The sequence below is a fragment of the Arthrobacter sp. KBS0703 genome (assembly GCF_002008315.2).
Taxonomy (GTDB): domain Bacteria; phylum Actinomycetota; class Actinomycetes; order Actinomycetales; family Micrococcaceae; genus Arthrobacter.
In genome coordinates this window covers 4,327,777-4,420,187 of sequence record NZ_MVDG02000001.1, presented here as the reverse complement: position 1 = coordinate 4,420,187, position 92,411 = coordinate 4,327,777, and the positions used below count along the sequence as shown (strand labels likewise).

The 92,411-nt window shown below is 67.4% G+C and carries 89 protein-coding genes, 8 pseudogenes and 1 riboswitch (1 of these 98 running past the window's edge); of the genes and pseudogenes, 50 read left to right on the top strand and 47 right to left on the bottom strand.

The window, feature by feature from the left end:
* Positions 1-6: 6 nt before the first annotated feature.
* Positions 7-153, bottom strand: coding sequence for a hypothetical protein (locus B1A87_RS24360; protein ID WP_260681006.1), 147 nt, complete (start codon positions 151-153; stop codon positions 7-9).
* On the opposite strand from B1A87_RS24360, the gene B1A87_RS20500 reads away from it, so the two are divergent.
* Positions 142-1,311, top strand: a complete 1,170-nt coding sequence (locus B1A87_RS20500; RefSeq protein WP_395940262.1) for an FAD-dependent oxidoreductase — start codon at positions 142-144, stop codon at positions 1,309-1,311. The two genes, B1A87_RS24360 and B1A87_RS20500, sit on opposite strands and share 12 nt — an antisense overlap.
* A gap of 39 nt (positions 1,312-1,350) precedes the next feature.
* Positions 1,351-2,841 carry an aldehyde dehydrogenase family protein gene (locus B1A87_RS20495; protein WP_078027067.1) on the top strand — a complete coding sequence of 497 codons (1,491 nt, stop codon included), beginning with the start codon at positions 1,351-1,353 and terminating at the stop codon, positions 2,839-2,841.
* A gap of 293 nt (positions 2,842-3,134) precedes the next feature.
* Here B1A87_RS20495 and B1A87_RS20490 read toward each other — a convergent pair whose 3' ends face one another.
* From B1A87_RS20490 to B1A87_RS20480, 3 genes and pseudogenes are all read right to left on the bottom strand, one after another.
* Entirely contained in the window at positions 3,135-3,755 is a 621-nt protein-coding gene (locus B1A87_RS20490; protein ID WP_078027066.1) for an MBL fold metallo-hydrolase, read from the bottom strand.
* A complete protein-coding gene (locus B1A87_RS20485) occupies positions 3,752-4,840 on the bottom strand; it encodes an S-(hydroxymethyl)mycothiol dehydrogenase (RefSeq protein ID WP_078027065.1) in 1,089 nt (362 codons plus the stop codon). The genes B1A87_RS20490 and B1A87_RS20485 overlap by 4 nt, the downstream gene beginning before the upstream one ends.
* 58 nt (positions 4,841-4,898) lie before the next feature.
* Positions 4,899-5,216: pseudogene (locus tag B1A87_RS20480) on the bottom strand (amino acid permease); the annotation flags it as partial.
* A gap of 471 nt (positions 5,217-5,687) precedes the next feature.
* Between B1A87_RS20480 and B1A87_RS20475 the strand changes: the two are divergent.
* The 3 genes from B1A87_RS20475 (at position 5,688) to B1A87_RS20465 (ending at position 9,275) form a co-directional block, all read left to right on the top strand.
* Positions 5,688-7,034, top strand: a complete 1,347-nt coding sequence (locus tag B1A87_RS20475) for an MFS transporter (protein WP_078027064.1) — start codon at positions 5,688-5,690, stop codon at positions 7,032-7,034.
* A 94-nt stretch (positions 7,035-7,128) separates the two neighbouring features.
* Positions 7,129-8,385, top strand: coding sequence for an aminopeptidase P family protein (locus B1A87_RS20470; protein WP_078027063.1), 1,257 nt, complete (start codon positions 7,129-7,131; stop codon positions 8,383-8,385).
* Positions 8,386-8,474: 89 nt separating this feature from the next.
* Positions 8,475-9,275 (top strand): IclR family transcriptional regulator, encoded by an 801-nt coding sequence (locus B1A87_RS20465; RefSeq protein WP_260681004.1) that lies wholly within the window; start codon positions 8,475-8,477, stop codon positions 9,273-9,275.
* A gap of 15 nt (positions 9,276-9,290) precedes the next feature.
* Here the strand turns inward: B1A87_RS20465 and B1A87_RS20460 are convergent, their stop codons facing one another.
* Positions 9,291-10,742, bottom strand: coding sequence for an ATP-binding protein (locus B1A87_RS20460; RefSeq protein WP_260681003.1), 1,452 nt, complete (start codon positions 10,740-10,742; stop codon positions 9,291-9,293).
* Positions 10,739-11,422: a response regulator transcription factor gene (locus B1A87_RS20455; RefSeq protein ID WP_078027061.1), complete on the bottom strand. Its 684-nt coding sequence runs from the start codon at positions 11,420-11,422 to the stop codon at positions 10,739-10,741. The genes B1A87_RS20460 and B1A87_RS20455 overlap by 4 nt, the downstream gene beginning before the upstream one ends.
* Positions 11,423-11,554: 132 nt before the next feature.
* Here B1A87_RS20455 and B1A87_RS20450 point away from each other — a divergent pair, with 132 nt between their 5' ends.
* From B1A87_RS20450 to purM, 7 genes and pseudogenes are all read left to right on the top strand, one after another.
* Positions 11,555-11,989 (top strand): hypothetical protein, encoded by a 435-nt coding sequence (locus B1A87_RS20450; protein ID WP_139362702.1) that lies wholly within the window; start codon positions 11,555-11,557, stop codon positions 11,987-11,989.
* 355 nt (positions 11,990-12,344) lie between these two features.
* Positions 12,345-12,842 carry a 2-oxo-4-hydroxy-4-carboxy-5-ureidoimidazoline decarboxylase gene (uraD, locus tag B1A87_RS20445; RefSeq protein ID WP_078027106.1) on the top strand — a complete coding sequence of 166 codons (498 nt, stop codon included), beginning with the start codon at positions 12,345-12,347 and terminating at the stop codon, positions 12,840-12,842.
* A complete protein-coding gene (uraH, locus tag B1A87_RS20440) occupies positions 12,839-13,177 on the top strand; it encodes a hydroxyisourate hydrolase (protein ID WP_078027059.1) in 339 nt (112 codons plus the stop codon). Before uraD ends, uraH begins: the two co-directional genes overlap by 4 nt.
* Positions 13,178-13,188: 11 nt before the next feature.
* Positions 13,189-14,037, top strand: a complete 849-nt coding sequence (locus B1A87_RS20435) for a fumarylacetoacetate hydrolase family protein (RefSeq protein WP_078027058.1) — start codon at positions 13,189-13,191, stop codon at positions 14,035-14,037.
* Between the two features lie 16 nt (positions 14,038-14,053).
* Positions 14,054-14,428 (top strand): hypothetical protein, encoded by a 375-nt coding sequence (locus B1A87_RS20430; protein ID WP_078027057.1) that lies wholly within the window; start codon positions 14,054-14,056, stop codon positions 14,426-14,428.
* Positions 14,429-14,475: 47 nt separating this feature from the next.
* Positions 14,476-16,220 (top strand): annotated as a pseudogene (gene purF / locus B1A87_RS20425) (amidophosphoribosyltransferase).
* A complete protein-coding gene (gene purM, locus B1A87_RS20420) occupies positions 16,217-17,380 on the top strand; it encodes a phosphoribosylformylglycinamidine cyclo-ligase (protein ID WP_078027055.1) in 1,164 nt (387 codons plus the stop codon). The pseudogene purF and the gene purM overlap by 4 nt, the downstream one beginning before the upstream one ends.
* A 23-nt stretch (positions 17,381-17,403) precedes the next feature.
* Here the strand turns inward: purM and B1A87_RS20415 are convergent, their stop codons facing one another.
* A complete protein-coding gene (locus tag B1A87_RS20415) occupies positions 17,404-18,231 on the bottom strand; it encodes a VOC family protein (RefSeq protein WP_078027054.1) in 828 nt (275 codons plus the stop codon).
* A 299-nt stretch (positions 18,232-18,530) separates the two neighbouring features.
* Complete coding sequence (locus B1A87_RS20410) at positions 18,531-18,764, bottom strand: DUF3073 domain-containing protein (protein ID WP_056624544.1); 234 nt, start codon at positions 18,762-18,764, stop codon at positions 18,531-18,533.
* 388 nt (positions 18,765-19,152) lie between these two features.
* Between B1A87_RS20410 and B1A87_RS20405 the strand changes: the two genes are divergently transcribed.
* The gene (locus tag B1A87_RS20405) at positions 19,153-19,653 is read left to right on the top strand and encodes a septum formation family protein (RefSeq protein WP_260681002.1); all 501 of its coding nucleotides are present in this window, start codon (positions 19,153-19,155) and stop codon (positions 19,651-19,653) included.
* Here the strand turns inward: B1A87_RS20405 and clpB are convergent, their stop codons facing one another.
* The gene (clpB, locus tag B1A87_RS20400; RefSeq protein WP_078027052.1) at positions 19,654-22,323 is read right to left on the bottom strand and encodes an ATP-dependent chaperone ClpB; all 2,670 of its coding nucleotides are present in this window, start codon (positions 22,321-22,323) and stop codon (positions 19,654-19,656) included. It abuts the gene before it with no gap.
* A 232-nt stretch (positions 22,324-22,555) separates the two neighbouring features.
* Here clpB and B1A87_RS20395 point away from each other — a divergent pair, with 232 nt between their 5' ends.
* Entirely contained in the window at positions 22,556-22,891 is a 336-nt protein-coding gene (locus tag B1A87_RS20395) for a YciI family protein (RefSeq protein WP_185982380.1), read from the top strand.
* Positions 22,892-22,976: 85 nt separating this feature from the next.
* On the opposite strand, the gene B1A87_RS20390 is transcribed toward B1A87_RS20395, so the two are convergent.
* On the bottom strand, positions 22,977-23,729 hold the full coding sequence (locus B1A87_RS20390; protein WP_078027050.1) for a trypsin-like serine protease: 753 nt from the start codon (positions 23,727-23,729) through the stop codon (positions 22,977-22,979).
* 332 nt (positions 23,730-24,061) lie between these two features.
* Entirely contained in the window at positions 24,062-24,187 is a 126-nt protein-coding gene (locus B1A87_RS24355) for a hypothetical protein (RefSeq protein ID WP_260681001.1), read from the bottom strand.
* 13 nt (positions 24,188-24,200) lie between these two features.
* On the opposite strand from B1A87_RS24355, the gene B1A87_RS20385 reads away from it, so the two are divergent.
* On the top strand, positions 24,201-25,088 hold the full coding sequence (locus B1A87_RS20385) for a metallophosphoesterase (protein WP_078027049.1): 888 nt from the start codon (positions 24,201-24,203) through the stop codon (positions 25,086-25,088).
* A 39-nt stretch (positions 25,089-25,127) separates the two neighbouring features.
* Here the strand turns inward: B1A87_RS20385 and B1A87_RS20380 are convergent, their stop codons facing one another.
* Positions 25,128-25,886: a glycoside hydrolase family 16 protein gene (locus B1A87_RS20380; protein ID WP_260681000.1), complete on the bottom strand. Its 759-nt coding sequence runs from the start codon at positions 25,884-25,886 to the stop codon at positions 25,128-25,130.
* 6 nt (positions 25,887-25,892) lie between these two features.
* Here B1A87_RS20380 and B1A87_RS23160 point away from each other — a divergent pair, with 6 nt between their 5' ends.
* The 10 genes from B1A87_RS23160 (at position 25,893) to B1A87_RS20340 (ending at position 35,915) form a co-directional block, all read left to right on the top strand.
* A complete protein-coding gene (locus B1A87_RS23160; protein ID WP_185982379.1) occupies positions 25,893-26,030 on the top strand; it encodes a hypothetical protein in 138 nt (45 codons plus the stop codon).
* 489 nt (positions 26,031-26,519) lie between these two features.
* Positions 26,520-27,314, top strand: a complete 795-nt coding sequence (locus tag B1A87_RS20375) for a glycosyltransferase family 2 protein (protein ID WP_260680999.1) — start codon at positions 26,520-26,522, stop codon at positions 27,312-27,314.
* 1 nt (position 27,315) lies between these two features.
* Entirely contained in the window at positions 27,316-28,314 is a 999-nt protein-coding gene (locus tag B1A87_RS20370) for a glycosyltransferase family 2 protein (RefSeq protein WP_078027047.1), read from the top strand.
* Between the two features lie 61 nt (positions 28,315-28,375).
* Positions 28,376-29,476, top strand: a complete 1,101-nt coding sequence (locus tag B1A87_RS20365; protein WP_078027046.1) for a hypothetical protein — start codon at positions 28,376-28,378, stop codon at positions 29,474-29,476.
* A 13-nt stretch (positions 29,477-29,489) separates the two neighbouring features.
* Positions 29,490-31,598 (top strand): glycosyltransferase, encoded by a 2,109-nt coding sequence (locus B1A87_RS20360; RefSeq protein ID WP_260680998.1) that lies wholly within the window; start codon positions 29,490-29,492, stop codon positions 31,596-31,598.
* Positions 31,595-33,568 (top strand): hypothetical protein, encoded by a 1,974-nt coding sequence (locus B1A87_RS20355; RefSeq protein ID WP_260680997.1) that lies wholly within the window; start codon positions 31,595-31,597, stop codon positions 33,566-33,568. The genes B1A87_RS20360 and B1A87_RS20355 overlap by 4 nt, the downstream gene beginning before the upstream one ends.
* Positions 33,558-33,935, top strand: coding sequence for a hypothetical protein (locus tag B1A87_RS20350; protein ID WP_078027044.1), 378 nt, complete (start codon positions 33,558-33,560; stop codon positions 33,933-33,935). Before B1A87_RS20355 ends, B1A87_RS20350 begins: the two co-directional genes overlap by 11 nt.
* Complete coding sequence (locus B1A87_RS23155; protein ID WP_185982378.1) at positions 33,932-34,102, top strand: hypothetical protein; 171 nt, start codon at positions 33,932-33,934, stop codon at positions 34,100-34,102. Before B1A87_RS20350 ends, B1A87_RS23155 begins: the two co-directional genes overlap by 4 nt.
* Positions 34,103-34,201: 99 nt before the next feature.
* The gene (locus B1A87_RS20345; protein ID WP_078027043.1) at positions 34,202-34,939 is read left to right on the top strand and encodes a LamG-like jellyroll fold domain-containing protein; all 738 of its coding nucleotides are present in this window, start codon (positions 34,202-34,204) and stop codon (positions 34,937-34,939) included.
* 85 nt (positions 34,940-35,024) lie between these two features.
* The gene (locus tag B1A87_RS20340; protein WP_144275903.1) at positions 35,025-35,915 is read left to right on the top strand and encodes a DUF4031 domain-containing protein; all 891 of its coding nucleotides are present in this window, start codon (positions 35,025-35,027) and stop codon (positions 35,913-35,915) included.
* Between the two features lie 41 nt (positions 35,916-35,956).
* On the opposite strand, the gene B1A87_RS20335 is transcribed toward B1A87_RS20340, so the two are convergent.
* The 5 genes from B1A87_RS20335 to B1A87_RS20315 all read right to left on the bottom strand — a co-directional run bounded on the left by B1A87_RS20335 (position 35,957) and on the right by B1A87_RS20315 (position 38,448).
* Entirely contained in the window at positions 35,957-36,436 is a 480-nt protein-coding gene (locus B1A87_RS20335; protein ID WP_144275902.1) for an SRPBCC domain-containing protein, read from the bottom strand.
* Positions 36,429-36,779: a helix-turn-helix transcriptional regulator gene (locus B1A87_RS20330; RefSeq protein ID WP_078027041.1), complete on the bottom strand. Its 351-nt coding sequence runs from the start codon at positions 36,777-36,779 to the stop codon at positions 36,429-36,431. The genes B1A87_RS20335 and B1A87_RS20330 overlap by 8 nt, the downstream gene beginning before the upstream one ends.
* A 14-nt stretch (positions 36,780-36,793) precedes the next feature.
* Positions 36,794-37,195, bottom strand: coding sequence for a YccF domain-containing protein (locus B1A87_RS20325; protein WP_078027040.1), 402 nt, complete (start codon positions 37,193-37,195; stop codon positions 36,794-36,796).
* Complete coding sequence (locus B1A87_RS20320; protein WP_185982377.1) at positions 37,192-37,698, bottom strand: SRPBCC domain-containing protein; 507 nt, start codon at positions 37,696-37,698, stop codon at positions 37,192-37,194. Before B1A87_RS20320 ends, B1A87_RS20325 begins: the two co-directional genes overlap by 4 nt.
* 153 nt (positions 37,699-37,851) lie before the next feature.
* Complete coding sequence (locus B1A87_RS20315) at positions 37,852-38,448, bottom strand: phosphoribosylanthranilate isomerase (RefSeq protein WP_078027038.1); 597 nt, start codon at positions 38,446-38,448, stop codon at positions 37,852-37,854.
* A gap of 166 nt (positions 38,449-38,614) precedes the next feature.
* Between B1A87_RS20315 and B1A87_RS20310 the strand changes: the two genes are divergently transcribed.
* The 6 genes from B1A87_RS20310 to B1A87_RS20285 all read left to right on the top strand — a co-directional run bounded on the left by B1A87_RS20310 (position 38,615) and on the right by B1A87_RS20285 (position 42,674).
* On the top strand, positions 38,615-39,229 hold the full coding sequence (locus tag B1A87_RS20310; protein WP_078027037.1) for a HutD family protein: 615 nt from the start codon (positions 38,615-38,617) through the stop codon (positions 39,227-39,229).
* Positions 39,230-39,295: 66 nt separating this feature from the next.
* Positions 39,296-39,826, top strand: coding sequence for a ferritin (locus tag B1A87_RS20305; RefSeq protein WP_078027036.1), 531 nt, complete (start codon positions 39,296-39,298; stop codon positions 39,824-39,826).
* Between the two features lie 97 nt (positions 39,827-39,923).
* Positions 39,924-39,990: riboswitch (guanidine-III (ykkC-III) riboswitch) on the top strand.
* 9 nt (positions 39,991-39,999) lie between these two features.
* Positions 40,000-40,323, top strand: coding sequence for a multidrug efflux SMR transporter (locus tag B1A87_RS20300; protein ID WP_078027035.1), 324 nt, complete (start codon positions 40,000-40,002; stop codon positions 40,321-40,323).
* The gene (locus B1A87_RS20295) at positions 40,323-40,694 is read left to right on the top strand and encodes a multidrug efflux SMR transporter (protein WP_078027103.1); all 372 of its coding nucleotides are present in this window, start codon (positions 40,323-40,325) and stop codon (positions 40,692-40,694) included. The genes B1A87_RS20300 and B1A87_RS20295 overlap by 1 nt, the downstream gene beginning before the upstream one ends.
* A gap of 159 nt (positions 40,695-40,853) precedes the next feature.
* Positions 40,854-41,858 (top strand): aldo/keto reductase, encoded by a 1,005-nt coding sequence (locus B1A87_RS20290; protein ID WP_078027102.1) that lies wholly within the window; start codon positions 40,854-40,856, stop codon positions 41,856-41,858.
* Positions 41,859-42,023: 165 nt separating this feature from the next.
* Complete coding sequence (locus tag B1A87_RS20285) at positions 42,024-42,674, top strand: MBL fold metallo-hydrolase (RefSeq protein ID WP_078027034.1); 651 nt, start codon at positions 42,024-42,026, stop codon at positions 42,672-42,674.
* A 127-nt stretch (positions 42,675-42,801) separates the two neighbouring features.
* On the opposite strand, the pseudogene B1A87_RS20280 reads toward B1A87_RS20285, so the two are convergent.
* Positions 42,802-44,705 (bottom strand): annotated as a pseudogene (locus B1A87_RS20280) (DEAD/DEAH box helicase).
* A gap of 703 nt (positions 44,706-45,408) precedes the next feature.
* Here B1A87_RS20280 and cycA point away from each other — a divergent pair.
* The 7 genes from cycA to B1A87_RS20245 all read left to right on the top strand — a co-directional run bounded on the left by cycA (position 45,409) and on the right by B1A87_RS20245 (position 52,195).
* On the top strand, positions 45,409-46,893 hold the full coding sequence (gene cycA, locus B1A87_RS20275; protein WP_078027032.1) for a D-serine/D-alanine/glycine transporter: 1,485 nt from the start codon (positions 45,409-45,411) through the stop codon (positions 46,891-46,893).
* Positions 46,894-47,107: 214 nt separating this feature from the next.
* Positions 47,108-47,455, top strand: coding sequence for a molybdopterin oxidoreductase (locus B1A87_RS20270; protein WP_078027101.1), 348 nt, complete (start codon positions 47,108-47,110; stop codon positions 47,453-47,455).
* Positions 47,455-49,968, top strand: coding sequence for a nitrite reductase large subunit NirB (gene nirB / locus B1A87_RS20265; protein WP_078027031.1), 2,514 nt, complete (start codon positions 47,455-47,457; stop codon positions 49,966-49,968). Before B1A87_RS20270 ends, nirB begins: the two co-directional genes overlap by 1 nt.
* Positions 49,965-50,339, top strand: a complete 375-nt coding sequence (locus B1A87_RS20260; RefSeq protein ID WP_078027030.1) for a Rieske 2Fe-2S domain-containing protein — start codon at positions 49,965-49,967, stop codon at positions 50,337-50,339. Before nirB ends, B1A87_RS20260 begins: the two co-directional genes overlap by 4 nt.
* Positions 50,340-50,438: 99 nt before the next feature.
* Positions 50,439-50,834, top strand: coding sequence for a DUF1801 domain-containing protein (locus B1A87_RS20255; RefSeq protein ID WP_078027029.1), 396 nt, complete (start codon positions 50,439-50,441; stop codon positions 50,832-50,834).
* 2 nt (positions 50,835-50,836) lie between these two features.
* A complete protein-coding gene (locus B1A87_RS20250; RefSeq protein ID WP_078027028.1) occupies positions 50,837-51,556 on the top strand; it encodes a cyclopropane-fatty-acyl-phospholipid synthase family protein in 720 nt (239 codons plus the stop codon).
* Positions 51,557-51,598: 42 nt separating this feature from the next.
* Positions 51,599-52,195 carry a dihydrofolate reductase family protein gene (locus tag B1A87_RS20245; RefSeq protein WP_078027027.1) on the top strand — a complete coding sequence of 199 codons (597 nt, stop codon included), beginning with the start codon at positions 51,599-51,601 and terminating at the stop codon, positions 52,193-52,195.
* Between the two features lie 49 nt (positions 52,196-52,244).
* Here the strand turns inward: B1A87_RS20245 and B1A87_RS20240 are convergent.
* Positions 52,245-53,624 (bottom strand): annotated as a pseudogene (locus B1A87_RS20240) (MFS transporter).
* A gap of 143 nt (positions 53,625-53,767) precedes the next feature.
* On the opposite strand from B1A87_RS20240, the gene soxR reads away from it, so the two are divergent.
* Entirely contained in the window at positions 53,768-54,250 is a 483-nt protein-coding gene (soxR, locus tag B1A87_RS20235) for a redox-sensitive transcriptional activator SoxR (protein WP_144275901.1), read from the top strand.
* Between the two features lie 97 nt (positions 54,251-54,347).
* Here soxR and B1A87_RS20230 read toward each other — a convergent pair whose 3' ends face one another.
* Positions 54,348-55,385, bottom strand: a complete 1,038-nt coding sequence (locus B1A87_RS20230) for an Lrp/AsnC family transcriptional regulator (protein WP_078027024.1) — start codon at positions 55,383-55,385, stop codon at positions 54,348-54,350.
* 133 nt (positions 55,386-55,518) lie between these two features.
* On the opposite strand from B1A87_RS20230, the pseudogene B1A87_RS20225 reads away from it, so the two are divergent.
* Together B1A87_RS20225 and B1A87_RS20220 are read left to right on the top strand one after the other, a co-directional pair.
* Positions 55,519-56,803 (top strand): annotated as a pseudogene (locus tag B1A87_RS20225) (M20 family metallopeptidase).
* 24 nt (positions 56,804-56,827) lie between these two features.
* Complete coding sequence (locus B1A87_RS20220) at positions 56,828-58,117, top strand: MFS transporter (RefSeq protein ID WP_078027022.1); 1,290 nt, start codon at positions 56,828-56,830, stop codon at positions 58,115-58,117.
* A gap of 120 nt (positions 58,118-58,237) precedes the next feature.
* Here the strand turns inward: B1A87_RS20220 and B1A87_RS20215 are convergent, their stop codons facing one another.
* The gene (locus B1A87_RS20215; protein ID WP_395940261.1) at positions 58,238-59,557 is read right to left on the bottom strand and encodes an MFS transporter; all 1,320 of its coding nucleotides are present in this window, start codon (positions 59,555-59,557) and stop codon (positions 58,238-58,240) included.
* Positions 59,558-59,617: 60 nt separating this feature from the next.
* A complete protein-coding gene (locus tag B1A87_RS20210; protein ID WP_185982376.1) occupies positions 59,618-60,865 on the bottom strand; it encodes an NAD(P)/FAD-dependent oxidoreductase in 1,248 nt (415 codons plus the stop codon).
* Positions 60,866-61,052: 187 nt separating this feature from the next.
* Here B1A87_RS20210 and trmB point away from each other — a divergent pair, with 187 nt between their 5' ends.
* Positions 61,053-62,000: a tRNA (guanosine(46)-N7)-methyltransferase TrmB gene (gene trmB, locus B1A87_RS20205; RefSeq protein WP_078027019.1), complete on the top strand. Its 948-nt coding sequence runs from the start codon at positions 61,053-61,055 to the stop codon at positions 61,998-62,000.
* Between the two features lie 106 nt (positions 62,001-62,106).
* A complete protein-coding gene (locus B1A87_RS20200) occupies positions 62,107-62,958 on the top strand; it encodes a DUF1206 domain-containing protein (protein WP_078027018.1) in 852 nt (283 codons plus the stop codon).
* A 10-nt stretch (positions 62,959-62,968) separates the two neighbouring features.
* Here B1A87_RS20200 and B1A87_RS20195 read toward each other — a convergent pair whose 3' ends face one another.
* Both B1A87_RS20195 and B1A87_RS20190 read right to left on the bottom strand, forming a co-directional pair.
* Positions 62,969-63,655 (bottom strand): zf-HC2 domain-containing protein, encoded by a 687-nt coding sequence (locus B1A87_RS20195; protein ID WP_078027017.1) that lies wholly within the window; start codon positions 63,653-63,655, stop codon positions 62,969-62,971.
* A complete protein-coding gene (locus B1A87_RS20190; protein ID WP_078027100.1) occupies positions 63,652-64,152 on the bottom strand; it encodes a sigma-70 family RNA polymerase sigma factor in 501 nt (166 codons plus the stop codon). The genes B1A87_RS20195 and B1A87_RS20190 overlap by 4 nt, the downstream gene beginning before the upstream one ends.
* A gap of 189 nt (positions 64,153-64,341) precedes the next feature.
* Here B1A87_RS20190 and B1A87_RS20185 point away from each other — a divergent pair, with 189 nt between their 5' ends.
* A complete protein-coding gene (locus B1A87_RS20185) occupies positions 64,342-64,857 on the top strand; it encodes a hypothetical protein (RefSeq protein ID WP_078027016.1) in 516 nt (171 codons plus the stop codon).
* Positions 64,858-65,161: 304 nt separating this feature from the next.
* Here B1A87_RS20185 and B1A87_RS20175 read toward each other — a convergent pair whose 3' ends face one another.
* The 7 genes from B1A87_RS20175 to B1A87_RS20150 form a co-directional block, all read right to left on the bottom strand.
* Positions 65,162-66,709, bottom strand: a complete 1,548-nt coding sequence (locus B1A87_RS20175; protein ID WP_078027014.1) for a glycoside hydrolase family 32 protein — start codon at positions 66,707-66,709, stop codon at positions 65,162-65,164.
* 26 nt (positions 66,710-66,735) lie between these two features.
* The gene (locus B1A87_RS20170; RefSeq protein ID WP_078027013.1) at positions 66,736-67,614 is read right to left on the bottom strand and encodes a carbohydrate ABC transporter permease; all 879 of its coding nucleotides are present in this window, start codon (positions 67,612-67,614) and stop codon (positions 66,736-66,738) included.
* A 1-nt stretch (position 67,615) separates the two neighbouring features.
* Positions 67,616-68,455: a carbohydrate ABC transporter permease gene (locus B1A87_RS20165; RefSeq protein WP_260680996.1), complete on the bottom strand. Its 840-nt coding sequence runs from the start codon at positions 68,453-68,455 to the stop codon at positions 67,616-67,618.
* Positions 68,452-68,580: a hypothetical protein gene (locus B1A87_RS24350; RefSeq protein ID WP_260680995.1), complete on the bottom strand. Its 129-nt coding sequence runs from the start codon at positions 68,578-68,580 to the stop codon at positions 68,452-68,454. Before B1A87_RS24350 ends, B1A87_RS20165 begins: the two co-directional genes overlap by 4 nt.
* 91 nt (positions 68,581-68,671) lie before the next feature.
* On the bottom strand, positions 68,672-69,946 hold the full coding sequence (locus B1A87_RS20160) for an extracellular solute-binding protein (protein ID WP_144275899.1): 1,275 nt from the start codon (positions 69,944-69,946) through the stop codon (positions 68,672-68,674).
* Positions 69,947-70,078: 132 nt separating this feature from the next.
* Positions 70,079-71,107, bottom strand: coding sequence for a LacI family DNA-binding transcriptional regulator (locus tag B1A87_RS20155; protein ID WP_078027010.1), 1,029 nt, complete (start codon positions 71,105-71,107; stop codon positions 70,079-70,081).
* A 206-nt stretch (positions 71,108-71,313) separates the two neighbouring features.
* Positions 71,314-73,062, bottom strand: a complete 1,749-nt coding sequence (locus tag B1A87_RS20150; RefSeq protein ID WP_078027009.1) for an Ig-like domain-containing protein — start codon at positions 73,060-73,062, stop codon at positions 71,314-71,316.
* Positions 73,063-73,136: 74 nt separating this feature from the next.
* Here B1A87_RS20150 and B1A87_RS24345 point away from each other — a divergent pair, with 74 nt between their 5' ends.
* Positions 73,137-73,262: a hypothetical protein gene (locus B1A87_RS24345; protein WP_260680994.1), complete on the top strand. Its 126-nt coding sequence runs from the start codon at positions 73,137-73,139 to the stop codon at positions 73,260-73,262.
* Positions 73,263-73,300: 38 nt separating this feature from the next.
* Here the strand turns inward: B1A87_RS24345 and B1A87_RS20145 are convergent, their stop codons facing one another.
* Positions 73,301-74,152 carry a hypothetical protein gene (locus tag B1A87_RS20145; RefSeq protein WP_078027008.1) on the bottom strand — a complete coding sequence of 284 codons (852 nt, stop codon included), beginning with the start codon at positions 74,150-74,152 and terminating at the stop codon, positions 73,301-73,303.
* A gap of 178 nt (positions 74,153-74,330) precedes the next feature.
* Between B1A87_RS20145 and B1A87_RS20140 the strand changes: the two genes are divergently transcribed.
* Positions 74,331-77,765 (top strand): DEAD/DEAH box helicase, encoded by a 3,435-nt coding sequence (locus tag B1A87_RS20140; RefSeq protein ID WP_078027007.1) that lies wholly within the window; start codon positions 74,331-74,333, stop codon positions 77,763-77,765.
* Here the strand turns inward: B1A87_RS20140 and B1A87_RS20135 are convergent.
* On the bottom strand, positions 77,724-78,173 hold the full coding sequence (locus tag B1A87_RS20135) for a hypothetical protein (protein ID WP_078027006.1): 450 nt from the start codon (positions 78,171-78,173) through the stop codon (positions 77,724-77,726). The two genes, B1A87_RS20140 and B1A87_RS20135, sit on opposite strands and share 42 nt — an antisense overlap.
* A 120-nt stretch (positions 78,174-78,293) precedes the next feature.
* Here B1A87_RS20135 and B1A87_RS24340 point away from each other — a divergent pair, with 120 nt between their 5' ends.
* Positions 78,294-78,497, top strand: a complete 204-nt coding sequence (locus B1A87_RS24340; protein WP_260680993.1) for a hypothetical protein — start codon at positions 78,294-78,296, stop codon at positions 78,495-78,497.
* Here the strand turns inward: B1A87_RS24340 and B1A87_RS24335 are convergent.
* The 10 genes and pseudogenes from B1A87_RS24335 to B1A87_RS20100 all read right to left on the bottom strand — a co-directional run bounded on the left by B1A87_RS24335 (position 78,405) and on the right by B1A87_RS20100 (position 87,485).
* Positions 78,405-78,845: a hypothetical protein gene (locus B1A87_RS24335; protein WP_260681089.1), complete on the bottom strand. Its 441-nt coding sequence runs from the start codon at positions 78,843-78,845 to the stop codon at positions 78,405-78,407. The genes B1A87_RS24340 and B1A87_RS24335 overlap by 93 nt on opposite strands.
* Positions 78,845-79,015: pseudogene (locus B1A87_RS24330) on the bottom strand (carbonic anhydrase); the annotation flags it as partial. The gene B1A87_RS24335 and the pseudogene B1A87_RS24330, both read right to left, overlap by 1 nt.
* A 52-nt stretch (positions 79,016-79,067) precedes the next feature.
* The gene (locus tag B1A87_RS24325; RefSeq protein WP_260681080.1) at positions 79,068-80,441 is read right to left on the bottom strand and encodes a SulP family inorganic anion transporter; all 1,374 of its coding nucleotides are present in this window, start codon (positions 80,439-80,441) and stop codon (positions 79,068-79,070) included.
* Entirely contained in the window at positions 80,323-80,841 is a 519-nt protein-coding gene (locus tag B1A87_RS24320) for a SulP family inorganic anion transporter (protein ID WP_260680992.1), read from the bottom strand. The genes B1A87_RS24325 and B1A87_RS24320 overlap by 119 nt, the downstream gene beginning before the upstream one ends.
* 416 nt (positions 80,842-81,257) lie before the next feature.
* Positions 81,258-82,118, bottom strand: a complete 861-nt coding sequence (locus tag B1A87_RS20125) for a phosphogluconate dehydrogenase C-terminal domain-containing protein (protein ID WP_078027005.1) — start codon at positions 82,116-82,118, stop codon at positions 81,258-81,260.
* Between the two features lies 1 nt (position 82,119).
* Positions 82,120-82,920 (bottom strand): sugar phosphate isomerase/epimerase, encoded by an 801-nt coding sequence (locus B1A87_RS20120; protein ID WP_078027004.1) that lies wholly within the window; start codon positions 82,918-82,920, stop codon positions 82,120-82,122.
* Positions 82,917-83,765, bottom strand: coding sequence for a triose-phosphate isomerase family protein (locus B1A87_RS20115; RefSeq protein WP_078027003.1), 849 nt, complete (start codon positions 83,763-83,765; stop codon positions 82,917-82,919). The genes B1A87_RS20120 and B1A87_RS20115 overlap by 4 nt, the downstream gene beginning before the upstream one ends.
* A pseudogene (locus tag B1A87_RS20110) lies at positions 83,749-84,220 on the bottom strand (ribose-5-phosphate isomerase). Before B1A87_RS20110 ends, B1A87_RS20115 begins: the two are co-directional and overlap by 17 nt.
* Positions 84,217-86,032: pseudogene (locus B1A87_RS20105) on the bottom strand (dihydroxyacetone kinase family protein). Before B1A87_RS20105 ends, B1A87_RS20110 begins: the two co-directional pseudogenes overlap by 4 nt.
* A gap of 88 nt (positions 86,033-86,120) precedes the next feature.
* Positions 86,121-87,485, bottom strand: coding sequence for an MFS transporter (locus B1A87_RS20100; protein WP_221937597.1), 1,365 nt, complete (start codon positions 87,483-87,485; stop codon positions 86,121-86,123).
* Between the two features lie 213 nt (positions 87,486-87,698).
* Here B1A87_RS20100 and B1A87_RS20095 point away from each other — a divergent pair, with 213 nt between their 5' ends.
* Positions 87,699-88,442, top strand: a complete 744-nt coding sequence (locus B1A87_RS20095; protein WP_078026999.1) for a FadR/GntR family transcriptional regulator — start codon at positions 87,699-87,701, stop codon at positions 88,440-88,442.
* Positions 88,443-88,467: 25 nt separating this feature from the next.
* On the opposite strand, the gene B1A87_RS23150 is transcribed toward B1A87_RS20095, so the two are convergent.
* Positions 88,468-88,608 (bottom strand): hypothetical protein, encoded by a 141-nt coding sequence (locus tag B1A87_RS23150; RefSeq protein WP_185982375.1) that lies wholly within the window; start codon positions 88,606-88,608, stop codon positions 88,468-88,470.
* A 276-nt stretch (positions 88,609-88,884) separates the two neighbouring features.
* Entirely contained in the window at positions 88,885-90,381 is a 1,497-nt protein-coding gene (locus B1A87_RS20090) for an MFS transporter (RefSeq protein WP_078026998.1), read from the bottom strand.
* Between the two features lie 84 nt (positions 90,382-90,465).
* Here B1A87_RS20090 and B1A87_RS20085 point away from each other — a divergent pair, with 84 nt between their 5' ends.
* Together B1A87_RS20085 and B1A87_RS20080 are read left to right on the top strand one after the other, a co-directional pair.
* Positions 90,466-90,843: a MarR family winged helix-turn-helix transcriptional regulator gene (locus B1A87_RS20085; protein WP_078026997.1), complete on the top strand. Its 378-nt coding sequence runs from the start codon at positions 90,466-90,468 to the stop codon at positions 90,841-90,843.
* A gap of 64 nt (positions 90,844-90,907) precedes the next feature.
* A complete protein-coding gene (locus tag B1A87_RS20080; RefSeq protein ID WP_078026996.1) occupies positions 90,908-91,495 on the top strand; it encodes an adenylate kinase in 588 nt (195 codons plus the stop codon).
* A 19-nt stretch (positions 91,496-91,514) separates the two neighbouring features.
* Here B1A87_RS20080 and B1A87_RS20075 read toward each other — a convergent pair whose 3' ends face one another.
* Both B1A87_RS20075 and B1A87_RS20070 read right to left on the bottom strand, forming a co-directional pair.
* Positions 91,515-92,183: a response regulator gene (locus tag B1A87_RS20075; protein ID WP_078026995.1), complete on the bottom strand. Its 669-nt coding sequence runs from the start codon at positions 92,181-92,183 to the stop codon at positions 91,515-91,517.
* Positions 92,180-92,411, bottom strand: the final stretch of a protein-coding gene (locus B1A87_RS20070; protein WP_078026994.1) for a sensor histidine kinase. 1,406 nt of this gene lie beyond the right edge of the window; the window shows 232 of its 1,638 coding nt (coding positions 1,407-1,638); the start codon falls outside the window, past its right edge; it ends in the stop codon at positions 92,180-92,182. Before B1A87_RS20070 ends, B1A87_RS20075 begins: the two co-directional genes overlap by 4 nt.

Here is a 92,411-nt window from a genome sequence, read left to right as displayed (position 1 = left end):
TGTCTCTTATACACATCTAGATGTGTATAAGAGACAGGCCGTGGGCACCACGGATGGAAGAGCTACCTCGACCTCCGTGCGAGGTTCGACGCCGCGCGCGGCCGCGGGCGGATCACCTACCTTCCCGGGCTCCAGGTCTGGATGTCGCAGCAAATCCATCCAGCTCAAGGGGACGACGCCGGCTTCACCTTGCGCACGACGCCTACCGTCGCGGCGGCTGCTTTAGAGGCAAGCGTGGGTAAAATCGTCGTCGCGCGCCGTCTTGTCCTGTGTCCCGGCGGCTACGACCGCCAGCTTCCGGTTCCCGGCTGGGACCTTCCCGGTGGGATGGCTGCCGGCGGCATCCAGGCCTTCATCAAGGCCAACGGAATGCTTCCCGGGAAACGCTTCGTGATTGCTGGGACCGGTCCTTTCCTGCTCCCGGTTGCCGCGAATATCGCCGAGGCCGGCGGCAAGGTCCTCGCGGTGCTTGAGTCCTCCTCCCCGACCGCCTGGCTGCCGCATCTGCGTGCCGCGGCGGGAGTGCCGGAGAAAGTCCTTGAGGGCGCGGAGTATGCGGCTGTCTTCGCCCGGCACCGGATTCCGTACCGCACGCGCAGCATCGTCACCGAGGTCCTCGGAACGGATCACGTTTCCGGCGTAAGGACGGCCAGAGTCGACGCCGACGGGCGGGTGCTGCCCGGCACCGAGCGTGTGTACGAGGACGTGGACGTGGTCGGCTTCGGTTGGGGCTTCACGCCGCAGATGGAACTGCCTCTGTCCTTTGGCATCCAGACTCGGCTCGATGCGGACGGGTCGCTGGTCGGCGTCGTCGATGAGCGCCAGCAGTCCAGTGTCCCGGGCCTGTTTCTTGCGGGTGAGATCACCGGCGTCGGCGGGGCAACATTGGCCGTGCTTGAGGGCCTCGCGGCGGGCACTGCTGCGGCGGGCGGGACCGTTTTGCCGGAGAAAACCGCCACGCGGCACCGGCGTTTCGCCGAGGCCATGCACCGGGCGCACCCCGTGCCTGCAGCCTGGCAGGACTGGCTCGTCCCCGAGACGATCGTGTGCCGCTGCGAGGAAGTCACAGCCTGCCAGATCACCGACGCCCGGGAGAGCCTGGGAGCCCGCGACGTCCGGACACTCAAGTCGTTCACCCGCGCTGGAATGGGCTGGTGCCAAGGCCGGGTGTGCGGCTTCGCCGCCGCCTGCATTGGGGCCGGCCCGGGCGCTACGCCCACCGCTGAAAGCCTGTCCGGCTCTGCAAAGCGACCTTTGGCCGCGCCAGTGGGCATCGGCGAACTTGCCGCGCTTGAAACTACGGACAACTGAACTTACCCATCTGAACTGCCTCCCGAAAGGAGACCGCGCATGACCGCGATCGCCCAGACCACCGCCGTAGTACTGCCGCCGACTACCGACGCCGAATTGGAACGACTGCTGGCAGCGGCCCAGACGGCTACGGCAGCACTGGCCGCCTTCCGTCCCGCCGAGCGCGCCGAGCTGCTCGACGCCGTCGCCGACGCTTTGGATGCCGCCGCCGACCAGCTCGTTCCCGTGGCCGGACGGGAGACCCACCTGCCCGAGGCGCGGCTCCGCGGCGAGCTCAAGCGCACCACCTTCCAGCTGCGCCTCTTCGGCCAAGCACTGCGCGACGGCGGCTACCTTGACGCCCGCATCGACCATGCCGACGCCGACTGGCCGATGGGCGCCCCGCGGCCAGAACTGCGGCGCGTGCTCGTGCCCGTGGGGCCTGTGGTGGTGTTCGCCGCCAGCAACTTCCCCTTCGCGTTCTCCGTGGCCGGCGGAGACACCGCGTCGGCGCTTGCCGCGGGCAGCCCCGTACTACTCAAAGCCCACTCCGGCCATCCCGGGCTGTCCCGGCTGACGGCGGAGGTCGTCGTCTCGGCACTCGGCGAGGCAGGCGCTCCCGACGGCACGTTCGCGCTCATTGCGGGGACCGCCGCCGGAGCTGCGGCCCTGCGCGACCCAAGGGTCAAAGCCGGCGCATTCACGGGTTCCATCCCCGGCGGACGCGCCCTCTTCGACATCGCCAGTTCCCGGCCCGAACCGATCCCCTTCTTCGGTGAACTGGGCAGCAACAACCCGGCCTTCGTCACCGAGGCCGCGGCCGCTGAACGCTGCGCGGAGATAGCCGAGGGCTTCGTCAACTCCTTCACGCTCGGGGCCGGACAATTCTGCACGAAGCCCGGTACATTGTTCGTCCCAGCCCGGTCCGGGCTGGTGGAGGCCCTGCGCGACGCCGCTCTGCCGCCAGCCGCGCCTCTGCTCAACGAGCGGATCCGGTCCGGATATACCGAGGTGCTGCAGGGCCTGCAGTCCAATCACCGCCTTGAGGTACTGGCACAGGGAGCAGGCCCCTTGGCCGATCCGCCAGGTCCCACACTCCTGCTCACCACCGCGGCCGACATGCTCGCCGAGCCGCATGCCCTCCAAACCGAATGCTTCGGGCCCACCGCCGTCGTGGTGACGTACGACGACGAGTCCCAGCTTCCCGAGCTTGCCGAGACTTTCGAGGGGCAGCTAACCGCCACGATCCACGGAACGGACTCCTGCCAGGTAGAGGCGCTGGTGGAGGTGCTTGCCCGCAAGGCCGGGCGGGTGGTCTGGAACCAGTGGCCAACGGGTGTCGCCGTGACGTACGCACAACAGCACGGCGGACCCTACCCGGCGACCACCGCTGTGGGAAGCACCTCGGTGGGCACGGCGGCTATTGCACGCTTCCTGCGCCCGGTCGCCTACCAGGGCTTCCCGCAGCACCTGCTGCCGGAGGCACTCCGCGACGACAATCCCCTGGCAGTTCCGCGCCTCATGAACGGCCGGCCCGAGGGTGGCCGCTGATGTGGGTGCAGGGAATCTCCTGGCTTGGCGGTGGCGTGCGATCCGCTCCGGAGGGCCGCACTCAGGTGAGCCGCCGGTTTCCCGTCCAAGAGTCCGATCAACAGATACTCACCCGACGTCTAGGAACGGACGACCCCTACTGGTGGATTCTCGCTGGCCGGAGGATTTGCCCAATTCGGCCGTCCTGACCCTTTTTGCCAAAAAACGACGGCGACACTCCGGACTTGCCGGAGTGTCGCCGTCGTTCTGTGGTCAAACAGGGTCAGCAGGGCGGTGCGGTCACCGGCTGGCGCTCATTGCTCAACGCGGGCCAGTGTCTCCCGTTCCGCGCCGATGGTGGTGTTGTCGCCGTGCCCGGTGCGGACCACCGTCTCGGCGGGAAGCGTCAGCAGCCGTTCCCGGATCGAGGCCACGATGGTGGGGTAATCGCTGTAGGACCGTCCGGTGGCGCCCGGGCCGCCGTTGAAGAGCGTGTCTCCGGTGAACACCGTTCCTTCCTCCGCCAGGAGGAAGCAGATGGAGCCCGGCGAGTGGCCGGGGGTGTGGATGGCCTTGAGGGTCGCCCCGCCCACCTGGAACACGTCCCCGTCAGCAAGGTACATATCGGGTTTGATGTCCGGGTAGACCTGTTCCCACAGCACCAGGTCCTCCGGGTGGAGGTGGATGGGGGCGTTCACGGCCTCCGCCACGGCGCGGGCCGCGCCGATGTGATCGTTGTGCGCGTGCGTGAGCAGGATGGCCAGGACCTTCCGGCCGCGGACCTGGCTGATGATCGCTGCGGCGTCGTGCGGAGAATCGATGATCACGCATTCGTCGTCGTTGCCCACGATCCAGACGTTGTTGTCCACATCCCAGGTGCCGCCGTCGAGGGAAAAGGTGCCGGAGGTGACGAGGTTCTCGATGGTGATGCTCATGCGATTTCAACCACCGAACGGAGGACCTTGCCCTCGTGCATCTTGGCGAAGGCTTCTTCCACCTGGTCGATGGTGATGCGTTCGGACACGAAGGCGTCGAGGTTGAGGTTGCCCTGCTTGTAATGCTGGACCAGCATCGGGAAGTCCCGGGAGGGCAGGCAGTCCCCGTACCAGGAGGACTTCAGCGAGCCGCCGCGGCCAAAGACATCCAGCAGGGGCAGTTCGAGCTGCATCTCGGGGGTGGGCACGCCCACCAGCACCACGCGGCCGGCGAGGTCCCTCGCGTAGAACGCCTGCTTGTACGTCTCGGGACGTCCCACCGCGTCGATGACGAGGTCGGCGCCGAAGCCGTTGGTGAGTTCGCGGATGGCATCGACCGGATCCGTGGCGCGGGAGTTCACGCCGTGGGTGGCGCCGAGTGACTTGGCCATCTCGATCTTGTTGTCATCGATGTCCACGGCGATGATCGTGGTGGCTCCGGCCAGCTTGGCGCCCGCAATGGCGGCAATGCCCACGCCGCCGCAGCCGATGACGGCCACGGATTCGCCGCGCTGGACCTCGCCCGTGTTGATGGCGGCCCCGATTCCGGCCATCACGCCGCAGCCCAGGAGCCCGACGGCGGCCGCGTCGGCGTCCTCGTCCACCTTGGTGCACTGCCCGGCGGCAACGAGCGTCTTCTCGGCGAAGGCGCCGATCCCCAGTGCGGGCGACAGTTCCGTGCCGTCCTCCAGGGTCATCTTCTGGGTGGCGTTGTGGGTGTTGAAGCAGTACTGCGGCTTGCCCTTGGCGCAGGCCCGGCACTGGCCGCAGACCGCGCGCCAGTTCAGGATGACGCGGTCGCCGGGAGCCACGTCGGTGACGTCGGGGCCGACGGCGCTGACCACGCCGGTGGCCTCATGGCCGAGCAGGATGGGGAAATCGTCGGTGATGCCGCCCTGCTTGTAGTGCAGGTCCGTGTGGCAGACGCCGCAGGTGAGGATGTCCACCAGTGCCTCGCCCGGGCCCGGATCCGGCACCAGAATGGTCTCCACCGAGACCGGGGCGTTCTTTTCCCTGGCAATGACCGCTTTTACTTTGTGAACCATGAGCTGGTGTTCCTTTCGTCAGTCCTTCGGACTCGATGCAACGGCACCCGTTGCCAATCTAGCTGACCCGTTGAGGTTCGAAATCCCCGGCGGGGACCTCCTGCGGCACAACCGCCGCGGCTGCGTGTTCGGCCAGGACCCCGGTCCGGTGCCTGATCCGCAGGCGGTAGAGCAGCGCCCCGCCGATCACCACCGTGCCGACAAAGATAACTCCGCCCCACTGGAGGTAGGACAGGTAGATCAGCACGATGCTGATGCTGGAGAGGATGGTGAAGATCGCCGGCTGTGAAACGTTGACGATCAGCGGAATGACGGCGATGACGATGCCCGCCACGGTGGGCGTCTTCCGGCCCGGGTGGCAAGCACCGAACCGGCGCTTCCCCCGCCGACGATGACGTAGTCGTAGTTGGTCTCTGTCATGGTGCGAAGTCTCCTTGTACGTCGTGCGGATCCGGCGCGGGAACGCCCGACCGTGCCTTGATCGAGAAGCTAGCGGGTGCACCTTGGGCAATTGACGTTCCCGTCAATTGCGTATTACACAACACGGTGCACATAGTGCGTACTGGAAATATGACAGCCGTCACAAAGCGGTGTCAATAGACCGCCAGGATGCGGCGCCTGCAGCCCGCCCCCGGCGCACGGTCGGGGCAGTGTTACCGCAACGACACTCCACTGGATGCAACGAATTCGTCGGTCAGCCCTGACCCGCGATCGAGCGCGCCGCCCCGACCCTTTCGCGCCAAAATCACGGGCTATCGTCCCAAAAGTATTGACTGTGGCGTATGTCACGCCTAATCTGGTGCAACAGCGTTGCATTGAATGCAACCCCAGACACTTTGGTGGATACATGAGTAACGAAACTTCCTCCCCCTCCCCCGCCGCGTTTGCGGGAGGGGTCAGCCCCGAGGCGGGCAGCGGCGTCAGCCGGGAAACCCGACGCAGGGTGGTCACCGCCAGCTTCATCGGCAATTTCGTCGAATGGTTCGACTACGCCGTCTACGGCTATCTCGCCGCGACCATCTCGTCGGTGTTCTTCCCGGAGGCCGATCGGCAGGCAGCCCTGCTGGCCACGTTCGGCGTCTTCGCGGTGTCATTCTTTGTCCGCCCCCTCGGCGGATTCGTCTGGGGCCACATCGGTGATCGGCTGGGCCGGCGGAAGGCCCTGTCGCTCTCCATCGTCATCATGTCCGTATCGACGTTCTGCATCGCACTGATCCCGGGATACACCAGCATCGGAGTGATGGCGCCGGTCCTTCTCCTCCTGGTCAGGATCGTCCAGGGCTTCTCCGCCGCCGGGGAATACGCCGGCGCATCCGCCTTCCTTGTGGAGTACGCACCTGCCAAAAAGCGCGGCCTCTATGCCGCCGTCGTGCCCGCCAGCACCGCGGCGGGCCTACTGCTTGGCTCCCTGATTGCGGCGCTCCTCAGCACCGTCCTCACCACTGAGCAGCTGCATGAGTGGGGCTGGCGTCTGCCCTTCCTGCTGGCGGCGCCCATGGGCCTGATCGGCCGCTACATCCGCACCAAGCTCGAGGACACTCCTGCGTTCCAGGCCCTCGCTGCCGAAGACCACACCGTGAAGACGCCGGTCTTCGCCATGTTCCGGACCTACCGCAAGCAGCTGATCATTGCCACCGGTGCGGTCCTCCTCAACGCGGTCGGGTTCTACGTGATCCTCAGCTACATGCCGACGTACCTCTCGGAGGAACTCGGCTTCGGCGCGGCGGAGTCGTTCCTGGCCACCACCATCGCCCTGGCCAGCTACATCGGCTTCATCTTCCTGACAGGCATCGCTTCGGACAGGTTCGGCCGCAAGCGCATGCTGATCACCGCCTCGCTGCTCTTCATCGTGCTGACGGTCCCGGCCTTCATGCTGCTGGATACCGGCAATTTCCTGGTCATCGTCCTGGTCCAGATCCTGCTCGGCGGCATGCTGACGCTCAACGACGGCACCCTCCCGAGCTTCCTCGCGGAGCTCTTCCCCACCCGTGTCCGCTACACCGGGTTCGCCGTGAGCTTCAACCTCTCCAATGCGCTCTTCGGCGGCACGGCCCCGTTCATGGCCACGCTGCTCATCGGCCTTACCCAGAGCAAGGTGGCGCCGGGCTGGTACCTGGTAGCGGCCTCCGTCGTCTCTCTGGTCGCAGTCCTGTTCGCCACCGAGACCTCCAAGAAGCCACTCCGGCAGGAATGACCCGCACGTCCGGGACGCCGCCCCTCAGCCCGCCTCCGCGGGTACACCACACACTTTCCTCACTCAATTCAGCACCAAAGAAAGGTACAAACCCATGACCACCATCGAAACCGAGGCCGTCAACGATGTCGCCAAGCTGGACCGCCTGAAGGTCCTCAACAACGGCGAAAAAGTCCGGCTGACATTCTCCGACACGGAGTTCGAACGCCGGCTGGCCGGCCTGCGCCGCATCATGGCCGAGAAGGAACTCGACGCCGTCGTGCTGACCAGCTACCACTCGATCAAGTACTACTCCGACTTCCTGTTCACCTACTTCGGCCGCTCCTACGCCATGGTGGTCACCAAGGAGGACACGGTCACCGTCACCGCAAACATCGACGCCGGGATGCCCTGGCGCCGCAGCTTCGGCGACAACCTGGTGTACACGGACTGGCGCCGGGACAACTACATCCACGCCATCCAGGAAGTGCTGCGCACCCGCGGCATCAGCGTCCGCCGGCTTGGTGTCGAGGACGACTCGCTGCCGCTGGACAACCGCAACAAGATTCAGGCCGCCTTCGCGTCGGCAGCCCTCGTTGACGTGGCACAGGCTGCCATGCGCCAGCGGATGATCAAGTCCGCCGAGGAGATCGAAGTGATCAAGCACGGTGCGCGCATCGGCGACCTCGGCGGCGAAGCCATCCGCAACGCCATCACTGCCGGCATCACCGAGTACGAGGTGGCGCTGATCGGGACGGAGGCGATGGTGCACGAGATCGCCCGCACCTTCCCGGACTCGGAGATCCGCGACACCTGGGTGTGGTTCCAGTCCGGCATCAACACGGACGGCGCGCACAACTGGGCCACCACCCGCAAGATCCAGGAACACGACATCCTGTCGCTGAATTGCTTCCCCATGACCTCCGGCTACTACACCGCCTTGGAACGCACCCTGTTCTACGGCGAACCGGATGCCCGCTCGCTGGAGCTGTGGAACATCAACGTGGAGGTCCACAAGCGCGGCCTCGAACTCATCAAGCCCGGCGCCGTCTGCAAGGACATCGCGGCCGAACTGAACGAGATCTACGTGTCCCACGGCCTCCTGGCCAACCGCACCTTCGGCTACGGCCACTCCTTCGGCGTCCTCAGCCACTACTACGGCCGCGAAGCCGGGCTGGAGCTCCGCGAGGACATCGACACCGTCCTTGAGCCCGGCATGGTGGTTTCGATGGAACCGATGATCACGGTCCTGGACGGGCAGCCCGGTGCCGGCGGCTACCGCGAGCACGACATCCTGGTGGTCGGCGACGACGGCGCGGAGAACATCACCAAGTTCCCGTTCGGTCCGGAATACAACATCATCGGGGCATAGCGGCACCCCCGTTTGCCTCTGCCGGAAAGCGGCGCCACGTCAGCCGTGGCGCCGCTTTCCTGCCCTCATGCGGAATGATGGTGAACACCATGACCTCAGCAGAAGCTCCCGACACCAGCGGCAACGGCGATGCCAAAGGCACGTCCGTCATAGTCAACGCCATCGCCGTCCTGCGAAGTTTCACCGCGGACGAGCCGCTGCTCGGAGTCACGGAGATCGCCAACCGGGTGGGCCTGCATAAGAGCACCGTCTCCCGGATCCTGGCCACGTTCGAGCAGGAGCACCTGGTGGAACGTGACACGGAAACCCGCCGGTTCCGCCTTGGCCTCGGCCTGATCGCGGTGGCCGGGCCGCTGCTGGCGGAACTGGAAGAGCGGCGCGTCGCCTATCCCGTGCTGCGTGAACTGGCCGAACAGACGGGCGAAACCAGCGCCCTCATGGTGTGGAACGGCTCCGAGTCCATGTGTGTGGAACAGATACCCAGCCACCACCAGATCAAACACACCACCCCGCTGGGCGCCCGCTATCACGACGCCTTGAGCGCCTCCGTGCAGGTCTTTCTCGCCGCCGAGCCAGCCGAGCGCGTCCGCGTCCTGCTGCGCAGCGGCGCCATCAGCTATCCGGGCCTGGATGAGACCAGCCTCGAGGCTTACCTGGACCGGCTGGGCGACGTCCGCGAGCGCGGCTGGGCCATCAACTACGGCGAGTCCTCGCTCGATGAAGTGGGAGTTGCCGCGCCCGTCTATGACCACCGCGGCGACATTGCGGCGGCGGTCCTCATCCCGGCACCCCGGTTCCGGGTCTCACCGGCCACACTGCAGAGCCTCGGTGAATCCTGCCGTGCGGCGGCCCGCCGGGTGACCACGCGGCTGGGCGGCGACACTCCGTAATATGACCGGCAAAGGTCACGCACGGGCCGCCGCCTTGAACTTCACCACTGCGTCGAGCCCGGGGCCTCCGCCGGCCCGGCCTTCGGCGCCCTGTGCGTTACCGGCCCCCGGTGCGGCGTCGGCCCGCGGCTCCAGCGATGCAACTGCTCCGCTGGCGGCGGCAAGCTGCTGGACGATAGCCAGCCCCAGGCCGCTTCCCGGCGATGTCCCCGGTCCGCGCCAAAAGCGGTTGAAGGCCCGCTGGCGGTCTTCCGCCGAGAGCCCCGGACCCTGGTCGATGACATGCAGTTCAAACCCGGCGGACGCCCCGTCCGGCCTGACAGCCACGCGGATCACCGAGTCCGGCGGCACCACGGCCAGGGCATTGTCGATGAGGTTGTCGATGATCTGTTCGGCTGCCCCCGGCATCGCCGTGATGTTGGCCTCGGCCACGGCCTCCAGCGCGATGCGCACTCCGGTCTCTTCGGCGAGCGCTTCCCACTGCTCCACCCGGCTCCGGGCAACCCCGCTGAGGTCAACCTGCGCCAGCTCCACCTCGCGGCTGTCCGCCCGGCTGAGGAGGAGCAGTCCGTCAATGATCCGCTGCAGCCGGTACGTCTCCTCCAGGGAGTCGGCCACCATGACGCGCGCACCGTCCGGATCGTTGCCAATGGCGTCGACGGCGTTCTCGAGCCGCAGCCTCAGCCCGGTCAGCGGGGTGCGGAGCTGGTGGGACGCATCGCTGGCGAAGCCCCTCTGCAGATGGAGCAGGTGTTCCAGCCTGTCGGCCATGCGGTTGAAGGATCCGGCGAGGGCGCGCAGCTCCGGAGCGCCCTCGTCCTCCTCGGTGCGCGCGGCCAGGTTGCCTTCGGCCAGCAGTTCCGTGGCCTTCTGCAGCCGCTCGATCCTCCGCGTGACGGCGCCGGCCATCAGATAGGCCAGCAAGCCGGCGAGCACCACGGTTGTCGCCGCGACGGCCCACATCACCTGCAGTTGGCCGGCCACCCTGTCGTCCACCACGGACGCCGGGTAGGTCAGGCGGACGGCGCCGGTGATCTTCTCGCCGCTGAGGACCGGAACGGTGACGTACACGAGATCAAAGCCCAGGGTGTCCGAGTGCCGCTGCCCGGAGGTGATCTGCCCGTTCAGCGCGGCGGAAATTTCCGGGCGGGAGATGTAGGAGGCGCCGGTGGAGGATTGATCATCGTCGGAGGTTGCCACGGCGGTGCCGGCGGGATCAACGATCACCACCCTGGCCCCGCTGGCGTGGCCGTAGTCGCGGACGGCGCCTGCCACGTCGGGGGGCAATCCATTGCCCGCCTCAAGGATTTGCCCTGTTCTTCCGCCCAGCAGGAAGGCGTCCCGTTCCAAGGACGTGGTGAGCCTGTCACGTTCAACCCGGGCAAGGTAGTTGCCCAGCGGGATGTCCTGCACCAGCACCACCAGCAGGGTGACCACCATGAAGGCGGCGATCAGGCGCCATCTCATCCGGGAACGTCCAGTCTGAATCCGACGCCGCGCACCGCCTCGATCCAGCGCGGATTCCCGAGCTTCTTGCGGATCGCGGCCACGTGGGCATCCAGGGTCTTGGTGGTTCCGTACCAGGTGCCGTCCCACACCGCGCGCAGGATATCGCTGCGCTGGCACACCGCGCCCGGGTCTTCCGCCAGGTAGTAGAGGAGGTCGAATTCCTTGACGGTCAGGTGGATTTCCGAGCCGTCCACGAGCACTCGCCGGGACCGCTGGTCGATGCTCAGCGGTCCGATGACTCTGGCGCCTTCAGCCGGAGGATGGCCGTCAGCCGCCGGATCAGCCGTGCGCCGCGCGACTGCCCGGATCCTGGCGATGAGCTCCCGCATCCCGAAGGGCTTGACGAGATAGTCGTCCGCTCCCAGCTCCAGGGCCAGCACCCGGTCGATTTCCTCGTCGCGGGCGCTGACAACGATGATCGGAATCAGCGTCAGGGCCCGGATGGCCCGGCAGACGTCTGTGCCGTCCATGTCCGGCAGTCCGAGGTCCAGGAGCACAAAATCCGGGCTGGACGAGCGGACTTCAGCCAAGGCTGCCGCGCCGTCGCCAACGTGGCTAGCTTGGAACCCGGCCCGGGTCAGGCCCTCCAGCACGCCGGCGGCCACTGATTCATCGTCTTCAACAACCAGGATCTGCATACCCGATTATGTTCCTGCAGGGACGGAACCGGCAGGGATTTCCACGGGCCACGCGGATTACTTCCCCAATCTTTGACAATCCTTGGATTTCCGCGGGGCCCATCCTTACCGTCTGCTTCCTACAGTTAAACCATGAGAACAAGATCAGCCCTCGCACTATCCGTTGCAGGGATCCTTGTTACCGGATCCGCCGCCCTCGCCGTGAATACGCAGACCCTCAACAACTCCCCTGCGGGCTCCACCGGCAACGCGAATCAGTTCCTGCTCCCCCAGGATTCGGCAACGTCGCCGGCAACCGATGCGGCCACGAGTCCCAGCCCGGGCCCGACGTCGACGGTGTCTGCCACACCTGATGACAGCCGCACGGCGTCCCCGTCCTCCACCTCCACAGCGGCGCCTTCGCCGTCGGAGGAACCCGGAGACGACAACGGCGGGGCCCGCGAAACCCCGGAGACCGGCGACGACAACGGCGGAGTCCGGGCCACCCCGGAACCCGGAGACGACCACGGCGGCCGCGGGTCCTCGGAGCCGGGCGACAACCATGGCGGGCACGGCAGCGACGACTGAGCTGCCCCGCGGTCATACGCTGTGGCAATCCTTCGCTGATCCTGCGCCGGATTCCCGTCGCGGAGCCGTCGACGTGCCGGACACTGGAAAAGGGGGCTGCCCGGTGACCGGGCGGCCCCTTGTTGGCTCACCCGGAGGGCCGCTCGCGGCCGCCGAGCTTATCTGCCGCCGCCGGAGGCTGCTGTAGTCTCTTGACACCGAAGCGCTCCGTCAGCTTCACTATTACGTATGCTGAAATAACAGTTCCATGATGCGGAAATCAGGATGCCGTATGCATGTTGATTCGTCGGGAAAAGGCCCGGCTCTCCGCATAGCCGTCACCGTGGATGCCAGCACCTGCCTGAGGGATCACCAAGTGAAGCTTGCAGAATTCAATGACGCTGACCGCGCCGCCGCCAGCGCGGTGCTCCGGCCGTGCATAGACGTCCAGCGCTGGGTGGACCAGATCGCCGACGCGCGCCCGTTCGCCTCCGTCGGGGAACTCCTTGACGGCGCCCGCGAGGCCGCCGCACCGTTCACCGCCGACGAAATCGAGGCGGCACTGGCGCACCACCCGCGCATCGGCGAACGTCCCGCCGCACAAACCGCCGAGGCGTCAATGTCTCGCTCGGAACAGTCGGGCGTCGACCCCGCGGACACCGCCGTGGCCGACGCCCTGGCCAGCGGAAACCGCGCCTATGAAGAAAAGTTCGGCCGGGTCTTCCTGATCCGCGCCGCCGGCCGCACCGCCCCAGAAATCCTGGCCGCGCTCAACGAGCGCCTGGCCCACACCGCGGCGCAGGAAGACGCCATTGTTGCCCAGCAGCTGCGTGAAATCGCCCTGCTGCGGCTTGAAGGAGTGATCAGCGAATGAGCGTTTCCCATGTCACCACCCACGTCCTGGACACCGGCGCCGGCCTCCCGGCGGCGGGGGTCGCCGTCGTGCTTTACGCGAACGACGGCGGCAACTGGACACAGCTGGCGGACGGCACCACCGATGCCGACGGCCGCGCGAAGGACCTCGGTCCCGAGCAGCTGGCGCCCGGCAAATACCGCCTGAACTTCGCCACCGGCGCGTACTACGCGCAGCGGGGCACTGCCACGTTCTTTCCGGAAGTGGACCTGGTCTTCGAAGTGACCGGCGCCGAGCACTATCACGTGCCGCTGCTGTTGAGCCCCTTCGCTTACTCCACCTACCGCGGAAGCTGAAAGGAACAACCATGAGGCTGATGCGTATAGGCCCGGCAGGCACCGAGATCCCCGTGATCCTGGACGACGAAGGCCAGGCGTATGACCTCCGGCCGGTCACCGCGGACATCGACGGCGGTTTCCTCGAGACGTGGGCCGGCCAGCTCGGCGAACTGGACCTGTCCGGACTTCCCCGGCTGACCACCGAGGGCAGGCGCATCGGCGCCCCGATCGCCCGGCCGGGTGCCGTGATCGGCGTCGGACTGAACTACGCGGCGCACGCCGCCGAATCCGGCCTTCCCGTGCCGGAGCGGCCCATCATTTTCTTCAAGCACCCCAACACGGTGGTGGGACCGGACGACGACGTCGTGATCCCGCCCGGAGCGCAGCGGGTGGACTGGGAGGTGGAGCTTGGCGTGGTGATCGGCCGGCGGGCCAGCTATCTGGCGTCCGACGCCGATGCCGCCGCCTGCATCGCGGGTTTCGTGCTTTCCAACGATGTCTCCGAGCGCGAATACCAGCTCGAACACTCCGGGCCGCAGTGGTCACTGGGGAAATCCTGCCCCACGTTCAACCCGGTGGGCCCGTGGCTCGTGCCCGCCGAGGACGTTGATGCCGGCAACATCCGGCTGGCGTCGTGGGTCAACGACGAAACCCGGCAGGACAGCTCGACGGCGGACATGGTGTTCGGTCCCGCCGATCTGGTCCGCCGCCTCTCGCAGTACATGGTGCTGGAACCCGGCGACCTCATCACCACCGGCACGCCCGAAGGGGTGGCGCTGTCCGGCCGCTTCCCGTACCTCAAGGCCGGCGACGTCATGCGGATGTCCGGCGGCGAGCTCCTCGGCGAGCAGCGGCAGCGGCTCGTGGCCGCAGGATGACAGTAGGCTAGATGCCATGGCTTCTGACGATCACCCCACGCCTGAACGGCGCGAAATCACCGTGCGCCGGGCACCCAAGTATGTTCCGTTCCTGATCCTGGGCGGGATTGTGGGCATTGCCGTGGCGGCGGTCATTGCGTACGCGCTTCCCGGCGACGCCAGCTACGACCCCGGCGCCGTTTTCGGCTTCTTCATGGTGCTGTGCGGCGCCGGCGGTGTGATCCTCGGCGCAATTGCGGCGCTGGCCCTGGACCGGCTGAGCGTCAAGCGGGCGCGGCAGGCCGTCGTCGAGGCCGCTCCCGAGCCGGAACAGGCCCTGCCTGCCGCGGAACCGGACACTTCCCGGGAGCGGGCGGCGGATGACGGCGGCGAACCCGGCCTCCGGTCATAAACCGGCGGCCGGAAGTTCCATACCCGATCACGTGAGATAATCGACCAGTGGCACGCGGCGATGGAAAACTTTCTCATGATCTTCTCCCTGGCGAAAAAGGCCCTCAGGACGCTTGCGGCGTCTTCGGGGTCTGGGCACCAGGTGAAGAAGTAGCAAAACTCACCTATTACGGGCTGTATGCACTGCAGCACCGCGGTCAGGAGTCGGCTGGTATTGCCACCAGCGACGGCCAGCGGATCAACGTCTACAAGGACATGGGCCTCGTATCCCAGGTCTTCGACGAGACCACGCTGAACACCCTGACCGGGCACCTGGCTGTGGGCCACTGCCGCTACTCCACCACCGGAGCAAGCCATTGGGCCAACGCCCAGCCCACGCTTGGAGCCACCGCCACCGGCACCGTGGCCCTGGCGCACAACGGCAACCTGACCAACACTGCCGAGCTCAACGCCATGATCACGGAGCGCAACGGCGGCCAGCTCAGCGGCGAGATGAAACAGGGCAACACCTCTGACACCGCCCTCGTCACGGCCCTGCTCGAGGGCGAAGAGGGCAAGACCCTCGAACAGACCGCCATCGAGCTGCTGCCCAAGATCCGCGGCGGCTTCTGCTTCGTGTTCATGGACGAAGGCACGCTCTACGCGGCCCGCGACACCTTCGGTATCCGCCCGCTGGTCCTCGGCCGGCTGGAGCGCGGCTGGGTGGTGGCCTCCGAACAGTCCGCACTGGCCACCGTGGGCGCCAGCTTCATCCGGGAGATCGAACCCGGCGAATTCATCGCGATCGATGAGCAGGGCGTGCGGTCCCAGCGCTTCGCGGAGCCGACGCCGGCCGGTTGCGTTTTCGAGTACGTCTACCTCGCGCGTCCCGACGCCGCGATCGCCGGGCGGTCCGTGTACGAATCCCGCGTGGAGATGGGCCGCCAGCTGGCCCGCGAAAACACCCAGGAAGCCGACATCGTCATCCCTGTCCCCGAGTCCGGCACCCCGGCTGCGGTGGGCTACGCCGAGGAATCCGGCATCCCGTTCGCGCACGGCTTCGTCAAGAACTCCTACGTGGGCCGCACGTTCATCCAGCCCTCGCAGACGCTCCGCCAGCTGGGCATCCGGCTCAAGCTGAACGCCTTGGAATCCGTCATCCGCGGCAAGCGCGTGGTGGTGGTGGACGACTCGATCGTGCGCGGCAACACCCAGCGCGCCATCGTCCGGATGCTCCGCGAAGCGGGCGCCGCAAGCGTCCACATCAAGATTTCCTCCCCGCCGGTCAAATGGCCCTGCTTCTACGGCATCGACTTCGCCTCCCGCGCGGAACTGATCGCCAACGGCGCCACCATCGATGAGATCACCCAGGCCATCGGCGCCGATTCGCTGGCGTACATCTCCGAGGACGGCATGATCGAGGCCACCCGGCAGCCCCGCGAACGGCTCTGCACCGCCTGCTTCACGGGCAAGTACCCCATCGAGCTCCCCGGCTCGGACAAGCTCGGCAAGAACCTGCTGGAACGCACGGACCTCGGCGGCCTCCCGGCGTCGGCGCCGCCGCGTCCGCCCCTGCCGCGTCCGCCCCTGCTGCGGCCGGCGCCGGTCTCGCCTCCGCGGAACCTGCGCACGTCTCACCCGGGAACCCGGAAGACATCCCCGTCACCGAGGACCCGGCGGAGAAGCCCGGCGCCACCGGCTGCGATCCGGGGCCGGATTCCGAGTTCGAGAACCTGCTCACCGACGCCGACCGCGTTCCCGACGTCCACCACGACGCTGCCACCGTCGGCGCTGATAAGAAAGAGTCCGTATGACTTCCGCATCCCCCACTGCTGACATGAATGCCGCCCAGAACAACGCCGGCATCACCTACGCGTCCGCGGGTGTCGACGTCGAAGCGGGCGACCGCGCCGTCGAGCTCATGAAGGGCGCCGTCAAGGCGACCCACAACGCATCGGTGATCGGGGGTGTCGGCGGGTTCGCCGGCCTGTACGACGTCTCGAAGCTCCTGACCTACAAGCGGCCCCTGCTGGCCACCTCCACGGACGGCGTGGGCACCAAGGTTGCCATCGCCCAGGCCATGGACATCCACGACACCATCGGCTTCGACCTCGTGGGCATGGTGGTGGACGACATCGTGGTGGTGGGCGCCGAGCCGCTGTTCATGACCGACTACATCGCCTGCGGCAAGGTGGTTCCCGAGCGCATCGCGGACATCGTCCGCGGCATCGCGGCCGCGTGCTCCGTGGCCGGCACCGCGCTCGTGGGCGGGGAAACCGCGGAACACCCCGGCCTGCTGGGCGAGCACGAATACGACGTCGCCGGCGCTGCCACCGGCGTTGTTGAAGCCGACGCACTGCTGGGACCGGACCGTGTCCGTGCCGGCGATGTGGTGATCGGCATGGCTTCCTCCGGCCTGCACTCCAACGGCTACTCGCTGGTCCGCCGCGTCATCAACCACGCCGGCTGGGCCCTCGACCGCCAGGTCTCCGAACTCGGCCGCACGCTGGGCGAGGAACTGCTGGAACCCACCCGCGTCTACGCCGCTGACTGCCTCGACCTCGCCCGCGCGTTCCCCGTATCGGGTGACCGGGCCGTCCACGGCTTCAGCCACGTCACCGGCGGCGGGCTGGCCGCCAACCTGGCCCGCGTCCTGCCGCAGGGCCTCGTGGCGACGGTTGACCGCTCCACCTGGGAGCTGCCGGCCATCTTCAAGCTGGTCTCGGAGCTCGGCCGCGTCCCGCTGGCAGACCTCGAGCGCACGCTCAACCTCGGCGTGGGCATGGTGGCCATCGTCTCCGCGGACGCGGCGGACGCCGCCGTGGCACGCCTGAACGATCGTGGCCTGCCGTCCTGGATCATGGGCGCCGTCAGCGCCGACTCCGACTCCGTCCTCAAGACCGGGCCGGACTACGTCCAGGGCGCCAAGGGCGTGGACGGCGGCGCCGTCCAGATGGTCAACACCTACGCCTAAGTTCGTCGTCGAGCGCTCCGGAACTAGACCTCCAGGACGCTGAAGACGCCGCCCTGCGGGTCCTTCAGCGTGGCGATGGTTCCGCCGTCGTCGACGAACTCGGGCTCGATCAGCACTTCGGCGCCGGCTGCGACGGCGGCGAGCACGGCCTCGGACACGCTGGACACGCCGAAATAGACCTGCCACCCCAGCTCCTCCTCCGGGCCTGAGTCCTCATCCGGTCCTGCCTCGTCATCCGGCGACGGCTCCTCATCCCGCGACGGAGCCGGGACGACCCCGGCCACTTCGGCGCCGTCCACCATCAGCGTGGTGTACGTGCCGCCGTCGTCCTGCGGATATTCGGTCACGCCGTGGCCGAACAGCCGCTGGAAAAATCCGACGGCGGCCGCCGGCTCGGGCGTCACGAGCTCGGCCCAGGAGAACGCGCCGGGCTCGCCGTACCGCCCGCTGCCCGGATGGGTTCCGGCCTGCCAGACGCCGGTGGCGCCGCCGCCGGGTGGCTCCACGAACACCATGGTTCCGGTGTCCGCGACTTCCTCCGGCCCGAACTGCAGCGTGCCGCCGGCGTGCGGCGCCTCTTCGGCGATGGCGCGGGCGTCGTCGGCGGCGAGGTAGACGTTCCACTGGGCGGGTGCGGAGGCCGCTTCCTGGTCCGGGGGCTGCGGCGCGATGACCGCCACGAGGTCATCGTCCAGGAAGGCCTTCGCGTAGCTGCGCCCGTCCGGCGTCGGGAGGTCCTCGTAGCGCCAGCCGAACACCGCGGCATAGAAGGACTTCGCGGCCGCCACATCGGGGGTCTGAACGTCTGTCCAGCACACCTCCCCGTGGTTGTACCCGTTGCGCTGGACCATGCCGCTCATTCCTTCCGTTGGACAGACATCCCTAACAGGCTAGACGTGCACAGGCCGTCCGGTGAAGGCCACGAGCCGCTCCGGGCTGCTCGAAGACACCAGGGCACTAAAAAACCCGCCGGGCATGCCAATGGCTGGCATGCCCGGCGGGCGTAATAGTTGTGCGGGACCCCGGACTCGGGAGGCTAGCCTCCGGAATTCAGGGAGCAAGAAAAAACGGGTGCCTGAAAAGAACGACGCACACAGGTACGACGGCGGCATTCAGCCGAGTGCCTTACGGCACGTTCAGGCTGGAACGACTAACCGATCCGACGGGTGTCTACTTCGTCGTCGTCTTCGTCCAAATCGTCCGCGTACTTATCCACGTAGGCTGAATAGTCCGGTTCGACCGGTTCATTAGCGAAATGGCTCGTTGCACGACTTCCCGGACCCGTCAGCTCACGCTGAAGGGCCGAATAGTCAGTGTTCGGGGAGTAGTACTTGATGTCCCGAGCCTGCTTGGTAGCTTTTGCCTTTTGACGGCCGCGCCCCATGGCGTGACCCCCTTTTGTACTTGGACCGGAGGTGGTCACCTTGGCTATCGGTGAGGCCCCGGAATGTTTGGTCAATTTGTCGTAACCCTAGATTACATGCTTTCGGCGGCAACTGCTCGCCAGCCGGGCGCCGGCCGGGCCGGTGTCGCGGCCGCAACCGCGGCAATCAGGGGGTCGCATGGAATTTTTTCTTCGGTAGAGTCTCCTGATCAGTACCTCCCGCAAACCGACTACTCAATGCCGAGAACGCCAGGAAGGGGTGCCGCCCCCATTGATTGAAAACCATCAGACCATTCCACCCCCTCCATCAAAGCCGCCACGGGTCACATCCCGGACGGCGCGCCTTCTCACGGCGAACGTCAGGCAGTCCCTGGTCAAAGCCGGGTTCGTGGCCGTGTTGCTGGCCGTGGGCGGCCTGCTCATCTGGCTGCTGACCTCGCTGCTGGCTACGGCCACGCTGCAGTCCGCGAACCAGCCCGGGACGCCCCAGGAAACGGCTTCCCCTGCCGCGCCGTCCGCGACCCCCCGGCCCAGCCTTCCCGTGAAGGGAGTGAGTCCGCTGGATTTCCGCGTGGGTGACTGCTTCAAGGACTTCGATCCCGAGGCGATCGAGTCCACGGTGGTGGCGTGCGGCACGGATCATTCCGCCCAACTCGTGGCTGCCCACCGTTACGAGGCCGCGGACAGCTACCCCGGCGGCGAAGCCATGAAAGCCAAGGCTCGGGAGGCCTGCCAGTCGGCGGCGCTGACCGACAAATCCAACGCCTACGACCTGACCTACCGGCTTGCCTACCCCAGCACCGCGAGCTGGGGCCAGGGCGACCGCCGCGTGGACTGCTACGTCACCTCGGCGGCCGGCAACATCATCAAGTCCAGCCTGCTCCCGTAGCTAGCCCTTCCGGCGGATCGAGAGTCCGCTCCCGGCGGGAGTGCCGCCGTCGGGCCCCACGAGGGCCTCGAGCCCCTCAATGGTGAGCTCGTCGACGTCGGCCGCGGTGTCCACAAGCACGGTGTCGCCGTCGGCGATTTCGCCGGCCAGGATGGCCTTGGCCAGCCGGTCGCCGATTTCGCGCTGCACCAGGCGGCGCAGCGGCCGGGCGCCGTAGGCCGGGTCAAAGCCGGACATCGCCAGCCAGGCGCGGGCGCCGTCGGTCACCTCGAGCGAGAGCCGCCGTTCGCGCAGCCGCCGGGACAGCTCTGCCACCTGGAGCTCCACGATCCTGGCGAGCTCGTCCACCGTGAGGGCGTCGAACAGCACCACCTCGTCAAGCCGGTTCAGGAACTCCGGCTTGAAGGACGCCTGCACGGTGGCCATCACCGCATTCCGCTTGGCCTCCGGGTCCAGGGTGGGGTCCACCAGGAACTGGCTTCCCAGGTTGGATGTGAGCACCAGAATGGCGTTGCGGAAGTCCACGGTGCGGCCCTGGCCGTCGGTGAGGCGGCCGTCGTCGAGCACCTGCAGGAGGATATCGAAAACTTCCGGGTGGGCCTTCTCCACCTCGTCGAGCAGCACCACCGAGTAGGGCCTGCGGCGGACGGCCTCGGTCAGCTGGCCGCCTTCCTCGTAGCCGACGTAGCCCGGAGGCGCCCCCACCAGCCGCGCGACGGAGTGCTTCTCGCCGTACTCGGACATGTCGATCCTGACCATGGCGTGTTCGTCGTCGAAGAGGAAATCAGCCAGGGCCTTGGCGAGCTCTGTCTTGCCGACGCCCGTGGGTCCGAGGAACAGGAACGATCCGGTGGGCCGGTTGGGATCGCTGATTCCGGCGCGGGCCCGGCGAACGGCGTCGGACACGGTGGTCACGGCCTTGGACTGGCCGATCAGCCGCTTGCCGAGTTCCTCCTCCATGTGCAGCAGCTTCTGGCTTTCACCCTGCAGCATCCGCCCGGCGGGAATGCCCGTCCAGGCCGAGATGACCTCGGCAATGTCATCCGCCGTGACTTCCTCAGCCACCATGAGCTCGGGCTTTGCGGCTCCGCTGGCTTCGCGGGCCGATTCCTCTTCCGCGGCGGCGTTGAGCTCGCGCTCCAGCGCCGGCAGCTCGCCGTACAGGATCCGCGATGCCGCTTCGAGGTCGCCTTCGCGCTGGTACTTGTCCGCCGCTGAGCGCAGTTCGTCCAGCCGGGCCTTCAGCTCACCCACGCGGTTGAGGCCGGCCTTCTCCGCCTCCCAGCGGGCGTTGAGGGCGGCGAGGGCTTCCTTCTTGTCAGCCATGTCTGCGCGCAGCACGGCCAGGCGCTCCACCGAGGCGGCGTCCGTCTCTCCGTCCAGGGCCAGTTCCTCCATGGTGAGGCGGTCCACGGCCCGGCGCAGCTGGTCGATTTCCTCCGGCGCCGAGTCGATCTCCATGCGCAGCCGGGAGGCGGCCTCGTCCACGAGGTCGATCGCTTTGTCCGGCAGCTGCCTTCCGGAAATGTAGCGGTTGGACAGCGTGGCGGCGGCGACGAGGGCGGAGTCGGCTATGGCCACCTTGTGGTGCGCTTCGTAGCGCTCCTTGAGGCCGCGGAGGATGCCGATGGTGTCGTCCACGCTGGGCTCGCCGACGTAGACCTGCTGGAAGCGGCGCTCCAGGGCGGGGTCCTTCTCGATGTTCTCGCGGTACTCATCCAGGGTGGTGGCACCGATCAGGCGGAGCTCGCCGCGGGCCAGCATGGGCTTGAGCATGTTGCCGGCATCCATGGAGCTCTCCCCCGTGGCGCCCGCCCCCACCACGGTGTGGATCTCGTCGATGAACGTGACGATCTGGCCGTCCGAGTTCTTGATTTCCTCCAGTACCGCCTTGAGCCGCTCCTCGAACTCACCGCGGTACTTGGCACCCGCCACCATGGAGGCCAGGTCCAGCGCGATCAGGGTCTTGCCGCGCAGGCTTTCGGGCACGTCGCCGGCCACGATCCGCTGCGCCAGGCCTTCGACGACGGCTGTCTTGCCCACGCCGGGCTCGCCGATGATCACCGGGTTGTTCTTGGTACGGCGGCTCAGCACCTGGATGATCCGCCGGATCTCGGTGTCCCGGCCGATGACGGGGTCCAGCCTGCCGGCACGGGCCATGGACGTCAGGTCCGTGCCGAACTTTTCGAGCGCCTGGAAAGTGTTTTCCGGATCCGCGCTCGTCACCTTGCGGTCGCCGCGGACACCCGGCAGGGCGGCGAGCAGCGCCTCATGGGAGGCACCGGCGTCGCGCATCAGCTTTCCCGCCCCGCCGCTGCCGGCCGAGAGGCCAAGCAGCAGGTGCTCCGTGGAGACGAAGGAATCACCAAGCTTGTCCGCCTCGTTCTGGGCGTTCTGGATGGCCTGGAGGGCGGTGCGGGACAGCTGCGCCTGCTGCACGGAGCTCCCCGAACTGGCCGGGAGTGCCTTGATGGCGGTGCTCGCCTGCACGCTGACGGCATCCGGATCCGCGCCGGTGGCACGGAGAAGAGCGACGGCGACCCCCTCCCGCTGATCCATCAGCGCCTTGAGCAGATGGGCCGGCTCCACTTGCGGATTGCCGGCCGTGGAGGCATTCATGGCTGCAGCCGAAAGAGCCTCCTGGCTCTTGGTGGTGAATTTGACGTCCAAAGCGAGCTCCTTCCGGAAGGTGAAATACTTAGGTTGAGTCTACAACGCTCAACTTTGGCTCTAGGCGCTCTCTGCCCGAGTTTGCCCACAGCGAAAACAGGCTGCCAGGAGCAAGTGAACTTCCGGCGAACCACTGCCTCTGAACTGTATCCCCAGCATCCGAATCCCCCTAGGATCGGACCTGTGACCGGGACCGATGGTTCCAACGGCACGTTCAAAAGGAGCACCCGAAATGACGAAGTTCGTAGTCCTTTACAACGCACCGCAGTCCGCACAGTCGCAGATGGCGGAGAGCTCCCCCGAAGCCGCCCAGGAGGGCATGAAGGCCTGGATGGAGTGGGCAGCCAGGGCCGGCGACGGCATCGTGGACATGGGGAACCCGCTCGGCGCAGGCAAGGAGGTCACGGCCGCCGGAACCAGTGACACCAACACCCAGGTTGGCGGGTACGGAATCCTCCAGGCCGACGACATGGACGGCGCCCTGGCGCTGCTGGAGGGCCACCCCCACCTGATGATGCCGGGCGCGAGCATCCAGGTCTACGAGGCACTCGACATCCCCGGCATGTAAGGCCACGCAGCCGCGGAAAGCAAAAATAAACCGGCGGGCGGCTCCCCCAAGGCGCCGCCCGCCGGTTGCCTGCGTCCCGGGTGCACTAGGAGCCCGGGACCCCGGAAACGCTGGTGATCCAGCTCAGGTTCCGCGCAACGGACGCGTGGTCGTTGGTGTAGCCCGTGTAGTCGGAGGGGTTCTGCGCCGGCAGGATGCTGGACGTGGACAGCACGCCCGTGAGCTTGCCGTTGACGATCAGCGGGCCTCCCGAATCACCGTTGAGGGTGTGGCCGGTTCGGGACCGCGTCGTGACGGTCGGACCGCCGGAAGGGTCGGAGCCCTGCCCCGTAACGGTGACGTCGGCGGCTTTCAGGAAGTAGGACATGGCGCCGGAACCTTCGGACTGGTAGCCCCAGCCATAGACCTTGGCGGCCTCTCCGCTCGCGGGGAAGGAACCGGACAGGCCCACATAGGTCCCGTAGTGCGGGGCGGACAGCTTCAGCAGCAGAACGTCTCCCATTGGCGAGGCGTAGCGCGCGGCCACCGTCCGCACGGTCCCGCCGCTTTGCAGATACGTGGAACCGAGGCGCACGGACCGCAGGCTCGTGGAGTTGCAGTGCTTGGCGGTGATGACCCAGCTGGCCGAGATCTGGCTGCCGGCACAGCCCACCCTGGTGCCGGCGGCATCGAACGAAACCTGGGCCGCGAAGGGCGCTGCAGAGACGGATGTGGTGCTGCCTCCGGCGATGTTCTTGTGGACTGTACTGTCCTCTGCCGGGGCGGCGGTGGCGCTGTTAGCGGGCATCAGCAGCAGCGCGGCGGCGGCCGCAGCGGCGAGCAGTTTGGCGATCTTCATTGCGGCGACTCCTTCGTTCCACGGCGCAAACGGTTCACCTGAGACACTACGGTGCAGTTACAGTAGTTGTCATATTTAGTGACTAAAGCTGTCACAAATTCGAGGGCGTCACGCCGGTGTTGGGGCTATGGTCTTGCCCTCCGAACTGGCATTAGTCTGAGGGCCTAGGAGTAAGCCTGCCTTGCCCGGCGCCTGGCCCGCGGCATCAGGTTCCGTTCTGTGATGTGAGGGATCATGACTGGACCGTCGAGACCCCGGAGGTGGTCCGGCGTCGTTCCGGCAGCCCTTGTGGCCGCGGCTCTGCTGCTGGCCGGCTGCCAACCCGGACCGCCTCAGCCGCCGCCGTCGAGCCCGCCGGTGTCGTCCGCTTCGCCCGGCACGTCCAGTCCCCCGGCAACCTCCAGTCCCTCGGCAACGGCCACGTCCTCCGACCCGGCGGCAGCCACGGCCCACTTCACGGCACAGGGCGACGTGGGAGTCAGCACCGGCGCCAGGAAAGTCCTGGACACCATCGCCGGACTCCGGCCGCAGCTGAACCTGGGGCTCGGGGACTACTCCTACGAGGCCGGGATCGAGCAGGAATTCTGCGACATGGTCACCGGCAAACTGGGCACCGATTTCCCCTATCAGGTGGTCACCGGAAACCATGAAAGCGACGGCCACGACGGCGACATCGCCAACATCGCCAGGTGCCTGCCGAACAGGCTGCCCGGCCTCCAGGGCGAGTACGGAACGCAGTGGTACCTGGATTATCCGGAGCAAAAACCCTTGGTGCGGTTCATCATGGTGTCTCCTGGCATCGATTTCCATGACGGAAACCCTTTGGATTACTCGCGGAACAGCGAGCGCTGGAAATGGACCGCTGACGCCCTCGACGGTGCGAAGTCGCGGAACATTCCCTGGACGGTGGTGGGAATGCACACCCCCTGCCTCAGCGTGGGCAAATACGACTGCCAGGCCGGGCAGGACTTTACCAACATGCTGATGGAGAAGAGGGCGGACCTGGTGCTGACGGGTCATGACCACATGTACCAGCGCAGCCACCAGCTGGGCGGCGGCGTCGGGTGTCCCGCCCTGGTGCCCGACACCTTCTCCAGTGGCTGCATCACCGATTCCGACGCCAGCATGGTCCAGGGCGCGGGAACCGTTTTTGCGACCGTGGGAACAGGCGGAGTGGGGCTCTACGACGTGCGTGATGACGATTCCGAAGCCAGATACTTCGCCGCCTGGTCCGGCCGGAACCGTGACCCTGCCCTGGGCACCCTGGACGTGAAGGCCACCGCAGACCGGCTTGCGGCCAGATTTGTCCCCGCAGAGGGTTACACGTTCACCGACGCCTTCAGCATCGAACGGAAGTAGCCCCGTCAGCGGCAGGTAGGTCCGCCTGGTCCGGACGGGTCAGCCCTTCGTCCAGATGGCGATCCAGTCGAGGTAGACGTGCCCGGTCGTCGTCGGCGCCGGGCAGACCGGCAGGCACGATTCGGTCTGCAGGATGTAGTGCATGGGCGTGTTCGGAACCTTGCTGGTTCCGGCTCCCAGCGAAACACCGTCCAGGAAGAATTCGACCTTCCCGGGGCTCCACTCCATGGTGGCGACGTGCCACGTGGTGAACAGGGCGTAGGACCTGATCAGGTCGGACTCATGCGGGTTGTTGCTGCGGTGGTGCACGGCTCCGTAGAAAGATGTGGCGAGGTCACCTTCGGGGTAGTCGATCTCCCCGTCCCTCGGCCACACGCCGCTGTCCGGCCACAACAGCCACGCCGTTTTGAAACCCGGAAGGGCATCCCCCTTGAACCGGACTGAGATCCTGCCGTAGAGCAGGCTGTTGGCACGGTGCGGATTGGAGCTGTTGTTCGGAATCTTGGGCGTGGGCGCGGCGCCCATGGAGATGCCCTTCTCCGTATGGAGGAACCAGTCCAGCATTCCGTTTTTGACGCTGAGCACTTTGGTCGGGTAATAGCGGGAGTTCTTCCCCGTTTGACCGGCCGTGTCCGGAATCCCGTCCTTGTACCCCGCGCTCCAATTGGCCTCGTACGCCGGGCCGGGAAAAGCACCGATGGGAACATCGCCGGCGTTGAAATCCTCCCGGAAGACCTGTTTCCATCCGGGCAGGTCGCCCACCGGCAGCTTGGCCGTGAGCGGATTGATCGGGGGCACAGTGAGATGTGTATAAGAGACAGGGCGGGGCGGCAGGAGCGGCGGCGGGAGGCGCCGCGCTGGCGGCCGGTTCCGCTGGGGCCGCGGGGGGCGCGGAGCGGGTTGGCAGAAGGCTGTCTCTTATACACATCTAGATGTGTATAAGAGACAGGGGCAGAGGAAGGGGCCGTCGTGGTGGGCGGGTCCACGGGCGGCAGCTCTCCGAGCGGCAGCCTCTGCGCTTCCTTGGCGACAGGCCCGCAGGCGGCCAGCATCGCCACCGTGGCGAGCACTGCCATATGCCGGAGGCCCGGGCGGCGGCGGGGAATGTCGGGACGGCTCCCGCGCTCAGAGAAACCCATGGGGACAGTGTGACACCAGAGACTACCTGTCACCAAGGTTCTGTCGACCCCCAAAACTGGGGCGCCTTCAAGGAACCCCAAGCTTTTTACAAGTTGCTGAATCGAACATGTACGAGGGGGAGTGCAAGCAAGTTGCCACTACCGCAGCAGCGAGCGCTTTGGTCTACCTCCGGGTTGATAGCCGGGAGGGCTGCTGTGGTGGCAAAAGCAAACAACTCCATGAGTGGTGAGGCTAGTGACCATCCCTATACTTGTTTCTAATCTGCGCGCACCGGATTCGGTGCCGCCCCCTGTGGCCTCCGTCAGCGTGGTGATCCCCACCCTGAACGAAGCCATGAACCTCCCTTGGGTCCTTCGCCGCATGCCCTCATATGTGGACGAAGTAGTCATTGTTGACGGGCGTTCCCTTGACAGCACCGTCGACGTTGCCCGCGCCCTCCGCCTCGACGTGGTCGTCGTTTCGGAGCCCCACGCCGGCAAGGGCGTGGCTGTCCGGGCCGGATTCGCAGCCGCTTCCGGTGACATCATCGTCATGCTCGACGCTGACGGGAGCATGGACCCCCAGGAGATCGGCTGGTTTGTCTCGCCGCTCCAGCACGAGTTCGACTTCGTCAAAGGCTCGCGCTACGTCACGGGCGGAGGCTCGGACGACATCACCCTGCTGCGCAGCGCCGGCAACAGGGCACTGACCGGGCTGGCCAACCTCGTGCTCCACAGCAACTACTCGGACCTGTGCTATGGCTACATTGCAATGCGCCGCGAATGCCTCGAGATCCTGGAGCTGGAATCGGACGGCTTTGAAATCGAGACGGAGCTGATCGTCCGGGCCTCCCGGGCGGGGCTTCGGATTGCCGAGGTTCCGAGCAACGAACTCACAAGGATCTCCGGCAACTCGAACCTCCATACGTTCCGCGACGGGTGGCGGGTGCTGCGGACCCTGGCCCGCGAATGCATCGGGTGGGACGCGCCCACGGCCGGCGCCCGTGCAGAAGCCCTGCGGCGCGTGAAATACAAGTACCCCAACATCTCCCTTCCGCACGTCCCGACCGATCCCCAGACGGTCCTGGGACTCATGGCGGGTGAATGACATGTATCACTCCGAGGGACTGCCTGCCGTTTCCGTGGTGATCTGCTCCTACACGGAAGACCGCTGGGACATGCTGATGACCGCCGTCGAATCCGTCCGCGCCCAAACGGTGCCGCCCCAGCAAACGATCGTCGTGGTCGACTACAACATGGACCTCTACAAGAGGCTCATCTTCACGGTTTCCGATGTGGTGATCCTGGAAAATACCGGCCCCAAGGGCCTGTCCGGCGCCCGCAATACCGGAGCGGCCGCCGCCACGGCAGGCATCGTAGCCTTCCTCGACGACGACGCCGAGGCCGCACCGGACTGGCTGGAACGGCTGACCGCACTGTATGACGACCACGATGTCCTGGCCGTCGGCGGACGCGTTGTGCCGATGTGGGAAACGCAACGCCCCGCGCACTTCGCCGAAGAGCTCGACTGGATCGTCGGCTGCTCGTACCGCGGCATGCCCAAGGTCGCGGCAGAGGTTCGCAACGTCATCGGCGCCAACATGTCCTTCCGCTCCGAGGTCCTGGACGTCGTCGGCGGATTCAACACCTCACTCGGCCGCCAGAATTCCCTGCCGCTCGGCTGCGAGGAGACGGAGATCTGCATCAGGGCGGTCATCGGTTCGCCCGGCGGCCGCGTGGTGTACGAACCTGCGGCCCTGGTGCGCCACTTCGTTCCTGTCCAGCGGGGCACGCTGAGCTACATGTTGCGCCGCTCCTGGTCCGAAGGCATGTCGAAGGCCCAGGTCAGCAAGATCGTGGGGCATAAGAGGGCGCTCGGAGCCGAACGCCGGTATGTCCGCAGGATGTTGCCGCGCGCAGTGGCCTCGGGCATCCTGGACCAGCTCCGGGGGAAGGATCCCGCCGGTTTCAGCAGGGCCCTGACCGTCATCGCGGTACTCGCAGTGACAACGTTCGGATACCTGCGGGGACGCAGCCTTCCGACCGAGCCGGCAAGCCCGGCAGCCGGACCACACGCGCCACACGCCAGCTGGAGGGAAATCAACTGATGCACACTTATCTGAACCCCATCCCCACCCACAACGCCGGAACAGCCGGATTGCGCCGGTCATGAGCCAGTCCGAAAAAGACGTGATGAAGGAGTCCGTCCCTTCAACGGGTGCCAGCTTCGACGTCCACGGCCTCGTGGGCATCGATGTGGCCCCCGGCACGCCCGGCGAATCGCAGCTGCGGGATATGCTCGCTCCGTTCCTGGGCGGATCCAGCGCACCGCTGCGGCTGCACATCAGCAGAGAAACGACGGCGGTGGCAAACCAGTCACACGCCGAGGACGCATACCGTTTCACGGCGGACTCCCTCTACCTACCCGCCGACCGCGTGCACATCATCGAGACCCGGGACGGTTACGCCATCCAAGGCAGCGGCGAACTGCTGACGGCCGTCATCCCGCTGCTTGACCGGCTCTGCATCAGGGAAAACGCAGCCATGGTCCATGCCGCGGTGGTGGACTACCGCGGTTCCGGCGTCCTGCTGCCCGCGTGGGGCGGAGTCGGCAAGACCAGCACGGTCGCCAAGCTCACTGCGATTCCGGGCGTGCGGTTCATGGCCGATGACTGGGCCTTCCTCGACGCTGACGGCAGGCTCATGGGCTACGCGAAACCGATGTTCCTCAAGCCCCATCACCGGACCATCTACCCGGACGTCTTCAGCGGCGCCCGGAAGCCCCTGGCGCCGGGCTGGCTCACGAATTCCGTGGCCAAGCTGGCGACGGCAGTCCATCCGGTGATCGTCAGGTATCCCAAGACCGCGGCGTTCACCCGCCGCTGGTCGCCGGAACACCGGATGGTCCATCCGGAAGAAGTCTTCGGAACGGACCGCATCTCATCCGGGGCTCTGACCCGGCTGGCGATCTTCCTGGAACGGTACGACGGCTCCGACGCACGGCACGAGATGCGCAGCCCTGAATGGATGACCTCCCGCATCGTGGGGAACTTCCATTCGGAACTGCCCATGGTCTCGCGCAGGCTCATCGAGGCCCTGGGTGCCACCGGGCTCGTCCCCCTCGAGGAATTCTTCAGCCAGAAGGCGGCTGTGGTGCGGAGGGCCCTGGATGGGGTCCCGTGCTCCCTCCTGCGGATCCCCGCCTCGTGGTCCGCGGACCGGACCTCGGATTACGTGGCCAACCTGATCAGTTCGACGCTGGAGGAATGAGATGCGGGGCCACGTGAGCGATCTTGAGGTGTCGGTGGTGGTTCCCGCGCGCAATGCGGCGAGCTGGCTGCGCGAGTGCCTGGAGTCCATCCGCAGCGAGAGGCCCCGGGAAATCATCGTCGTGGACGGCTGCTCGACTGACGCCACTGCCGAGATCGCACGCTCACTCGGTGCCCGGGTCATTTCCGACGAAGGCCGCGGCCTCCCCGCGGCCAGGATGCTCGGCGTCCAGAGCGCCAGCTGCGATCTCGTGGCGCTCATCGATGCGGACGTGGTGGTTCCGCCGGGTGCCCTGGGCGGACTCCTGGACGAATTCAAGGTCTGCGGCTACGACGGACTTCAGTTCGGGCTTGTCAGTGAGAGCGACGGTCCGGGCTACTGGGGCGCGGCCCTGGCCTGGCACCACAACCACAGCCGCGTCCGTTCGTGGTTCGGGGTCTGTGCCACGCTCATGCGCAGAAAGGTGCTGCTGTCCGTCGCTTTCGACGACACCTTCCGCTCGGGCGAGGACATCGAGCTGAGGATACGGCTCGAAGAGGCCGGTTACCGGCTGGGCGTCTCCAGCACGACTGCCGTGCGCCACAGGTTCGCCGACACGTTCGATGCCGCCCGCGACCAGTGGGTCCAGGACGGCGCCGGAATGGCCCGCACCATCCGCAAGCACCCCGCCCGCGCCGGCTGGATGCTGGCATTGCCGCTGTTGGCCACCGTCCGGGGAACGGGCCTTTCCCTGCTGCACGCGCCGCGATTCCTTCCCTATTGGGCAGGCTTCATGCTCTATAACTACGGCTCCATGTTCGGCGAGATCCTGCGCCCACGCGGTGCCGGGCTGTCCGTGAGCGGCAACGCTGCCTGGCTGACGGCGGCCAGGGTAGCCCCCATGATGACGGGCTTCCTGTTCTGGGCTCTCGCGGCGCTCATGCTGCCGCCCGAGCAAATCGGCATGGGATCCGCCGTGGTGGCCGCTGCGCTGCTGACGGTTCAGTTGGGGATGCTCGGTGTCGGGCCGGCGACACTCACCCTCCTCCCCGGGCAGTCCGACGGCGGACGCCGCCTGATTGCCAGCAGCCTGCTGACCGTGGGCGTCTCCACCGTCGTGGGGGCCGGTGCCATGGCAGCCGTGACGTTCGCGCTGGGGTCGGGCGTCGGCCGGGCCTGGAACGATCCCCTCGTCACGGGCATTTTCATAGCGACGGCCGTATTTGCCGCCGCCGCCTACCAACTGGACCATGTGGGAGTCGCGCAGGAGCGCGCCGACCGCGCCCTGGTCCGGAGCCTCGTGCAAAGCCTGGTGCAGCTCGCCGCGATGGGCGTGGCGCTGGCCGCCGGGCTCCGCGAACTGACGGTGGTGGTGGGTGCCGTGGCTGCCGGAGCCCTGGCCAGCGTGTTCGTGGGACTGCGCCAGCTCCGCCGTGCCGGCGTCTCGCCGGACTGGAGGGGCGGGCTCCGGCCCGGTCCCGCCGTCGCACTGCTGAAGCCGGGACTTCCGAACCACGCCCTGATGCTGGCGGACCGCGCCCCCGGCTATCTGCTTCCGCTGATCGTTGCCGCCACGCTCGGGCCGGCCTCAACGGCCTCCTGGTACATCGTGTGGATGATGGCATCCGCCGTCTTCTTCGTCCCGCAGTCCGCCGGATTCTCGCTGCAGACCGCGCTGGCCGGCACCAGGCCAAAAACAGGCATGGTGTCCTCGGCACTCAGGGCCAGCCTGGCCCTCACGCTCGCGGCCGGCGCCATCCTGCTCGTGGCAGGTCCCTTCCTTCTGGGCGTCCTTGGTCCGCAGTACTCGTCGGCCTGGATCTTGCTGCCCGTCCTGGTGCCGGCGTTGCTGCTGAGCTGCGTGACCCAGGTCTACTTCGGCATTTGCCGCGCCCGCGGGCGCCTCGTTGAAGCCACGGCCGTGGCTGTCCTCGCTGCCGTCCTGGTGGTGGCGCCCGCCGCGTTCACTGCCCAGGAGTTCGGCCTCACCGGCGTGTCCGCGCTGTGGTCCGCTGCCCAGGCCGCGGCCGCGCTGATCGCAGTCTTCCGCCTCAGAAAGCTGAGCTTAGCCCTGTCCGCAGCTGACCCCGTCGAGGTCCAGCCAGCGGCACTCAACCAGTCGACTGGAATCGAGAAACCATGACACCCGAACCCACGTCGTCCGCACCGACGACACCACTGTCACCCGCACCCCACCGTCACGCCGACACGACGCACGGCGGTGCCAAGCACGACGGGCGTCATGACGGCAAGCATGGCGACACCAAGCATGCCGAAATCAAGCATGCCGGCGCCAAGCACGGCGGCACCCAGCCTCCCGCCGTCGTCCGTCATGAATCGTCGCGTCCCTGGCAGCTTGCCGCTCTGGCCGGGCTTGCAGCCGTGGCCCTGGCGCTGGGAATCTGGAGCCTGCTGAGCGTGGATCCCGCGCGGATCGGCGGGACGGGGCTCGTCGAGGCACTTCCGCCCGCCTACTACGTTGCCCTCGCACTCAGCCTGGCAGGATTCGTGGCCAGCCTGAATCTGCGCCGGTACACACCGACGTTGCTGGCCGGCCAGGTCATGGTCCTCGTGGTTATCCTGCATGCCGCGGATCCCATCATCCACGGCCTGCCCCGCCTCGAGGCCAGCTACCGGCACCTCGGCATTGCCGACCACATCGCCAAGTCCGGCCAGCTGGACACGAATCTTGACGCGTACTTCAACTGGCCCGGCTTCTTCGACCTCCTGGGGCTCGTGTCCGGCGCCACCGGAGTCCGGGACCTGATGGGTGTTGCAACGTGGGCGCCGCTGGGAATCAACCTGCTGCTGATGGCCCCGCTGCTGGCACTGGCAACGCGGCTGACGTCGCAGCCGCGGCAGGCGTGGGCGGGGGTCTGGATCTTCTTCCTGACCAGCTGGGTCGGGCAGGACTACCTGTCCCCGCAGGCGTACGCCTTCCTGCTGCTCGTCACCCTGCTCGCCTGTCTCCTGAGCGTCTTCAGCGGATGGGCCTGGCCCACCGGCAGCAAGCCGTTCACAAGGTCACTGGCCCACACCGTGGCCAAACTTGACCCCACCGTGCCCCATCAGGGCATGGCAAGCCCTCCCCCGGCGGACGCTGCCGTCCTGCTGGTGGTCTGCGCCGGGTTCCTCCTGGCCATGACGGCGTCCCACCAGCTCACCCCCTTCGCGGTGATCCCCATCCTGGCCCTCTTCGTCCTGACAGGCCGGCTCCGGCTGCGCTACCTGCCCATCCTCGCCGCGGTCCTGCCGATCGGCTGGCTGGTGTTCGCGGCCTCTGCGTACTTCGAGGGTCATCTGTCCCAGCTGTTCGGATCGTTCGGCGACGTCCAGGCCAACACCCTCGGCGCCGTAACACAACGCGTGAACGGCAGCGAGGCCCACGTGCTGGTGGTCTACACGCGGCTTGCCGAGGTGGCGCTGGTCTGGGTCCTGGCCGCAGTGGGGGCTTTCATGGCCCACCGGCGGCGGACCGCGTGGCTCACTGCCGCGGTGGGAGCGCTGGCCCCGCTGGCCCTGATTCCCGGGCAGCCATACGGCGGCGAACTGCTTCTTCGCCTGTACCTTTTCAGCCTGCCGTTCGCTGCCTGCCTGGCCGTACTCATCCTGATCCCGGACAGGCAGGGCGCGCCCGGCTGGAAACGGATCATTGCCCTGCTGATGCTGGGATCTGTTCTGGCCGGCGCCACCGTGGTGACCCGCTACGGCAATGACAGCATGGAGAAGTTCACGCCGGAAGAAATCTCGCTGGTCAACAAGCTCTACGCGACAGCCCCGACAGGATCAATCCTCATCGAGGCAGTGCGCAACACCCCGTGGCAGTTCCAGAAATACGCCGAGTACGACTACCGGGAGCTTCTGGCGGCCCAGCCACGGCCCGACGCCGCCCCGCTGACGTGCGATGCAACCAACAGAATTGCACAGCGGTCAGGCGCCTACCTGATCATCACAACAAGCCAAAAACGGGCGGCTGAACTTCTCGAAACGACGCCCCCCGGGGACCTTGACCACTTCATTGCAACGTGCGGCGCCAGCCCCGGCTGGACGAAAGTGTTCGATGAGGCCGGCGGCGTGGTCTTCCACATCAAAGGAGCAGGCAATGGCATTTGATAGAAAGTACGTGACGTATGCGGTGGGCGGCATTGCCATCGCCGCCATACCGCTCTCCTTCTTCGGGCCGGAGGGCCTGAGGCTCTTGGTGATCGGGCTGCTGATCCTGGCAGGCCCCGGCACAGCCCTGGTCATGCTTCTTCGGTTCGGGCCGCCGGACAGTCCCGAGGCACGCGGCACCCTCCCGCTGGCTGTGTCCATTGCCGTGGCTTCCAGCCTCGCGCTCGCCACCATCATCTCCACGGCCATGGTCTTTTCGCGGATCTGGTCGCCGCCGGCGGCGGTGTGCCTCCTGTCGCTGATCACCCTGGGACTACTGGCGCTCGGCGTCCAGCGCTCCCGCGACTCCCTGGCAGGTGCGCGATGATCATCTTCCTGACAGGATTTGCCACCGTCGTGGCATTGGTTACGTGTGATGCCTTGCGCATAGTTCGGCCGGACGCCCCGCTGCCGAAAGCCGCGGTTTACACCGCTGCGGCCCTCCTTTCCCTCATCTGCGTCTCGCTCCTGGCCAAGCTCATCCAGCTGCTGTAATGGCGTTTCGCTCCTGGCATGGCCTGCCCGGCCGCTCCGCCGGGACCGGCCCACCGGCCGGTTACCAAAGACACAAAACAAGATAGTGAGGACTACCAAATGAGCAAGTTGAAGAAACTGGGCACAGCAGGTGCCGTCGGCGTGATGTTGTCCGGTGGACTGATCTTCGCCTCGTCACAGGCCGCCAACGCGGTCACGTGCAACCCCAACACAACGGCACCAACCAGCACGCTGGCCGGAACGAACGTGGTGGCCGCCACGAGCTTCGAAGGTTCCATTGTTCCCTTCGTCAAGACCACCGCGGGAACCGGAACGGCCAACATCTCCTCCTCACAGCACCAGAAGGGGCTGTGCTCCGTCAAACTCCATGTGACCGCCGACTCCGGATCTATCGCCAAAATGTCGGCATCCCTGAGCTCGGGCACCAAGACAGCAAGCGCCGACGGCTGGTTCAACATCACCACCGCAGGCGTGGCCGGAAACGATGTCCCGTACCTTCGGTTCTTCTCAGGCGGCAACCGGATCGCGGACATCTACCGCTACAACAGCAACGGGCAGCTCTGGCTGCGCGTCACCAACCCGGGCGGGACGACTTTCACCTACACCAAGCTGAAGTCCTCCAGCATCCCGTTGAACACCTGGCACCATGCCCAAATGACGGTGACCGCCAACGGCAGCCAGTCAACAATCAAGGTGTGGTTCGACGGCGCAGCCGAGTATTCCAGCAGTGTCGTCAACCTCGGCGTCTCGAGCCTGAGCGCAGTGCAGCTGGGTGCCGAGCACGCCCGCCAGATGGGAGACGAATACATCGACGACGTCGTCGTCAGGGCGTCGTAGTACGTCCCGCGCGAATTCCAGAACGGCAGGCGGCGGGCAGGCCGCCTGCCGGGAACCCCAGGGGCCCGGGGACTAGACTTCCTGCATGGCCGTTTACCTGGATCCGCCTCTCTGGCCTGCGCACGGAACACACTTTTCGCACCTGATTTCGGACGCCTCACTGGCAGAACTGCACGCGTTTGCCGCCGCGGCTGAGATCCCGGAGCGGGCGTTCGACGGCGACCACTACGATGTGCCCGAGCGCCGCTACGATGCGCTCGTAGCGGCGGGCGCCATTCCCGTGGAGGCCCGGATCCTGGTCCGGAAGCTGATCGCCAGCGGACTCAGGATCCCCGCCCGCGAGCGCAACACATCGCTGAAGACCCCGTTGCTCAACCGCTGGAACACGGTGATGGCCGGCCACGATGCCCTGTTCCTGGACCTTCTTGACCGCTGGAGCGAGAGCCACCGCCGGTATCACGGCTGCACGCACCTGCTGGCGGTGCTCGAGGCGCTGGACCTGCTCACCGAACCCGCAGAACCCCCGCGCACCGTGGTTCTCGCGGCCTGGTTCCACGACGCCGTCTACCGCGGCGCCGCCGGCCTGGACGAGGAGGAGTCGGCCCGCCTCGCCGAGCTCAGGCTCACCGAGGCCGGACTCCCCGCCGGGGACGTTGCGGAGGTGGCACGGCTGGTCCGCCTGACGTCTGACCACCGGCCTCCGGCAGGGGACGACGACGGCGCCCTCCTCTGCGACGCGGACCTGTCGGTTCTCGGCGGCGAACCGGAGCCCTACGCCAGGTACGTGGCCGCCGTCCGCGAAGACTACGCGCTGTCTCTTATACAAAGGCGACGCCGACTTCGCGGCGGCCGGGCCGCCGTCGTGCGCGGGCTGCTGGAACTCGACCCGCTGTTCCACAGCCGCCGTGCCCGCGAGTTGTGGCTGGAAGCGGCGCGGCGGAACCTCCGGGGCGAACTCGAGTCAGCCGGCCAGTGACGGCCTGCGGCCGGGCCGCGCCGGACGCTATGCGGCGGACCTCAGGTGGGCTGCCAGCCGGTCAAAGGCCTCGCCCCAGCCGCCGCCGTGGCCTGTCTCTTATACACATCTAGATGTGTATAAGAGACAGGGGTGAAGGTCATCCGGGTGCCGCCGGCCTCCTCCTCCAGCTTGATGGCCACTTCAGTCTCGTAGCCCCGCGTGCCGTCTTCGTTGTCCCAGGCGTAGGTGTATTCGAAGGTGGTGGGCGGTTCGATGCGTGTGTGGATGCCGCTCCACCAAAGCCGCTGGCCGGTCTCCTCCTGGACCATGCAGGCACGGTAGCGTCCGCCGACTTCGAAGTCGGCCTCGATGGTCTCGCGCGGGACGTGGAACCCGTGCGGCCCCCACCATGCCGGCGCCTGGTTGAGATCCGTCAGGGCCGACCACACGGTTTGAATGGGCGCCTCGAAGTGGCGGGTGATGACAAGCATCAACTCGTCCGGCGCCGTGGATGGCATTGGGGTCAGTTGCTCAGACATTTTGGTCTTCCTCCCTTTCCGTGGTCTGGATTCTCTTCAGGTGGGCATCGAGCTTGTCGAAGCTCATGTCCCAGAAGCGGCGGTACGTCTCCATCCACTGCGTGGCAGCGCCGAGCGGCGCGGCCTCGAGGCGGCTGGAGCGCCATTGCGCGTTGCGGCTGCGCGAGATCAGCCCGGCTGCCTCCAATACCTTCAGGTGGCGGGAGACGGCCGGGAGGCTGATCTCAAACGGCTCCGCGAGTTCGTTGACCGTGGCCTCCCCCTCGGCCAGGCGCGCCAGGATGGCGCGCCGCGTGGGGTCCGCCAGGGCAGCGAAGATCATGCTGAGCTGGTCGTTTGCCATTCATTGCCGGCCTGTCAGCGGTAGGTGGTGACGAAAGGTGTGCTGGTGGGAACGATCTGCTTGCCGAGGGGCATCAGCGACACCGGAATGAGCTTCAGGTTGGCGATGGCCAGCGGAATCCCGATGATGGTGACGGCCATCGCGAACGCCGTGACCACGTGGCCGATCGCGATCCAGATGCCGGCCACGAGGAGCCAGATCACGTTTCCCAACAGCGCGAAGACGCCGTTGCCTCCCGGCTTGTCCACCACCATGCGGCCGAACGGCCACAGCGTGTACGACGCGATCCTGAACGACGCGATGCCCCACGGAATGGTCACAATGAGGAGGCAGCAGATGACGCCGGCGGCAAAGTAGCCAACCGCCAGCCAGAGTCCGCCGAATACCAGCCAGATGATGTTGAGTATGGTCTTCATGAGTTAATTGTCCCCGCATCACTCTTCGGCCGCGTCCTCCCGAGCTCAGCGTCCAGCAGGGTGAAGGAACTCGCCCAGCCGTCGCGCGTCATGTCGGCGTACTCCTGGCTGTTGAAGCCGGACTGGGTCAGCCGTAGCAGCGTGCGCCCGCCGATGTCCTCAAACTCCAGCCGCAGACTCATGACGTGCGTTTGCCCCTCGGCAAGGTCCGAGTCCAACTGCGACGTCGCCAGGAGCCGCGGCGGATCGTATTCCTGGATGACCGAATCGATAGGCGATTCCTTGGGGACGCCGTCCTCCTCATAGACCATCACCATGCGCCACACGCCGCCGACCCGAGGCTCCACCTCGATGCGGTCCAGCGGAGTGTCCACGCCCTCCGGGCCGAACCAGGCGGACAGGGTTTGCGGGTCCATAAACGCCTTGAAGACCAGGTCCCGGGGAGCGTCGAATTCGCGCTCCATGGAAAGGGTGAAGGATTGGCGTTCCTGCTGCGTGCTCATGTCGGACTCCTGAATCTCATGCGGACTCATACGGGATGGCATCGGATTCGCCGGGATTCCGGCCCGCCAGCGGTTTAGGTGTTTAACCGATGCATTAATTAACGAACAAGTTAAATATCCCACCGCCGGGCATGGCGGTCAAGAGCAACTTCCTTAGGACTTCGCCGCGGTAACGAAGGCGCGGATCTTCGCCAGATCCTTGACTCCCCGGGAAAGTTCGACGCCGGAGGAGACGTCCACGCCCCAGGCGCCGGCAGCCCGGGCTGCTTCTGCGACGTTTGCCGGATCCAGGCCGCCGGCAAGGAGCCACTTACGCCCTTCGAGTCCCTTTGCGCGCACGGAGCCGTAGTCCCAGGCCTCGCCCGATCCGGGAACGGCGGCGTCGATCAGCAGCAGTTCCTCGCCCCAACTGGTGAACGCGTCCGGCGCGTCATCCATGGTGACTGCCCGGATGACCTTCATGCCGGCGTCGTGCGCTGTCTTGACGTCCCCGGGAGTGCGGGCGCCGTGGAGCTGGATCCAGTCCAGACCGGCGGCGCGGGCAATGGCCACGGCATCCGCGGCGGGCTCGTGGCGGAAAACGCCGACGGCGGCTACGCCGCCCGGAACCTCGCTGAGCAGCTTGGTGACCTGCGCCGGAGACACTGCCCGGGGACTGGCCGTCAGGACGAAACCCACCGCGTCCGCGCCAGCGTCCACTGCCTCGCGGATGGATTCAGGCGTACTCAGCCCGCACACTTTGACGAACATAAACCGGCTCCTTGTAGTTGAACTGTTCCCCAACGGCGTAGGAATGCTGTGCCGACTTTACGCGGGGCGGAAGGCGCGGGCAACGGCAAATGGAACCGGCCGCTGGAACAGGCGGCCGAGCAGGCGGCTGCCGCACAGCAGGGCCTGCCCGGGCTAGGCTGGGCGGATGGAGATCATCCGTTTCGCAGACCTCAGACCCCAACCCTGGCGGAACGGGGGCGGGGTCACCCGGGAGCTGGCCAGCCATCCCCTGGCCGCCTCTGCGCAGGACGGCGTGTGGGACTGGCGCGTCAGCATCGCCGACGTCTCCAAAGCCGGAGACTTCTCGGCCTTTCCGGGCATGGAGCGCGTGCTGACCGTGATCGACGGCGAGCTCCTGCTGCTGACCGTGGACGGCGGCGAACACCCGCTCGAGAAGTACCGGCCCTTCCGGTTCTCGGGCGAAGCTGCGACCTCAAGTGCCCTGCCCACCGGCGACATCCGCGACCTGAACGTCATCACCCGCACCGGAGCGTTCAAGGGCTACACCTCGATCGTGGAGCTCTCGAAAAAGCGGGCGCATCCCGTATTTGAGGGTCAGCTCGGCATATTGCTCCAGGGCCAGGCCACCGTCGCCGTCGCTGACACCGCAGCCGAACCCGCTGCCGAACCCGCCACGGCGCCGGGTGAACCGGAGGCACTCAACCGCTATGACGCCGTCGTCGGTTCAGACACGCAGACGCCCGAAATCCTGGGCCGCGGGTTCCTGGCCGTCGTGTCCATCGATCCGGTGGCAGGCTAGCCTACGCTTGCTTACCTGAGCCTTTCCACACTGGCCGCCCGGGACGCCCGAACCTAGACTCGGGCCATGACCAAGTCAAAGTTCAACGATCTCCTGTCCCTCCAGATCGGCAACGAATTCTCGGCCTCTCAGCAGTACGTGGCCGTGGCCGTCTGGTTCGCTAACCAGGACCTCCCCCAGTTGGCCAAGTACTTCTACCGGCAGTCGGTGGAGGAACGCAACCACGCCATGATGATGGTCCAGTACATGCTTGACCGTGACGTTCACGTGGAGATTCCCGGGGTACCCGCAGTCCGCAACGACTTCGCGTCCGTCACGGAACCGCTCGCCCTCGCGCTGCAGCAGGAAAAGGAAGTCACGCGCAGCATCGAAGGCCTGTTCCGCGCCGCCCGCGCCGAGGACGATGCCCTGGGTGAACAGTTCATGCTGTGGTTCCTAAAGGAGCAGGTGGAGGAGGTCGCCTCCATGACCACGCTGCTGAACATCGCCGAGCGCGCGGACAACCTCTTCGACATCGAGAACTTCATAGCCCGGGAAACCATCGGCGACGGCGGCCGTGATTCGTCCGGCCCGGAGGCCGCCGGCGGCGCCCTCTGACAGCGGGCAGTCCCTGACGGCCGGCGGCCTGCACCGAGCTCCGGTGAGCTTTGCCACCAACAGTGGCCGCCGCCGTCGGGCGTTGCTAGGCTGAGGACCAAGGTCCCGTTCGGCGGACCTCCGGACGACGGTTCAGTACCCGGACCGCGACAAGACTGGCCAAAGGATCTGTCATGTCGTGGTTAATCCTCATTTTCTCGGGCGCGCTCGAGGCCGTCTGGGCCGCAGCGCTGCACCGCGCGTCCCGCTCCTCGGGACGGCGCCGGATCGCGCCGATGGCCCTCTTCCTCGCGTCGGTCGCTGCCAGCACCGCCGGCCTTGCCGTCGCCATGCAGTCCATTCCCACCGGAACCGCGTACGCGGTGTGGGTCGGCGTGGGCGTGGTGCTGACCTCCGTCTATGCGATAGCGGCCAAGGTGGAACGGCCGACGGCGGGGCGCATCCTGCTGCTCGCCGGGATCGCCGCGTGCGTGGTTGGCCTGAAGGCGGTGGCATGATGCTTACGAAGCCTGCCACGGTCTGGATCATCCTGCTCGCCTCGGCCGTCCTGGAGGCCGTCTGGGCCACCGCACTGGGCCAGTCCGACGGCCTGACCCGGCCGCTGCCGACGGTTGTTTTCGCCGTGACCGCCGCGCTCAGCCTGCAAGGTCTGGGCATGGCGGTGAAGACCATCCCCCTCGGCACGGCCTACGCCGTCTGGGTGGGGATCGGCGCGGCCCTGACCGTCGGCTGGGCCATGGCCACCGGCGTCGAGCCCTTCAGCCTCCTCAAGGTGCTGTTCATCGCCGGGATCGTGGCCTGCGCCGCGGGACTCAAGATGCTGCCGGCCGGCCGCCCAAGCACCGGCACTGAACCTCCCCACCTTTGAGCGGCCCGGCGGGTCGCAGGGAAACGCCGAGGAATCCGGTTAGCCGGAAGCGATAACCGGTGAGATCCAGCGGCCGGCCCTGGAATGACTTGCCGGAATACCTGCCCGGCCTTCTTGGTTCTTGGCTGGGACGGTACTTCCCTGGAGATGGAGATTGAGATGACGAACAACTCGGCAGCATCGCTTCACCTGGGCGACGGCCTCCGCGTGAGTCCGCTTGGGTTCGGCGGAATGGCGCTCACCCCCGTGTACGGCGAGGTCGACCCGGCCGAGGCGCTCCGCACGCTGCAGCATGCGGTGGACGCGGGCATCAGCTTCATCGACACCGCGGACATTTACGGCGGCGGGAGCAACGAGGAGCTGATCGCCAAGCTGCTCAAGGACCGCCGCGGCGACGTCCAGCTGGCCACGAAGTTTTCCCTCGTGGGCACGCCGTCCACGGGCTACACCGATATCCGCGGGGACGCCGCGTACGTCAAGGAGGCGGCCGACCGCAGCCTCCGGCGGCTCGGCACCGACGTGATCGACCTCTACTACATGCACCGGCGGGACGTCCGTGTTCCCATCGCTGAGACGGTCGGGGCCATGGCCGAACTGGTGCAGGCGGGCAAGGTCCGCCATCTGGGCCTGTCCGAGGTGACGGCCAGTGAACTGCGCGACGCCGCGGCCATCCACCCCATCGCCGCGGTCCAGAGCGAATGGTCCATCTGGAGCCGTGACGTGGAACGGAACGTGGTTCCGGCCGCCGCGGAACTGGGTGTGGGGTTCGTGCCGTATTCGCCGCTCGGCCGTGGTTTCTTGACCGGAACGGTCGACGCATCCCGGCTGGGCGACAACGACTTCCGGCGCAACATTCCGCGCTTCGCCGAGGGAGCGTTGCACGCCAACGAAGGTGTCGTTGAGGCCGTGCGGTCCGTGGCTGCCGAGCTGGAAGCAACTCCGGCCCAAGTGGCCCTGGCCTGGCTGCTGGCCCACGGCAGGCGGCTCGGCCTGCCGGTGGTCCCGATTCCCGGCACCCGCAAAGCGCACCGCATCGACGAAAACCTGGGCGCCCTGTCGCTCGGGTTCAGTGCCGCTCAACTGGACGTGCTCGACGGCGCCGCGGACGCCGTCGTCGGCTCCCGGTCCGCCAATCCGCAGTGGGTGTCTCAGGGACGCGAGTAGGCCCGACATCCCGGACGTGGCCGGCCGCGCCGGCAACTGAACGCACAAAACCGCCGCTCCTCCGCATTCCGATACTGGAATCCGCGGTGGGCGCGGCGGCACTGTGCTCAGCGCACTGTCTTGGCTCGACGTGCCGTGTTGGCTCAGCTTCGTAGACTGAACCGCATGGACACGCTTATTCACTCACTCCGGGACATCACCATCCGCCGCATTTCGGTCAGCGAGATGGACAACAACGTGTATCTGCTCACCGCCAGGACGTCCGGTGCGCAGCTGCTGATCGACGCCGCTGACGATCTTCCTGCGATTCAGTCGATGCTCGCGAACGCCTCGGCAGACACCTCGGCGACGCCGAAGCTGGAGCTGGTGGCCACCACACACCAGCATTGGGACCATGTCAGGGCACTGCCCGGCCTGGTGGAGGCAACCGGGGCCCGGACTGCCGCGGGAACCGACGACGCGCCGGAACTTCCGGTGACGGTCGACGTACTGCTGGACCACGGGGACGTCGGCAACTTCGACGGCTTCGACGTGACGGCAGTGCATCTCCGCGGGCACACGCCGGGGTCCATTGCACTGGTTTACCAGGATCCGGAAGGCCCCGCCCACATCTTTTCCGGGGACTCGCTGTTCCCGGGCGGCGTGGGCAATACGCAGAACGATCCTGCGCGGTTCGCCCAGCTGCTCAGCGACGTGACCGAGCGGCTGTTCAACGTGTATCCGGACGACACCGTGGTGCATCCGGGCCACGGCAAGCCCACCACGCTGGGTGCGGAGCGCCCGCACCTGGCCGAGTGGCGGTCCCGCGGCTGGTGAGGGCTGCGCCTTTGCTCGCTGCGCATCGTGACTGGCGCGGCGGATCAGGGCTGGCGCTGCGGAAAATGACGGACGCTACGGGAATCCCCGTAGCGTCCGTCATTTTGACTAGCGGAAAACCGTAACCCTAGCGGCCGCGGCGTTCGTTCGATGCCGGAGCCGATGCGCGGCGGGGCCGCTGCGTGCCGGACGGCCTTCGCCGGAACGGCCGTTGCCGCCGCCGGCGTAGGAACCGCCCGAGGTGCCGCCGGTGTTGGAGGACCAAACAGCCTTGTTGCCGCCTGCAGCGCGCTGGCCGCCGGTGCTGCCGCCGCTGGTGCGTGCGCCGGTGTTGCCTCCGCCGGTGCCGGCAGGGGCTCCCGCGGCACGCTGGCCCGTTGCCGGACGTCCGCTGCGCTGGCCGCCGGTGGCCGGGCGGCCGGTGCCGCCACGGGGAGCATCGCTGCGGGTGACGCGGGATTCGGAACGTCCGTCCGAACCGCGGCCTGCCGATGAACGGCCGCCAGCCGCCGGAACGTCGTTGCGATGCGTGGACGCCGTGCCACGGCCACGGGCGTTGCGGCGTGCGGCTGCTGCTGCCTGGGCCCGGTCCTCGTTCTGCTCGATGACGCGGTCTGCGGCGTTGCGGGCTGCGGCCTGGCCTTCGTAGGCCACGGCGCGGCGCTCGGCACGGGGCAGGTCGGTGCGGGGAGCCTCGGCCGATACCCGGCCGCGTCCCCCGCGTCCGCCGCGGCCACCCGTGGTGGGTGCAGCCTGGCGGCGTGCGCGCTTGCGTTCTGCGTTGGCACCGGTGGAGGTGCCGCCGCCGTGCTGCGCAGCCTTGGCCGCGAGCAGTGCGGCGCGGGTGCGCGGATCAATTTTGTCGGCCATTTCGCCCACCAGTTCGGCGACCAGCGGCGAGTTGGCGGTGACGCGCTCGAAGTTGACCTCGACGCCGGCAGCCTTCATCAGCTTCTTGACGTCGGACTGCTGCTCGGGCAGGGTCAGCGTGACCACGGTTCCGTCCGAACCGGCACGTGCCGTACGGCCGGAGCGGTGCAGGTACGCCTTGTGCTCCGTGGGCGGGTCAACGTGGATGACCAGTTCGACGTCGTCCACGTGGACGCCGCGGGCGGCGACGTCGGTGGCCACCAGGACGCGGACCTCGCCGGAGGAGAACTCGGCCAGGTTGCGGTCACGGGCGTTCTGCGACAGGTTGCCGTGCAGGTCGACGGCGGGAATGCCGGCGTCGGTGAGGGTCTTGGCCAGCTTGCGGGCGTGGTGCTTGGTGCGCATGAAGAGCACGCGGCGGCCGGCGCCCGAGGCGAGCTCGACGATCAGCTGCTTCTTGATGGTCTGGTCGTTGACCACCAGAACGTGGTGTTCCATGGTGGTCACCGCGGCCTGCGGATCGTCCACCGAGTGGGTCAGCGGGTTGGACAGGTATCGCTGGACGATCTTGTCCACGCCGTTGTCCAGGGTGGCGGAGAACAGCAGACGCTGGCCCTGGGTGGGGGTCATGTCCATGAGCTTCTTGACCACGGGCAGGAATCCGAGGTCGGCCATGTGGTCGGCCTCGTCCAGCACGGTGACCTCAACGGCTTCGAGGGTCAGGATGCGCTGGCGGATGAGGTCCTCCAGGCGGCCCGGGCAGGCGATGACGATGTCGACGCCGGCGCGCAGGGCCTTCTCCTGGCGCGCCTGGGAGATGCCGCCGTAGATCACGGTGGTGTTCAGGCCCATGGCCTTGGCCATCGGTTCGATGGTGGCGTTGATCTGCGTGGCCAGTTCACGGGTGGGTGCAAGGACCAGGCCCATGGGACGGCCGGGCTTGCGGAAATGCTTGGCTTCGCGCTCGGCGAGGCGGGCAACCAGCGGGATGGCGAAGGCGATGGTCTTGCCGGAGCCGGTGCGGCCACGGCCCAGGACGTCGCGCCCGGCCAGGGTGTCCGGGAGGGTCTTGACCTGGATGGGGAACGGTTCAACAATTCCCTGGGCTGTCAGGGTGTCGGCAAGCGCCTTGGGCGTGCCGAGGGCAGCGAAAGTAGTCATGTGTTTTATCAGGGTCTTTCGGGCGGTATCCAAGCGGATATCGGCCCCCGATGCCGGTTGGCTCAGGGGGTCGCCGAGGAAAAGTCAGGTGATCAACCGGCCGGCATAATGCGGCTGGGACCAAATAGCGTTCATCGACGCAGGATGTGCCTCTCACATGAAAAAAGCCCACTCCCCACAAGGACGGGTCCGTTGCGGGATTCCGGTTGATGGACCGGAACAAAGTGGGCATCACTGCACATCAAGTTCCACCAGTCTAGCATCAGCCGCCCCCGCTCCCTTCATCCGCCCCGCCACCGGCCCGCTCACCGCCCCGGGCCGGCCAACCGCCGCCCCGGACCGTGACGAACATTACATCGGACATCGGGCGACATTTGAGGCTGTCATGCTGAACATATGTCGACCACCTCCGCGGCGGCCCGCAGCCCGGCTGACAGCCACGGCCCTGACTGGGCACAGTCCGCACATCCCGCCTACGCAGGGAGAATGCCCTTTCCCGCGTCGGGGCACCGGGACCTTCGCGGGCGATGGCGCGAATGGTGCGGACGGCCGGCGCCTCCGGATAACAGCCCGCGGGGCAGTCCGCCCGCCCTAGTCTTAACCCATCCCCAAATTGTTAGTTCCGTCACATTGCTGGCGGATCAACGCGGCCGGCAGTGCGCCTCGTGCAATTGCCGGCACCTGTGACAAGGAAGAAGACTTAATGTCTGAACGCACCACCACCGTTCCCGTTCAATCCCCCACAGAAACTGCCGCAGCCGGCAAGGGCGAGCACCTCGCCCGGGCCCTGAGCAACCGCCACATCCAGCTCCTGGCCATCGGCGGCGCAATCGGCACCGGGCTCTTCATGGGCTCCGGCAAGACCATCTCCCTGGCCGGGCCTTCCGTGATCTTCGTGTACATGATCATCGGCTTCATGCTGTTCTTCGTCATGCGCGCCATGGGCGAGATCCTGCTCTCCAACCTGAACTACAAGTCCTTCAGCGATTTCGCGGGCGACCTCCTGGGTCCCTGGGCCGGATTCTTCACGGGCTGGTCCTACTGGTTCTTCTGGGTGGTGACGGGCGTGGCCGACATCGTGGCGATCGCCGGCTACGTCGACAAGCTGGCCCCCGGCACGCCCCTGTGGATTCCCGCGCTGATTACGCCAGTGGTCCTGATCCTGCTGAACCTTCCCACGGTCAAGGCCTTCGGCGAAGCGGAGTTCTGGTTTGCGATCATCAAGGTGGTGGCGATCATCGCCCTGATCGCCACCGGCGTCATCATGATCGCCACCCACTTCACCTCGCCCAGCGGCGCGGTGGCCAGCCTTGCCAACATCTGGAACGACGGCGGGATGTTCCCGCACGGGATGTTCGGCTTCATCCTCGGCTTCCAGATCGCCATCTTCGCCTTCGCCGGCATCGAACTGGTCGGCACGGCGGCAGCTGAAACCAAGGACCCCGAAAAGAACCTCCCCCGGGCCATCAACTCCATTCCCATCCGCGTCCTGCTCTTCTACGTCGGCGCACTCGTGGTCATCATGGCCGTCAACCCCTGGCGTAGCATCGACCCCGCCAGCAGCCCGTTCATCGGCATGTTCACCCTTGCCGGCCTGGGGATCGCCGCCGTGGTCATCAACCTGGTGGTCCTGACGTCCGCCGCGTCCAGCGCCAACTCCGGCATCTACTCAACCTCGCGCATGGTCTACGGCCTGGCCCAGGACGGCAACGCCCCGAAATCCTTCGGCAAGCTGAGCGTCCGCAAGGTCCCGCAGAACGCCCTCCTGTTCTCCTGCATCTTCCTGCTGGCCGGGCTGGTCCTGCTGTACGCGGGCGACTCCGTGATCGGCGCCTTCACCGTGGTCACCTCAGTGGCGTCCGTCCTCACCATGTTCGTCTGGTCCATGATCCTGGTCAGCTACATCGCGTTCCGCCGCCGGCGCCCGGAACTGCACGCGTCGTCGTCGTTCAAGATGCCCGGCGGTTCCTTCATGCCGTACGTCGTCCTGGCGTTCTTCGTGTTCATGCTCGTGGCCTTGGCCCAGGCTGACGACACGCGGCTCGCCCTGGTGGTTGCCCCGCTGTGGTTCCTGCTGTTGGGCGCGGCCTGGTACTTCAACCGCCAGACACCCCTGCAGCAGGCCCGGATCGCGGAATGGACGGCGGACTCCACCGCCCGCGCCGCGTCGCCCGCGGCCAAGGCCTAGCTTCCAGAAACCCAAACCACAAGCCGCGCGGCGGAACACTCCGGTGTTCCGCGGCGCGGCTTCGTTGTTGTCCGCGTCCGCGTCCGCGTCCACGGTGAGGAAGGTGTTAAACGGAAATTACATGGCCCGCCGGGCGCTGTAACAACCGCGGCGAAGGATGGACACGTGGCCGGCCGACAACCGGTGCAGCATCCCCCGCCGAAAGGATCTGACCGTGACCTTGAAGAACCTCTTCCTCCAGGGCATCTTCCCCTTCGACGGAGCCGGCCTGGAAAAGCCGGTGCCCATCCACAGCCAGCTCTCGCACTACGTTCCCGACGGCGTGATCAACCAGACGCTGTATTTCCGGGGCGGCAACTCCTCCGCCGAGCTGGTCACAGTGGTGCTGATGCGGGACGGTGTGCCCATGCGGTACTTCCCCATCGGGGCCAAGGGCGACGTCCACGTTCCGCTCCGGGTGGTGGAGGACATCGACGGCGGTTCGCTGATCGAGCTCAGGCTCCTGGCGGACACCGGAGTCAGCGGCGCCGTGGTGATTGACATGGGCATGGTGGAACACTGATGACCGCGCTGGCCGGCCGGGCCTCCCGGACCAAAACCGTTGATTCCCGCCGTCGGCTGGTGGTGATCGGCAACGGCATGGCGGGCGCGCGCGCCGTCGAGGAGATCCTGGCCCGCGGCGGGGCGGTGCAGTACCGGATCACCATGTTCGGTGACGAGCCTTACGGGAACTACAACCGGATCATGCTCAGCCACGTCCTCTCCGGCGAGGAGGACACCGGCAACATCTTTCTCAATTCGCTGGCCTGGTACCAGGAAAACGACATCACGCTGCACGCCGGCGTCCGGGTGGACAGGATCGACCGTTTCGCCAAGCTGGTGTTTTCCGACAACGGCCGGGCCACCCCGTACGACGTCCTGGTCATCGCCACCGGCAGCCGCTCGCACCGGCCGCCCATGGACGGCATGTACACGCCGGGCGGGCGGCTGCTGCCCGGGATCTTCGCGTTCCGCACCATCGACGACACCACGGGCATGGTGTCGTACGCCCAGCAGGACAACAATCACCGCGCCGTGGTGATCGGCGGCGGGCTTTTGGGACTGGAGGCCGCGCGCGGGCTGCAAAGCCACGACATCGACGTGGAGGTGGTCCACTCCGGCGGGCATCTGATGAACGCGCAGATGGGGCCCGACGGCGGGGCGGTGCTGCGCCGCAGCGTGGAAGCCCTCGGCATCACGGTCCACACGGGCAGCCGGACCACGGCCGTGCTGGGCGCGGACAAGGTCCGCGGCGTCCGGCTGCGGGACAGGCCGGACATCGAATGCGACATGGTGGTGATGGCCGCCGGCATCCGGCCCAACGTGGACGTCGCCGTCACGAGCGGCCTGCCCGTGGAGCGCGCCATCGTGGTGGACGACCAGATGCGCGTGCCCGACGAGGACGAGATCTACGCGGTGGGAGAGTGTGTTCAGCACCGCGGCGAGGTGTACGGCCTGGTGGCGCCGCTGTGGGAGCAGGCCGCCGTGCTGGCCGACCACGTCACCGGCGCCAATCCGAAAGCGGCCTACCTGGGTTCCCGGACCGCCACCAAACTCAAGGTGGCCGGCGTCGATGTCGCCTCCATGGGGCTGCAGGCTCCCGAACGGGACACCGATGAACACGTGGTCTTTTCGGAGCCGAGCCGCGGGGTCTTCAAGTCCATCGTGATCCGGGACAGCAAGATCGTGGGCGCCACGCTGCTCGGGGACAGCCGCAAAGTGGCATATCTGACGCAGGCGTTCGACCGCGGCCTGCCGCTGCCCGATGAACGCGTTGCGCTGCTGTTCGACATCGGCGGCCCGGGCGAAGAAGCGGGAGTGGCCGAACTGGACGGCGACGCGCAGGTCTGCAACTGCAACGGCGTCAGCAAGCAGGCGCTGGTGGATACGGTGGCCGGTGGCTGCACCACGCTGGGCGGAGTCATGGAGGCCACTCGGGCGGGCAAGGGCTGCGGTTCGTGCAAGCTGCTGGTCCGGCAGGTAGTGGAGTGGGCCGCCGACGGCGCCGTGGAGGAGGAGCCCGCGGCGGCGTACTACGTTCCGGGCGTGCCGCTGGAGAAGGCCGCGCTGATGGCGGCCATCCGCGAGCGGGGGCTGCGGTCCGTGTCCGCGGTGTTCGCCGCGCTGGCCCCGGGCGGCGCCGAGGACGCGAAATCCAAGATGGGCCTGGCCTCGCTGCTCAAGATGATGTGGGCCGGCGAGTACATTGACGAGCGCGACGCCCGGTTCGTCAACGACCGCGTCCACGCCAATATCCAGCGCGACGGCACGTTCTCCGTGGTGCCGCAGATGAAGGGCGGCGTGACGTCACCGGAGCAGCTCCGCCGGATCGCCGACGTCGCGGACAAGTACAAGATCCCCATGGTGAAGCTGACCGGCGGGCAGCGGATTGACCTGCTGGGTGTTCCCAAGGAAAACCTGCCGAAGGTCTGGGCCGATCTCGACATGCCCTCCGGCTACGCGTACGGCAAGAGCTTCCGCACGGTGAAGACCTGCGTGGGGCAGGAGTACTGCCGCTTCGGCACGGGTGATTCCACCAGGCTGGGCATCGAGATCGAGTCGCGCTTCCAGGGCATCGAGTCGCCGGCGAAGCTGAAGCTGGCCGTGTCCGGCTGCCCGCGGAACTGCGCCGAGTCGCTGGTCAAGGACGTGGGGGTGGTGGCAGTGGACGGCGGCCGCTGGGAGATCTATGTGGGCGGGGCGGCCGGCGCGCACATCCGGAAGGGCGACCTGCTGGCCACGGTGGACGGCCCCGAGACCGTGAAGCTGCTGGCGGGCCGGTTCATGCAGTACTACCGCGAGCGCGCCAACTGGCTGGAACGGACCTACGCGTTCGTGCCGCGGGTGGGGATCGAGCACCTGCGGGCAGTGATTGTGGACGACGCGGAAGGCCTGGCCGCGCAGCTGGACGCCGCCATGCAGGACTCGGTGGACGCCTACGTTGACCCGTGGACTGAACGCGACGACCCCTTCACGCCCGGCCAGTTCCGCACCTCGCTCCCCCTTGAGGTCCTCCCCCAGGTGCCGGTCCGATGAGCACCGACCTGAGCCCCGGACAGGGCGCCGGCCAGGGCGCCGGCCAGGGCACCGGCCAGGGCGCCGGCCTGCACCACCTTGGCCCGCTGGACCAGGTTCCCGTGGGCGAGGGCCGCGCGTTTGGGGTGGCGGGCGAGCAGATCGCGGTGTTCCGCCTCCGGGACGGTTCGCTCCGCGCCGTCTCCGCCATCTGTCCGCACAAGGGCGGCCCGATCGCCGACGGCACCATCGACCAGGCAGTGGTGATGTGCCCGCTGCACCAGCACGCCTTTGAGCTGGATACCGGATGCTCCACCACCGGCGCCGGCCCGCTGCGCAGCTATCCGGTGTTCGCGGACGGGAACCGGAACATCGTCCTGCAGCTGCCCTGATACACCCCCAACTAGGTAGCAGCTCGCGCCGTTCCAGCCCCTGAAAACGACGTGTGCTGCGACCTAGTTGGGCCAGGGATTCTGTGGCAGGGTATCCCCATGGACTACACCGCAGATCCGCGTGTGGACGCCTACATCGATGCGCTGCCCCAGTGGCAGCAGGCCGTGTGCCGGGAGGTCCGCGAGCTGGTCCACGCCGCCGATCCGGAGGTGGCGGAAACCATCAAGCGCACCCGCCAGCCCTACTTCGAGCTCCAGGGAAACATCTGCGCGCTTCTCGCCGCCAAGGACCACGTCAACGTTTTCCTCTACGACGGCGGGCTGACCCCTGACCCGGAGCACCTCATCACCGGAGGGCACGAGAACAAGACGGGCCGCACGGTGGCCTTCTCCGAAGGCGAGTCGATCAACGCCCCGGCGCTGACCGACATGTTCAGGTCCATCATCGCCACCAACCGCGCCGGCGGCTGGCGCAGGATTAAGAAGGACCAATAGCCATGACCGACCACCAGCACTCCCCCGAAGGTCAGGCCGCAGCGGGCCGCGCCAAAGAAGGGCACGACAGCGCCGCGCAGCTTTGGGACGAAATGTACCGGAGCCGGACCCGGGTGTGGAGCGGCCGGCCCAACCCGCAGCTCGTCGCCGAAGCCGCCGGCCTCGCACCCGGAACCGCGCTGGACGTCGGCTGCGGCGAAGGCGCGGACGCCCTCTGGCTCGCGGAGCACGGCTGGACGGTGACCGCGGTGGATGTGTCCGCCGTCGCGCTGGAACGGGCGGCCGCCCACGCGGCAGACTCAAGGTCCGGCCACCGCGTCACGTGGCTGCAGCGGAACCTGGAAACATGGGTACCCGAGGAGCGGTTCGACCTCGTCTCCGCACAATTCCTGCACTCCACGGAAATGCCCTGGCAGCGGTCACACCGGATTGCCGCGGACGCCGTGCGGCCGGGCGGGACGCTGCTTGTGGTGGGGCACCACCCGGACGGCCTGCCGCCGTGGGCCAGGCATGCAGCGGGCAGCCACGACACCGACAGCCACCTGGGAACGCAGAGGTATTTCACCGCTGAGCAGCTGGTGGCCGAACTCGGCATCGCGCCGCCTGAGTGGAGCGTGGAGGTGGCGGAAAGCCGGGAACGGGAAGCCACCGGCCCCGACGGGCAGGTGGCCATCCTCGCCGACGCCGTCCTCCGCGCCACCCGGCTGAAGGCCGCCGACTAAAAGCCGATCTCCCCTAAATGCCGACGCTAGGAGTGTGGATCCATGGCAAGGCTTGTCGCTGAAATGACGATGTCCCTGGACGGCTACATCGCCCTCCCGGACGACTCCGTGAACGGCCTCTTCGACTGGTACAGCAACGGGCCGGTGGCCGTGCCCACCGCCCGGCCGGACATGACCTGGCACGTCACGGAGGCGAGCGCAGAGCACCTGCGCCGCACCATGTCCACCGCGGGCGCCCTGCTGGTGGGCCGCAGGATTTTCGACATCACGCACGGCTGGGACGGGCAGCACCCCATCAGCTGCCCCATCGTGGTGCTCAGCCACTCCGTTCCGGACGGCTGGCCCCGCGAGGGAATCCCGTACACGTTCGTCACCACCGGGTTCGCCGACGCGGTCAAGGCCGCGACGGCGCTCGCCGGCGACAAGGATGTGGGCCTGGCCGGTCCCGACGTCATCCGGCAGGCCATCGACGCCGGGCTCGTGGACGAGATCCGGGTCAACCTGGCGCCCTGGCTGCTGGGCGAGGGGATCCGCTTTTTCGACAACCTCGCCGCGGCGCCGGTGAAACTGGAGCAGACCAGGGCGATCCAGGGCGACGCCGTCACCCACCTCTACTACAGGGTCCTGCCGCGCCTCTGAAACGCCGGTGCCAGCCCGCAAACGCCGGCGCCGGTCCCCGGCCCGAGCCTCAGTCCGCAACCCGCGGCGCGATGGCGACCCCGGCTGCGGCGATCACCGCCGTCAGGGCGAAGACCCCGGCGAAGGAGGCCGCCGTTGTCGTCAGCGCGGTGAACACGATCCCGGTGGTGGCGAGCGCAAGGGCCCCGCCGAGGGAATCGGAGATGGACATCGCCGAGCTGTTGAAGCCTTCCGTGTCCGGCGTGGAGAGGGCGAGGGTCATGACGCTCAGCCGCGGGTACATCAGTCCCATGCCGCCGCCGGCGAGTATCCAGCCGAAGATCGCGACGGCGGCCGGCCAGGCGAAGGCTGTGGTCACCAGGGCCAGGACGATCGCGGCGAACACCAGCAGCGCGCCGATCCGGACCGCGACGGGACTGCCCAGCCGCCCGCCGAGGCGCCCCTGGATCCCGGAGGCCGCGGCCCAGGCGAGCGCGCCGCCGGTAAGGGTGAGGCCGGCGAACGTGGGCGAGAAAGCGTAGCGTTCCACGAGCAGGTAGGGCAGGTAGACCTCGGCCCCGAAGAAGGCGGCGGACGCGAGCCCGCGGGTGAGGATCACGCTGGGCAGCCCGCGGCGGGCGGTCAGGGTCCCCGCGGCACCAGCGGCCTGACGGCCAGCAGCGCAACCACGACGGCGGCCCCCGCCACGAGCGGACCGGCCACCGGTATCCCGGAGGACAGGTTCAGCCCCAGCACGGCCAGCGCGGCGAGCGCAGCCCAGGCCAGCCGCCCGATGGCCCACGGTGCCGCCGGTCCTCGGGGCCGGACCGGACCCTGCGCAGCGCCGGAACCAGCATGGCCAGCGCCGGCAGCACAAGCACCACGACGCCGAGGAACACCCAGTGCCAGCTCGCCAGCTGCGCCACGAGCCCGGCGGCGAACGGGCCCACGAGGGACGGATGACCCAAGCGGCGGAGAAGGCGGCGAAGATCTTGGCGTGCAGGACGGCAGGATAGGCGCGGGCCACCACCACGTACAGGGCCACGGTCATGGCGCCGCCGCCCAGCCCCTGGACCAGGCGGCCCGCCACCAGGACGGCCATGCTTCCGGCCGTGCCCGCCACCAGCAGGCCCAGGGCAAAGACGGCAACCGAGACATACAGCGGCGCCACGGGGCCGCGGCGGTCGGACCAGTTCCCGGCGCCCACCATGCCGATCACGCCGGTGGCCAGCGGACCCGCGAAGGCGAGCGCGTACAGGGCGGCTCCGCCGAGCTCGCGGCTCACCACCGGCATGATGGTGGTCACGGCAAGGGATTCAAAAGCCGCCAGGAACACCAGCGCGCACGCGCCAACGGTCACCAGGAGGTAGGGGCGCTGGAGGATCCCGGCGGCTGGCGGGGCGGGAAGCGGCGGGGCGGATTCGTGCACGGCGGCCTGATCGGTAGTCATGGACGCAACCGTAAAACCTCAACTAAGGTTGAGGTCAAGGCTGCGCCTCGGGGAGGGGCGGGCGGTCATAGGGCTGGTCACGGGCGGCGGTCACGGTAGGCGACGGTGCCGGCCGGCGCCGTCGCTGGAGCTAGGGGGACAGCATGCCACACGAGGCGGGCGCAACGCACCCGGCCCTGACCATCGGCGAGCTGTCAGCGCGGAGCGGCGTGGCGCCGTCGGCCCTTCATTTCTACGAACGCAACGGGCTCATCAGCTCGGAACGTACCCCGGGCAACCAGCGCCGCTACGGCCGGGACATGCTGCGCCGGGTGGCGTTCATCCGCGTCTCGCAGCGCGTGGGAATTCCGCTCAAGGACATCCGCACGGCATTGGATTCGCTGCCGGAGGGCCGCACTCCCACCAAGCGCGACTGGTCCAGGCTCTCGCGGCTGTGGCGCTCGGAACTGGACGCCCGCATCGAGGCCCTGCATCACCTGCGGCAGGACCTGGACGGGTGCATCGGCTGCGGCTGCCTCAGCCTCAAGGCCTGCCGGCTGCAGAATCCGGCCGATGAACTCGGCACCGGCGGTTCCGGTCCGCGCCGCTGGGAACCCGCCCCCGGCCTGTCTCTTATACACATCTAGATGTGTATAAGAGACAGCCCCGCCGCGGCCGCCCCACGCCCCACGCCCCCTCCCAAGTAGGTAGCAGCACACGCGGTACCCGGCGCTGAGAAGCGCGTCAGCTGCTACCCAGTTGGGCGGATCCGGCAGCAACGACGACGGCGCCGCTCGCCGTCGAGTCCGGGTTCAGGATCCAGCCCACCCGCTTGACGGTTGTCAGCATGACGACGCTTTCGACCAGTTCGATGCCGGGGACCTTCTGCTGCAGGGCAAGTTCGGCATCCATCACGTCGGCCAGGGTCTGGAGCCACATGATGATCACGAAGTTCGTAGGCCCCGTGGTTGAGGCGCTCAGCCGCACGTTCCGGATGGTCCGGAGGGCGGCCGCGGCGGCTTCGTGCTGCCCGGCCGGGACGTTGACGAACCACTGGCACGTCACGGGAAAGGCCGAATACCTTTGCGCAATCTCGCACCGCATGGACAGGATCCCGCTGGCCAGCACGCGGTTCAGCTGCCGCTGGACCGTTGCCGGGCTGCGGCCGAGCGCACGAGCGATGTCGGCCGCAGTCGCACGCCCGTCCTTGGCGAGGAACGGCAGCAGGGCCAGGTGGCTCGCGGGCAGCGGCGCCTGCACGGCGTCGGGACGCTCGGGCTCCGCGGGCCCGGGTTTCGCGAGTGCCCTGAAGGATGCCTGCTGCACACGGCTCAGCACGTTCAGCCGCCAGGAATCACCACCGGCGTGCAGCCTCGTGCACAGTGACGTCTGGTATTTGAGCAGGCCGTCAATGTCCTTCAGCCGGGAGACCACGTTGGTGCTGAACTCCTCCAGCGATCCCGTGATGACGGTCAGCATGAGGTCCCGGTTGCTTGCGGCCTCTTCCACCGTGACGATCTCCGGCATCGCGGCGAGCCGGGCCGTGACGTCCTCCCGGCGGTTCATCTCGCAGTCCACGGCCACGAACGCGAGGCACATCTGTTTCGGGTCACCGATCAGGTGCGCCGTGATCCAGGAGGCGCCGGCCGCCCGCAGCCGCTCCCACCGGGCCGCGAGCGTGGTGGCGTGGACGCCTAGGATCTCGGCGGCGTCGGCCCAACTCACCCGCGGTGCGATCTGCAGGGCATGGATGAGCGCAAGGTCCTCCTCGCTGAGTTCCACGGCGATCCCTCCGTTCTGCGCGAATCCTGCGCATTCAGCACCCTATATGCATTTTTCCAGCACTTTGGCGGGCTGTGAAGTAGGCCACTTCAGAATAGACCCACAACGCCGGAACCACAGACGAGGAGTACACGTGCCGATTGCCGCAGACGCCCGGGAGATGCAGGGCGATATTGCCCGGCTCCGCCACGACCTGCACCGGGAGCCGGAGATCGGCCTCCACTTGCCGCGGACCCAGGAAAGGTCCTGCAGGCCCTGGACGGCCTGCCGTACGAAATCACGCTGGGCAAGGACACGACGTCGGTCACCGCCGTCCTGCGCGGCGGGGCGACGGGCGGCGCCGCGAACGTGACGCCGGGCAGCGCCCCGGCGGTGCTCCTCCGCGCCGACATGGACGGGCTGCCCGTCCAGGAGAAGACCGGGGTGGACTACACCTCCACGGTCGACGGCGCCATGCACGCGTGCGGCCACGACCTCCACACGTCCATGCTCGCCGGCGCGGCCACGCTCCTCGCGGAACGCCGGCACCGGCTGTCTCTTATACACATCTAGATGTGTATAAGAGACAGGTGCTGATGTTCCAGCCGGGCGAGGAGGGCTTCGACGGCGCCAGCTACATGATCCGGGAAGGCGTGCTGGATGCCTCCGGCCGGCGCGTGGACGCCGCCTACGGCATGCACGTGTTTTCCTCCCTTGAGCCGCACGGCACGTTCTGCACCAAGCCGGGCGTCATGCTCAGCGCCTCGGACGGCCTGGTTGTCACGGTGCTGGGCGCCGGCGGCCACGGCTCCACCCCGCACGCGGCCAAGGACCCCGTCACCGCGGCCGCGGAAATGGTGACCGCCCTGCAGGTCATGGTCACCCGCCAGTTCAACATGTTTGATCCCGTGGTCCTGTCCGTGGGCGTGCTGCAGGCCGGCACCAAGCGCAACGTCATCCCGGAGACCGCCCGCATCGAGGCCACCATCCGGACCTTCTCCGACGAATCCCGGCAGCGGATGATGGACTCCGTGCCCCGGCTGCTCCAGGGAATCGCGGCCGCGCACGGCCTCGACGTCCACGTGGACTACCAGCAGGAGTATCCGCTCACCATCACGGACGAGGCCGAGACGCACACTGCGGAAAACGTCATCGCCAGGCTCTTCGGCGAATCGAGGCTGTCGCGGTGGGCCACCCCGCTGGGCGGCTCGGAGGACTTCTCCCGCGTTCTCGCCGAGGTGCCGGGCACGTTCATCGGCCTGAGCGCTGTGCCTCCCGGCACAGACCACGCCACCTCGCCGTTCAACCACTCACCGTACGCAACGTTCGACGACGGCGTGCTGGCTGACGGGGCCGCTCTCTATGCGGAACTCGCCATCTCGCGCCTGGCATCACTGGCCGCCCAGGCCCCCGCATCCACTGCAACCGCCGCTTCCTAGCCCACCCACCACAGGGAGAAATCCATGACCGCCATCATCAACCCGCAGCGCGCGGACCGGATGTCCACCGGGAAGACCATCGTCGGCACCGGCATCGGCAACGCCGTCGAGTGGTACGACTGGGCCATCTACGCGACCTTCACGCCCTTCATCGCCAGCCAGCTCTTCAGCAAGTCGGATCCCGCATCAGCCGTGCTGTCCACCCTGGCGATTTTCGCCGTCGGCTTCGTGGCCCGCCCGTTCGGCGGGTTCCTCTTCGGCTGGATCGGCGACAGGGTGGGCCGCAAGGCCTCCATGACGCTCGCCGTCGGGCTCGCCTCGCTGGGAAGCCTGATGATCGGCGTCGCGCCGACGTTCGCCGCGGTCGGCGCGTGGGCGTCGCTCATGCTGCTGGTGGCCCGGCTGGTGCAGGGCCTGGCCCACGGCGGTGAGCTGCCGTCGTCGCAGACCTATCTCTCGGAGATGGCGCCCAGGGAGCACCGCGGATTCTGGGCCACGCTGATCTACACGTCCGGCACCGTGGGCATCCTGTTCGGCACGCTGCTGGGCGCCGTCCTGAACATGGCGCTGAGCACCGAGGTCATGAACGCCTGGGGCTGGCGGATCCCATTCCTGATCGGCGCCGCGATGGGCCTGTACGCGCTGATCATGCGCTCGAAGCTGCACGAGACGGACGTCTTCGAGGGGGAGACCGCCACGGAGAAGCGCGCGCCCATCTGGCCGCAGATTGTCCGATACCGCAAGCAGGCCCTGCAGGTGATCGGCCTGACGGTTGGCCTCACCGTGATCTATTACATCTGGGGCGTGGTGGCCCCCAGCTATGCCACAACCGCGTTGAAGATTGACCGCGGAGAAGCACTGTGGGCCGGCGTCATCGGCAACATCGTGTTCATTGCCGCCTTGCCGTTCTGGGGCAAGCTCTCAGACCGGATCGGCCGCAAGAAGGTGCTGTGGGCCGGGGCCATCGGAGCCGCCGTCATGCACTTCCCCATGACCTGGCTGCTGAAGGACTCTGCCTGGCAGCTGGCGGTGAGCATGTCCGTGATGCTCATCTTCATCGCCGCGAGCGCCGCCATTGTGCCCGCCGTCTACGCGGAGCTGTTCCCCACGAGCATCCGGACCGTGGGCGTGGGCGTGCCGTATTCCATCTGCGTGGCGCTGTTCGGCGGGACCGCTCCGTACCTGCAGCAGTGGCTCGGCACCACACTCCAGCTGCCCAACCTGTTCAACGTGTACGCGGTGGCGCTGCTGGCCGTGAGCGCGGTGTTCATCTTCACCATTCCCGAGACCAAGGGCAAGGACCTGACGCGCTGACCCGTCCCGTCCGGCCCGGCCCGGCCCGGCCCGGTTGAGCTATCAGTTGTTGCTGTTCTGGAGGCTCAGAACAGCAACAACTGATAGCTCAACGCGTTGGTGGAGGGGCGCGGCGTGCAGTCAGCCGCCGATGTAGCGGTTCCGGCCCGCGCGGTACCCGAAGACCGCGGCCAGCGCGCCCACCCCCAGGAACAGCACCCCGGCGGCCGCAAACGATCCCGTGGCCTGGTGCAGCTGGCCCACCATGAGCGTTCCGGTGGAGCCCAGCCCGTAGCCCACGCCCTGCATCATGCCGGAGAGGTGGGCGGCGGTGTGGCCGTCGCGGGTGCGGAGCATGATCATGGTCAGGGCTACGGCCGTGAGGCTGCCCTGCCCCAGCCCCAGCAGCCCGGTCCACAGCCAGATCAGCTCCGGCGGACCGAAGATGCTCAGCGCGAAGCCGCCCCCGGTCATGAGCGCCACCACCGTGTTGATCACCCGCTGGTCCCGGAACCGCGCGGCGAGGGCGGGGGCGAAGAGCGAGCCGAGCATCTGCAGCACGATCGACGCCGACACGATCAGGCCGGCCGTGCCGCCGTCCACGGCGCGCTCGCGCAGGATCGGCGCCAGCCAGGCAAAAACGCTGAAGGACATCATGGCCTGCAGCACCATGAAAATCGTGACCTGCCAGGCAACGGCGGAACGCCACACGTTCACGCCGTCCCGGACGGCCTGGTGCCGCCCGTGCCGTTGCCGCGCGGCAACCGGGAGGAACAGCAACAGCACCACGGCGGCCGGCGCCGCCCAGAACCACAGCGCCGAAGCCCAGTGCCCGGTCGCGGTGAAGACGGGGTAGGTGAACCCGGCGCCCAGGGCTGCGGAGGCGCAAATGGCGGTGGTGTACAGGCCGCCCATCAGTCCCAGCCGGTGCGGAAAGTCGCGTTTCACGAGCCCGGGCAGCAGCACGTTGCAGAGCGCGATCGCCGCGCCGCACGCTGCCGTTCCGGCGAGCAGGGCCGGCAGATGGCCGGCGCCGGGGACGTCCGTGGGGCGGAGGAGGAGGCCGGCGGTCAGGACAGCCATCGCGCCGAACAGCACGCGCTCGGCGCCGAACCGGCGCGCCAGGACCGGGGCGAGCGGCGCAAACACCCCGAGCAGTGTCACCGGCACGGTGGTGAGCACCACCACCGCCCAGCCCGGCAGGCCGACGTCGGCCGTCACCTCCGGAAGCACGGCCGAAAAGCTGGAGAACACCGTCCGCAGGTTCAGCCCGATCAGCACCAGGCACAGTCCGAGGTACACCAGCGCTCGGCGGCTGCCGACGCGGGTGGGCCCGGCCGCCGGAACGTCGTCGATCTCGGCGTCTACAAGGGCGGACAGCGACGGGGCCGAGACAGACGGGACTTCCGTGCGGGGCGTGCTGGCGGACCGCGGAATTTCAGTAGGCGTCACAGTGCCCATTCTGGCAGGACGCCGCGCAGTCCCGGGCCACCGGCCTGCTGCTTTCCCCTCCGCGGCGCGTCACCGTGCCCAGAGCGGCCAGAGCCGTTCGGCCTTGCGCCTGACCTCCGAGTAGGGAACTTCCGCGCTCTTGGCTTGGGCGAAGATGCTCAGGCCCACCATCGACGTCGCGAGGGCACGGACCGTGTGGAAACGGTTTTCAAACAGGCTCCGTTCACTGATCCACGACACCGCGTCCGCTTCCGGTTTCCACACGGCGGTGTATCTTGCCGCCGCGACGGGCAACTGGTCCGGAGTGCTCCCCGCGGCGCTGATGCACTGATCGAGCGTCATGGCCGACTCCATGGCGCCGTTCACGCCCTGTCCGATGGGCGGGTAGGGGGCCGCCGCGTCGCCGATCAGCACGGCTTTGCCGCCGTGGAACTGCGAGCAGTTCAGGCTGCGTCCGATGTGATAGCACGTCCGCTGCGCGAAGGCCTCGACCTGCCCGTCACCGGCGAACTCGAGAACGCGCGGGCAGCGTTCCCGCAGGAAGCGCCGGGCTTCGTCGGCCGAGGAGAATTTGATTTCCTTCTTCGTCCCGACGGCGCAGAACCATCTGGCGGAAGGGGACCCTTCGTCACCCTTGGTGGCTCCGGCAACGCAGAAGGGGCGCGTCGACAGACCGTGCAGGTAGTTCTCGTCCAGGCGGTTTCCCACCTTGTCGAGTTCGATCATGGTGCAGTAGTTGGGGAAGGATTTGGCCGTGACGGTGAACCCGGCGATCTGCTCCTGGAGGGCCGCGCGGATTGTGGAACCGGCCCCGTCAGCGCCGACGATGAGGTCAAACGTCCTCGTCGTCGGGAGCTCGGACTTGGCTGCCACCGTCAGGGATCCGGATGACGGGTCCGCGCTTTCCACGCGCGTCTCGAACTCCGTGGTCACCAGGTCACCGTATTTTTCGAGGACGGCCATGAGTGCGCGGAGAATGTCGCCCCGCGATCCGGTCCATCCGGGGAGGGTCCATTCCTCCGTTCCCCTGCCAGGGATCTTGAGGCCCTTGAACCTGATCATTCTGTCGTCGAACTCGCCGCAGGCATCAATGTGCCGCAGTGCCTTCAGCCCGTGCCCGGAGATGTCGATGGTGTAGGAACGGTCCGGGTTGAAGCGCGGGGCGGCGTCGGGATGGACGTCACGCTCGAAAACTGTTGAGCTGAGTCCGCGGCGGGCCAGCGCAATCGCGAGCACCAGCCCGGACGGACCTCCCCCCAGGATCGCGATGGTTCCGGCATTTTCCTTTGTCCCTGGCTCGGGCGTTGATGATTCCATGGCATGTCCTGAAGGCCCGGTGATATGGAATGGTCGGCTGCCGGACGGGACTGCTGGTCTCCGGACACGGACAGCCATAAGCGTGGGCCGGTGAGCGGCCGGCCGCTGGGATAGCAACACTTTACGCTTGCAGGGTTGGGCGGGGAACCGCCATTTGGACGCCGCCCGTCCCGGTATTCTGGAGGGGATGAGTGAATCCCCGGAATCCCCCCAGCCGCCCGAAAACCAGCAGCCCGCAAACCCGAACCAGCCCCGGCCCGTCACCCCCGGCAGCCAGGCATCCTTCGGCACCTACGGCGGGCGGCCGGTCAGCTTTGTGCGCCGCGGAACCCGGCTCCAGGGACGCCGCCAGGCTGCTTGGGAGGCGCACTCGGACCGCTGGGCGGTGGACGTTCCGCGGCACGTTGCGAACACGTCCGTGCACCCGGACTACACGTTCGACGCCGAGGCCGAGTTCGGCCGCACGGCGCCGCTGATCGTCGAGATCGGCTCGGGCCTTGGGGACGCCATCTGCCACGCCGCCGAGCAGAACCCGGAGCAGGATTTCCTGGCCGTTGAGGTCTACACGCCCGGGCTGGCCAACACGATGATCAAGATCAACAGCCGCGGACTCACCAACGTCCGGGTCGTAGAGGCCAACGCCCCTGAGGTCCTGGCCACCATGCTGCCGCCGGGATCCGTCAGCGAACTGTGGATCTTCTTCCCCGATCCCTGGCACAAGTCCCGGCACCACAAGCGCCGGCTCATCCAGCCCGAGTTCGCCGACCTCGCCGCAAGGGCGATCAAGCCGGGCGGCCTCTGGCGGATCGCCACGGACTGGTCCAACTATGCGGTGCACGTCCGCGACGTCCTCGCCGGCTCCGCCGCCTTTGAGAACCTGCACGACGGCGAGCGCCGCGGTCCGGAGAGCCCCCTCACCCACGTCTGGCAGAGCGGCGTCGAATCGCTCGTGGGCGGGGCACCGGTGAAGGAAGGCCGCGCCCCGGTGAGCACGGAGCACACCGGCCCCAACGAGGGCATTGACGAAACCGGCGGGTGGGCGCCGCGGTTCGAGGGCCGCATCCGCACCAGCTTCGAGAGCAAGGCGCACGAGGCCGGACGGTTGATCTTCGACCTCTGCTACCGGCGGCTCTAGCCGGGCCGGCAACCCGGTCAGGAGCCTGCCGCAGTTGCTCGCTCTGACGTCTGTTCCGGAACCCGGTCCCGTGGCACGATAAACGTGTGGCGGGTAGCCGCGGGAGATGCACGGAGCGTGCCGGCGCAAAGGAACGATCATCAAACGAGAACTGAGAAGCGCAGCGGACAAGGCCGAGGATGCCACGAATTCGCCCGCGCTCGAGATGCTGGCCAGGGCAGGATTTGCCGTCAGCGGCGTCCTGCATTTCCTGATCGGAACGATCGCCATCGGACTGGCCACCGGAAAGGGCGGCCGGGCCGATGTCAGCGGCGCAGTCGGGCAGCTGGCCAGCCAGCCTTTCGGGCCTGTGCTTCTCTGGGGCAGCTTCGCGGCGTGCGTGGCCCTGGCCCTGTGGCAGACCAGTGACGCCGTTTTCGACTTCGAGCACCTGCCGGCAAAGGACAAAACGGCCAAGAAACTCAAGGCCGCGCTGCAGGCCGCTGTTTACGCCGGCCTCGCCTTCACGCTGGCAGCCTACGCACGCGGCGCAGGCCAGGACAACAGGGAGTCCGCCAGCGACATGACCGTCACCCTGCTGAAAGCGCCGGGCGGCGTCCTGCTCCTGGTGCTGATCGGAGCGGCCGTGGCCATCACAGGGATCATCTACGCGATCCGTGGGTTCAAGAAGTCCTTTGAGAAGCACATCAACATGCCCGGCTCGGCCAACGCACGGACGGCCGTGACCGCGCTGGGCGTCGCCGGGTATGTGGCCAAGGGCGTGGCCCTCTTCGTGACCGGCCTGCTGGTGGTCATCGCCTCCGTCACGGCACATCCGGAGGAATCGACGGGACTCGACGGCGGGCTCAAGGCGCTGCGTGAGCAGCCGTTCGGAATCTATGTCCTGGCCGCCGTCGGCGTCGGACTCATCTGCTACGGCGTGTACATGGTGGTGCGGGCGAAACTGGCACGGATGTAGTCAGGCCCGCTCAGCCACCCGGCACGGCCACGACGGCTATGGTCTGCTGCCGGTCGTTCCGTAGCTCCACGCTGGCGATGCTCGTGTACTGAACAGGCGTGGCACTCGTGACCTTGACCCGGCCGCTGGGTGTCGCCATCCAGGCGCAGGCGCGGTCCTCGGCCCCGGTGCGGTCCTTCACCCAGAGCGACAGCTTTCCGTCCTGCGGCAGCCTCCGTCCGTCCACGTCCAACTCAGTGCCCCACGTCTTCTTCACCATGCCCACGGTGACCTGGATGCCGGTGTCCGCCTGCACGGAATAGCTCGCGTCCAGTTTCTTCGCCGGGTCCAGAAGCGGCGCGGCCGCGAAGCCCAGGGCAAGGCAGGCGGCGGCGACCCCGCCGATCAGGGCCGCGATCCGCCGTCGGGAAGTCCGACGTCGGGCGGCCAGTTCGTCGAAGACGGGCTGCGGAACGCTGGCCGCCGGCTCCCCGGTACCGGGGGTCGAGCCGGGCCCCCGGTACGCAGGGACGGCGAGCGCCACGGCGTCGGGCACCGGTACGGCGGCCAGCAGCCCGGGAAGGCTTTTCAGATCCGCCAGTTCGCGGCGGCACAGGCCGCATTGCTGGAGATGGTCCTCGAAGCGCGTCTTGTCCGCGTTATCCAGTCCTCCCAGCAGGTATGCCCCCAGCAACTCATGGAGTTCCTTGCCGTTCACCGTTCCACACCCATTTCATCAAGAATTGTCCGCAGGGCCTTCACCGCATAGAAGGCCCTCGATTTAACCGTGCCGCTCGGAATGTTGAGCTGGACTGCGGCCTCGCTCACCGTGAAACGCCGGTAGTGCAGCGCCACCAGCACATCGCGGTGCTCCGCACTCAACCGGAGCAACGCCTCCTCCATCAGCACCCTGTTCAACAGCTCATCGACCCGGCCGGTGACCTCCGCCGGGTCCGCCAGGTCCCGGTCATCCGCCTCCTGCGGCCTGCGCTGGGATCTCCGGTAGTTGTCGATCATGACGTTCCGGGCGGTCCGGAACAGGTAGCTGCGCATGCTGCCCGTGATCTTGGGCGCCTGCTGCCAGACGCGCAGGACCGTTTCCTGCACGATGTCATCAGCCAGGTGCGGATCGCGGGAGGCGCTGAGCACGAATCGGCGCAGGGCTGTTCCGTGCTCACGGTAGATCGCGGCCACCACGTCCTCATCCAGTGGCATGACGACCTCCCTGCAGTGACACGATGAAGCCGGTTCGCGCGAACCGGTGTTCCTGGCAAATACGACGTCGGCGGCCGCTGAAAAGTTCATTTCAGACAGTCGCAAATCCTTTGAACCATTCTTCACCTTTGTGCGTCATTCCAGATAGCGCCGGTTCCCAGTCTGCCGGCCTGAGCCAAGGAGCAGCACATGAACAAGCAACTGAGCGTTGGCCTCGCAGTTCTGGCCCTTGCCGCATCGCTGACCGCCTGTGGCGGCGGATCCGGCACCTCACCCACCACGGCCGCCCCGGCGACCACAACCGCTTCACCCGCCACCAGTGCCAGCGAGTCGGCCACGTCCAGCGATTCGGCCACGGTGGACCTTAAGACGGCATCGTCCAGCGCAGGCAACATTGTGGTTGACGGCAAGGGCATGAGCGTCTACTACTTCACCAAGGACGTAAAGGACTCCGGAAAGAGCAACTGCACCGGTGACTGCCTGGTCAAGTGGCCGCCGGTCATCACCACCAACGACACCCCGAAGGTTGAAGGCGTGACCGGCAAGGTCGGAACCATCACCACGGCCGACGGCAAGAAGCAGGTGACCGTCGATGGCATGCCGGTCTACCTTTGGCAGAAGGACAAGGCCCCCGGTGACGTCACGGGCCAGGGCGTGGGCAACGTCTGGTACCTGGTGGCGCCCGACGGCACCATGATGAAGTAACAGCCAGCAATCCTGGCCGCCGGCGCCTGCCTGCAGGCGCCGGCACTACCAGCGACGCCGAGCTCCGCGCCTGCATGCGCGACGCCGACGAACTCATCGATGGCCAGTATGAGGATCATCCGCACCTGCGGCCCATAGCCAACACCCTCCTGGGATGGGCCGCAGCCCACCGGGGCGTGCAAATCCGGGGTCGTCTCGAGGAGGTCAGGGTACCGCAACGCGGGGTCACTTACGGCCCAATGTGGCGTGCCCATGCGGCCGTAAGTGACCCCGCGTTGCTATGTGGTGCGCGGATCGCGGCCACCTAGCCGGTGACGGTGAGGCTCACCAGGGTGCCGGCGCCGCCCTCTGCCAGCAGTCCGACGGCGGTGCTTGAATCGCCGGGGAACACCTGGTCCGTGATGGTGGCCAGGCCGTCCTGGGCGAAGACCTCCACCGAACAGCGGTCCAGGAACACCCGGAGCCGAAGCCGGCCGTCAAGCAGGGGAACGGCCACCCGGTCCACTGACGGGAAGGACTCGTGGAAGCCGACATTGCCCGACGCCGTCCGGTCCAGGCTGAGTTCGCCCGACGCCGCATCATAGGCCAGCACGGTCCGTTCGGACGCGCCGGCAGAGCCGCTGGCAAACCCGCCTACAGCATCCCGGTCCGCGCGGAGCACGAGGCCCACCCTGCCGGCAGCGCCGGGCCGGAATTCGGCGTCGATCCGCAGCACGTCCCCGGCGGCGGCAGCCGGAAGCCAGGTGACGCCGTCGGCCAGTTCCTGCCCGTCCACGGCGAGCAGCTCCGTGCCGGCGTCCGCCAGCGGATCCAGGGCCTCCTGCACAAGCACCGGACGCCCGCCGCGGGTTTCCAGCCGTACCTCCCGGACCAGTGACATCGCGCTGCGCCAGCCGTCCGACGGCGTGGCGGCGGCGTACTGCCAGTTGTTCATCCAGCCGATCATGAGGCGGCGGCCGCCGGGGACGTTGCTGAAGGACACGGCCGCGTAGTAGTCCCGGCCCCAGTCCAGCCAGCCGTAGTCGGCCATCCGGCTGTCGCCGGCCTGCGGGCCTTCGGTGACGGTGGTTTCGGAACGGAACGCCACGCCGTCGAACGTTCCGATGAAGTACTGGCCGCCGGAACCGCCGGCGATTCCGCCGGGGCTCAGGTTGACCACCAGCACCCACCGGGTGTTCTGCGCGTCGCCGTCCACGGGCAGTTCGAACAGATCCGGGCACTCCCAGACGCCGTCGGTGGCGTTTGCCGGGCCGAAGGTGCTGAGGTACTCCCAGGACTTCAGGTCCGGGGACTTGTAGAGGACCACTTCATGCTTGAGTGCCTCGACGGCGACCATCACCCAGTAGCCACCGGCCGCGCCGTCGTACCAGAAGACCTTCGGGTCCCGGAAGTCCGCGGACTCCCGGTCCAGCACCGGGTTGCCCGCGAACTTCGTCCAGGTGGCGCCGTCGTCCGTGCTGTAGGCGAGGGACTGCGCCTGCCGGCCCGCGAGCGGGGAGGCTGGCGAATAGGCGCTGGTGTAGATGGCCACGAGCGGCGGCACTCCCCCCACACCGAACCCGCTGGTGTTGCGGACATCCACCACGGCGGAGCCGGAGAAGATGGCCTCCTGCTCGTCGCAGGGGATGGCGACGGGCTGTTCGTCCCAGTGCAGCAGATCGGCCGAGGTCGCGTGGCCCCAGGACATGTTGCCCCAGACGTCGGCATGCGGGTTGTGCTGGTAGAAGAGGTGGTACACGCCGTTGGAGTACACGAGGCCGTTGGGATCGTTCAGCCAGTTGCGTTCCGCGGCGTAGTGCCATTTGGGCCGGTACCGGCAGTCGATCTCGGCGGTGGTGTTCAGGGAAGTCATGGTTCGCTTTCGAACTAGAAACGGAATCAGCCTTTGACACCGCTGGAGGCGATGCTGTTGATGAAGGAGCGCTGGAACGCGATGAACAGGATCACCACGGGCACCGTAATCAGGGACGCGTAGGCCATCACTTCGCCCCAGGAGACGTTGAGCTGGAAGAAGTACTGGATGCCGATCATCACCGGGCGCAGTTCCTCCGACTGGACCACCATGAGCGGCCAGAGGTAGGAGTTCCAGGCAGGCAGGAACGTCAGGATGGCCACGGTGGCGGTGGCGGGGCCGGCGAGCGGCATGACCACCTGGCGGTAGATCTTGAACCAGCCGGCGCCGTCGATCCTGGCGGCCTCGTCGAGTTCCTTCGGGATGGACTCGAAGTACTGGTGGTACAGGTAGATGGAGAACGCGTTCGCAATGAACGGGATGATCTGGACCTGGTAGGTGTCCAGCCAGCCCTTCGAAATCTCCAGGCTGAACCCGTTGAGCTCGAAGTACGGCAGCTGGTTCACCCACCAGACCAAGGGGAGGGCCAGCGTCTGGAACGGCACAATCAGCGTGGCCAGGATGGCCGTGAACACGACGCGCTTGCCGCGGACCTCCATGCGGGACAGGCCGAAGGCGCACAGGCTGTTGATGAAGATTCCGAGCACCACGGTGACGGCAGAGACGCCAATGGAGTTGATCAGGAAGCGGGCTGCCGGGACGCGGTCGAACACCGCGGTGTAGTTGTCCAGCGAGATGTTGCCGATCGGCAGGAACGCCGAGACGGAGGACATGTCACCGAAGATCTGCTGGTCCGGCTTGAGCGAGGACACCAGCATGAAGACGATGGGGAACGCGGCGACGGCGGCGAACACGATACGCACCAGCATGGTGCCGAACGAGCTGAGTCGAAGTGCGTTTTTCACGTCAGTCCTTCTCTCGGGTCAGGTAGCGCTGCACCGCGGAGATCAGCAGCACGAGGACAAAGAAAACAAGGGAAATGGCCGAGGCGTACGAGGTCTCCTGCTGCTTGAAGCCGGAGCGCACCGCCTCGTAGATGATGGTGGTGGTGGAGTCGAGCGGTCCGCCCTGGGTCATCACGCTGACCTGGTCGAAGAGTCCGAGCGCCTGGATGGTGATGGTCACCAGGACCAGGCTCCGGGTGTGCTTGAGGCCAGGCCAGGTCACGTAGCGGAACTGGTGCCAGCGGCTGGCGCCGTCCAGCTGGGCAGCCTCGTACAGTTCACCGGAGATGCTCTGCAGCCCGGCGAGCCAGATGATCATGTGGAACCCGGCGGCCTGCCAGATGGACAGCGCGATGATGGCCGGCATGGCGGTGGCGGGATCGTTGAGCCAGTCAGCGCCCTGGATCAGTCCGAAGCTGAAGGTGGACAGCAGCTCGTTGATCAGCCCGTCCTTGCGGTACATGAACAGCCACAGCAGCGACACCACCACCATGGAAGTGACCACGGGCAGGAAGTAGACGGTGCGGAAGAAGTTCACACCGCGGAACTTCTTGTTGATGAGCAGCGCCATGGCCAGCGCGAGGGCCGACTGCACGGGCACAACCACGACGGCGAAGTAGCTGACGTTCAGGAGCGCGCGCCAGAACGTGGGATCGGCGAAGAGCCGGGCGAAGTTGTCCGTGCCGACGAACTCCACGGGCCGCGGGGAAATGAGGCGGGCATTGGTGAACGCCAGGCCGAAGCCGAGGATGGCGGGGAGGAACACGAAGGCGAGGAGCAGGACCGCGGCCGGCGCGATCATGCCCCAGCCGCTGAGCTGTTCGCGCAGGTAGCCGGGGCGCCGGCGGCGAGGCTGGCGCGGCGCGCGGACGCCGCGGCGGAGGCAGTGGCGTCGGGACGGCGGGAGGGAAGCTGGGTGGTTGTCATGGGAGTCTCCGTTGACAGTCAGTGCCGGGGCACGACGACGGCGGCAGTTGCCGTCCGCCGTCGTCGTGCCGTTGGGGCGGCTGGCTGTCTCTTATACACATCTAGATGTGTATAAGAGACAGGCCTTGTCCAGCACGGTCTTGGGGTCGGCACCGGCCAGGATGTCCTGGACCGCCTTGCCGTACTCGGTGGCGATGAACGGGTAGGCGGGCGTTTCCGGCCGCATGACCGCGTAGTTGCGGGAGAATTCCATGAAGATCCGGTTGGCGCCGCCTTCGGCGAACGCCGGGAGCAGCGCCGCGGCCGCGTCGGTGGCCGGGATGGTTCCGGTGGCCTTTGCCACGGCGGCCAGGTTTTCCGGCTTCAGGGAGTAGGAAAGGTAGTCCATGGCGGCGTCGGCGTTCTTGCAGCCGCTGGTCACGCCCCACTGCCAGGAGGCGCCGCCGATCTTCGGGCCGTTGCCGAGGTCCACGGTGGGCATGACCACGAGGTCCTTGCCGAGGGCCTTCCGTGCCTTGTCAGCCGCCCACGAGCCGGTGTACAGGAGGCCGCTCTTGTTGTTCAGGAAGTCCTGGGTGGAATCCTTGCCGCTCTTCTTGGCCATGAAGCCCTGGTCCGCCAGGCCGCGGAACCATTCGGCCCACGCGACGGCTTTGTCGCCGTTGAGCGTTCCGTCCGCCGACTGGAAGCCGTCGCGGTTGATCAGGTCCGCGCCGAAGGACTGCAGGAACGGCGAGTAACCGTACGGTAGCCACTCCCCCGAACCGGCGGTGCCCATGTCCAGAGGGTACTGCCACTTGCCCAGCGCCTTGAGCTTGGTCAGCGCATCCTGGAACTCCTCCTTGGTCCACGGCTTCTCGACGGTGGCCACACGCACGCCGGCCGCCTTCAGGTCCGAGGCCCGGGCCATCATGGCGAGGGCGACGTCGTAGTAGCCCACGGCGTACGTTTCGCCTTCCCACTTGGCCACGGTGCTGGGCAGGTTCTTGGACAGGTCGGCCGAGAGCTTCAGCGGGGTCAGGTACTTGGCCCAGGCCCAGTTCGGCACGTTCGGTCCGTCGATGTCCACGATGCACGGAAGCTTGCCGGCCGCCGCCGCGGAGACCACGGAGTCGTTGTAGGACTCCTGCGGGAACGCCTGAACCTTGATCTGCGCTTTGGCGGCGCCGCTCTTGTTGTAGGAATCCACCACGGCTTTGATGGCCGCGAGTTCCTCCGGGTTGCCCGCGTTGTGGGTCCACATGGTGATCTCGCTGGCGCCGTCGGAAGTGGCGGAGGCGCTGCCCTTGCCGCAGGCGCCGAGGCTGCCCACGAGTGCCGCCGCGGCTATGCTGGTGGCCAGGATCCGTGTGAATCGCTTGTTCATGATGGTCCAGTCTTTCTGCTGATTTTGCGCGTGGATGATTGGCCCGGGGGTCCGGAAGGGACGCGGCCGGTGCAACGGCTGCGTCTCTTTTTTGTGCGGACGCCGGGTGGTGTAACGGTTGGTGCTGCCGGTCTAGGTCCCGGACCGGGGCGGCCCCACTGATCCCCGTTCAATGAGGGGGCAGGCGAGCCGTTCCTGTTCGGCCGGTGCGCCCGGAGCCTCGATGTCATCGAGGATCCGGTTGACTGCCCACCGGCCCATCTCGTAGTGCGGGAGGGCCACGGTGGTCAGCCCCGGCCAGAGGGCGTCGGCGATGAGCTCAAGGTTGTCGATGCCCACAATGGAGACGTCCTCCGGGATGCGGAGCCCCAGCGCCGTTGCTGCCTGGTACGCGCCCATGGCAACCCGGTCGCTGAAGCAGAACAGCGCGGTGGGACGGCCCGGCTGGCTGAGAAGTTCCAGCGCGGCTTCACGGCCGCCGGCGGTCTCGGCCACGCCGATGACCAGGTGCCTCGGATCGTGCTCGATTCCGTGGCGCCGGAGCGCGTTGCGGAACCCGTCGAGGCGGCCGTGCGTCGCAGGGATGTCGTCCACGTTGTTGATCATGCCGATCCGCGTGTGGCCGGCCCGGATGAGGGCCTCGACCGCGGTTTCGGCGGCGTTGACCTCGTCGGGGACTACGGAGGAGACGGCGGGGTCGTCGGTGACGGCGTCCAGGAGCACGGTGGGCATGCCAGCCAGTTCCTGCGGGAGCTGCACACCCTGGTGGTACAGCCTGGCGTACACCACACCGTCCACCTGGTGCTGTTGAAGCATGGTGATTTCGCGGTGTTCGAGCTCGCTGTCCAGGCCGGAGTTGACCACCATCATCACGTAGCCGCGCTCGTAGGCGGCGTCCTGCGCTCCGCGGATCATGGCCCCGGCGAACGGAGTGGTGGTGATCTCGTCACTGACCAGGCCCAGGATCTGGGAGCGCTGGTTGCGCAGTCCGCTGGCCAGCCGGTTTGGTGCGTAGCCAAGGTTCCTGGCGACGTCCCGGACGTGCTGCTGGGTTTCGGCCTTGACCCGCGAGCTGGTGGCGTCGTTCAGTGCGTGCGACACAGTGGTCACTGAGACCCCGGCCGCTTTGGCTACCTCGCGTATCCCTACTCGCGTCGTCATCGACATCCTTTGCAAAACGTTTTGAGCTTGATGTGAAATACCATACACAAAACGTTTTGCATGTGTCAAACGTCACCTCGGGAAGATGCGGTCCGCGGGTTTCGACAGGCTCAACCAGCGGGGACATCGTCAGCTCCACGGCTCGCGGACATGGGTCCGGCCCGGCGCTGCCTCTCGGGCGGCGCCGGGCCGGATGTCTCGATGTACTACCCTCCTGTGGTGAAGCTCCAGGACTGTCCGCTGAGAGGGTTGCCTCCCGCATCCTTGATGCTCGCGGAAACCGTGGCCGTGTACCTCGTGTTGGCCGCCAATGTCACGTTCGGGTTCAGCGTTGCCACCCGGGTGGTGGCGTTGTAGCTGACGGCGTAGCTCACAAGCGCCCCCGTTGCGGCGTTGCGGAGGGCGAAGGTGCCGTTGGCTACACCGGTGACACTCTCACTGAAGGTCACCGTGACGTTGGCCGTGCGGCTGACCCCCGTCGCGTTGGCTGCCGGCGACTTCGCGGTTACCACCGGGCGCGGGCCCGTGGTGAAGGCAAAGGAGGTCGGGACCAGCGTGTTCCCGGCGAGATCCCTGATTCCGGCCGTGAGGCTCGCCGTGTACCGAGCATCGGCGGCGAAATTCGCAGCCGGATTCAGTGTGGCGACCCGGGTGGCCGCGTTCCAGCTGACGGCGGCCGCGAGGGTTGCCCCGCCGGAGTTCTTCAGCGTGTACGACGACGTGCTCAGGCCGGCGATCGGCTCGTTGAAGGTTGCCAGGACGTTGGTGGACTGGCTGGCTCCCTGGAAACCGGCAGCGGGGACCTTCGAGGTGAGGACCGGCGCCACGGTATCGACCGTGACCGTGAGGCCCGCCGCGGACATGGTCTCCGTTCCACCGGCCGCAACTTCACCGGCGGTGACAGTGTGCTGCCCGTTGGCCAAGGCCCTGTTGGACGTGACCGAGTAGCTGCCGTTTGCGGCTACTGCCGCGCTTCCGCTGGCGATGCCATCTATGTAGAGGTTCACGGTGGTGGCATCAGGCAGCGCCGCGGCTCCGGTGAAGGTGGGCGTGGTGCTGCGCGTGACGTTGTCCGTGGTGGAACTGCCCGTGTCCGAGACGGCGGTCAGGTCAGGAACGGACGGACCCTTGGCAAGCGGCGCGGTGCACGGTGCCGACGGGCCGGCGATCTCGCCGTCTTCGTAGATCGTGATCTCGGTGCCGGCCGCAGGATCGGCGCCGAGCCACAGGCTTCGGCTTTGCGAGTTTGTCGGGTTCGATGCCCTGTCTGCGTCGGAAACACCGTCAGCGCCGACGCCGGTCAGCCCGGTCCACGTTGCCGTCCAGGAAGTGAGGCCCGGACCGTCATAGGCGAGGGTGCCGTCGCCGCCGACGGCAGAGCTGGCGCGGAGTGTCCGCTTCCCGTTAAGGGCGAACGATTGGTTGCCCGCAACGATCCTGGCCTCCAGCTGATCGACGGGAATCTGCCCGCCGCCGGGGGCGACTGCGGTCCCCTTCATCACTACGGTCCCGGCAGCGGTCTTCGTGGCCCGCTGCGTGACAGTGACGTTGGCCGTTGAAGTCTGGTCCCCGACGTCGGGCGCCGTGAGAACGCGCACGACGTCACCCGGGCGGATGTCCGGGGTGACCCCTTCCCAGCATCCTCCGCCGGGGTGGTTCACTTCCACGAGCCCGTCAAAGCCCGGTGTGCCGGGATCGTCCTGCGGCGTGAGGTTGGATGCCGTGCCGATGACGGCGTTGGCGCGTAGCACCTGGATGGTGGGCCGGTCAGTGGCCGCGTAGCCGTCTGCTGAGACAAAGTCCCGAACCGGGAAAACAATAATTGAGTGCGGCGCGACAGGCACCGGGTTGACGACGGCGAACGCCGGTACAGCCACGGTCGGTACGGCCAGTGCGGCCAGCGCACCGGCCGTGATGGCGACCGCCAAGCGCTGACGATTTTTTGCAGATTTCATGGAAAAGCTCCCCTCCAAAGGCCCCAGACTTCACCTGGCTGAACCCCAGCCCGTCGGTGATGCACATCAGGTCCATGGCCCGATGTGGATGCCAGTATCGGGAGGCGACCCTGCGGAAACCTTTAACCCCGCGCGGCGGCCCCCCCTCAGGGGCTGTCTCTTATACACATCCCGCCGGGCTGTCTCTTATACACATCTAGATGTGTATAAGAGACAGACGCCGGCCTGCCGCCCGGCGCTAGGCGTCCACCAGGTCCTCGTCCAGCTCCTCGAACTCCACGGCGGCCACGATTTCCTTGGTCAGGGGGTTCAGCATGAACGCCTCGGCGTCGTCCTCGAGCATGATGAAGTCGCCGTGGTCGGTGTTGAAGTGCCAGGCCAGGACCGTCTCGCCGTTGTGCTCGTAGTTGGGGTCGCCCATGGTGATTTTCTGCAGCTCATAGCCGGCGATGTCGCAGAGTTCACGGATGATGACCTCGAATTCCGGGGCGTTCTCCAGTGCCTCCTCCTCGGCTTCGGCGCGCCGTTCTTCGAGGTCCGGGATCCGGGCGACGCGCTTGGCGATGTGGGCGGTCAGTTCGTCCTCGTTCAGGATCAGCAGGCCCTCCTGCGCCCGGAGCCAGGTCGCGTTGAGCGCGATGATGTCCTCGGTTTCGAGCAGCGACTCGAATTCGGCGTCGAGGTCTTCCATCGCCTGCACTGCCTCCGGGAGCTCGGCGTCGCCGTCGGACTCGCCGTCCAGGTAGATCTCCTCTTCCTCCTCCGACAGGGACTCAAAGGCCTCCACGGTACGTTCGAAAAGCTCCAGGTGGGCGGCGGCGCCCATCCCTTCGAGGCCTTCGCGGATGTAGGCGTCCACTTCCTCGCGCTCCGGTGCGGTGAACACGTACTGCGCAAACCCGCCGCCGAGCGACTGGGCGAGGTAGAAGTCGACAAAGAAGCTGCGCAGGGCGTTGGGGGCGATCTCCTCGGAGTTGAGCAGCTCCTGGTACATGGTGTTCACCACGGTCACGTTGGCGTCAACAACCTCCTCGTTGCCGGCGTTGGCGCCGTCGACGGTCAGAACGACTGGGTATTCGCTGGAAGTCATGGGAATTCCTTACTGCTGAAAAGCCGGTGGTGCTCAGGACCCTTTCAACGTACGCGCCGCCTCCGCCCGCGGGTTGAGAGGCAGGTGAACGTCAGGCGAAGTTTCAGGGCCCCTGCCGGCTGACTAAGATGGATCAGATAACCTGCAGATTTTTGACCTGCTGAAAGTAGCGCGCACCATGCCATCCCAACCGGACGAGAGTGCGGCACTGGCAATCCAGACCCCCGCGATCAACGACCGCTCCCTTGCGGCCGGGCTCGCGTATGCCATGGGCAGCCGCGTCTCCGGGATTTCCTTCGACGCCGCCACCGGCCTGATGCTGGGCAAGGTGCGCGGCGGATCAGACGTGCCGTATTCGACCACCGCCAAGCTGGTCCGGAAGGCCGGCGGCTGGAGCTGCACGGTGGGCGTGTGCAGCTGCCCTGTCCGCAAGGACTGCAAACATGTGGCGGCGCTGCTGTTCGCCGCCGAGGACAACCCGGCAATCCGGGTAAAACTGCTGGCCCCGTCCGAGGTGTCACGGCTGTCCCGCGAGCCGCTGCAGCCCGAGCTCGCGGACTGGGAACAGGCCCTGAGCCCGCTGATTTCGCAGCCCGGCATCACCCCGTCCACCGGCGGCATCCCGCTGGCCCTGCAGTTCGAGGTGGAGGAACCCGCCCCGCACTTCTCCTACACGGGGCGCAGGGACCCCCTCCGCAGCGTCCGCCAGCTCAAGGCCAGGCCCGTGATCATGGGCGCCAAAGGCAAGTGGATCCGCGGCGACGTCTCCTGGAACACCCTGAGCTACCTGAATTTCCGCCGTGAGTGCAACGAGGCCCATGTGGAATGGATGCAGGCCTTCCTCGCCGCGCACACCGCCGCCGCGAACAGGGCACACTTGTCGTCCGCGCTCTGGCTGGGCATGAACACGTTCGCCGGCAAGAACCTGTGGAGCCTGCTGGCCGAGGCCAGGAAAATCGGCGTCGCCTTGGTCCACAGCCGCGGGCAGGAGCCGGTCCGGGTCGCGGACGATCCCGCCGCCGTGGGCCTGAGTCTGGGCCGTTTCGGCAGCACCGCGCCCGACGGCGGCGGGCTGGAACTCGCGCCCACCATCAGCGTTGGAGGGGCGGAAGTGGATCCGGCCTCGGTGGGTACCATCGGACGCCCGGCGCACGGCATCTTCCTCACCTCCGGCGGGGATGCGCTGCCGGGGGTCGCCGCCGACACCGTGATCACGCTGGCCCCGCTGGAAAGCGGGCTCAGCGAGGAGCTCCTGACGTTCGTGACGGCGGGGAGCACGCTGCATATCCCGGCGCGGGACGAGGGCCGCTTCCTCACCGGCTTCTACCCCAAGCTCAAGCAGACCGCCCGGGTCACTGCTGCCGACGAATCGGTGGAGCTGCCCACCCTGGCCGTGCCCAAGCTGTCGCTGCTGGCCAACTACGGAGCGGACCACCGCGTCCGGCTGCACTGGGAATGGCATTACACATCTGGAAACCTCGTCACCGCGCAGCCGCTGTGGCGCCACCCTGGCGATCACGGCTACCGCGACGATCCCGCCGAGGCGCGGATCCTGGAGGCGGTGGGCCAGCCGTGGGACGTGGTGCCGAAGCTCGGCGAATCGGCCAGCGGCGGCTGGGGCACGCCGCGGCTCGCGGCCACGTCCGAACTCAGCGGACTGGACACCCTTGCGTTCACCGAGGAGGTCCTCCCCCGCCTCCGGGACACCCCCGGCGTCGACGTGGACACCTCCGGCGACATCGCGGACTACCGCGAGGCCGACGAGGCCCCGGTGGTGGCGATTTCGACGAAGGCGACCGACCAGCGGGACTGGTTCGACCTCGGCATCGTGATCACCCTCGAGGGCCAGCCGGTGTCCTTCGCGGCGCTGTTCTCCGCCCTGGCAGCGGGCCAGACGCGCATGCTGCTTCCCAGCGGCGCGTACTTCTCGCTGGACCTGCCGGAACTGCACCAGCTGCGCGCCCTGATCGACGAGGCCCGCGAGCTGCAGGACAACAAGGACGCCCCGCTGCAGATCAGCCGCTTCCAGGCCGGCCTGTGGGACGAGCTGGCGCAGCTGGGGATAGTGGACGAGCAGGCCGCAGCGTGGCGCGAGGCGGTGGGCGGACTGCTGGAAGGCGGCGTGAACGGCCTGCCGCTGCCGGCCACCCTGAACGCGGAACTGCGGCCGTACCAGCTGGAGGGCTACAACTGGCTGAGCTTCCTGTACCGGCACGGGCTCGGCGGCGTGCTCGCGGACGACATGGGCCTGGGCAAGACCGTGCAGGCGCTGGCCCTGATGTGCGCCGCAAAGGAGCACCCTCCGGTTGACGGGACTCCGCCGGTTGACGGGGCGCCGTCCGTCGCCGGCGGGGGTGCAGCGCCCGACGGCGGCACTCCCTTCCTGGTGGTGGCCCCCACGAGCGTTGTGGGCAACTGGGAGGCGGAAGCCGCCCGCTTCGCGCCCGGACTGACGGTGCGTGCGATCGGCGAGACGTTTGCGAAAAGCGGGACCGACGCCGCCGAGGCGATGGCGGGCGCGGACGTGGTCATCACGTCGTACGCGCTGTTCCGGATCGACTACGACGCCTACGCCTCACGGCACTGGGCCGGACTGGTCCTGGACGAGGCCCAGTTCGTGAAGAACCACCAGTCCAAGGCTTACCAGTGCGCCCGGAAGCTGCCGGCCGGCTTCAAGCTGGCCATCACGGGAACGCCGCTGGAAAACAACCTCATGGAATTCTGGGCGCTGACCTCGATTGTGGCCCCGGGCCTGTTCGCGAGCCCCAAGCGGTTCGCCGAGTATTACCAAAAGCCGGTGGAGAAGAACGGTGACAAGGGGCAGCTGGACAAGCTCCGCCGTCGGGTCCGTCCCCTCATGATGCGCCGCACCAAGGAGCAGGTCATCCATGACCTGCCGCCCAAGCAGGAACAGATCCTGGAAGTGGTGCTGAACCCGCGGCACCAGAAGGTGTACCAGACCCACCTGCAGCGCGAGCGCCAGAAGATCCTGGGCCTGATCGAGGACGTCAACAAGAACCGCTTCACCATCTTCCAGTCGCTGACCCTGCTCCGGCAGCTGAGCCTGGACGCCTCGCTGGTGGACGAGTCCCTGAGCGGGGTCAGGTCCAGCAAGCTGGACGTGCTGTTCGAGCAGCTCGAAGACCTGGTGGCCGAGGGCCACCGCGCGCTGATCTTCAGCCAGTTCACGGGCTTCCTGGGCAAGGTCCGCGAGCGCCTCGTGGAGGAGAACATCGAGTTCTGCTACCTCGACGGCAGCACCCGGAACCGCACCGATGTGGTGAACGAGTTCAAGAACGGTGCGGCGCCGGTGTTCCTGATCAGCCTCAAGGCCGGCGGCTTCGGCCTGAACCTGACCGAGGCCGACTACGTGTTCCTGCTCGATCCGTGGTGGAACCCGGCGTCCGAGGCGCAGGCGGTGGACCGCACGCACAGGATCGGCCAGGCCCGGAACGTCATGGTCTACCGGCTGGTCGCCAAGGACACCATCGAAGAAAAAGTCATGGCCCTGAAGGCCAAGAAGTCCCAGCTCTTCGCGGACGTCATGGAGGGCGATGCACTCTCCGGCGGTTCACTGACGGCCGAGGACCTGGCGGGGCTCTTCAACGACTGACGGCGGCGAGTAGGCCGCGGCCGGCGACATCACGGGCGGGAGCGCGGCCCGCGTCCGGATCCACCGGCCCAGCGCCTTGCCCTTGCCCTTCCACCAGTTGTCCTCGTCATTGTCGGTGCGCCAGCGGTAGGTCACGACCACCAGCACGAACATCCCGGCAGTGACGTCGGGCCAGGCGCCGCGCGCCGCGGCGATCAGCACGTTGGTGGCCGTGAACAGGATCGACGGCGGTGCGAGGGTCCTGAACACCGTGTTGGCCAGGTAGCGGCGGTGTGAACGGGGAACGGAGAGCACCCGGACCATGTCGAAGCAGGCGCACACGACCACGAGCGCTTGGCCCAGGGTCAGCAGGATGGAACCCGGCAGCGATCCCGCGAATTGCACGACCGATGCCAGCCCGGCGTTCATGGCCCGTTCCCGGACGGTGCAGGACCGGACGCTTCAGGAACTGGCGCGGCAGGACCGGCCGCTTCAGGACCGGCCACCGTGAACCGCTGGCCGGGCGCAGCCGGATCTCTTGAACCGGTCATGGTGTTGCCCCCCCCGCCGCCGATCTGGATCGTTGCCTGCCAGGACCATTCAACGGCCGGCCGCGTGCTCAAGTCACGCGAGGCAGCTACCCGTCTTTCCGGGCCGGAACTACCCGGAAATTTCCCGGAGTACGCAGCCCGCCGCCCCGGCCAAGATACCGCGGGCCGTCCGCCGCGCGACCTGTCTCTTATACACATCTAGATGTGTATAAGAGACAGCTCCTACACGGGGCGCCCCGCCCTTAGTGTCGGGCTCGGCACCGGTACCGGCGTCGGCGTTGCGCGGCAGCGGATCCAGGTGGCTGATCCCGGAGGGCGTGATCTGCAGAACCCGGGCCGTGGCGATGTCATAGAACAGGCCGGTGACGTGCACCTGGTCGGCAAGGAGTGCCTTCGCGAGGCCGGCGTGGCGCTGCAGCAGCTCCAGCTGGACGGCCACGTTGACCATGGCCAGCTGGTCCACGGCTCCGTAGCCGGCCTCTGCCGCGGCTGCCTGCACCGGGTGGCGGCGCGGACTGCCGCCAGGCTGGGCCGGCCGTGCTCCAGCCACGCTTCGACGGGGCTGCGGTCCGCCGCCTCGGCGGGGCCGGCCCCGGCCAGCAGTGCGGTCAAGGCGCCGCAGCCCGAATGCCCGCAGATGACCACCGATTTGATGGACAGCTCGTCGAGCGCGAAGTCCAGGGCTGCTTCAACGGAGGGGTCAAGGCTTTCGCTTCCCACCACGTTGCCCACGTTCCGCACCGTAAACAGGTCCCCGGACCGCTGCTCGTGATCAGGTTCGGCACGAGCCGGGAATCAGCGCAGGTGATGAACAAGGTGTCCGGTCCTGGAACGTGGACAGTTCCTGGACGTGTGGCCGCAGCAGGTGTGCGTGGCGGCGGTGGTAGCTGTCCACGCCGTTCAGCACCGACCGCACCGGTGCCGGAATCCGCTCCCCCGCGGCGCCTGCGGTTTCTGCCACGCCGTCGCCCTGCCAGCTGCGCCAGGGGGCAAACCCGCCGCGGAGCGCGGAGCGTGAGTTGCCCCGCACGGGAGGGCCGGCCTGCGCCTCATGGAGCCTTGCGGTGCCGCTTTCCTCAATCTCCACAGTGCCGCCGTTGCCCACGTGCCGGAGGCGCCAGGCATCCAGGGTGTCGTGGACCGGGTGGTCAAGGAAATCGACGTCCAGTTCGACGGTCACCCGCGAGGCCGGCGGCACCGAGGCCAGCACCTTGCTGAGGCGGGGAAGCGAGAGGAAGCTGCAGGAGCCGTCAATGACCACGCGCCAGCGCTGCCCGTCGGATCCGCCCAGCGGCTCTGCGTGAATCCTGGCGCGGACCACGCGCCAGAGGACCAGCAGCACGGCCAGGCCCAGCCCGGTCAGCACGCCGGCCAGGAGGTTAACGAAGACCACGGTGAAAAGTGTCAGCGCATAGACGGTCACGTCACCTGTCAGCCGGGCGGTCTTGAAGTCGGCCACCTTCACCAGCCGCAGGCCGATAATGATGAGCAGGCCCGCCAGCACGGCCTCCGGAACCAGCTGGATCAGCCCGGCGAGCAGCAGCGAGAACACCAGGACCCAGATGCCGTGGAGGACGGCGGATTTGCGGGTCCGCGCCCCGGCTTCGAGGTTCGTCGCGCTGCGCACGATCACGCCGGTGACGGGCAGGCCGCCGAGCAGGCCGGATGTCACGTTGGCGGCGCCCTGGCCGAGGAGTTCACGGTTGAAATCCGTCCGCTCGCCGTGGTGCATCTTGTCCACGGCGACGGCGGAGAGCAGCGACTCGACGCTGGCCACCAGGGCGATGGAGATGACGCCCACGGCGACGGCGCCCCACTCCCCTTGCGGAACATGGGGGATGGACAGCGCGTCCAGGAGGGAGCCGTCGAAGGTGATCCGGTCGACGTCGGAATTGAACGGCAGCGAAAGCGCCGTGCCGGCGATCACCGCAACCAGCGGGCCCGGGACGCGGCGGACAGGCGCAGGCATGTGCTTCCAGGCGAGCAGCAGGGCGATGACGACGGCACCGAGGAAGGCTGCCTGCGGGTCAAGGGCGGCGATGCTGGCCGGAAGCGACGTGACGTTCTGCCATGCCGCCTCGCCGGCCTCGGCACCGAGCATCACGTGCAGCTGCTGCAGGACGATGATGATGCCGATTCCGGCCAGCATGGCGTGCACGACGACGGGGGGCGATGGCGAGGGCCACGCGTCCCACCCGGGCCAGGCCGAGGAGCGCCTGCAGGACGCCGGCGGCCGCGGTGATGGCACAAGTGGCGGGCCAGCCGAACTGCTCGATCAGGCCCGCGACGATGACAGTCAGTCCCGCGGCGGGGCCCCTGACCTGCAGTGGCGAGCCGCCGAGGCTGCCGGCCACAATGCCCCCGACCGCCGCCGCGATGAGGCCCGCCATCACCGGCGCGCCGGACGCCGCGGCGATTCCGAGCGACAGCGGAACGGCAACGAGGAAGACCACAAGGGACGCCGGAAGATCCCAGCGAAGTCCGGATTTCGGGAGCGTCAGGAGCGGGGGCCGGCTGTTGGTGGCGGAAAACCGGGGCCGGTTCAAGTCAAGTCCGCCGCCGGCGTCCCGGCAGGCCGGCCATCCCGAAGATATTTTTCGCGCCATGCCGTGCGCCGGGGACCTTCACCAGGGTGGAGCGGCGGATGTGCTGATGCAACAGGACGGCGTTCGGCAGCGGCGTCAGCCATGCGGTCGACGTCCGCGCTCAGCAGTGCATTCATGGCGGCGGCATTGCCTTCCCCGCGGGTTCCCTCCCGCCGCTCGTTGCCGCAAGGAACAGTGCCTGCAGGCTTTGCGGGTAGTCGATGGCGAGCCACTGGGCGATGCGTCAGGCCGTCGAGTGGCCATAGACGTGTGCGGCCCCGACCCCTGCGGTTTGAGGACTGCGGCAGCATCGGCCGCGAGCAGCCGCTCTGCGCCCGCTCACAATCATGTCAGCGGGCGCAGCGCACGGACGCTGCCTAGCGCTTGACTGCGTCGAGCTTGAGCATTTTGGCGATGACGCCGTCCAGCTCGGAGTCGTCGAAGATCTTCTTCCAGTCGTCCTTGATGATGGTGTTCTTGCCGTACTGGATGGCGATTTCGCAGGCCTCGGAGAACGGGTTGGAGCCGCGGAGGGCATTGGTCAGGGCAATCTGGATGTGACCGAACAGCATGGCCTTGGCGGCTTCCTCCGGGACGCCGGCGGTGTGCACGGTCTCGTGCAGCGCCTCGTTGAGCAGGGTGCCGATCATGCAGGCCACCGTCTCCACCAGGGTGGGCTCGAGGATGGCCAGCTGCTTGACGGTGACCCAGTGCACGTCGATCACGGGGGCGTAGATGGTGCGGATGACGGCCTCGGCCGAATCGCGGGTTACTGCCGGGGTGTTCTCGTCGATCGCGGCAACCACGTTCTGCGGGGCGCCTTCGCCGCCGAAGGTGTCGGCCCATTCTTCCTTGGTGGTGCGCTCCAGGAACACGGACGGGTGGCACGGGTGCGCCACTGCCTGGACCACGTCGGCGCGCTTGGCCAGCAGGCCGGCGTAGGCGGCGGCGGGGTCCAGGGTGAGCAGGATCGCGCCGGACTTCATCTGCGGCACGACGCCTTCGGACACGACGCCCAGGACGGTGTCCGGGACGGCGAGGATCACCACGTCGGCGCCCTTCACGGCGTCATCCGTGCTGGTGATGTCGCGGCCTTCGGTGCGGACGCGGTCCTGGCCGGCGGGAGAGTTTTCGCTGTAGAAGACGGTGTGGGCGCTCTTCTGGAGGTTCCGGGAAACGCGCATCCCCATTTTGCCTCCGGCTCCGATGACGGCGACGGTCAAGTTTTCTGCTGACATTTCATTTGCTCCTTAGGAAATTGAGGCTCTGCTGGGTCCACTGGTTTTCGAGGCGGACGGTGTCCGCTTCGGAGTCCTGCCACGGCAACCAGTGTTCGATGATCTGGTTGATGTTTCTTTCGTGGGGCTGAAACTTTCCGGCCATGTAGTCATAGTCGAGAAGGCCTTCGCCGAGCGGCGCGCCGGAGTATGTGAACCCGACCCACCCCTCCTTGCGGCTGAACGCAAAGTCTTTGATGTGCATGTTCAGGACATAGGGCGCGACGGCGTCAATCACCTCGCGCGGCATCTCAAGCGCCGCGACCGTGTTGGCCGGGTCGCTGCAGATGCCCAGGAACGGGCTGTCCACGCGGCGGACCACGTCCAGGATCCGGGCGGTGGGCACCTGTTCGTAGGTTTCGACGGCGATCTTCACTCCGGCTGCTTCGAACTCCGGCAGGACCTCGGTGAAGATCGCCGCTGCCTCGTCCGCCGTCGGGGTGTGGCCCGGGACGTTGAACATGGTCCGCAGCAGCGGCGCGCCAAGCAGGCCAGCGATGTGCAGGAACTTGCGGAGGTGCTCCGGACGGATGCCCTTGGTGCCCAGTTCGAGTGCGATGCGCAGGCTGTCCGCCGTGGCCCTGATCTCCTTGAGTTCCGCGTCCGTCATCTCCTCCAGCGGTGCGTAGTCGCAGATCTGGAAGAGCTCCACGCCCAGGGCCGCGGTTTTCTCCAGGGCCCGGTGGATGGTGAGGGGTTCGGCGACCTTGTCCGACAGCTGCCAGAAGAAGGCGTAGGAACTGAGTCCGATGGTTGAGCTCATGCCCTTCCTCCCGCGGGTTCCAGCAGGCCGAGCCGTTCGGCGGTCTCGTCCAGGATCTCCCGGAGTGCTGCCGGGTTGTGCGCGAAGCGGCCCAGGAACAGGCCTGCGACGGACATGTCCAACTGGCTGATGAGGCCGGGCCCGGCGCTGCCGCCGTAGATGACCCGGCTTTCGGCCTGGCCCGGCAGGGCGCGCAGGTGCGCATCCAGCCCGGCGATGACGGCGCTGATGTACTGCGGCGTGGCGGGTTCCGGGGCGCCGATGGCCCACTGCGGCTCATAGGCCACGATGGTCCGGCGTGCGGGTCCGAGGGACTGCGCCCGGTTCAGCGCACCGTCGATCTCGGCCGTGCAGCGGGTGATGGCTTCTTCCACCGATCCCTGCTGCAGCTCACCGACGCACAGGACCGGGGTGAGGCCGTTGCGGTAGGCGGCGGCCGTCTTGAGCCCGATGATCCTGTCATCCTCGCCAAAGATCCGGCGGCGCTCGGCGTGGCCGATTTCCGCGTACCGGCCGCCGAGCTCGGCCACGGCCGCGCCGCCGACCTCGCCGGTAAAGGCGCCCTGGTCCTCCCAGAAGATGTCCTGGGCACCGGCCGCCGCCCCGGCGGCGCCGAGAATCCGGGCCGCTTCGGGGAGGACTGGAAGGATCGGCAGGACGAAGAGTTCGATGTCGCCGCTCTGCACTGCGGGGTGGGCCAGCGCGATCGTGGCCACCTCGCGGCAGTAGTCGACCGAGCGCTGGTAGCCGAAGTACATCTTCAGGCTGACGCCGATGATGGCCTTTGGCCCCGTGGTGACGGCTGCGCCCGTCCCGCCGGCGGCGGTGTTAGCAGGAAGTGACACCCTCGTAGTCCTTAATCAGGGTGACTTTCTCGGCCGAGGCGGAGCTTTCGTCAAACGTATAGGTGAGCCATTCGCGGGCGAGCCGGCGGGCCAGTTCCAGGCCGACGACGCGTTGGCCGAAGGTGAGGACCTGGGCGTTGTTGCTCAGCACGGAGCGTTCCACCGAGAAGGGGTCGTGGGCGGTGACGGCGCGGACGCCGGGGACCTTGTTCGCGGCGATGGCCACGCCGAGTCCGGTGCCGCAGACCAGCAGCGCACGGTCGGCCTTGCCGGCGGCGATGAGCTCGGCGGCAGCGATGGCCACGGAAGGGTAGGGAGTGTGGCTGGTGGCGTCCACTCCGACGTCGGTCACGGACTCGACCAGGTCGGAGGCCTCCAGGTCAGCCTTCAGGGCTTCCTTTGTATTCGAATCCGGCGTCGTCGGCTCCGATGACCAGGCGCAGTTTGGCGCTCATGCGTTTTCCTTAGCTGTGGTGTTTACGGCGGGGGTGTTCACGGTGGGGGTGACCTCGGACAGTGTGTTGTGGATTGCCCGGACGATCAGCGCCATGGAGACGGCGCCGGGCGTCGGGGGTGCCGAGGCTCTTCTCGGCGTGCGGGCGGGCGCGGCCCATGAGGGGCAGCAGCTGGGCGGTGTCCTCGGCGGCCTGCTGCGCCACGGAGGCGGCGGCGCCCCAGGCGTCCGTGAGGGACTTCCCGGCGTCCACGCCGGCGGCCAGGGAATCGCGGAACGGGACCAGCACGTCCACCAGGGTCTTGTCCCCGGGTTTGGCCTTCCCGAAGTCCATGATCGCCGCGGCGGCCCGCGCGACTCCGGCGGCGACAGCGCCGGCGTCGGGCGCGTTGCTGTCGCCCACCGCGCCTCCGACGGCCCGGAGGGCCATGCCCCAGAGGGCGCCGGAGGTTCCGCCAGCCTTGTCGGCCCAGGCGTCAGCGGCGAAGTGCAGGGTGGTGCCGGCTCCGGCGCCTCGGGCGACGGCGTCCGTTGCGGCGTCGACGGCGGCGCGGACGCCGCGTTCCATGCCGATGCCGTGATCGCCGTCGCCGGCAATCGCTGTCTCTTATACACATCTAGATGTGTATAAGAGACAGGCGTTGGCGTCCACCACATCCTTCGCGGCGCCCAGCGCGGCGAGGACCCGGGCGGCCCCGGCGCGGGACTCCTCCGTTGCGTCGGGGATGGAAAGTTCGACGTCGGCCAGCTCCCCGTTGTCTGTGCCTCCGGCACCAGCTTCCAGGGCCGCCGCGGTGACGGCGCCGCGGCGGAAAGCCGGGGCGTCGGCGGGAGCGTTCCAGAGCGACTCGAGTTCGTCGTCGAGCCAGAACAGGGTCAGCGAGGTGCCCGCCATGTCGAAGCTGGTGACGAGCTCGCCCACCTGCGGGTCCACGGCTTCCAGGCCGGCGTCGGCCAGGAGCCGGGCGACGCGGCGGTAGACCACGAAGAGTTCCTCGTACTTGACGCTGCCCAGGCCGTTGAGGATGGGGACCACGCGGGTGCCGGCTGCTTCTCCTGCGATGGAGATGCCGTCGGGGACTTCGGTGAGGAGCTTGGCCACCAGCAGTTCGGCGAGTTCGTCCGCCGTCGGGATGTCCGTCTCGCCGATGCCGGGTTCGCCGTGGATGCCCATGCCCACGGCCATCCGGCCCTCGGGGACGGAGAACAGCGGGTGGTCCGCGCCGGGGAGCGTGCAGCCGCTGAACGCGACGCCGAAGGAGCGGGTGCGGTCGTTGGCGCGCTCGGCGATTTCCACCGTGGCGTCCATGGAGTAGCCGGCCTCCGCGGCGGCGGCGGCCACCTTGAACACGGTCAGGTCGCCGGCGACGCCGCGGCGCTTGCCGCGTTCCTCGGGCGGGGCGGAGGAGACGTCGTCGGTGACGGCGATGCTGCGGCAGTCGATGCCTTCCTTGCGGAGGCGGTCCTGGGCCTGATTGAAGTGCAGGACGTCGCCGGCGTAGTTGCCGTAGCCGAGCAGCACGCCGGCTCCGTTGTTGGCGGCCTTGGCCACGTTGTAGACCTGCTGGGCCGAGGGGGACGCGAACAGGTTCCCCATCGCCGCGCCGTGCGCCAGGCCCTGGCCCACCAGCCCGGCGAACGCCGGATAGTGGCCGGAGCCGCCGCCGATCACGAGGGCAACCGTGTCCGGGGTGCTCTGCGTGTTGCGGACGACGCCGCCGGAAACGCGCCTTACCCAGCGGCCGTGGGAGGCGACGAAGCCTTCGATCATCTCGTCGGCGAAGGCTGCGGGTTCATTGAACAGGCGGGTCATGCGGAGCTCCTGGGCCTAACTGGGGAAGTCGAGATTCGGTGGTTGGTGCGGGGGCGTCCCCTGGTAAAGGGGGACACCCCCGGGTCGGTTACGGCTCGGCGTGGTGCCCGGCTCCCGCAGGATCCAGGGCCTCGGCCGGGATGCCCTCGCTGACCTTGCCGGAGCGGCTCAGCACCACCATGAGGACGGCGGACAGGAGCATGAAGCCGCCGACGACGAACATCGGGACCGTGTAGCCGCCGGTCCAGTCCTTGAGCCAGCCCGTGACGTACCCGGCGCTGAAGCCTGCCAGGTTGCCCACGGTGTTGATCAGGGCGATGCCGGCCGCGGCTGCTGCTCCGGTGAGGAACTGGGTGGGCACGGTCCAGAAGTTGGGGAGTGCGGCGAAGATCGACATGGCCGTGACGGTGATGACGGCGATCGTTGCGGCCGGTGAGCCGGCGAAGAGCGCCAGGGGGATGCTCAGGCCGCCGATGAGGGCCGGCAGGGCGATGTGCCAGGTCTTGACGCCGCGCTTGGTGGCGTCCTTGGACCAGAAGTACAGGGCGAAGGCCGCGGGCAGGTACGGGATCGCGGTGATCAGGCCTTTCTGGAGCACGTCGAACTTGGTGCCGTAGAGGCCTTCGAAGCCGGCGATGATGGTCGGCAGGAAGAAGCCCAGGGCGTACAGGCCGTAGATGAAGCCGAAGTAGATGGCCGACAGCATCCAGACCCTGCCGTTGCCGAACACGGTGCGGACGCTGACGTGCTTGTTGCTGGCGGCCGTTTCCGACTTTTCCTTCTCCAGGGCGCCGGTCAGCCAGGTCTTTTCCGCGGCGGTGAGCCACTTGGCCTTGGCCGGGGAATCGGCGAGGTAGAACCAGGCAATGATGCCGACGATGATGGCCGGCAGTGCTACGCCAAGGAACATGACACGCCAGCCGGAAAGGCCGAAGAGACCGTGCTGCTGGATGAGGAGGCCGGCCAGCGGGGCGCCGATGACGGTGGTCAGCGGCTGTGCCAGGTAGAACAGGGCGAGGATCTTGCTGCGGTGCCGGGACGGGACCCAGAGGCTGAGGAAGAGGATGGCGCCGGGGAAGAAGCCAGCCTCGGCCACGCCGAGGATGAAGCGGAGGATGTAGAGGTGCTCCACGCTGCCCACCCACGTGAACAGGAGGGAGACGATGCCCCAGCTGACCATGATGCGGGCGAGCCAGCGGCGGGCGCCGAACTTGTGCAGTGCCAGGTTGCTGGGGATCTCCAGCAGGATGTAGCCGATGAAGAAGACGCCGGACGCGAAGCCGAACTGCGCTGCCGAGAGGGCGAGGTCGGTGTTCATGCCGTTGGGGCCTGCGAAGGAGATGGCCGTCCGGTCCAGGTAGTTGATGAAGAACATCAAAGCGACGAACGGCACCAGCCGGATTGCCACTTTCCTGATTGCGGATTTTTCGACCACCGATTGTGTGGTGTCCACGTTGACTCCTAGATGTTGATGTCCCGGCCGCATCCTGCACTGGAGGCGTGGGGTTGGTCTCAATGCCGTCCGCCGACAGAGGACCGGCAGTGGTTTAAGCGTGTGAGATCAACCATAGGTCCGGAACCGCAAATTGGTCAACCGGTTGACGTGTTTTTTTCTGTTGCGGCCGTCCGCGCCGGAAAGTGGCCGACCGGTTGCTAGGCTTTGGGGGTGTCCGAAAATTCCGCAGCCGCGACGGCTAAGATCAGTGCCGCCCTCGGTTCAATGGAACAGGGGTCCGTTGTTTCGGAGGTGGCGGAGCGCCTGCTGGCCTATTTCACCAGCGGCGAGATCGCCGTCGGAACCAGGCTGCCCGCCGAACGCCAGCTCGCGGCCTCGTTGGGAGTCGGCCGGTCGGCCGTGCGCGAAGCCCTGGCGGCGCTGGAAATCCTGGGCATCGTGATTGTCCGCCCGGGATCCGGGACGTACCTGCGTGACGGCATTTCCGAGCTGCTGCCGCGCACGCTCAGCTGGGGCCTGATGCTCGGTGCACCCCGGACGCGCGAACTCGTGGAGCTCCGGAGCGGCCTGGAAGTGCAGGCCGCGCAGCTGGCAGCGGAACGCATTGACGACGACGCCCTCGGCCGCATGCGCGCCAACCTCCAGACCATGGCGGACAACCTCGAGGACCTGGCCGCCTTCGTGGAGGCGGATGCCGCGTTCCACCGCGAAATCGCGGCCAGCTCGGGCAATCAGGTGCTCCGGGAGCTGCTCCAGAGCATCCGGTCGCTGTTGCGCATCTGGGTGGACCGCGCACTCACCGACGAAGGCCACGCCGCAGCCGCACTGAAGGAACACGGCGAGATTTTCGCCGCCCTCGAAGCGCACGATCCGGCCGCCGTCACGGAAACGATGCGCTCACACATGGCCACCGCTTCCCGGCGGCTGCTCGCCGGATTCGACGCCGCGCAGTAGCCGGCGGCCCTTCGCCTTCGGCGCCCTAGGCGTCGTCGTGCCACCATCCTGCCCAGGCAGCGGACGTCAACTGGCCACTGGGGAATTCGGAGCCGGCGCCGCCAAATTCGTGGCGGTCACTGCGGTGGGAGTCAAGAAAGAGGGTAAGGCTGTTCCAGATCATCATGGCTGTGTCCTTCCATTCGCCGTCCCGACGACGGTTTCCAAGTAGGCATCAGCGTAGCCATGCAGTGTTTCGCGGCGGCGACGCCACGTTTCGGATGTGTATCTGGAATCTATCGTTGCGTGCAGGGCCTCGTCCGGGCCCGTTGGGGACGGGCGGTTTTCGCCGAATCCCGTGCCGGGGGAAGTGAGGCCCGGCCCCGGCTGCTCACCGTACCGGCCCAGGGCACGCGGGAACCGGGGGCGGCGCTGGCAACCGCCCCCGGCTTCAACTCGCGAGTCAGGCCGTCACGTGGTCCGCGGCGGCGGACATCCGGCGGCGGCGGGATGGCGTGGCGGCGATGAGCAGGGCAGCGATGGCCACGGCCGCGCTCAGGATGAGGCCGGGACGGTACTGTTCCAGCATCTCCGCCGCGTTCACTACGGCGCCTCCCCTGCCGGCGTCGGCCGCATTGCCGTGACCGCTGACCATCGCCGTGGTGACGGCAAGCACCAGGGCGGCCCCCACCTGCGTGCTGGTCTGGATCAGGCCGGCCGCGAGACCTTGTTCCGAATTCCGGATGCCGGCGGTGGCCTGGACGTTAATGGACGGGAATGCCAGCGCGAAGCCAACGCCCAGCAGCAGGACCGACGGCAGGATATCCGTCACGTAGTTGGGTGAGGTGCCCACCCGCAGGAACAGTACGTAGCCGAGCGCCAACGCCGCCAGACCGGTCAGAATCAAGCGCGGGGCGCCAAACTTGTCGATGAGCCGGTCCGCGAAGGGAGCGCTTGAGGCCACCAGCAGGCCGGTGGGAAGAAGCGCCAGCGCCATGCCCAGCGGGCTCCATCCCAGCACGGACTGCAGGTAGAGCGTCAGGATGAACTGGAAACTCAAATACGAGCCGAACAGCCCCACGGCACTCAGGTTGGCGCGGGCAACCCAGCCTTCCCTGAGGATGCTGAACCGGATCAGGGGGTGCCTGACGCGGTTTTCGATCACCGCGAACGCTGCCAGCACCGCCGCGGAGGCCACGAATCCGGCGATGGTTGCCACAGATCCCCAGCCGTTCCCGGGTGCCGAAACCAGCGTATAGACCAGCCCCAGCATGCCGGCCGCCAGCGTCACGGCACCCCAAATGTCATGTCCGCTGGTTTGATCCTTCCCGGCGGCGCCGGCGGCGCCGTCCCGCGGGATGTACTTCAGGCCAAGAATCACGACGGCGACCGCCACGGGTACGGAGACGAGGAAAGTCCAGCGCCAGCTCATGGCAGTCATGAGGCCTCCGACGACAAGGCCGAGTGAGAAGCCGCTTGCGCCGAAGGTGGTGAAGATGGAGACGGCGCGGTTGCGTTCACGCCCTTCCGCGAAGTTGGTGGTGATGATGGAGAAGCCGGCAGGAGCCGTGAAGGCGGCGGCCAGTCCTTTGACGAACCGGGTGGCGATCAGCAGGGCGGGGTCATCCACCAGGCCGCCGAGCAGGGAGGCGGCGGCGAACACGCTGAGCGCAATGAGGAAGATGCGCCTCCGGCCGAGCAGGTCCGCCATCCGCCCGCCCAGCAGGAGCAGACTTCCGTAGCCGAGCACATAGGCGGAGACGATCCATTGGAGGGATTCGGTGCCCAGGTGGAGTTCGGTGCCGATCGAGGGCAGCGCCACGCCGACCATGGAGACGTCCAGCGCATCGAGCGCCAGGACGGTGCACAGGACCAGGAGCAGCATCCACTGCGCACGGGTCCAGCGCACGGGTGCCAGCCGTTCGCCGGCAGATCTTTCAAGGGTGGAAGTTGAAGTCATGGCTCCAACTTATATGACACGTCATTGAATGACAAGGAATATTATGACGTGGACTTTTAATTCGTCATCAACTAGAATCGCTGCATGGCAACACCGCAGGACCGCCAGCTGGTTGAGCAATGGCGCAGCATCCAGAGCACCTACTTCCGCACCGCGGGTGCGATCGATCGCGCCCTGGAATCGCGCTTCAGCATCGGGCTGACCGAGTTCGAAATCCTGGACCTGGTGGCCGAGAGCACGGACGCGGCGTGCAGGATGAAGCAGCTCGGCGAGCGGACGCCCATGACCCAGAGCGCGATGTCCAAGGTGGTGGACCGGCTCGAGAAAGCCGGACTCATCTCCCGCCGTTCCTGTGCGGATGACCGGCGTTCACTGTTCCTGGAACTCACCGACGCGGGCCGCGCCCTGCACGGGGAAGCGGCCGTCGCACACCGCGCCCTGCTGAAGGAAAACCTGGCCTGAGCGCATCACAGGCTTTTGCGTCACCCATAAAATCGCAGCCTGACAAACTTGAACGGATGAGCGCATGACGAGATTACTGATCATCGGCCCTCCGGGGTCGGGCAAAGGCACCCAGGCCCACCGCATCAGCAAACAGCTGGGCATCGTGGAGATCTCCACGGGAGACATGTTCCGCACCCACCTGGCCGACCGCTCCCCCTTGGGTGTCGAGGCCCAGAAATACCTCGATGCCGGCGACCTCGTGCCGGACCATCTCACCACGGCCATGGTGCGCGAACGGCTGCAGGAGCCGGACACGAAGGCCGGCTTCCTCCTGGACGGCTACCCCCGCACGCTCAGCCAGCTGGCGGATCTGGACGGCCTCCTCGAGGAGACCGGCGGCGCCCTGGATGCTGTCCTGGAAATCTCGGCGGACGACGACGAGATCGTCCGCCGGCTCCTGCTGCGGGCCGAGGCCGAAGGGCGCAGCGATGACACCGAAAGCGTCATCCGGCACCGCCTGGAGCTTTACCGGAAGGAAACGGAGCCGGTCATCTCGCGCTGCGCCGAGCGCGGCCTGCTGGTCCGGGTGGACGGCACCGCCGACGTCGACCACGTCACCGCGGACGCGCTGGAAGGCATCGAAACCGCCTTGGCGGGCCGGGCCGAGTAGCTGCCTGCACCGCCAGGCGTCACATGCTCTTCCAGGCATACCGGCGTTCGGGGCGCCCGACGCCGTACTTGAGGGTCACGTCCACCATCCCCTCGTCATTGAGGTACTCAAGGTAGCGCCGCGCGCTCACCCGCGACGTGCCGACGACGACGGCCAGTTCTGCGGCCGAAAGATCCCCCGTGGAGGCGAGCAGCGCCCGCTCCACGAGCTGCAGCGTCTCGGCGCTGCAGCCTTTGGGCAGCGGCCGGTCGCCGCGCTCCAGCCCGAAGACCCGGTTGACGTCGGCCTGTTCCGCCACGTCCTTTGAGGAAGCCAGGCTCTGATAGGTGGTCCGGTAGTGCTCCAGGCGCTCCTGCAGGTCCGTCTGGGAGAACGGTTTGATCAGGTAGTGCACGATGCCGCCGCGGAGTGCCCGGCGCACCGTATCCACCTCCCTGGCCGCACTGATCACCAGCACGTCCAGCTCGGGCGCGACGTCCCGCAGCTGATGCATCAGGTCCAGCCCGTTGATGTCGGGGAGGTGGATGTCCAGCAGCACCAGGTCCGGCTGCAGCCGCTGCGTCTCCAGCACTGCCTGCGCGCCGGTATGGGCCACGCCGACGACGGCGAACCCCGGCGTGCGCTGGATGAACCCGGCGTGGACCTTGGCCACCATGAAATCATCATCAACGATCAGGACGCTGATCATGGCTGCTTCCCCTCAGAGATCTGTTTGGCGCTGCCGTGTTGGGCACTGCCGTGTTGGGCTCGCTTGGGGCCCGCACCGGACAGTTCCGCAGTGAACACCGCGCCGCCGTCGTTGTGCACGCTCAGCCGGCCGCCGCGGCGCTGGCAGACCACCCGGGCGAGCGCCAGGCCGTAGCCGCGGCCTCCGTCGGGCGAATTCTTGGTGCTGAACCCCTGGCGGAAGATGTCC

Bases quoted from the DNA above. Each gene is read 5' to 3' on its own strand.
- B1A87_RS20500 (WP_395940262.1), top strand. From the start codon at position 142: ATGTCGCAGCAAATCCATCCAGCTCAAGGGGACGACGCCGGCTTCACC.
- B1A87_RS20495 (WP_078027067.1), top strand. From the start codon at position 1,351: ATGACCGCGATCGCCCAGACCACCGCCGTAGTACTGCCGCCGACTACC.
- B1A87_RS20490 (WP_078027066.1), bottom strand. From the start codon at position 3,755: ATGAGCATCACCATCGAGAACCTCGTCACCTCCGGCACCTTTTCCCTC.
- B1A87_RS20485 (WP_078027065.1), bottom strand. From the start codon at position 4,840: ATGGTTCACAAAGTAAAAGCGGTCATTGCCAGGGAAAAGAACGCCCCG.
- B1A87_RS20475 (WP_078027064.1), top strand. From the start codon at position 5,688: ATGAGTAACGAAACTTCCTCCCCCTCCCCCGCCGCGTTTGCGGGAGGG.
- B1A87_RS20470 (WP_078027063.1), top strand. From the start codon at position 7,129: ATGACCACCATCGAAACCGAGGCCGTCAACGATGTCGCCAAGCTGGAC.
- B1A87_RS20465 (WP_260681004.1), top strand. From the start codon at position 8,475: ATGACCTCAGCAGAAGCTCCCGACACCAGCGGCAACGGCGATGCCAAA.
- B1A87_RS20460 (WP_260681003.1), bottom strand. From the start codon at position 10,742: ATGAGATGGCGCCTGATCGCCGCCTTCATGGTGGTCACCCTGCTGGTG.
- B1A87_RS20455 (WP_078027061.1), bottom strand. From the start codon at position 11,422: ATGCAGATCCTGGTTGTTGAAGACGATGAATCAGTGGCCGCCGGCGTG.
- B1A87_RS20450 (WP_139362702.1), top strand. From the start codon at position 11,555: ATGAGAACAAGATCAGCCCTCGCACTATCCGTTGCAGGGATCCTTGTT.
- uraH (WP_078027059.1), top strand. From the start codon at position 12,839: ATGAGCGTTTCCCATGTCACCACCCACGTCCTGGACACCGGCGCCGGC.
- B1A87_RS20435 (WP_078027058.1), top strand. From the start codon at position 13,189: ATGAGGCTGATGCGTATAGGCCCGGCAGGCACCGAGATCCCCGTGATC.
- B1A87_RS20430 (WP_078027057.1), top strand. From the start codon at position 14,054: ATGGCTTCTGACGATCACCCCACGCCTGAACGGCGCGAAATCACCGTG.
- purM (WP_078027055.1), top strand. From the start codon at position 16,217: ATGACTTCCGCATCCCCCACTGCTGACATGAATGCCGCCCAGAACAAC.
- B1A87_RS20415 (WP_078027054.1), bottom strand. From the start codon at position 18,231: ATGGTCCAGCGCAACGGGTACAACCACGGGGAGGTGTGCTGGACAGAC.
- B1A87_RS20410 (WP_056624544.1), bottom strand. From the start codon at position 18,764: ATGGGGCGCGGCCGTCAAAAGGCAAAAGCTACCAAGCAGGCTCGGGAC.
- B1A87_RS20395 (WP_185982380.1), top strand. From the start codon at position 22,556: ATGACGAAGTTCGTAGTCCTTTACAACGCACCGCAGTCCGCACAGTCG.
- B1A87_RS20390 (WP_078027050.1), bottom strand. From the start codon at position 23,729: ATGAAGATCGCCAAACTGCTCGCCGCTGCGGCCGCCGCCGCGCTGCTG.
- B1A87_RS23160 (WP_185982379.1), top strand. From the start codon at position 25,893: ATGTGTATAAGAGACAGGGCGGGGCGGCAGGAGCGGCGGCGGGAGGCG.
- B1A87_RS20370 (WP_078027047.1), top strand. From the start codon at position 27,316: ATGTATCACTCCGAGGGACTGCCTGCCGTTTCCGTGGTGATCTGCTCC.
- B1A87_RS20365 (WP_078027046.1), top strand. From the start codon at position 28,376: ATGAGCCAGTCCGAAAAAGACGTGATGAAGGAGTCCGTCCCTTCAACG.
- B1A87_RS20355 (WP_260680997.1), top strand. From the start codon at position 31,595: ATGACACCCGAACCCACGTCGTCCGCACCGACGACACCACTGTCACCC.
- B1A87_RS20350 (WP_078027044.1), top strand. From the start codon at position 33,558: ATGGCATTTGATAGAAAGTACGTGACGTATGCGGTGGGCGGCATTGCC.
- B1A87_RS23155 (WP_185982378.1), top strand. From the start codon at position 33,932: ATGATCATCTTCCTGACAGGATTTGCCACCGTCGTGGCATTGGTTACG.
- B1A87_RS20345 (WP_078027043.1), top strand. From the start codon at position 34,202: ATGAGCAAGTTGAAGAAACTGGGCACAGCAGGTGCCGTCGGCGTGATG.
- B1A87_RS20340 (WP_144275903.1), top strand. From the start codon at position 35,025: ATGGCCGTTTACCTGGATCCGCCTCTCTGGCCTGCGCACGGAACACAC.
- B1A87_RS20335 (WP_144275902.1), bottom strand. From the start codon at position 36,436: ATGTCTGAGCAACTGACCCCAATGCCATCCACGGCGCCGGACGAGTTG.
- B1A87_RS20330 (WP_078027041.1), bottom strand. From the start codon at position 36,779: ATGGCAAACGACCAGCTCAGCATGATCTTCGCTGCCCTGGCGGACCCC.
- B1A87_RS20325 (WP_078027040.1), bottom strand. From the start codon at position 37,195: ATGAAGACCATACTCAACATCATCTGGCTGGTATTCGGCGGACTCTGG.
- B1A87_RS20320 (WP_185982377.1), bottom strand. From the start codon at position 37,698: ATGAGCACGCAGCAGGAACGCCAATCCTTCACCCTTTCCATGGAGCGC.
- B1A87_RS20315 (WP_078027038.1), bottom strand. From the start codon at position 38,448: ATGTTCGTCAAAGTGTGCGGGCTGAGTACGCCTGAATCCATCCGCGAG.
- B1A87_RS20310 (WP_078027037.1), top strand. From the start codon at position 38,615: ATGGAGATCATCCGTTTCGCAGACCTCAGACCCCAACCCTGGCGGAAC.
- B1A87_RS20305 (WP_078027036.1), top strand. From the start codon at position 39,296: ATGACCAAGTCAAAGTTCAACGATCTCCTGTCCCTCCAGATCGGCAAC.
- B1A87_RS20300 (WP_078027035.1), top strand. From the start codon at position 40,000: ATGTCGTGGTTAATCCTCATTTTCTCGGGCGCGCTCGAGGCCGTCTGG.
- B1A87_RS20295 (WP_078027103.1), top strand. From the start codon at position 40,323: ATGCTTACGAAGCCTGCCACGGTCTGGATCATCCTGCTCGCCTCGGCC.
- B1A87_RS20290 (WP_078027102.1), top strand. From the start codon at position 40,854: ATGACGAACAACTCGGCAGCATCGCTTCACCTGGGCGACGGCCTCCGC.
- B1A87_RS20285 (WP_078027034.1), top strand. From the start codon at position 42,024: ATGGACACGCTTATTCACTCACTCCGGGACATCACCATCCGCCGCATT.
- cycA (WP_078027032.1), top strand. From the start codon at position 45,409: ATGTCTGAACGCACCACCACCGTTCCCGTTCAATCCCCCACAGAAACT.
- nirB (WP_078027031.1), top strand. From the start codon at position 47,455: ATGACCGCGCTGGCCGGCCGGGCCTCCCGGACCAAAACCGTTGATTCC.
- B1A87_RS20260 (WP_078027030.1), top strand. From the start codon at position 49,965: ATGAGCACCGACCTGAGCCCCGGACAGGGCGCCGGCCAGGGCGCCGGC.
- B1A87_RS20255 (WP_078027029.1), top strand. From the start codon at position 50,439: ATGGACTACACCGCAGATCCGCGTGTGGACGCCTACATCGATGCGCTG.
- B1A87_RS20250 (WP_078027028.1), top strand. From the start codon at position 50,837: ATGACCGACCACCAGCACTCCCCCGAAGGTCAGGCCGCAGCGGGCCGC.
- B1A87_RS20245 (WP_078027027.1), top strand. From the start codon at position 51,599: ATGGCAAGGCTTGTCGCTGAAATGACGATGTCCCTGGACGGCTACATC.
- soxR (WP_144275901.1), top strand. From the start codon at position 53,768: ATGCCACACGAGGCGGGCGCAACGCACCCGGCCCTGACCATCGGCGAG.
- B1A87_RS20220 (WP_078027022.1), top strand. From the start codon at position 56,828: ATGACCGCCATCATCAACCCGCAGCGCGCGGACCGGATGTCCACCGGG.
- B1A87_RS20215 (WP_395940261.1), bottom strand. From the start codon at position 59,557: ATGGGCACTGTGACGCCTACTGAAATTCCGCGGTCCGCCAGCACGCCC.
- B1A87_RS20210 (WP_185982376.1), bottom strand. From the start codon at position 60,865: ATGGAATCATCAACGCCCGAGCCAGGGACAAAGGAAAATGCCGGAACC.
- trmB (WP_078027019.1), top strand. From the start codon at position 61,053: ATGAGTGAATCCCCGGAATCCCCCCAGCCGCCCGAAAACCAGCAGCCC.
- B1A87_RS20200 (WP_078027018.1), top strand. From the start codon at position 62,107: ATGCACGGAGCGTGCCGGCGCAAAGGAACGATCATCAAACGAGAACTG.
- B1A87_RS20190 (WP_078027100.1), bottom strand. From the start codon at position 64,152: ATGCCACTGGATGAGGACGTGGTGGCCGCGATCTACCGTGAGCACGGA.
- B1A87_RS20185 (WP_078027016.1), top strand. From the start codon at position 64,342: ATGAACAAGCAACTGAGCGTTGGCCTCGCAGTTCTGGCCCTTGCCGCA.
- B1A87_RS20175 (WP_078027014.1), bottom strand. From the start codon at position 66,709: ATGACTTCCCTGAACACCACCGCCGAGATCGACTGCCGGTACCGGCCC.
- B1A87_RS20165 (WP_260680996.1), bottom strand. From the start codon at position 68,455: ATGATCGCGCCGGCCGCGGTCCTGCTCCTCGCCTTCGTGTTCCTCCCC.
- B1A87_RS24350 (WP_260680995.1), bottom strand. From the start codon at position 68,580: ATGACAACCACCCAGCTTCCCTCCCGCCGTCCCGACGCCACTGCCTCC.
- B1A87_RS20160 (WP_144275899.1), bottom strand. From the start codon at position 69,946: ATGAACAAGCGATTCACACGGATCCTGGCCACCAGCATAGCCGCGGCG.
- B1A87_RS20155 (WP_078027010.1), bottom strand. From the start codon at position 71,107: ATGACGACGCGAGTAGGGATACGCGAGGTAGCCAAAGCGGCCGGGGTC.
- B1A87_RS20150 (WP_078027009.1), bottom strand. From the start codon at position 73,062: ATGAAATCTGCAAAAAATCGTCAGCGCTTGGCGGTCGCCATCACGGCC.
- B1A87_RS24345 (WP_260680994.1), top strand. From the start codon at position 73,137: ATGGCCCGATGTGGATGCCAGTATCGGGAGGCGACCCTGCGGAAACCT.
- B1A87_RS20145 (WP_078027008.1), bottom strand. From the start codon at position 74,152: ATGACTTCCAGCGAATACCCAGTCGTTCTGACCGTCGACGGCGCCAAC.
- B1A87_RS20140 (WP_078027007.1), top strand. From the start codon at position 74,331: ATGCCATCCCAACCGGACGAGAGTGCGGCACTGGCAATCCAGACCCCC.
- B1A87_RS20135 (WP_078027006.1), bottom strand. From the start codon at position 78,173: ATGAACGCCGGGCTGGCATCGGTCGTGCAATTCGCGGGATCGCTGCCG.
- B1A87_RS24340 (WP_260680993.1), top strand. From the start codon at position 78,294: ATGGTGTTGCCCCCCCCGCCGCCGATCTGGATCGTTGCCTGCCAGGAC.
- B1A87_RS20125 (WP_078027005.1), bottom strand. From the start codon at position 82,118: ATGTCAGCAGAAAACTTGACCGTCGCCGTCATCGGAGCCGGAGGCAAA.
- B1A87_RS20120 (WP_078027004.1), bottom strand. From the start codon at position 82,920: ATGAGCTCAACCATCGGACTCAGTTCCTACGCCTTCTTCTGGCAGCTG.
- B1A87_RS23150 (WP_185982375.1), bottom strand. From the start codon at position 88,608: ATGATGATCTGGAACAGCCTTACCCTCTTTCTTGACTCCCACCGCAGT.
- B1A87_RS20090 (WP_078026998.1), bottom strand. From the start codon at position 90,381: ATGACTTCAACTTCCACCCTTGAAAGATCTGCCGGCGAACGGCTGGCA.
- B1A87_RS20085 (WP_078026997.1), top strand. From the start codon at position 90,466: ATGGCAACACCGCAGGACCGCCAGCTGGTTGAGCAATGGCGCAGCATC.
- B1A87_RS20080 (WP_078026996.1), top strand. From the start codon at position 90,908: ATGACGAGATTACTGATCATCGGCCCTCCGGGGTCGGGCAAAGGCACC.
- B1A87_RS20075 (WP_078026995.1), bottom strand. From the start codon at position 92,183: ATGATCAGCGTCCTGATCGTTGATGATGATTTCATGGTGGCCAAGGTC.